This is a genomic window from Rathayibacter sp. AY2B3 (assembly GCF_002931755.1).
Classification (GTDB): Bacteria; Actinomycetota; Actinomycetes; order Actinomycetales; family Microbacteriaceae; genus Rathayibacter.
The window spans coordinates 1-82552 of the sequence record NZ_PSUG01000010.1 but is presented as its reverse complement, the minus strand read 5'-3'; the positions used below and the strand labels follow the sequence as shown (position 1 = coordinate 82552).

The window sequence follows — 82552 nt, the reverse complement described above, 5'->3', positions numbered from 1 at the left end:
AAGGTCGCGCCCTCCAGCGGCGAGTCGGCCGTGAGGTTGATGTGGTCGCTGATCAGCACGGGGGTGCCGGGGGTCCAGTGCTCCTTGATGCCGCCCGCTGACCTCCCGCGAGGTCCGAGCAGCCGTCCGCCCTGGAGCCGGGTCTCGCTGCCCCGCTCCGCGGCCACTCGACCAGCAGGAGGAGGGAGCGCCCTCTCACCGCAAGGTGGAGGGCGCGTCCGAGGATCGCGTGCCAGCGATTCGAGGCAGCCCGACGGAACCCGCTCTGCGGAACGCACCCCGTCGGGAGGCCGACCGCGCTGAGCCGCGCAGGGAGCGGCTCAGAGACGAGCTCAGCCGAGCGCCCGCTCGATCTTCTCCGTGATCTCGTTCTGATCGAGGTAGTTGTCGATGACGACGACCTCGGCGAAGGTGCGGCCGATGCGGTCGACGAGCTCGCCGGAGGTGAGGATGACCTGCGCGTCGGCGGCGAGCGCGTCGACGGAGGCCAGGTCGGAGGCGATCACGTCGGCCTCGAGGTCGAGGGTCTCGAGGGCGCGCTCGGCGCCGAGCTTGAGGATGGCGGAGGTGCCGATTCCGGCGCCGCAGAGGGTGATGATCTTCATGCGCTTCTTCCGTGGTGCGGGTGGTGCGGGGTGCTGTCGGTGAGGACGGCGTTGATGCTGCGGACGGTGCGGGCGGCGGCGAGGGCGCCCACCGCGTCCGGGCGGCTGAGCACGTCGGCGAGCCCGGAGACGAAGCCGACGTGTCCGTGCGCCTGGGTGGCGGCGATCCCGATGACGACCGAGACCGGGTCGTTGGTGCTGTGCCCGAAGGCGACGGGCTCGGCCAGCGTGACGACGGAGAGGCCGTCGGCCAGGACGTCGTTGCCGGGCCGGGCGTGCGCGAGGGCGAGCCCGGGCGCGATGACGATGTACGGCCCGAGCACGTCGACCTGCTCGACCATGCGCCGGGAGTAGGCGGCGTCGACCGCGCCCGTCCGCTCGAGCGCGCGGCCCGCCTCGAGGACGGCCTCCCGCCACGATCCGGCGGAGTGGCGGAGGGCCACCGCCTCCTCGGGGAGTGCGTCGAGCGGCACCGTCAGGCCGCCTCGAAGCCGGCGCTGATCGTCTCGACGAGCTCGCGGCGCTCGTCGAGCGGCAGGAAGGCGGCGTGGGCCGCGTTCAGCTGGAAGGCCTCGAAGTCGTCGAGGTCGTACCCGAACGCGTCGGACAGGAGGGCGAGCTCACGGCTGAGGGTCGTCGCGCTCATCAGGCGGTTGTCGGTGTTCACCGTGACGCGGAAGCCCAGCTGGTAGAGCAGGTCGAAGGGGTGGTCGGCGAGCTCGGCGCCCCACGCCGCGACGGCACCGGTCTGCAGGTTGGAGGAGGGGCTGAGCTCGAGGGCGATCTCGCGGTCCTTCACCCACTCCGAGAGCTCGCCGAGGGTCACGTAGCTCGCGTCGTCGTCCTGACGCTCTATGCGGATGTCCTCCGCGATCCGGACGCCGTGGCCCAGGCGCAGGGCGCGTCCGTCGAGCAGGGCCGAGCGGATGCTGTCGAGGCCGTCCGCCTCCCCCGCGTGGACCGTGGTCGGGAAGTGCGCCGCCGCCAGCAGCTCGAAGGCGGCTCGGTGCCGCGAGGCGGGGAAGCCCGCCTCGGCTCCGGCGATGTCGAAGCCGATCGCACCGCGCTCGCGGTGGCGCAGCGCCAGCTCGGCGACCTCGAGCGAGCGGTCGGCGTGCCGCATCGCGATGATCAGCTGGCCGACGCGGAGGCGGTGGCCCTGCGCCGCCGCCTCCTGCACGCCCTGCTGGAGCCCCTCCTGGACCGCCTCGACGGCCGCGTCGAGCGAGAGCCCGGCGCGCTGGTGCTGCTCCGGCGCCCAGCGCACCTCGCCGTGCACCACTCCGTCGGCGGCGAGGTCGAGCACGAACTCGCGGGCCACGCGCTCGAGCGCCGGCGCGGTCTGCATCACGGCGACCGTCGTCTCGAAGGTGGCGATGTAGTCGGTGAGGGAGCCGGAGTCGGCCGTGGCGCGGAACCACTCGGCGAGCGCGTCCGGCTCCTCGGCCGGAAGCGGCACGCCCGTCTCGCGGGCGATCTCGAGGACCGTCCCGGGCCGCAGTCCTCCGTCGAGGTGGTCGTGCAGCGACACCTTGGGGAGCTCGTCGATGAGGACGCCCTCGCCCGGCAGGAGGTACTCCTCGGTCTGATCGGTCACGGTGCTCCTCGCAGGTCGGCGGTGGTTCGCCGACCACCCTAGAGGGTCGGCGGGAGCGGCTCGCCGGGCGGCGCGGAGCTAGGAGACGCGCTCCGCCACGAGGGGGCCGCCGTCGAGCACCTCGTCGCCGTCGTCGCCGATCCGGTACGCGCCGTCGAGCGCCTCCAGCGCCCGGGCGAAGCGCTCGGGCTCGTCGGCCGAGAGGGTGAGCAGGGGCCGGCCCGCACGGACGCGGTCGCCGGGCTTCGCGTGCAGGTCGATCCCCGCCGCGTGCTGCACCGCGTCGGACTGGCGGGCGCGTCCGGCGCCCAGGCGCCAGGCGGCGATGCCGAAGGGCAGCGCCTGCTGCTCCACCAGCACGCCGTCGCGCTCGGCGAGCACGACGTGGGTCTCGCGGGCCTCGGGGAGGGCGGCGTCCGGGTCCCCTCCCTGCGCGCGGATGACCGCGCGCCAGGTGTCCATGGCGGCGCCGCCGTCGAGGGCGCGCTCGACGTCCGCGTCCGGCTGCCCGGCGAGGGCCAGCATCTCGCGGGCCAGAGCCAGCGTCAGCTCCCGGACGTCGGAGGGGCCGCCGCCGGCGAGCACCTCGACCGACTCCCGCACCTCGTTCGCGTTGCCGACGGTCAGCCCGAGCGGCACGTTCATGTTGGTCAGCAGCGCGGTGGTCCGCACCCCCGCGTCGTTGCCGAGGTCGACCATGGCCCGGGCGAGCTCCCGCGAGCGCTCGATGTCGACCATGAACGCCCCGGAGCCGAACTTCACGTCGAGCACCAGGGCGTCTGTGCCCTCGGCGATCTTCTTCGACATGATCGAGGACGCGATCAGCGGGATCGCCTCGACGGTCCCGGTGATGTCGCGGAGCGCGTAGAGCTTCTTGTCGGCGGGGGCCAGGCCCGAGCCCGCGGCGCAGATCACGCCGCCGACCGTCCGCAGCTGCTCCAGCATCTCCTCGTTGCCGAGGTCGGCCCGCCAGCCCGGGATCGACTCCAGCTTGTCGAGCGTTCCGCCCGTGTGGCCGAGCCCGCGTCCGGAGAGCTGGGGCACCGCCACGCCGAAGGAGGCGACCAGCGGCATCAGCGGCAGCGTGATCTTGTCGCCGACCCCGCCGGTGGAGTGCTTGTCGACCGTGCGCTTGCCGAGTCCGTCGAACCGCATGCGCTCGCCGCTGGCGATCATCGCCAGGGTGAGGTCGCGGATCTCGTCGCGCTCCATCCCGTTCAGCAGGACCGCCATCGCGAAGGCCGCCATCTGCTCGTCGGCGACGTAGCCGCGGGTGTAGGCGTCGATCAGCCAGTCGATCTGCGCGGTCGAGAGCGTGCCGCGGTCGCGCTTGGTGCGGATGATGTCGACGGCGTCGAAGTCCTCGACGGGGGTGGTGCGGGTCATGCGGAGTCCTCGGTTCGGGGATGGGAGCGGGTGACGGCGGCGCTAGGAGGCGGCGTAGGCCTCGAGGGTGCGCGGGCCGAACGCGTCGGGGATGACCTCGTCGATCGTCTTCACGCCCGACACGGTCTGGAGGAGCATGCCCTCGGCCGAGTGCTCGAAGAGCAGCTGGCGGCAGCGCCCGCAGGGCATCAGGACGCCGCCCTTCCCGTCGACGCAGGTGAAGGCCACGAGCCGGCCGCCGCCCGTCAAGTGCAGGGAGGACACCAGCGCGCACTCGGCGCAGAGCGTGAGCCCGTAGGAGGCGTTCTCGACGTTGCAGCCCGAGATCGTCCGGCCGTCGTCCACGAGCGCGGCGACCCCGACGGGGAACTTCGAGTACGGGACGTAGGCGTGGCTCATGGCCTCCAGCGCGGCCTCGCGCAGCGCCTCCCAGTCGATGTCGGTCACGACGGCTCCTCTCAGGACTTCAGGTACGGCTTGCCGGCGGCGGCCGGCCCGCGGGACTGGCCGACGAGACCGGCCACCGCGAAGATCGTCACGACGTACGGCAGCATCAGCATGAACTCGCTCGGCACGGGCGAGCCGATGACGCCGAGAACGTTCTGCAGGTTGGTCGCGAAGCCGAACAGCAGCGACGCCAGGGTCGCCTTGATCGGGTCCCAGCGGCCGAAGATGACGGCGGCCAGGGCGATGAAGCCCGCGCCCGCGGTCATCTCCTTGCCGAACGCTCCGACCGCGTCGAGCGTGTAGTACGCGCCGCCGACTCCGGCGATCGCCCCGGCGAGGGAGACGTTCCAGAAGCGCGTGCGGGCGACGTCGATGCCGACGGTGTCCGCGGCCTGCGGGTGCTCGCCCACGGCGCGCAGGCGGAGGCCCCACTTGGTCTTGAACAGGCCCCACCACACGGCGAAGATCGCGAAGTACATCAGGTAGACGATCACCGTCTGGTTGAACAGGACGGCGCCCACGATCGGCACCTGGCTGAGCACCGGGATCGGGAGGCGGTCGAACTTCACCGGCGAGTTGAACGTCGACGCGTCGGCGGAGAGGACCTGGGAGTAGAGGAAGCTCGTCAGGCCGGTCACCAGCACGTTCAGCACGACTCCGACGATCACCTGGTCGACCAGGTACTTGATCGCGAAGGCGGCTAGCACGAACGACACCAGGACACTCGCGACCATCGCCGCGAGCAGGCCGAGCACCGGCTGGCGGGTGAGGGAGCCGACCATCGCCGCGGTGAAGGCGCCGGCGAGCAGCTGCCCCTCGATCGCGACGTTGACGACTCCGACCCGCTCCGAGATGACACCGCCGAGGGAGCCGAAGATCAGCGGAGTGGCGAGCCCGACGGTCCCGAGCAGCAGTCCCGAGACGGGCAGCGCGGCACCGGCCGACGCCCAGACGAGGAACCCGATCAGGAAGACCAGGGCGAAGACCGCCGAGAGCCAGAGCGGGATGCGCCGGCCGGCGCGGGTGAGTGCGGCCGACGCGACGGCCAGGGCGACCAGGACGATCGCCACGACCACTCCCGTCCCCCGCGTCGGGAACGGGATGTCCGGCAGGGCGAAGAAGTCGGTGCCCGCGGCGAGGCGGAACGAGCTCGTCCCGTCGCGGCCGAGGGCCACGAAGAGGACGACGGCGAGCAGCGCGAAGACGCCGAACGCGATCGGCGCCTTCCAGCTGCGGATCACGACGCGGTCCGGTGCGGTGGCGACGGCGGTGCTCATGCGGACACCTCCGAGGTGCGGCGGGTGCGGCGCTTCGGGGCGGCCCCGGGCGTCGGGAGGCGGAAGATCGCGCGCACCAGCGGCGGCGCGGCGATGAAGAGGACGATCAGCGACTGCACGACGAGGACCACGTCGATCGGCACGCCCTCGGCGGCCTGCATCGAGTAGCCGCCCGCCTTGAAGGCGCCGAAGAGGATGCCGGCGAAGAACACGCCCCAGGGGCGGGAGCGGCCCAGCAGCGCGACCGTGATCGCGTCGAAGCCGATGCCCGCGTCGATCCCGGAGGTGAAGCCGGTCGTGACCGTCCCCATCACCTGGGCGCTGCCGGCGAGGCCGAGCAGGCCGCCGGAGAGCAGCATCGCGTACACGTAGCTGTTCTTCACGTCGATGCCCGCCACACGCGCCGCGTGCGGGTTCTCCCCCACCGCGCGGAACTTGAAGCCGATCGTCGAGCGGTTCAGGAGCCACCAGACGAACACGGTCGCGAGGACCGCGAAGACGAAGCCGAGGGTGAGCGAGTAGCCGGGGCCGAGGAGCGCCGGGAAGACCGCGGTCTCCTTCATCCCGGGCGACTTCGGGTTGTTCGAGCCGGGAGCCTGCAGCGCGCCGGGCGTCCGCAGGAGGTAGGAGATCAGGTAGAACGCGACGTAGTTGAGCATGATCGTGAGGATCACCTCGTGCGCGCCGGTGCGGGCCTTGAGCAGTCCCACGAGTCCGCCCCAGAGCGCGCCGCCGAGGATGCCGGCGGCGAGCGCGACGATCAGGTGCACGCCCCACGGGAGGTCGAAGGAGAAGCCGACCCAGCCCGCGCAGGCCGCGGCGATCAGCATCTGGCCGCGGCCGCCGATGTTGAACAGGCCGACGCGGAAGGCCAGGGCCACTCCCAGGCCGCCGGCGATCAGCGGGGTCGCGAAGGCCAGGGTGTCGGTCAGCGGCTTGATGCCGTTGGCGAAGCCCTCGCGGCGGAAGTTGTAGACCGAGCCCTGGAAGAGCGAGGAGTAGGCACCGGAGACGGACTGCCAGATCGCCTGCAGGGTGTCGAGCGGCCGGGCGAAGAAGTAGCCCGACGCCGCCTGGACGTCCTTGTCGGTCGCGGCGATCAGCACGCCGCCCGCGATGAGGGAGAGCAGCACGGCGAGCACCGACATCAGCGCGGTGCCGGAGAGGATCTCGCGCAGGACGCGGGAGGCGCCGCTCTCGAGCGGGCCGGGGCGCACCTCCTGATCCGGCTTCTGGCCGGGCTCGAGCCCGGCCGCCTTCTCGGTCTCCGCGTCGGGATCGACCGCGGGCAGTTGCGCGTCGCTCACGCCGCCGCCCCCTTCTCGGCGGGCGTCTGCCCGGCCATCATGAGCCCCAGGACCTCGCGGGGCGTATCGGCGGGGACGATGCCGATGATCCCGCCCTTGTACATGACCGCGATGCGGTCGGCGAGCGCCGCGACCTCGTCGAGCTCGGTCGACACCACGATCACGGGGACTCCGGTGTCGCGCGTCTCGACGATGCGCTTGTGGACGAACTCGATGGAGCCGACGTCGATGCCGCGGGTGGGCTGCGCCGCGATGAACAGCCGCAGCTCCCGGCTGAGCTCGCGCGCGAGCACCACCTTCTGCTGGTTGCCTCCGGAGAGGCGGCCGACGTGGGTGCCGATCCCCTGGGCGCGCACGTCGAACTCGCGCACCCGCTCCTCGGCGAAGCGCTCGAGCTCCTTGAGCCGCAGGCCCAGGCCCTTCACGAACGGACCGCGGTCGCTGCGGTCGAGCATGAGGTTCTCGGCGATCGTGAACTCGGCGACCAGACCGTCCTCGGTGCGGTCCTCGGGGACGAAACCGACCCCCGATTCGAGGACGCGGCGCACGGAGAGCCCGTCGAGACGGCGCCCGTCCAGGGTCACCGAGCCCTCGACCCGCTCCTGCAGGCCCATGATCGCCTCGGTGAGCTCGGTCTGGCCGTTGCCCTGCACGCCGGCGATCGCGAGGATCTCGCCGCGGCGGACCTCGAAGGAGACGTCGTCGACGACGGCCTGGCCGTTGGCGTCGCGCACCGTGAGGTTCGAGACGACGAGGGCCTCGTCGCCCGGCACCGCCTGCTCCTTCTGCACCGTCAGCTCGACGGCGCGGCCGACCATCAGGGAGGCGAGCTCGGCGTTGCTCGCCGTCGGAGACGCCTCCCCCACGACTCTGCCGAGGCGGATGACCGTGATGCGGTCTCCGACCTCGCGCACCTCGCGGAGCTTGTGCGTGATGAAGACGATGGCGGTCCCGGCCGCGCGCAGCTGGCGCATGATCGCGATCAGCTCGTCGGTCTCCTGCGGGGTCAGCACCGCGGTCGGCTCGTCGAACACGAGCACCCGGGCGTCGCGGGAGAGCGCCTTGATGATCTCGACCCGCTGCTGCACGCCGACGGGGAGGTCCTCGACCAGGGCGTCGGGATCCACGTCGAAGCCGAAGCGGTCCGAGATCTCGCGCACCCGGGCGCGCGCGGCGGCGAGGTCCAGGCGTCCGCCGGCCTTCGTCTCCTCGTGGCCCAGCATGACGTTCTCGGCGACGGTGAACACGGGGACGAGCATGAAGTGCTGGTGGACCATCCCGATGCCGGCCTTCATGGCGTCGCCCGGACCGGAGAAGTGCTGGACCGCGTCGTCCAGCAGGATCTCCCCCTCCTCGGCCTGGTACAGGCCGTAGAGCACGTTCATGAGCGTCGACTTGCCCGCGCCGTTCTCGCCGAGGAGGCAGTGGATCTCGCCGGGTTCGACGGTGAGATCGATGTGGTCGTTGGCCACGAGCGCGCCGAAGCGCTTCGTGATGCCACGCAGTTCGAGCTTCATGGGACCAATCTAACTTTCGGTTCGCGCCACGATGCGCCGCCGAATGGGATCGATGGACGGAGCGGAGCCGATCCGCCCGCCGGACCGACGAAGAGGCCGGCGGGCCCGAGGTGTGCTCGGGCCCGCCGGCCTCTTCGAGGAAGCGACTAGGACGCCGCGGGAGCGGACGGGGAGGTGACGGTGATGGAGCCGTCGATGATGCCCGCCTTGATGGTGTCGAGCTCGCCCTGCAGGTCGCCCGAGACCTTCGACTCGAAGTCGTGGAACGGCGCGATGCCGACTCCGTCGTTCTCGAGGGTGCCCACGAAGGGGGTGGGGTCGAAGTCGTCGGCTCCGGCGGAGCTGGTGACGTCGGTCGTGCCGGCCTCGATGCCCTTGAGGATCGAGGTCAGGTACAGGTCGGCGCCGTCGGGGTAGGTCTCGTAGAGGTCCGCGTCCACGCCGACCATCGCGATGTCCTTGCCGGAGTCGCGGATCGCCTCGATCGCCGACTGGAAGATCGGACCGCCGACGGGGAGGATGACGTCCGCGTTCTGGTCGATCAGCGACTGCGCGGCCGACTTGGCCTCGACGCCCGCCGCGAAGCCGCCGGTGAAGGAGCCGGTCTGCGCGTCGACGTCCCAGCCGACGACCTTGACGTCCTTCCCCTTCTGCTCGTTGTAGTACTTCACGCCGTCGGCGTAGCCGTCCATGAAGATCGTGACGGTCGGGAACTGCTGGCCGCCGTAGGTGCCGACGACGCCGGTCGTGGAGTACGAGGCGGCCGCGTAGCCGGCGAGGAACGCCGCCTGCGAGGTGTCGAAGGTGATCGGCTTGACGTTCGGCAGGTCGATCGTCGCGTCGTCGATGATCGCGAAGTCGATGTCGGTGTTCGCCTCGGCCGCGGCCGACGTGGCCTCGGCCAGCGCGAAGCCGACGGTGATGATCAGGTTGCAGCCCTGGTCGACGAGGCTGGTCAAGTTCGGGGCGTAGTCCGTCTCGGACTCCGAGGTGACGGTCTTCGGCGTGACCCCGAGGTCCTCCGAGGCCTTCACGAGGCCGTTGTAGCCGAGCTCGTTGAACGACTTGTCGTCGAACCCGCCCGCGTCGGACACCATGCAGGGCAGGAAGTCGCCACCGGCGGCGGCGCTGGAGCCGCTCTCCTCGGGGGCGGAGGCGCAACCGGCGAGAAGCGCGGTGACGCCGAGGGCGGCGAGACCGCCGAACGCGGCCTTACGCGAGGTGATAGTCAAGATGTCGTCCTCCAGGAATGCGGCCCCGCGCGACGAGCGCAGCAGAGCGTCGATCCCCACACGTTACCCAATGTGACAAGCCGCTCAGCCGCCCGGACGGTGGTGGTCAGGAAGAGTTACACAGTGTTGATCTTCCTGTGATGCGCGGAGCGCATCACAGGGCGCGGTCGGCTCCGCGACGGGGTGCGATCCGCAGAGCGGGTCGCGTCGGGCTGGCCGGAATCGCTGGCACGCGATTCCGGCTCGCTGCCCTCTCCCTGCTGCCGGCGGTCGAGGACGTTCGGGCGGGCTCCGCGCTGCGCGCGGTCGGGACGGGACGGGTGTCGTGTCACCCGGTGATAGTCGAGCAGCCGCGGAGCGGCGCATCGAGACCCCCCTCACTGGTCGAGTAGCCGCGCAGCAGCGTATCGACACCCCCGAGACGTACTCCCGCCCTCCCTGCTGGTCGAGTAGCCGCGCAGCAGCGTATCGAGACCCCCGACGTACCCCCTCCTCGCAGGTCCAGCAGCCGTGCAGCGGCGTATCGGGACGCGCGCGCGGCGCCGGCGGACGCGCGAACGGCGAAGCGCGGCGCCTCCGAGGGAGGGCCGCGCTTCGACAGAGGGGGACGGAGGGCTAGAGGACGTCGGTGCGGCCGGAGAGGCGCAGGGCGTCGACGACGCCCTTGACCTTCTGGGCGTTCTCGGTCGTGGTGACCAGGAGCGCGTCGGGGGTGTCCACGACGACGATGTCCTTCACTCCGATGAGGGCGATGGTGCGGTTGCCGCCGCTCACGACGATGCCCGTCGCGGAGTCGGCCAGCACGCGGGCGTCCTCGCCGAGGATGGCGAGGTCCGAGCGGAGACCGCTCGAGTGCAGCTTCGCGATGGACGCGAAGTCGCCCACGTCGTCCCACGAGAAGTGGCCCGGCACGACGGCCAGCTTGCCCGCGGCCGCGGCCGGCTCGGCGACGGAGTAGTCGATCGCGATCTTCTCCAGGCCCGGCCAGATGCGGTCGACGACCGCACCGCGCTCCGGGGTGTCCCAGGCGGCGGCGAGCTCGAGCAGCCCGGCGAGCAGCTTCGGCTTGGCGCGGCCGAGCTCCTCGAGGAGGCGGTCGGCGCGGGCGATGAACATGCCCGCGTTCCAGAGGTACTGACCGCTGGAGAGGTAGGCGCGCGCCGTGTCGGCGTCGGGCTTCTCGACGAAGGAGTCGACGGCGAGCGTGTGCGTCGCCCCGTCGATCCCGAGGTGCTTCCCCGTGCGGATGTAGCCGAAGCCCACGGCCGGCTCGGTCGGCGTGATGCCGATGGTCGCGATGTAGCCCGCGTCCGCCGCGACGACGGCCTCGGCGACCGCGTCGTGGAAGAGCTGCTGGCCGCTGATGACGTGGTCGGCGGCGAACGAGCCGATGATCACGCCCGGCTGGCGGCGCTCGAGGATGGCGGCGGCCAGGCCGATCGCGGCGGAGGAGTCGCGCGGCTCGCTCTCGAGGACGACGTTGAGGTCCTCGAGGCTCTCGAGCTGCTCCTCGACGGCGGCCCGGTGCGCGCGGCCGGTGACGACCATGATCCGGTCGGCGCCCGAGATGGGCGCGAGGCGGTCCCAGGTGTCGCGGAGGAGGGTCTGTCCCGACCCCGTCAGATCGTGCAGGAACTTCGGGGCGTCGGCCCGGGAGAGCGGCCACAGCCTCGAGCCGATCCCGCCGGCGGGGATCACGCTGTAGAAGCGGTCGAGCGGGGCGCGGCCATCGGTCTCAGGTGATGTCATGTCCGCAGGATACAAGGGAGCCCGAGCGCGACCGTCCGTTCACCCGGGCGCGCGCCGCCGTTCATCCCGCCGCCGTAGCGTCCGGGGCGTGAGAGTCGCGGTCGTCACCGAGAGCTTCCTGCCGTCGTTGAACGGCGTGACCACGAGCGTCCTGCGGGTGCTCGACGAGTTCGCGGAGCGCGGGATCGAGGCGCTCGTCGTCTGCCCGGCCGCGGGGGCGCCGGGCCACTACGCGGGCCACCGCGTCGTGGAGCACCCGGCGATCGCCTACCGCGACTTCCCGGTCGGGATCCCCACGCTCGCCCTCACCCGGGAGCTGGCCGACTTCGAGCCCGACGTGGTGCACGTCGCCTCGCCCTTCCTCCTCGGCGCCCGCGCCATCGCCTCGGCCGGCCGGCTCGGGGTGCCGAGTGTCGCGATCTACCAGACGGACGTCGCGCGGTTCGCGGCCCGCTACGGCATCCGCGGCGCCCGCGCCCTCGCCTGGCGGGTGATCCGCCAGATCCACGCCGGGGCGGACCTGACCCTCGCCCCCTCCACCAGCGCCCTCGACGACCTCGCCGCCGCCGGCATCGAGCGCACCGCGCTGTGGGGCCGCGGCGTGCAGAGCGAGCGATTCCACCCGCGCCGCCGCTCCTCCCCCTACGCGCAGGCGGTCCGGGCCGGACTCGGCGCCGAGGACGCGCTCGTCGGCTACATCGGGCGCCTCTCCCCCGAGAAGAGGGTGGAGCGGATGGCGGCACTCGCCTCCGTCCCGCACGCCGAGCTCGTGGTGGGCGGCTACGGCCCCTCCTCCGCCCGGGTCGCCGCCGCCCTGGGCCCGGCGGCGCGGATGCTCGGCCGGCTCGACGGCGACCGGCTGCCGGCGGTCTTCGCCGCGCTCGACGTCTTCGTGCACACGGGCACGGAGGAGACGTTCGGCCAGACTGTCCAGGAGGCGCAGGCGTCCGGCACCGCGGTGGTCGCGCCCCACGCGGGCGGACCCACCGACCTCGTCGAGCACGGCGTGGACGGCCTGCTCTACGCGCCCGAGAGCGACTCCGACCTGCGCCGGCAGGTGGAGCGCCTGGTCCGCGATCCCGCACTGCGCGCCCGGCTCGGCGAGGCGGGCCGCCGCCGCGTGCTCCACCGCACCTGGAGCGCGCTCACCGACGAGCTCCTCGCGCACTACGCGACCGCGGGGGCGCCCGCCCTCGCCCTGCCCCGCAGCTAAGGCTCGCCTAAGCCGCGCCCGCCTGCGCACCCGCTTAGAATCGGAGGGCGAGTTTCTCGTCGCTCCCCGCCCCGTCCCCGTCCACGCGACGTGGGAACAGGTCAGGCCGTCGGAGCACAACCAGGGAGGGTTGTTCGTGTCAGTTCAAGCTGCTCAAACCCTCGCACCCCGGAAGCAGGGGAAGATCCGGCGTCCGGCCGGCACCCTCTACCGCGGTCGCGAAGGCATGTGGTCGTGGGTGCTCCACCGGATCACCGGTGTCGCCATCTTCTTCTTCCTCCTCGTCCACGTCCTCGACTCCGCTCTCATCGCCGTGAGCCCCGAGGCGTACAACGCGGTCATCGGGACGTACAAGAACCCGATCATGGGACTCGGCGAGACCGGGCTCGTGGGCGCCATCGCGTTCCACGCGCTGAACGGCCTGCGGATCATCCTGGTCGACTTCTGGAGCTGGGCGACCCGCAACCAGCGCGTCCTCTTCTGGGTCGTCATGGGCCTCTGGGTCGTGCTGATGCTCGGCTTCGCGCCGCGCCACCTCATCAACGTCTTCAGCGAGGGGGGTGCGCAGTGAGCACCGTCGCCGCACCGCGGACCCCGCACACCCCGACCCGCTCCTCCGGTACCAACTGGGAGAAGTGGGGCTGGATCTACATGCGCGCCTCCGGCGTCGTGCTGATCGTCCTGATCTTCGGGCACCTCATCTACAACCTGCTGCTGGGCGACGGCATCAAGGCCATCGACTTCGGCTTCGTCGGCGGCAAGCTGGCGAGCCCGTTCTGGCAGTGGTGGGACGTCCTCATGCTGTGGCTCGCGCTGATCCACGGCGGCAACGGCATGCGGACGCTGGTCAACGACTACGCGACCTCGCCCCTGCTGGCCAAGGCCTTCAAGGGCGGCATCCTCGTCGCCGTCGTCGCGCTGATCGCGCTCGGCACCTGGGTCGTCTTCGCGTTCGACCCGTGCCCCGCCGGCACCGCCGCGGACCTGTTGCCCTCCTTCTGCGCAGCGTGACCACGGCGCCGCGGATCGGAGAGGGGCCCGCGCCCCTCCCGGTCCGCGGAACCGCGTCCCGGCACCTCCCCCTCCCAACCCCGTACGACGGAGCACCCACCCCGTGAGCACACCAGGCCACTCCCACACCGGCGCCGACCAGAGCGCCTTCGCGCAGACCGTCGGACCCGACGGCGTCCACTACCACCAGTTCGACGTCGTCATCGTCGGCGCCGGCGGTGCCGGGATGCGCGCGGCCATCGAGGCCGGCCCCAAGGCGAAGACGGCCGTGATCTCGAAGCTGTACCCGACCCGCTCCCACACCGGAGCGGCGCAGGGCGGCATGGCCGCCGCCCTCGCGAACGTCGAGGAGGACAGCTGGGAGTGGCACACCTTCGACACCGTCAAGGGCGGCGACTACCTCGTCGATCAGGACGCTGCCGAGATCCTCGCGAAGGAGGCCATCGACGCGGTCATCGACCTCGAGAACATGGGCCTGCCCTTCAACCGCACCGAGGAGGGCAAGATCGACCAGCGCCGCTTCGGCGGTCACACCCGCGATCACGGCAAGGCGCCCGTACGCCGGGCCTGCTACGCGGCCGACCGCACCGGCCACATGATCCTGCAGACGCTGTTCCAGAACTGCGTCCGGCTCGGCATCAACTTCTACAACGAGTTCTACGTCCTCGACCTGGTGATGACCGAGGTCGACGGAGTGGCCAAGCCCTCCGGCGTCGTCGCCTACGAGCTGGCCACGGGCGAGCTGCACGTCTTCCAGGCGAAGGCGATCATCTTCGCGACCGGCGGCTTCGGCAAGATCTACAAGACCACCTCCAACGCGCACACCCTCACCGGCGACGGCGTCGGCATCATCTGGCGGAAGGGCCTCCCGCTGGAGGACATGGAGTTCTTCCAGTTCCACCCGACCGGCCTCGCCGGCCTCGGCATCCTCCTCACCGAGGGAGCGCGAGGAGAGGGTGCGATCCTCCGCAACGCCTCGGGCGAGCGCTTCATGGAGCGCTACGCGCCCACCATCAAGGACCTGGCGCCGCGCGACATCGTCGCCCGCTGCATGGTCCAGGAGGTGGCGGAGGGGCGCGGCGCCGGCCCGCACAAGGACTACGTACTGCTGGACTGCACCCACCTGGGCGCCGAGGTGCTCGAGACCAAGCTCCCCGACATCACGGAGTTCGCCCGCACCTACCTGGGCGTCGACCCGGTCGTCGAGCCGGTCCCGGTCATGCCGACCGCGCACTACGCGATGGGCGGCATCCCGACCAACGTCAAGGCCGAGGTGCTCTCGGACAACACGACCGTCGTCCCCGGCCTCTACGCCGCCGGCGAGTGCGCGTGCGTCTCGGTGCACGGCTCCAACCGCCTCGGCACCAACTCCCTGCTCGACATCAACGTCTTCGGCAAGCGCAGCGGCAACAACGCCGCCGACTACGCCAAGACGGTCGACTTCACCCCCCTGCCCGCCGACCCGGCCGGCGCGATCCGCGACATGCTCGCCTCGCTCCGCTCCGCGACCGGCACCGAGCGGATCGCCTCGATCCGCAAGGAGCTGCAGGACGAGATGGACAAGAACGCCCAGGTGTTCCGCACCGACGAGTCCCTCGAGTCCGTCACCGGGACCATCCAGCGCCTGCGCGACCGGTTCCGCAACATCTCGGTGCAGGACAAGGGCAAGCGCTTCAACACCGACCTCCTCGAGGCCGTCGAGCTGGGCTTCCTGCTCGACCTCGCCGAGGTCGTCGTCTACTCGGCGCGCAACCGCAAGGAGAGCCGCGGCGGCCACATGCGCGACGACTTCCCGAAGCGCGACGACGAGAACTACATGCAGCACACGATGGCGTACCTCTCCGGTGACGCCCACTCCTCCGACGCCGGTGACCACATCCGGCTCGACTGGAAGCCCGTCGTGATCACCCGGTACCAGCCGATGGAGAGGAAGTACTAGCCGTGTCGACCGCTACCCTCGAGCAGCCGCCCGCCGCCCCTGCGGCCCCGGAGGCGTTCACCGTCACGTTCATCATCCGCCGCTTCGACCCCGAGGTGGACGCGGAGCCGCGCTGGCAGGACTTCGACGTCGAGATGTACTCGACCGACCGCGTCCTCGACGCCCTGCACCGCATCAAGTGGGACCAGGACGGGTCGCTGACCTTCCGCCGCTCGTGCGCGCACGGCATCTGCGGATCCGACGCGATGCGGATCAACGGCCGCAACCGTCTGGCCTGCAAGACGCTGATCAAGGATCTCGACATCTCGCAGCCGATCTACATCGAGGCGATCAAGGGCCTGCCCCTCGAGAAGGACCTCGTCGTGGACATGGAGCCGTTCTTCGCCTCCTACCGCGAGGTGCAGCCCTTCCTGGTCGCCAACACCCCGGCGCCCACGGGCAAGGAGCGCGTGCAGTCGGTCGCCGACCGCGCCCGCTTCGACGACACCACGAAGTGCATCCTCTGCGCCGCGTGCACCTCGTCCTGCCCCGTGTTCTGGACCGACGGGCAGTACTTCGGCCCCGCGGCGATCGTGAACGCCCACCGCTTCATCTTCGACTCGCGCGACGACGCCGGTGGAGCGCGCCTGGACATCCTCAACGACAAGGAGGGCGTGTGGCGCTGCCGCACGACCTTCAACTGCACGGAGGCGTGCCCGCGCGGCATCCAGATCACGCAGGCGATCGCCGAGGTCAAGCAGGCCGTCATCCGCGGCCGCGCCTGACCTGCACGCCGGAAGCGGCCGTGCACGCTCGATCCTCGGATCCGGCGTGCACGGCGGCTTCTGCCGTGCACGGGCCGCTCCCCCACAGGAGGCGGATCGGGACGGGGCTCCACAGGTCGACAGTTGCGGCGGGCGAGCAGCGGAGTCAGGCGGAACACTCGATCCGTGCTCACCGGCGTCCTCCACCTCTCCCGTCTGCGCGCGCTCGGCGTCGATCCCCGCGCGGCGGTGCGCAACGGCACGCTGACACGACTCCGGCCGGGCTGGTTCGCTGCCGCGGACGCCCGCGCTGACCAGCAGCAGGCCGTCCTCCACGCGGGGTTCGTCTCGTGCGTGTCCTTCTTCGACGCCCGCGGCGCGTACCGGCCCGAGGACGATCGCCTGCACCTGGGCGTCCACAGCTCGAACAGGGCGCGCACCACGGACCCGGGCGTGGTGGTGCACTGGAGCCGTCGCATCCCGATGCCGACCGGACCGGCCGTCGTGGCCTCGACCGAGAGGGCGCTCGAGCACCTCCTCCTCTGTCAGCCGTCCGACGAGTCCGTCGCCGTCGTCGACTCCGCTCTCCACCGCGGGATCATCGGTCCGGGACTGCTCGCCGGCACGATGGCGCTCCTCCCCGGCCGCCTGCACCCGCTCCTGTCCGCCTTCGACGGCCGCGCCGAATCCGGCATCGAGTCGCTCACGCGCTTCCGGCTGCTCGCGTGCGGCGTCGGCTGCCGGCCCCAGGCGGAGATACCCGGGGTCGGACGCGTCGATCTGCTGATCGACGACTGGCTGGTGATCGAACTCGACGGGCGCCGCTGGCACACCGCGGCCGAGGCGTTCACCCGCGACCGGCGCCGCGACGCCGCCGCCGTGCTCAGCGGGTACACGGTGCTGCGCTTCAGCTACGCCGACGTCGTCCACGACTGGGCCCGGACCTCGACAGTGATCCTGGGGACCTTGGCGCGAGGCCGGACTCGCTGAGGTGCGCGCTCGAGGTCACGGTGCACGTGCGTTCTCGCGATCGCGCGTGCACCGTGACGTCCGACGTGCACGGGCGCTTTACGCTGGAGGAATGACCGAGGCGGCCGACACTCCCCGCGGGATCCCGGGCCTGTTCGAGCGGATCATGCGGACGCGGCCGGTGCGGGTGATGCTCCACTACTCCGAGACCGGCGGGCCCCTCTTCGCCTCCGGACTCGCCTTCCAGGCCCTGTTCGCGGTCTTCGCGGCGCTGTTCGTCTTCTTCGCCGTCTTCGGCTTCTGGGTGCGCGACGACTCGGTCCTGCGCGACTCCCTCCTCGACCTGGTGACCCGTTCGGTGCCCGGTCTGATCGGCGGGAAGAACGCCCTCGTGTCGGTCGACGACCTGCTCGACTCCTCGATCCTCGGCTGGACGGGCGCGATCGCAGCGGCCGGCCTGCTCTGGACGGCGCTCAACTTCCTGGGAAGCCTGCGCCAGGCGGTGCGACTGCTCTTCTCGCTCCCCGGACCGACGACCCTCTTCGTCCTGCTCAAGCTCAAGGACGCGGGGCTCGCCCTGATCTTCGGAGCGGTGCTGCTGGTCTCGGCGGGTCTCTCCGTGTTCTCGACCTCGCTGGTGGATGTGGCGTTCGACTTCCTCGGGATCGGCAGCGAGTCGATGCTCGGCCGCCTCGCCGGCAGCGTGGTGGGCCTGCTGATCATGCTCGCCCTCGACACGGGCACGCTCGCCGGGTCCTTCCGCGTCCTCTCGGGCATCTCGATCCCGTGGAAGAACCTCTGGGCGGGCTCGCTGCTCGGCGGGATCGCCCTCGGAGCGCTCAAGGTCCTCGGGACGCAGCTGCTGGGCGGCGCCTCCCGCAACCCGCTGCTCGCCTCGTTCGCGGTGCTCATCGGACTTCTGATCTGGTTCAACCTCGTCTGCCAGGTGATCCTGATCGCGGCGTCGTGGATCTCCGTCGGGATGAGCGATGCCGGGATCTCGGCGCGCAAGCTCACCCCGGAGGAGCGCGAGAAGGAGCGGGAGGAGCAGCTGCGCACCGCCCGCCGCACTCTCGCCGAGGCCGAGCGCGAGCGCCTGCGGGCCGCATTGCCGGAGGCGTCCCTCCTGAAACGGCGGCGCCTGGAGCGCCAGCTCGCGCAGCTCGAGGAGGAGCTCGAGCAGCTCGCCGCCTGATCCGGCGGACCGCTTCCCGGGAAGCCCTGCGTCTCGGTGCCCGAATGCACCTGCCGAGTCTGTCCGTTTCTGTTGACTTCGCACACGAACGGGTCTAAAAAGAGGTAAACGCAGATCCGAGGTCGGCAACGACACCGCGGATCCGGCGCATCACCCACGGCGAGACGACGGAGTCCACATGTACGCACCGGAGCGGCACCAGGCGATCCTGGACCGCGCCCGCACCGACGGGCGCGTCGAGGTCCGCGACCTCGCCCTCTCCCTCGCCGTGACGCCGGAGACGATCCGCCGCGATCTCACCAGTCTCGAGAAGCGCGGCCTGCTGCGCCGCGCGCACGGCGGCGCCATCCCCGTCGAGCGCCTGGGCATCGAGCCCGAGGTCGCCGCCCGCGAGGGGCACCTCGCCGGCGAGAAGGACCGCATCGCCACCGCGGCCCTCGCCGAGGTGCCCGACGGCGGCTCCATCGCCATCGACGCCGGCACCACCACGGTGCGGCTGGCGGAGCTGCTCCCCCTGGACCGCCGGCTGACGGTCGTCACCCACTCCCTCCCCGTCGCGATGGCGCTCGTCGGCCGGCCCAACATCGACCTCCACCTCATCGGCGGGCACCTGCGCGGAGTGACGCAGGCCGCCGTCGGCCCGTGGGCCGCCCAGGCCCTCTCCACGGTCTCGGTGGACGTCGCCTTCATCGGCACGAACGGACTCAGCATCGAGCGGGGGCTCACCACCCCCGATCTCGACGAGGCCGTCGTCAAGTCCGCGATCATCGCCTCCGCGCGCCGGGTCGTGGTCCTCGCCGACCACTCCAAGTTCGGCCGGCAGGACTTCGGGCACGTCGCTCCGCTGTCCGCGGTCGACACCGTCATCACCGACGCCGGTGTCGACGACGAGCTCGCCGACGACATCGAGTCGGCCGGCCCGGAGGTCGTCCGCGCATGATCGTCACCGTCACCGCCAACCCGAGCATCGACGTCACCCTCTCCACGAGCGGCTTCGCCGTCGGCGAGGTCAACCGCGCCCACGACGTGCGGCGCGACCCGGCCGGCAAGGGCGTCAACGTCGCCCGTGCCCTCGCCCGCAACGGCGTCGAGGCGACCGCGGTCTACCCGGCGGACGCCTCTACCGGCCTCGACCTGTCCACGATGCTCCGGGCCGCCGGAGTCCGCTCGGCCAGTGCGGCGATCGCCCACCCGATCCGCACCAACATCACCGTGGTCGACGACCGGACCGGCCGCACCACCAAGATCAACGAGCCCGGCCCCGCCGTCACGGAGGAGGAGGCTCGCGCCCTCTCCGAACTGATCGGCGAGCACGTCTCGGCCTCGCCCCGCTGGCTCGTCGCCTGCGGCAGCGTCCCCCCGGGACTGGGAGCGGACTTCTACCCCGCCCTCGGCCGCCTCGCCCTGCACTTCGGCGTCCCCCTCGCCGTCGACACGTCGGGAGCCCCCCTGACCGCGATCATCGCGGCCGGCACCGCCACCCTCCTGAAGCCCAACCTCGAGGAGCTCGAAGAGCTCCTCGGCCGCTCCCTGACGACGGTCGGAGACGTCGTCGCCGGAGCCCGTGAACTCCTGCAGCTGCCCGACGCGCGAGCGCTCGTCAGCCTCGGAGAGCACGGCGCCCTCCTCGTCACGGCGCACGCGTCGTGGTGGGCGGGCGCCCCCGCCGTCGTGCCCCTCAGCACCGTCGGCGCCGGCGACAGCACGCTCGCCGGCTACCTCTCGGCCGTCGACGCCACGGAGGCGGAGCGCCTCGCGACAGCAGTCGCGTGGGGTACCGCCGCCGTCCAGCTCCCGGGCAGCGAAGCCCCGGGTCCCGACTCCCTCCACCTCGACGACGTCTCCGTCGTCGAGGACCCCGACCCCACCCTCCCGATTGGAGAACTGAGCGCATGACTGCTCTCACCGAGGCGTCGACGGTCATCGTCGACCTCACCGCCGCCACGAAGGACGAGGCCACCGCGCAGCTCGCGAAGACGCTCGCCGACGCCGGCCGCGTCACCGACCTCGACGGCTTCCTCGCCGACGTCCGCGACCGCGAGTCGCAGATGGCCACCGGCATGCCCGGCGGCATCGGGATCCCCCACGCCCGCTCCTCCCACGTCGTCTCGCCCAGCGTGGCGGTCGGCATCGCGAAGCAGGGCGTCGACTTCGGCGCCCCCGACGGGCCGGCCGACCTGATCTTCCTGATCGCGGCCCCGGACGGCGCCGACCAGGCGCACCTCAAGATCCTCGCCCAGCTCGCCCGCAAGCTGATCCACGAGTCCTTCACGGGTTCCCTCCGCGCTGCCGCCAGCGGCCAGGAGGTCGCGGACATCATCGCCCGAGAGGTCGTCGTCTCATGAGGATCGTCGCCGTCACCAGCTGCATCGCCGGCATCGCGCACACCTACATGGCGGCCGAGGCTCTCGAGCAGGCCGCGAAGAAGAAGGGGTACGCGATCCAGGTCGAGACCCAGGGCGCCGCGGGCTCCGACCCCATGTCCGACCAGACGATCGCCGAGGCCGACGTCGTGATCCTCGCCGCCGACCTCGAGGTCCGCGGCAAGGAGCGCTTCGCCGGGAAGCCCACCCTCGAGGTGGGCACGTCGGAGGCGCTCGCGAAGGCGGCCGAGGTCATCGACCGCGCCGTCGCGACGGTGCAGGACGCGCCCGCCGCGAGCCCCGCCTCCGGACCGCGCTTCGTCGCCGTGACCAGCTGCATCGCGGGCATCGCCCACACCTACATGGCGGCGGAGGCGCTCGAGCAGGCCGCGAAGAAGCGCGGCTACCCGATCCACGTCGAGACCCAGGGCGCGGCCGGCTCGGACGAAATGACCGCGGCCGACATCGCCGCCGCGGACGTCGTCATCCTCGCCGCCGACCTCGAGGTCCGCGGCAAGGACCGGTTCGCCGGCAAGCCGATCCTCCAGGTGGGCGTCGCCGAGGCCCTGTCGAAGCCGGACGAGGTCCTCGACCGCGCTCTGGCCCTGCGCGGAACCGGCACCGCCGCCGCCTCCGCCCGCACGGCCCCGGCAGCGGCCCCCGCGGCGCCGAAGAAGGTCGGCGTCGGCACGCGCATCCGCCAGAACCTGATGACCGGCGTCTCGTACATGATCCCGTTCGTCGCGGCGGGCGGTCTGCTGATCGCCCTGTCGTTCCTGTTCGGCGGCTACCGGATCGTCGACTTCACGGCACAGCAGATCATCGACAACGGGTTCAACGTCGCGAACCTCACCGACTGGGCCGGAGTGATGTTCCTGATCGGGAGCGCGACGTTCGCGTTCCTGGTGCCGGTGCTCTCGGGCTTCATCGCCTTCGGCATCGCCGACCGCCCCGGCATCGCGCCGGGCTTCCTCGGCGGCGCGGTCGCGGTCACCGTGGGTGCGGGCTTCCTGGGCGGTCTCGCCTCGGGGTTCATCGCCGGCTACGCGGCCCTGTACATCTCGCGGATCAAGCTCCCCGCGGCGTTCAAGTCGCTGATGCCCGTCGTGATCATCCCCCTGATCGCCACCTTCATCACCGGCTTCCTGATGTTCGTGGTGCTCGGTGCTCCGCTCCGCGCGCTCAGCGAGGGCCTCTCGGCCTGGCTCTCGGGCCTGACCGGCGGCAACCTGATCATCCTGGGCATCATCCTGGGGCTGATGATGGCGTTCGACATGGGCGGCCCGGTCAACAAGGTGGCCTACGCCTTCGCGACCACCGGTCTCGCCTCCGTCCCCGCCGACGGCGACCCGAACTCGGTGCAGTTCAAGGTGATGGCGATCGTGATGGCGGCGGGCATGACTCCGCCGCTGGGCCTGGCCCTGGCGACGTCGCTCCGCAAGCGCCTGTTCACCGACGCGGAGCGTCAGAACGGCAAGGCGGCCTACCTGCTGGGCGCGTCGTTCATCTCGGAGGGAGCGATCCCGTTCGCCGCGGTCGACCCGCTCCGCGTCATCCCGTCCGCCATGGTCGGCTCGGCTGTCACGGGGGCGCTCGTCGCCCTCTTCGGATCCACCCTCCGCGCCCCGCACGGCGGCGTCTGGGTGACCGGACTGGTCGGGCAGCCGCTCCTCTACCTGGTCGCCATCCTGGTGGGCATGGTGGTCACGGCCGTCTGCGTGATCATCGCGAAGAGCATCAAGCGCGCCCCCGTGGTCGCCGAGGTGCCCGAGCCCGCCGCCGCGCAGGCCGTCCCCGCCTGATCTCCACCGACCGACCGTCCTGAGCGGTCCCGCCGGCGGTCGCCTCCGCGCTCCTCCCCCCTCTCCGAGGGAGTCGCGCGAGGCGGCCGCCGGCTTCCGCGTTCCCCGGGGGTGTGCGGTCTGCAGGGGGGGCGTGCCGTCTGCAGGGGGGCGTGCCGTCTGCAGGGGGGCGTGCAGTCTGCAGGGGATCCGAGCCGAAGGGGCGATCCTGCGAGGAGGAGGCGCCCGGGAGCGGCTCGTCCCCTGCAGATCGCACGGCGGTGGGTCCGGAGCGGCCCCCGCCCGCGCGTCTGTGTCGGACCCCTTCCGTAGAATGTCCGGGTGACATCCAGCACCCTCCGCATCGCCTCCGTCAACGTGAACGGCGTCCGCGCCGCCTACCGCAAGGGGATGGGCGACTGGCTCGCCGCCCGCGACGTCGACGTCCTGGCCCTGCAGGAGGTCCGCGCCTCCACCGACGACCTCACCGGACTGCTCGGCGACGAGTGGGACGTGCTGCACGACGAGGCGACCGCCAAGGGCCGTGCCGGAGTCGCGCTCGCCTCCCGCAAGCGCGCCACGATCCACCGCGTGACGTTCGGCGCCGACGACTTCGACTCGGCCGGACGCTGGCTCGAGGCCGACTACGAGGTCGGCGGCCGCTCGATCACCGTCGTCTCCACCTACGTCCACTCGGGCGAGGTCGGCACCCCCAAGCAGGTCGAGAAGTACCGCTTCCTCGACGCGATGGAGGCGCGCCTGCCCGAGATCCGGGCGCACAGCGAGCTCGCCGTCGTGATGGGTGACCTCAACGTCGGTCACCGCACGCTCGACATCAAGAACTGGAAGGGCAACGTCAAGAAGGCCGGCTTCCTCCCGGAGGAGCGCGCCTACTTCGACCGCTTCGTCGGCGCCGAGGGCGACCCGGACTACAACGCCGGTGCAGGACTCGGCTGGGTCGACCTCGGCCGCCGGTTCGCGGGCGAGGTGCCCGGACCCTACACGTGGTGGTCGCAGCGCGGCCAGGCGTTCGACACCGACACCGGCTGGCGCCTCGACTACCAGCTCGCCACGCCCGCGCTCGCCGACCTCGCCCGCAGCTACGAGGTCGACCGCGCCGCCTCCTACGACACCCGCTGGTCCGACCACTCCCCCGTGGTCGTCGACTACGAGCTCTGACCCTCTCCCCCGCGATCCCGACCCCTCGAGGCCACCCATGACTCCCAGCACCCCGGGCGCCAAGCCCGTCATCTTCTCCGGCATGCAGCCCTCCTCCGGGTCGCTGCACCTCGGCAACTACATCGGCGCGCTGACCCAGTGGGTCGCGATGCAGGAGGACTTCGACGCCTACTTCTGCGTCGTCGACCTCCACGCGATCACGGTCCCGCAGGATCCGCAGCAGCTCCGCGAGCGCACCCGCGCGACCGCCGCGCAGTACATCGCCGCGGGCATCGACCCCGCGCGCTCGACCCTCTTCATCCAGTCCCACGTGCCCGCCCACGCCGAGCTCGCCTGGGTCCTCAACACCCTGACCGGCTTCGGCGAGGCCAGCCGGATGACGCAGTTCAAGGACAAGTCGGCGAAGCAGGGCACGGAGGCCGCGTCGGTGGGCCTCTTCACCTACCCGATCCTGATGGCGGCCGACATCCTGCTCTACCAGACGGACGCGGTGCCGGTCGGCGAGGACCAGCGGCAGCACCTGGAGCTCACTCGCGATCTCGCGGCGCGCTTCAACTCGCGCTTCGGCGAGACCTTCGCCGTGCCGGAGCCCCACATCGTCCGTGAGACCGCGAAGATCTTCGACCTGCAGAACCCGGGCGCCAAGATGTCGAAGTCGGCGGAGTCGGATGCAGGCCTGCTCAGCGTGCTCGACGATCCGAAGGCGACCGCGAAGAAGATCATGCGCGCCGTGACCGACACCGAGTCGGAGGTGCGCTTCGACCGGACGGCGAAGCCCGGCGTCTCGAACCTCCTGACCATCTACTCCGTCCTCGCCGACCGCTCCGTCGAGTCGCTCGAGCAGGAGTACGCGGGCCGCGGCTACGGGGACCTCAAGAAGGGCCTCGTCGAGGTGGTCGCCGCCACCTTCGAGCCGATCCGCGCGCGGACCGCGGAGCTGCTCGCCGACCCGGCCGAGCTCGACCGAGTCCTCTCCCTCGCCGCCGACCGCGCGTCCGAGACCGCGGAGCGCACGCTCGCAGCGGTCTACGACTCCGTCGGCCTCCTCCGCCGCGTCCGCTGAGCCGGCCGTGCTGCGGCTCGCGCTCTTCGACCTCGACGACACGCTCTTCGCCCATGCCCGCGCCGTGCGGGAGGGGATCGTCGCGTACGCCGCCTCGCTCGGCGACGCGTACTCCGCCGATCCCCTCGACGTGCAGCGGCGCTGGCACCTGCTCGAGGAGGAGCACTACCACCGCTACCTCGCGGGCGAGCTCGACTACGAGGGCCAGCGGCGGGCGCGGGCCACGGACTTCGCAGCGGAGGCCGGAGTGGCGCTGAGTCCCGAGGACGCGAGCTCCTGGTTCCGCGGGTACCTCGAGCACTACGTCGCCGCCTGGACCCTCCACGACGACGCGCTGCCCGTCCTCGACCGGCTCGCCGCCGCCGGAGTCCGCCTCGGCGTGATCACCAACGGCGTGCTCGACTTCCAGCTGAGGAAGATCCAGGGCACGGGCATCTCCGGTCGCTTCGAGCACGTCATCGCCTCGGGCGACGTCGGCGTCACCAAGCCGGACGCCCGGATCTTCGCCATCGCCTGCGAGCGGTTCGGAGTGTCCCCGGCGGAGGCGCTCTACGTCGGCGACCGGCTCGGCACCGACGCCCGAGGGGCTGCCTCTGCCGGCCTGCACGGCGTGTGGCTCGACCGCGTCGGCGGGCCGGAGCACGGCCGCGAGCTGCCGGTCGAGGCGGTGGAGCTGGGCGTGCGGCGGATCGGCTCGCTGGACGAGCTCGACGCGGTCGCGGGGCTCACGGGCTGAGCGGTCCCGGTCCGGCGTCTCGATCGGCGGCGGCACTCAGAGGGAAGGTCGCTTCGTCGAAGTGGGGACCACCCCGTGCTGATCGAGTAGCCCGCGCAGCGGGCGTAGCGAGATCCACCAGCATCAGAGCATTCGTCTGCTGCCCCGCCCTGCTGACGACGGCGGGTCCCGATACGCCCCTGCTGGGCTACTCGACCAGCGTGACGGGAGGTCGACGCGCGGTGGGCGCTGACGCGGGCCGACGGGCCGGCTCCACTACCCGCCGACGGCCTCTCGGCCCATCTGGGCGGCGGCGGTCGAGACCGCAGCAGCACGCTTCCTCCGTCGGTGCCGCAGCTCGAGGGCGAGCGCCGCGATCGCCACGACGAGGAGCACGGCGGAGGTGCACAGCGACACGATCCCGAGCGCGCTCGGCGATACGACGACCGCAGGGGCCTCGAGGACGACCCGGACGAGACCGTACAGACCGAGGACGACGAGGACGACGAGGTCGGAACGGGATCTCACGACAGCCACCGCCGTGCCGGGAGTCGTTTCTTCACCGCTGCATCACTCATACGGATATGTCTAGCATCGAGGTCGGCAGGTAGGGCCAGAGGCGCGAACCGACCTCACCCGTGGCGCGCATCAATGATCGTCGCACCCCGGACGTCGGCGTCGTGACCCTCGTGCCCGTGGCTGGTGTCGGTGGCGCGATCTGGGGCGCGCTGGTCGGCACGATCGTCCGGGCACCGCTCTTCGTGCTCTTCGCGGCCCTGGCGCCGCTCAGCGTCGTGACCTTCACGAGCGGCACCGTCCTCGAGGACGCCGTGCCCCTCGCCGCGCTGTCGGCGTCCGCGCCGCCCACGGCCGCGGCCGTACTGGCGGGTCCGGCCCGGCTGCTGGCCCTCGCGCTCCTCGCGGTCGCGACGGGGCGTCGGCGCCCGCTGCTCTGACGGAGCTCCCCCGGGGCGGGTCTCGATACGCGCTGCGCGCTACTCGACCAGCATGAAAGCGGCCGCTCCTCGCGCCTGTCGATCGAGCAGCCCGCGCAGCGATCCACCCCGTGCTGATCGAGCAGCCCGCGCAGCGGGCGTATCGAGATCCACGCACGAGGGCCCACGCACTCTGCGTGCGCGGGCCCTCGTCGTTCAGCGGTGCGGTGCTACTGCACGTCCTCGTCGATCCAGTCGAAGGTCTTGGTGACGGCCTTCTTCCAGAGGCGGTACTGGCGGGCGGCCTCGTCCTGGTCCATCTGCGGGGTCCAGCGCGAGTCCTCCTGCCAGTTCTGGCGCAGGTCGTCGAGGTTCTCCCAGAAGCCGACCGCGAGACCGGCCGCGTAGGCCGCTCCGAGCGCCGTGGTCTCCGCGACGACGGGTCGGACGACCGGGACGCCGAGGATGTCGGCCTGGAACTGCATGAGCAGGTTGTTGGCGATCATGCCGCCGTCGACCTTGAGCTCCTGCAGGGGGACGCCGGAGTCGGCGTTGACCGCGTCCAGGACCTCGCGGGTCTGGAAGGCGGTCGCCTCGAGCGCGGCGCGGGCGATGTGGCCCTTGTTGACGTAGCGGGTGAGGCCGACGAGAGCTCCCCGCGCGTCCGAGCGCCAGTAGGGGGCGAACAGACCCGAGAAGGCGGGGACGAAGTACGCGCCTCCGTTGTCCTCGACCGTGGCGGCCAGTGCCTCGACCTCGGGGGCCGAGCCGATGAGCCCCAGGTTGTCGCGCAGCCACTGGATCAGCGAGCCGGAGACCGCGATCGAGCCCTCGAGCGCGTAGTGCACCTCGCCGTCGCCGAGCTTGTAGCCGATGGTCGTCAGCAGCCCGTTCTTCGAGTGGACGATCTCGGTGCCCGTGTTGAAGATCAGGAAGTTCCCGGTGCCGTAGGTGTTCTTCGCCTCGCCCGGATCGAACGCCGCCTGGCCGAAGGTCGCGGCCTGCTGGTCGCCGAGGATGCCGGCGATCGGGACCTCGCGCAGCAGCGACGAGGACTCGACGTGGCCGTAGACCTCGGAGGAGGAGCAGACCTCGGGGAGCATCGACTTCGGGACCCCGAAGGCCTCGAGGATGTCGTCGCGCCACTCGAGGGTCTCGAGGTCGAGGAACAGGGTGCGGGAGGCGTTGGTGACGTCGGTCTTGTGGACGCCGCCGTCGATGCCGCCGGTCAGGTTCCAGAGGACCCAGGTGTCCGTCGTGCCGAAGATCAGGTCGCCCGCCTCGGCCTTCTCGCGCGCACCCTCGACGTTCTCGAGGATCCAGACGATCTTGGTCCCGGAGAAGTAGGTCGCGAGCGGGAGGCCCACGATCGACTTGAAGCGGTCCGCGCCCTCGTCGCCCGCGAGGCGGTCGACGATCGACTGGGTGCGGGTGTCCTGCCAGACGATGGCGTTGTAGACGGGCTTGCCGGTCGTCCTGTCCCAGACGACAGCGGTCTCGCGCTGGTTGGTGATGCCGACGGAGGCGATGTCGTGGCGGGTCAGGTCGGCGCGGGAGAGCGCCTGGCCGATCACCTCGCGGACGTTGTTCCAGATCTCGATCGGGTCGTGCTCGACCCAGCCGGCGCGCGGGAAGATCTGCTCGTGCTCCTTCTGGCCGGTGGAGACGATCGATCCCTTCTTGTCGAAGATGATCGCGCGGGACGACGTGGTCCCCTGGTCGATAGCGATGACGTAGTCAGCCATGAATGATTACTCCTTCGTAACGGGGGTGAGAGGAAGCGCGGCGGTCTAGAGGACCGGGAGCAGCACGAGCGAGGCGAGGCCCGCGAGCACACCACCGACGATCGGGCCGGCGACGGGCACCCAGGCGTAGCTCCAGTCGCTCGAGCCCTTGCCCTTGATCGGCAGCAGCGCGTGCGCGATGCGGGGGCCGAGGTCGCGGGCGGGGTTGATGGCGTAGCCGGTCGGGCCGCCGAGGGAGGCGCCGATCGCGATCACCAGGATGGCGACGGGCAGCGCACCGAGTGCGGCCAGACCGCCGTCGCCCTGACGTCCGCCGCCGAAGCCGATGACGACGAAGACGAGGACGAAGGTGCCGATGACCTCGGTGACGAAGTTCCAGCCGTACGAGCGGATCGCCGGGCCGGTCGAGAAGACGCCGAGCTTGTTGGCCGCGTCGGGCTCCTCGTCGAAGTGCTGCTTGTAGGCGAGCCAGCAGAACACGGCGCCGAGGATCGCACCGATCATCTGGGCGAGGATGTAGACGAGGATCGAGACGATGTTGACGGGCACGCCGGAACCGAACTCGGTCGCACCGCTCGCGACGAGGCCCAGGGTGACCGCGGGGTTGAGGTGCGCCCCCGAGTTGTACGAGACGATCACGCCGGCGAAGACCGCGAAGCCCCAGCCGATGTTGACCATGAGGGTTCCGCCGTTGAGACCCTTGCTCTTCACGAGCGCGACGTTGGCGACGACACCGCAGCCGAGGAGCACGAGCATGGCCGTTCCCACGACTTCGGCGAGGAAGACCACTCCGAGATTGTCCACGTTGACCTTTTCCTTTTCGTAAGACGGACGCGCACAGGCGCCCGCGGCGGGCTTCGATGCCCGACGGTGTGAAGTTATCGGCGCCCTGTCCTAGCGACAAGGAACGGCGCGTGCACGTTTGTGCGTTGTCGCGACAGAAGCCCCGGTCGAGGTGGTCCTCGGTCCGGGGCTTCCGTCGATCCGCGCCTGATCGCCGATCAGGAGGCGGGCACGGCCGTCGGGGTCTGCACCGAAGTGCCCCCGACGTCGACGCCGTTGTACTCCTTGAGGTGCGCGATGGTCGCGTCGACCTCGGACGCCCGCTTCGCGTCGTCCCAGCCCAGCACGGCGCCGGTGTGCTCGGCGAGCTCGTCGAGGAGCTCGCGGCTCAGGCCGCCCGTGAAGGCGTGGTTGGTGCGGCGCATGACCAGGTCGATCAGGTGCACCACGCTCTCGCGCTGGGCGAGGTAGCGGATCTCACCGGTGGTGAAGTCCTTGTCGAAGTCGAGCGCCTCGTCGTGTCCATCGGCCAGGGCCTCGATGACCTCCTGCGCGCGGGTGCCGTAGCGCTCGAGCAGCTGGCCCGTGCGGGCCGAGGACAGGCCGGAGCGGTGCTGGCTGATCCACTGCGCGCGGGACGCGTCGGTGCGCGGGAAGCCCTTGCCGCCTCCGATGGGGGTCTTCACGGTGGAGACGCGACGCGTCACACCGATCCGCTTGAAGACCTCGTTCGAGAGGTGCTCGGACAGGGCGCGGAACGTCGTCCACTTGCCGCCGACCAGGCTGAGCACGGGCGAGCCGTTGCCGGGGAGCGTCGAGGGCTCGATGCGGTAGTCGCGGGAGACGAAGCCGGGCGCCTCGTCGTCGTGACGCGGCAGCGGGCGGATGCCGGAGAACTTGAACACGATCTGCGAGCGGTCCACGCGGATCGCCGGGAAGACGTGGTTGACGAGCTCGAAGAAGTAGTCGATCTCCTCCTCCGTGCACACCGCCGGCTTCGTGGGGTCGGCGTCGATGTCGGTCGTGCCGACCATCACGCGGCCCTTGAGCGGGTAGATGAGGACGATGCGTCCGTCGCTGTGCTCGAAGAACATCTCGCGGCCCTCGCAGGCCTCGACCAGCTCGGGGTTGTCGAGCACGATGTGCGAGCCCTTGGTGCCGCCCATGAACGCGGTGGTCGTGCCGAGAGCCGTGTTGGTGAAGTCGGTCCACGGTCCGGAGACGTTGACGACGACGTCGGCCGCGAAGGTGAACTCCTCGCCGGACTCGCGGTCGCGCAGGACGACGCCCTTCTCGTCGGCGCCGACGGCCTCGACGTAGTTGGCCGCGCGAGCCTTCCTGCCGCCGATCAGCGCGTCGTGGAGCACGTCGAGCGCGAGGCGCTCGGGCTCGTGCACGGAGGCGTCGAAGTAGGTGGCGGTGTACTTGATCTTCGGGTCGAGCTTGGGGAGCTCGTTCAGCGAGCGCTTGCGCCCGCGGAACTGGTGGCGCGGGACCGTGCCGCCGTCGCGGGAGAAGAAGTCGTACATCGTGAGGCCGACCTTGATCAGCAGCGCGCCGCGCTCCTGCGGCTTGCCCGACTTGTGGGTCAGGAAGCGCAGCGGGGCCGCGAGGATGCCCGAGAACGTCGAGTAGATCGGGATCGTCGTCTGCAGCGGCTTCACGTAATGGGGAGCGATCTTCAGCAGGCCGTTGCGCTCGTGCACACCCTCGTTGACGAGTCGGAACTCGCCGTTCTCGAGGTAGCGGATGCCGCCGTGGATCATGTGGCTCGAGGCGCTCGAGGCACCGGAGACGTAGTCGCCCCGCTCGACGAGCGCGACGTCGACGCCGTTGAGCGCGAGCTCGCGGAACGTGCCGATGCCGTTGATGCCGCCGCCGATCACCAGGACGGTGGCGCGGGGGTTGTCGCGGAGAGCGGCGACGCTCTCACGCAGAGCGGAGTTTCCGGGAGTTCCGTCGGACTGTGCCACTTCGTACTCGCCTTCGTGTCGTAGGTGTTCCGTGGAGCCTGCGTCCATCCTCCGCCGGGCGGATGGACGATTGATTTCGCGGAGGAATACAGTCATCCTTGACCCGACAACACATCCGGTCAAGACGGGTGGAAATCCGTGCAGGGAGCGCTATGACACCGGTGAGACCGGTCGTCGAACTCGACGAGACGACCCACGCGACCCATCCCGACAAGACGCGGGACGCGCTGCGTGCGGCGCAGCTGTACTACATGCAGGATCTGACGATGGACGCGATCGCGCACGAGCTGCACACGTCGCGCTCCTCGGTCTCGCGCCTGCTCTCGCACGCCCGCGCGACCGGCCTGGTCGACATCCAGATCCGCTCCCCCCTCGACCGGGCGAGCGCCCTGTCGGCCGAGGTGAGGTCCCACTTCGACATCACGGCGCACATCGTGCCGGTGCCGGACCACACCAGCGAGATCGACCGGCTCGAACGGGTCGCCCTGTCCGCGGCGAGGATCCTCGGGCAGTTCATCGACTCGAACATGATCGTCGGCATCGCCTGGGGCTCCACGATGAGCGCGATCAGCCGCCACCTGATCGCCAAGGAGACGCACAACACGCAGATCGTGCAGCTGAACGGCGCCGGCAACACCGAGACCACGGGCATCAACTACTCGAGCGAGATCCTCCGCCGCTTCGGCGACGCCTACGCCGCGAAGGTCCAGCAGTTCCCGGTGCCGGCGTTCTTCGACGACCCGACCACCAAGCAGGCCGTGTGGCGCGAGCGCTCCACCCGCCGGGTCCTGGAGCTGCAGCAGCGGATGGACGTGGCGCTGTTCGGGCTCGGGTCGCCGTTCGCGGCGGTCCCCTCGAAGGTCTACATCGGCGGCTACCTGGAGCCGAGCGACTTCACCTCGCTCAGTGGCTCCGGGGTCGTCGGCGACGTCGCGACGGTGTTCTACCGGTCCGACGGCAGCTGGGACGACATCCCCATGAACGAACGTGCAAGTGGTCCGGACCTCTCCACCGTGCGCCGCGCGTCGCGCCGGATCTGCGTCGTGTCGGGCGCCTCGAAGCTGCCGGGCCTGCGCGGCGCCCTGGCGGCCGGCCTCATCACGGACCTCATCCTCGACGAGGGCACGGCCCGCGCCCTCATCTCCGACTGACGCCCCCGGGCCCTCCCCGCGAGATGCCACTTGGGTACGCGACACGCCGAGGCGGGCGTACCCAAGTGGCATCTCGCGGAGCTCAGCCGAACAGGGCCCGCCGCACGCGGGCGACGGTCTCCTCGGGGTGGAGGAGCACGCCGGCGGAGCGCACCCGGACGACCCGGTAGCCGAGAGCCTCGATCGCCTCGGTGCGCCGGATGTCGCGCTCGTACTGCCCGCGGTCCGTGCGGTGCTGGTCGCCGTCGTACTCGACTACGACACGTCGGTCGCGGTAGACGAGGTCCACCCGCGCGACGAACCGGCCCTCGTCGTCGTACAGCTCGACGTTCAGCTCCGGCTCCGGAAGCCCGGCCCGCAGGAGCAGGAGGCGCAGCCGCGTCTCCATCGGGGACTCCGCGCCCGCCCGCACCCAGGGCACCGCCTCGCGGGCCCGCCGCCCGCCGCGGCCCCGGAACGAGACCGCACGAGAGGTCAGCGCCTCCGGGTCGATGCGCCACCCGCGCCGTTCCCCCTCCTCGTCGCGCCCGACGATCGCGTCGCCGAGGACGACCAGGTCCTCGAGGGAGAGCGAGTCGGACAGGTGGCAGAACGTGGACGCCGGGTCGGCGACCGGGTAGCCCGCGTCGATCACCGTGACCGCGGGGTCCCACAGATGGTGCGAGCGGACACCGATCCGGCGTGCGGCGCGCTGGGGCGGCGCCACGGACACGTGGAGCGGCGTCGTCACGCCGGGACGCGGACCCGGGAGGCCGAGCAGGTGCGCCGCCGTGGCGTGCGAGAAGAACTCGCCAGGGCGCATGACCGCGCCGTAAGCCCGGATCCGCTCCTCGAAGGTGAGCGGCTCCACCGCCGCCCGCGCCCCTCGGAACACGACGATCGGATGCTCGGCTGCCAGACCGCGCCTCGTCGTGCCGTCCCTTGACGCCGTCACCCCGGCTTGCTCGCTGTCCATGCCCCGAGGATGTCCGACCCGCCCGACCCCTGCAGGAGTTCTCCACAGCCCCTTCGCGAGATGCCACTTGGGTACGCGACACGCCGAGGCGGGCGTACCCAAGTGGCATCTCGCGCAACGGGAAGGAGGCGGCGGCGGGGCGGGTCAGGACTCGCGAGCGTGCGCGTCGAGGAACTCGTAGACCTCGGCGTCGTCGATGCCGGGGAAGGTGCCCGACGGCAGCGGCGCGAGCACGTGCGCGTGCAGGCGCGCACTCGGCCAGGCGTTGCCGTCCCAGCGCGCGGCGAGCTCCGACGGGGCGCGCCGGCAGCAGGACTCGTCGGGGCAGCGGGAGAGCTCGCGGCGGTCGGTGTCGCGGCCTCGGAAGAAGCGGGCCTCGGCGAAGGGGACGCCCACGGTGATCGAGAACTCCTCCGTGGCGGTCGTCCCGGTCTGCGACGCCGACCAGAAGGTGCCCGCCGGGGTGTCGACGTACTGGTAGTACTCCGTCGTCCGGTTGGTCCGGGTGAACGCCGAGCGCGCCGACCAGTAGCGGCAGACGACCTGGCCCTCGACGGCCCCGGTGACATCGGTCGGCAGCGGCAGCCCGTCGTTCTCGTAGGCCTTCTGGATGGAGCCGTCCCCCAGCACCCGCAGGAAGTGCATCCGGATGTCGAGGTGCGAGGTGAGCAGGTTCGTGAAGCGCAGGGCGGCGGCCTCGTGGGTGACGCCGAAGCCGTCCCGGAAGTCCTCCACCGAGATGTCCCGCTCGCGCTTCGCCTCCTGGAGGAACGCGACGGCCGGCTCCAGCGGCATCAGGCAGGCGGCGGCGAAGTAGTTGATCTCGAGGCGCTGCCGGAGGAAGTCGGCGTAGGTCACCGGCCGCTCGTGCCCGAGGAGGCGGTGCGCCATCGCCTGCAGCGCGAGCGCCCTCAGGCCGTGCCCTCCCGGGATCGAGGCGGGCGGGAGGTAGATCCTGCCGTTGGCGAGGTCGATCACCGATCGCGCCGAGTGCGGCAGGTCGCCGACGTGGATGATCTCGAAGCCGAGGTGCCGGGCCATCTTCGAGACGGAGCTGTGGGTCAGTGCTCCTCCGCGGTGCCCGACGGTGCGGAGCATCTCACCCGCCACCTCCTCGATCTCGGGCAGGTGGGAGCTGCGCTCGCGCAGCTGGAGCCGCTGGGCGGTGTTGGCCCGGCGCGCCTCCTCCGGCGTGGCGCTGGCCTCGCTCCGGCGGCGGGCGAGCTCGCGGTAGACGCCGAGGAACGCCTCCAGCACGGGCGTGCTCAGCCCCTTGTTGACCTTGAACTCGGGCAGGCTGAGCGAGCGGTAGAGCGATCCCTTCTGCACGCGCGCCAGCTCGATCTCCAGCGCGGCCCGCTCGCTCGGCGGCTCGTCCGAGAGCAGCGCCGCCAGCTCGACGCCGAGCGCGGCCGCGAGGCGCTGCAGGAGGGAGAGGCGCGGCTCGCGTCGGCCCGTCTCGATCAGCGAGAGCTGGCTCCCCGACACGTCGACGCGCTCCGCGAGCTGCCCGAGGGTCAGCCCGCGCCGGGTGCGGAAGTGGCGCAGGCGCTGCCCGAGCAGCACGGCGTCGGAGCCCGGTGCGGGCGTCGAGGGATCGGACACGGCGAGCTCCAGCGATCTGTTGTGACGGAAGCGCAAAAAGACCGTTTCTTGACCGCCTGAGCGCCGGGAATACCCCTTGATCCTCCTCCATCCTGGCCTGAGGCGCCACCGAGCGCCCCTCCCGGCCCGGCCGGCCTCTCCCCGGCTGCGGCCGGCGACTCCCCACCCCCGTCGACGACGACCACCGAAAGCGGAGCCAGCATGAGCATCTACAGCAACACCGTCCGACTCGAGCCGAGCACCATGACCGCGCCGACGTCCGTCCCCGCGCCCGTCGTGCCGCCGGCGCCGCTCGCCCTCCGCCGCTGGGTGCGCGAGACCGCCGCGATCCTGAAGCCCGACGCGATCGAGTGGAGCGACGGCTCCCCCGCCGAGTGGTACCGCCTGACCGAGCGGCTCGTCGCCTCCGGCACGCTCCTCCCGCTCAACCCGGAGTGGCGGCCCGGCTCGTTCCTGGCCCGTACCGACCCGGACGACGTCGCCCGGGTCGAGGACCGCACCTTCATCTGCACTGTCGACGAGGCCGACGCGGGACCGACCAACAACTGGCGCGAGCCCGGCGCGATGAGGGCCGAGCTCGCTCCCCTCCTGGACGGAGCGATGCGCGGACGGACGATGTACGTCGTCCCGTTCTCGATGGGGCCTGTCGGCGGTCCGCTCTCGCAGCTGGGCGTCCAGGTCACCGACTCGGCCTACGCGGTGCTGAACCTGCGGATCATGGCGCGCGTGGGCTCCGAGCCGCTCGCCGCCTTCACCGAGGAGACCCCGTTCGTCCGCGGCGTGCACACCGTGGGGCTGCCCCTCCGCGACGCCGACGGCGTCACCCGCGAGGACGTCGCCTGGCCGTGCAGCCCGGTGAAGTACATCACCCAGTTCCCCGAGACGCGCGAGATCGTCTCGTACGGCTCCGGCTACGGCGGCAACGCCCTGCTGGCGAAGAAGTGCTTCGCCCTGCGCATCGCCTCGGCGATGGGGCGCGAGGAGGGCTGGCTCGCCGAGCACATGCTGCTCATCCGCATCGTCTCCCCCGAGGGCCGGCGCTACCACGTCGCAGCCGCCTTCCCGAGCGCGTGCGGCAAGACCAACCTCGCGATGATGCAGCCCGCGATCCCCGGCTGGCGGGTCGAGACACTGGGGGACGACATCACCTGGATGCGCCGCGGGACGGACGGACGCCTCTGGGCGATGAACCCGGAGACGGGCTTCTTCGGCGTCGCTCCCGGCACCGGGGAGAGCTCGAACCCGAACGCCGTGCAGACGCTCTGGGGCAACACGATCTTCACCAACGTCGCGCTCCGCGAGGACGGCGACGTGTGGTGGGAGGGCCTGACCGACGAGGTCCCGGAGCGGCTGACCGACTGGCGCGGGCAGCCGTGGACGCCGGAGTCCGGCACGCCCGCCGCGCACCCCAACTCCCGCTTCACCGCTCCGGCCGTGCAGTGCCCGTCGCTCTCCGCCGACTGGGACGCCCATGAGGGCGTGCCGCTGGACGCGATCGTCTTCGGCGGCCGACGGGCGAGCAACGTCCCGCTGGTCACGCAGGCCACCTCGTGGCAGCACGGCGTCTTCCTGGGAGCGACCGTCGCCTCCGAGAAGACCGCGGCCGCGGAGGGCACGGTCGGGGAGCTGCGCCGCGACCCCTTCGCGATGCTCCCCTTCTGCGGCTACAACATGGCCGACTACTTCGCGCACTGGCTCGCGATCGGTGCCGAGCTCGGCGATGCGGCGCCGGCCGTGTTCCAGGTCAACTGGTTCCGGAAGGACGCGGACGGCGAGTTCCTCTGGCCCGGCTTCGGCGAGAACGCGCGGGTGCTGCAGTGGCTCGTCCGCCGCCTGGAGGGGCTCGCGGAGGCGCGACGGAGCCCCCTGGGCGACCTGCCGCTCGCGATCAACACGCACGGGCTCCTGCTCTCCGCGGCCCAGAAGGAGGAGCTGTTCTCCGTCCCGGTCGAGGCGTGGCTGGAGGAGTGCGCGCTCACGGAGGAGTTCTTCGCGCGGTTCGGCGACCGCCTTCCGCCCGAGCTGACCGCCGAGCTCCAGGCCCTGCGGCTCCGGCTCCTCGCCGAGAAGCTGCCGCTGGCGGCCTGATCCCCCGAACCGAGCCGGCTGCGGCCGGACACCCCTGTGGCCCGCGGGCGGATCATCCCCCTCTCCTCGCACCCCCGCGGGTCCACTCCCCCTTCCGCTCCCACGACGACGGGCACCATGACCGACCGCATCACGCTCCGCTTCCTCGCCGCTCCGCAGGACGCCACCGCAGACGGCCGCAGCGCCCAGGCGGGCCGCGTCCTCGAGTGGATCGACAAGGCCGGCTACGCCTGCGCCGTGGGCTGGAGCGGCGGCTACTGCGTGACGGCGTACGTCGGCAACGTCCACTTCACCCGGCCCATCTCGGTCGGCAACCTGATCGAGGCGACCGCCCGCGTCATCCACACCGGGCGCACGAGCATGCACGTGCTGGTGCAGGTCGCGCAGGCGGATCCGCGGACCGGCGTCTACGAGGACGCGACGCACTGCCTCCTCGTGTTCGTCGCCGTCGACGACGGGAAGAGGCCGCGATCGGTCCCCGAGTGGAGGCCCCGCTCGATCGAGGACCTGTCCCTCGCCGAGGGCGCCGCCGCCCGCATCGAGGGCCGCCGACGGCTGCACGACGTGATGCGGGCGCAGGAGTACACCGAGGAGGGCACCGGTCCGCGGATCGTGTTCCGCTTCCTCGCGGCGCCGGGCGACGTGAACTGGGGCGGCAACGCCCACGGCGGGATCGTGATGCGCTGGATCGACGAGGCGGCGGACGCGGTCGCGCAGCGCTGGACCGGCCGTGACGCGGTGGCCGTCTACTCGGGCGGGATCCACTTCTACCGTCCGGTGCGCATCGGGCACCTCGTCGAGGTGGAGGCGCGCCTCATCCACACGAGCGCGCGGAGCATGCACCTGGCGGTGCACGTGCGCTCCGGGGACCCGCGGACCGGCGAGCTGGAGCTGACCACGCAGTGCCGGAGCGTCTTCGTGGTGCGGGGCGCCGACGGCGCGGCCGAGCCGGTCCCGCCTCTCGAGCTGCGCACCGAGGAGGACCGGCGCCTGGACGCCCATGCGCGCGAGCTGATCCTCCTGCGAGCGGCGCTGCCGCCACTCCCGCTCGCGGGGACGCCCGGCGCTAGGGTCGGAGCGTGAAGCTGCCGATCCTCGTCCTCAACGGCCCGAACCTGAACCTGCTCGGCACCCGCGAGCCCGAGCTCTACGGCTCGGACACCCTCGCCGACGCCGAGGCGCTGGCGGCGGAGGCGGCCGAGCGGCACGGCTTCACGGTCGAGACCTTCCAGAGCAGCTCCGAGGGCGCGATCGTCGACCGGCTGCACGCGGCCCGCGGCACCGTCTCGGGAGTGGTGCTCAACGCCGGGGCGTACACGCACACGTCGATCGCGATCCGCGACGCCGTCCTCGCGACCGAGCTGCCGATGGTCGAGGTGCACGTGAGCAACGTGCACCGCCGCGAGGCGTTCCGGCAGCACTCCTACCTCTCGGACGTCGCGGTGGCCGTGATCGTCGGCGCGGGGATCGCCGGCTACGGCTACGCGGTGGACGTGCTCGCGCGAGCGGCGGACGCGCGGTGAGCGGGCTCGGACGCTCCTTCGGCAGCGCGGTCGACGCCTACGACCGCGGGCGCCCCGGGTACCCGGACGACGCCGTCGACTGGATCGTGGGGCACGCTCCCGCGCGGGTGGCGGGCGCCTTCGTCCCGGAGCGGGCCCGTGCGGCGGGAGCCGATGCCTCCGCCCGGCTGCGCGCCGTGGACCTGGGCGCGGGAACGGGCAAGTTCACCGCGTCGCTCGCGTCCCGCGGCCTCGACGTCACCGCGGTCGAGCCCGACGCGGAGATGCTCGCGCGCCTCGCGTGGAATCTGCCCGGGGTCCGCCCCGAGGAGGGGACGGCCGAGGCGATCCCGGCCGCGGACGCCTCCGCGGAGCTCGTCACCGCCGCGCAGTCGTGGCACTGGGTCGACGCCGAGCGCGCGGGAGCCGAGGTCGCCCGGGTCCTGGTCCCGGAGGGCGTGCTCGCGCTGGTGTGGAACATCCGCGACGAGTCGGTCCCCTGGGTGCACCGGCTGGGCGAGGTCGCCGGAGCGTCCACCGCCGAGCGGTTCGAGACGCTCCGCCCGCCGCTCGGCTCCGCTCTGGAGCGGGTGGCGTTCGCCGCCTTCGAGTGGTCCTTCGAGCTGGACCGCGCCGGCGTGCGCGACATGTTCGCGTCCCGCAGCTATGTCATCGCGATGCCCGACGAGGAGCGCGCCGCGGTCCTCGCGGCGGTCGACGCCGTGCTGGACGAGGAGTTCGGCGAGAGCCGGACCGTTGCGATGCCGTACTCGACGCGGGTGACGATCGCGCGCCGCTCCTCCTCCGCCTGACTCCGCGCCGCGCGCCGCGGACCGCCCCGCCCGCCGACTACCCTCGGAGGGCGCCGCACCGGCGCGAGCACCGAGAGCACGAGGAGAGACGCACGTGAGCATCATCGCCGCCGCAGACGGGTCCGCACTGGGCAACCCCGGCCCCGCCGGCTGGGCCTGGTACGTCGACGACGAGCGCTGGGCCGCGGGCGGCTGGTCGCACGGCACGAACAACATCGGCGAGCTCACCGCCGTGCTCGAGCTGCTGCGCGCGACCGCGCAGGAGGAGGAGCCGCTGCACATCCTCTGCGACAGCCAGTACGCCATCAAGGCCTGCACCGAGTGGCTGCCGGGCTGGAAGCGGAAGGGCTGGCGCAAGGCCGACGGCAAGCCGGTGATGAACGTCGAGATCATCAAGGCGCTCGACGAGGAGCTGCAGGGCCGGGCCGTCACCTTCGAGTGGGTGAAGGGGCACGCCAACCACCGGATGAACGAGGCCGCCGACGTCCGCGCCCGGAGCGCCGCGACCGCCTACCAGCGCCGGCAGCCCGTCGACGCCGGGCCCGGATGGCCGACCGCCGCTGCTCCGGCCGCTCCGGCCGCCCCCGCCGCTCCCGCCGTCGAGGACTCCGCCACCCTCTTCTAGCCGCCCCCGCCCCCTAGGGCAGCCGCAGCAGGCCCGTCTCCACCAGCTCGCGCACCCGCGGCAGCACCGAGTCGGACACCGCCTCCTCCTCGACCTGGAGGAGCGAGGCGACCGCCGCCGCGATCGCCGCCACCGAGAGCTCGCCGTCGCAGGCGCCGACCACGGCGGCGAGCGCCGTGTCGACCTCCTCCACTCGCGCGAAGCCCCCGCCCTGGCGCAGCCGCAGCACCGTCGGATCGTCGTTGCCCGGCCAGTAGTGCCGCTCCTCCGTGACGTCTCCGGCGACCACCAGGGCGAGGCCGGCCAGAGCGCGGTCGTCGAGCGGGGCGAGGGCCTCGGCCGCGTCCAGGCAGGCGGCGAGGTGCCCGCCCAGGCCCGCGGTCGCCACCGGCGTGGTGATGCGCTCGAGGCGGCGGATCGGCGGGCGGGGCTGCTCGGGCAGGCGGAGCGTGACGAAGCCGAAGCCGACGCCGGTCACGCCGCGCCGCTCGAAGTCGGTCAGCCAGGCGTCGACCAGCGCGTCGAACGCGGGGCCGCGGGTCGTGCCGCCGTCCCGGATCCAGGTCTCGGCGTAGACCGCCGGGTCCTGACGCTCGCGCTCCACGACCCAGACGTCCAGCGGAGAGGCGGTCCCGCCCATCCAGGCGTCGAGCCCCTCCGGCCCCGCCTCGAGCGCCTGCTCCAGCGGACTGCGGGCGTCGGCGAGCCAGTCCGCGATCCGGTCGAAGGCGTCCGCGCCCTCCCGGTACTCCCAGTTCCCCAGGAGCTGCGCGACACCGCCGGGGACCAGGTGCTCGGCCGCTCCGAGGATCACGCGGCGCACGATCTCGTCGCCCTCGAGCCCGCCGTCCCGGTACTCGTAGGAGGGGACGCCCTCGGCGCGCGGCGTGATGACGAACGGCGGGTTCGTGACGATGTGATCGAAGCGCTCGCCCGCGACCGGCTCGTAGAGGCTGCCGAGGCGGAACTCGATGTTCTCGATCCCGTTGAGCGCCGCGGTGAAGGAGGCGAGCGCGAGCGCGCGCTCGGAGATGTCGGTGGCGACCACCTGCTCGGCGTGGCGGGAGGCGTGCAGCGCCTGGATCCCGCAGCCGGTCCCCAGATCGAGCACGCGGCCGACGGGCCGCTGGATCATCAGCCCGGTCAGCGTGAGGCTCGCGCCGCCGACTCCGAGCACGTGGTCCTCGTCGAGCGCGCGGCCGAGGGCGAGCTCCCCGAGGTCGGAGGCGATCCACCACGAGGCCGCGCCGCGCTGGTCGACCACGTCGTAGGGCCGCAGGTCGAGCGCCGCGGTGACGACGGCTCCGGCCTCGACGCGCACCAGGCCGAGCTCCTCCGCTCCCTCCAGCGAGAGAGCGCCGAACGCCTCCTCCGCGTCGTCGGCCGAGACGGGATCGGCCAGGAGGAACAGGCGGGCGAGGGTGGCCAGCGCGTCGTGGTCGCCGCTGCGCTCGAGGGCGCGGCGGGCGGGGACCCGGTCGCCTCGGTGCAGCGCCTCGGCCGCTTCGTCGCCCCAGAGCCCCCGCACGGCGTCCACGCCGTAGCGGGCGCGGATCAGGTCGTCGCGCAGGAGGGCGATGCGGGCTCGGTCGAACGGGTCTGCGGAGAACACCGCTCCATCCTCCTGCACGCGGGTCGGCCGCCGGGGCCGCCGCGGCCGTACGATCGGAGTCATGCCGCTGACAGGAGAGTACGAACCCAGCACGTCCGAGTGGGCCCGCGAGCAGGCGGAGCTCTACGAGCGGACCGGCGGAGCCGAGGGCGACCTCCTCCGAGGCCGCCCCATCATCGTCCTGACCACCGTCGGCTCGAAGAGCGGGAAGCTCCGCAAGACCGCGCTGATGCGCGTCGAGCACGAGGGCGAGTACGTGGTCGTCGCGTCCAAGGGCGGCGCGCCCGAGCACCCCGTCTGGTACGGCAACATGCTCAAGGAGCCGCACGTCGAGCTGCAGGACGGGCCGGTGAAGAAGGACTTCACCGCGAGCGTGCTCGAGGGCGATCTGCGCGCGGCCTGGTGGGAGCGCGCGGTCGCCGCGTGGCCGGACTACGCCGAGTACCAGACGAAGACCGAGCGGCAGATCCCGCTCGTGCTGCTCAAGCCCTGGTCCTGAGCACGGCGGGCGGCTCGGCCCGTCGCCGACTCGGCCCGCGTCCGGTCGAGGTCGCGCCGCACGGCAGGCGCCTCACGCGGGCGGCGAGCCCGGCGGATCCGATCCGGCCTCAGACCCGGGCGGCGATGAGGTCGAGGACCTTCGGGCTCGAGAGCAGCGCGAAGTGGCCGACCACCGACACCGCGATGTTCTCGCGTGCGCCGGCGAGGCGGCTCCCTCCGGGGATGTACTGGTCGCGCATGCCGTAGATCGACGTGATGCGGGCGTCGGCCTCGCGCTCGGCCAGCAGGGAGCGGATGAGCGGGCGGTGCGGCGCGAACTCGCGGAGCGCCCGCGCCGGGGCGATCCGCGCGAGCGACGAGCCGTTGAACGGGGTGGACACGGCGATCATCCGCTCGATGCGCCCGTCCTCGCGGTCGTCGACGACCATCATGTGCTTGCCGATCAGGCCGCCCTTGCTGTGCGCGACGACGACGACTCCGCGCAGATCGTGCTCGCGCAGGTAGTCCTGGCCGAGTCCGGCCGACGCGACGATCGGCCGCGTGTTGTAGCCGAGCGCCGGCAGCACGTGGATCGGACGGCCCGCCGCGTGCAGCCTCTCGGCGATGGGCCGGAGGAACTGCCACGTCTCGTAGATCCCGGGGATGAGCAGCACCGGAGCGCCGTCGCCGGACGCGTACCGCGACACGTCCCAGCCCTCCCGCAGGTGCACGAAGCGCGAGCCGTAGGCGTAGCGGTAGTCGCGGAGGTACGCGCGCCGCAGCGAGGTCGAGCGGCGCGGGCGACCGGAGTCACGCGCCGGCATAGGCCCGCTCCAGCTCCGCGATCTCGAGGCGGCCCATCGCGAGCATCGCCTGCAGTGCGCGTGCGGCGCCCTCGGGGTCGGCGCCTCCGAGCAGACGCGGGAGGACCTCCGGCACGATCTGCCAGGACAGCCCCCAGCGGTCGCGGAGCCAGCCGCACCGGCTCTCCTCGCCGCCGTCCGCGATCAGGGCGTCCCACAGCCGGTCGAGCTCGGACTGGCTGCCGACGGTCACGACGATCGAGACGGCCTCGGTGAACGGGAACCGCGGCCCGGCGTTGATCGCCTGGAACCGCTGCCCGTCGAGCTCGAACGTCACCGACAGCACCTCGCCGGGCGACGGGGAGCCCTCCGGCAGCACCTGGCTTCCGGTGATCCGCGAGTTCGGCACCAGCTCCGTGTAGAAGCGCGCCGCCTCCCCCGCGGCGTCGTCGAACCAGAGGAAGGTGCTGACCGCGCCCATCGGAGTCTCCGTCCTGCGCGGGAGGGTCTCCGCGGCTCCCTCAGTGTGCCGCGGAGGCGCCCTCGCCGCGACGGATCACAGCGGGTTGACGCCGAACGCCGTGGCCAGCTTGTCGATCTTCTTGGCGCGGCCCAGACGGGGCAGGTCGCTGCCGTCGCGGATGACGCGGCCGCGGGCCTCGAAGTCGTCGAGGAAGTCGCGGGCCCAGGCGACGTCGGACGGCGTCGGGCTGATGACCTCGTTGATCACGGCGAGCTGCTCGGTGTCGAGGCAGAGCTTCCCGGTGAGGCCGAGCGAGACCGTCAGCGCGGACTGCTCGCGCAGCACGGGGTGGCTGTTCGAGACGGTCGGTCCGTCGATCGGGCCGGGCAGGTCGCCGATCCGCGAGGCGACGACCAGGCGCGAGCGCGGATAGGCCATCGCGAGGTCGTCGGCGCTGGTGCCGGTGTCCCGGCGGTAGTCGCCGCTGCCGAAGGCGAGGCGGAAGGTGCCGCGGGCGCGGGCGATCGAGACCGCCTCCTCGATGCCGAGGGCGGACTCGACCAGGGCGAGCACCGGAGTGGAACCGCCGAGGCGGTCGAAGGTCTCGGTGACGTGCTCGGCGGCCTCGGTCTTCGCGAGCATGACGCCGGCGAGGCCGGGCAGGCCCTTCAGCGCGTCGACGTCGTCGGACCAGAACGGGGTGGAGTGGTCGTTGATGCGGACCCAGGCGCGCTTCTCGCCGGTCAGCCACTCCGCGACGTCGTTCCGCGCGTCGGGCTTCGCCTTGGGGTCGACCGCGTCCTCGATGTCGAGGACGATCTGGTCGGCGCGGGACGCGTGCGCGGAGTCGAACGTCTCGGTGCGGGTGGCGTTCACCAGCAGCCAGGAGCGAGCGATCTCGGGGGCGACGTCGCGCCCCTTCCGCTTCGCGATGGCGGTGGTCGTGGTCTCGGGCAACGTCACGTTCGGGTCCTCTCGGTGGCGCGGTCCTCGCTCCGCGGACGCCGCCGCTCTGCGACGGCGCCGGGGACAAGGGTAGCGGCTCCCCGTCGGCGGGGCTCCGGGCGCTCCGGGGTCCGTCCACTCCGGTGCGGCGTCGCCCCGGATGCTCCGGATCAGCGGCCCTCCGGGCGCTCCCACAGCGTCAGCACCGTCGTCGGCACCCGGATCCGCTCGCGCGCGACGAACCCCGTCTCGGCGAGCACCGTGTCCGCCTCGCCCGCGGGCAGCGCCTGCCAGACCCGGTCCTCCCCGGCGAGGGCCGCACGCAGGGCGTCGCCCTCCAGCAGGCGGTCGGAGTACGTCCCCGTCGTCTCGTACGCAGCAGCGAGGGCGACGTCGTCCACGCCCGCGAACGCCTCCGGATAGGCGGCGAGCGCCAGGCGGGGCCGGAGCGAGACCGTCCCGGAGGAGCCGAGGAGGACAGCGTCGCCCGGACGGGCCCGCTCCTGGACGGCGGCGGCCAGACCGCGGAGGTCCTGCCCGGCGGGCTTCCCGGTGACCGTGCGCATCTGCACCAGGACCGGCAGGGCGGCCACTGCGATCACGGCGAGGAGGGCGACGCCCGTCCGGCCGCTCCACGAGTCGAGCGCGAGGCCGAGGAGGACCGCGAGGGCGGGGGTGCTCGACGCGAGGTAGCGCGGGGTGAACATCGGCTCGAGGAGGAGGGTCCCGAGCACCAGCACCGCCGTCGGCAGCACGATCCAGAGGACGAGGGCCGGCAGGAGCGGCCCGCGCAGGCCGCCCCGCACCGCGGCGACCGCGAGGACCGCGACGGCGGTCCCGGCCAGCCACCACGCGGATCCGAAGAACGGCTCGACCAGGACGGTGAACGCGGTCACGGGCTGCGAGCGGAGCCAGCCGACCTGGCCGCTCTGCCCGACCGCGAGGAGCAGCACCGGCACGGCGCCCAGCGCGGAGAGGGCGGTCGGCGCGAGAGCCCGCACGGCACCCCGGGGCGCTGCGGCAGCGGCGAGGGCGACGAGAGCCGGCAGCGCCAGCACGGAGTAGAGGAAGACGGCGTTCGCGAGACCCGCGACGGCCGCGAACGCGATCCAGCGCAGGGCGCCTCCGGAGCGGGCCGCCCGCACGACGAGGACCGCCGCTCCCACCACGAGAGCGGTGGCCAGAGCGGAGGAGCGCGCCTCGGTCCCCGAGAACGACGACCGCGGGAGCAGCACGAGCACCGCCGCGGCGAGGAGCGCCGCCCGGGGCCGATCGAACGCGCGCAGCAGGAGGACGACGCACGCCGCCGCCGCTCCCGTCGCAAGAGCGGACGGCGCGCGGACCGCGAGCTCCGACTCCCCGGCGAGGGCGATCCAGCCGTGCATCAGCAGGCCGTAGACCAGGTGCACCGCGTCCTTCTCCTGCACGAAGGCGAGGAGCTCCCCCACCGGGAGCCGTGCCAGGCGGAGGGTCGCGGCCTCGTCGTTCCAGTAGGAGGGGATCCAGGAGCCGACGAGGGTCAGCGCGCTCGCGAGGGCGAGGACGGCGCTCGCGGGCAGGGTCCGGAGCGCGCGCATCCCGCCAGCGTAGAGGCCGGGCTCACCGCGCCGAGCGCTCGGCGAGACCCTTCGCGTACGCGGCCTGGCCGACGTGCTGCGTGTCGTCGTCGATCACCGAGACCAGCCGCACCCCGAGGGTCACCGGCGGATCCCACTGCTCGTCGACGACGCGCTCCAGGTCCTCGTCGCCGAGCGTGTCGAGGAGGGCGAGCGTCTGCCGGTGCACGGCGTCGGCGTACTCCGCGAGCAGCGCGGCGGGCACCGCGGCGAGCGCCGCCACCTCGGCCGGCTCCTGCCCGTAGCCGGTCTCGTCGGGTCCGAAGGGCAGGCCGGCCCGTCCGTGGAAGCCGTCGGCCGTCCACACCTGCTCGTGACCGGCGAGCGGGGCGAGGTGGTCGTCCTGCACCCGGACCAGATGCCAGACGAGCCACGCGGGCGAGTTCGAGCGGGCGTCCGCGCGGAACGCGAGCTGATCGGGGGTGCTGTCGTCGAGGACGGCGTGCACGTTCTCGTGCACCCGGCCGAAGGCGTCGCGGAGGAGGTCGATGGCTGCGCTCATGCCGCCAGCCTGCCGCTCCCGCGTCCGCTGCGGCACCCCCTCCGCGCGCCTCGGAGGAAGTGCGGAGGCGGGTGCCCGATACTCGGCCCGTGACCTCCGGATCCTCGAACCTGGCGACGAAGCCGTGGCTGACCTCCTACGCGGAGGGAGTGCCCGCCGAGATCGACCCTCCCTCCCAGACCCTCGTCGACCTGCTCGAGGACTCGGTCGCGCGGTACCGGCGCGGCACCGCCCTCGAGTTCTTCGGCGCCGAGACCAGCTACGCCGAGCTCGGCGAGCAGGTCGCGCGCGCGGCGGAGGGCCTGCGGCGCCTGGGCGTGCGCGTCGGCGACCGCGTCGCGCTGGTGCTCCCGAACTGCCCGGAGCACGTGGTGGCGTTCTACGCCGCTCTCCGCCTCGGAGCGATCGTGGTCGAGCACAACCCGCTCTACACGCCGCGCGAGCTGCGGCGGCAGTTCGAGGACCACGGCGCCCGGTTCGCGGTCGTCTGGGACAAGATCGCCGACGTCGTCGCGACCATGCCCGCCGACCTGGGCGTCGAGCGCGTCGTCTCCGTCGACCTCACCCGCTCCTTCCCGCTCGGCAAGCGTCTGGCGCTGCGGCTCCCCCTGCCGTCGGTGCGCCGGTCGCGCGAGAAGCTGACCGCGACTCCCCGCAGCCGCTCCCTGGTGCCCTTCGCGTCGCTGCTGAAGAACCGCCGCATCGCGCGCTCGCACCCCCGCCCGGTCCTCGGCGACACCGCCCTGCTGCAGTACACGAGCGGCACGACCGGGACGCCCAAGGGCGCGATCCTCTCGCACGCGAACCTCCGCGCGAACGCCCTGCAGGGCCGCGCCTGGGTTCCGGGCCTGCGCGAGGGCGACGAGACGTTCTACGCGGTGCTCCCCCTGTTCCACGCCTACGGGCTGACGCTGTGCCTGACCTTCGCGATCAGCATCGGCGCGAAGGTGGTGCTGTTCCCGACCTTCGACGTCGGCCTCGTGAAGGCGGCCGCGAAGTCGTCGCCGCCCACCTTCCTCCCCGCAGTGCCGCCCGTGTACGACGCGCTGGCCCGCGCCTCCGAGCGCCACGAGCTCGACCTGCGCGGCATCCGCTTCGCGATCTCGGGAGCGATGAGCCTGCCGGTCGCGACGGTGGACCGCTGGGAGCGCGCGAGCCGGGGCCTCCTGGTCGAGGGCTACGGCATGACCGAGAGCTCGCCGGTCGCCCTCGGCAACCCGGTGGGCCCGACCCGGCGGCCCGGCACCGTGGGCGTGCCCTTCCCCAGCACGACGATCCGCCTCGTCGACCCCGCGGATCCGTCGATCGACCGCGGCCCGGGCGAGTCCGGCGAGCTCCTGCTCCGCGGGCCGCAGGTGTTCCAGGGGTACTGGAAGCGGCCGGAGGAGACGGCCGAGGCCCTCCTCCCCGGCGGCTGGCTGCGCACCGGCGACATCGCGACCGTCTCGGCCGACGGCTTCGTGACGATCGTCGACCGGGCCAAGGAGCTCATCATCACCGGCGGCTTCAACGTCTCCCCCTCCGAGGTCGAGGGAGTGCTGGAGTCGCACCCCGACGTGACCCGCGCGGCCGTCGTCGGGCTCCCCCGCGAGGACGGCGGCGAGAGCGTCGCTGCGGCCGTGGTCCTGCGGGCCGGGACGGCGGTGGATCCGGAGGCGCTGCGCGACTTCTGCCGGCTGCACCTCACGCCGTACAAGGTGCCCAAGCGGATCGTCCCGGTGGACGAGCTGCCGACCTCGCTGATCGGCAAGGTGCTGCGCCGCCAGGTGCGCGAGAGTCTGCTGGACTGAGACGACCGGAGCGGGCGGTGGCCCGCGAGGAGGAGGACGACATGGCGAGGATCGTGCAGTACGAGCGGATCGGCGGACCCGAGGTGCTCGAGACCGTCGAGGCGCCGGAGCCCGAGGCGGGGCCCGGCTCCCTGGTGGTCGCCGTCCGCGCGGCCGGCGTGAACCCGATCGAGTGGAAGGTGCGCTCCGGACTGCGCCCGAGCCCGCCGTTCGACGGTCCGCGGAGGCTCGGGTCGGACGGCTCCGGCGTGGTCTCCGCCGTCGGACCGGGCGTGACCGGGTGGAGCGTCGGCGACCGGGTGATCGTCAGCGGCGCCACCGGCACCTACGCGACCGCCGTCGCCGTCTCCCCCGACTCCCTCGATCCGCTCCCCGACGGACTCGGCTTCGAGGAGGCGGCCGCGCTCGGCATCCCGGTCTCCACCGCCTACCAGGCGGTCGTCTCGCTCGCCGTCGCCGAGGGATCGACGTTCGTCGTCCATGCGGGCGCCGGAGCGGTCGGCCGGGCGGCGATCCAGTTCGCCGTCGACCGCGGAGCCCGGGTGATCGCCACGGCGAGCCCGGCGAACCACGAGGCGCTGCGCGCGCTCGGAGCGGTGCCGGTCGCCTACGGGCCCGGACTGCTCGAGCGGCTGCGCGCCGCGGCGCCGGAGGGCGTCGACCGCGTGCTCGACGCGGCCGGGACGGACGAGGCGCTCGCCGCCTCGCTCGCGCTGGTCGCGGATCCGCAGCATGTCGGCACAGTGGTCGCCGGCCCGCAGGCGGCAGAGCTGGGCATCCGTGCCTGGAGCGGCGGCAGCCCCGTGCCGCTGACCGAGGAGGAGCAGCGCCTCCGCCGCGAGGGCGTGCCGCTGGCCGCCCGGCTGGCGAGCGAGGGGCGCTTCTCGGTCGAGACCGGTCCGCGCCTCCCGCTCGAGCAGGCCGCCGAGGCGCACCGGCTCAGCGAGGACGGCCACGTCCGCGGGAAGATCCTGCTCGTCCCGTGAGCCGGGCCCGCTCCCGGCATCCGTCTCCCCCACCGCTTCACCGCTCTCACCGTCGAGAAGGAGTCCCCGTGTCCACTGACGACACCACCCCCGTGATCCTGGGGGGCGCCCGCACCCCGTTCGCCCGCTTCTCCGGAGCCTTCGCGCCGCTCTCGGGCGTCGAGCTCGGCGCCGCCGCGATCCGCGGGGCGCTCGAGCGCGCGGGCGCCTCCGCGGCCGACGTCGACGCGGTCGTGCTCGGCCAGGTGATCCAGGCCGGGGCCGGCCAGGGCCCCGCCCGGCAGACCGCGGTCCTCGCGGGCCTGGGCTGGGACGTCCCGGCGGTCACGATCAACAAGCTCTGCCTGTCCGGCCTGACCGCGGTGATCGACGCGGCACGGATGATCCGGCTCGGCGAGGCGCGGGTGGTCGTCGCCGGAGGGCAGGAGTCGATGACGAACGCACCGCACCTCCTGCTCGGGTCCCGCTCCGGCCTGGGTGTCGGCCCGCGTCCGCTCGAGGACGCGCTCCTGCACGACGGCCTGCTCGATCCGTTCGACCGCCGCCTGATGGGGAGGGTGACCGACGACGGCAACGCCGAGCGGGGCATCCGCCGCGAGCGCCAGGACGCCTTCGCCGCGCTCTCGCACCAGCGGGCCGCCGAGGCCCGGTCCACCGGCGTGCTCGCCGAGGAGATCGTGCCGGTCTCGGTGCCGCAGCGGCGCGGGCCGGACCTGGTCGTGTCCGCCGACGACGGGATCCGGGAGGACAGCACGGTCGAGACGCTCGCCCGGCTGGCCCCCGCGTTCTCTCCCGAGGGCACGATCACGGCGGGCAGCTCCTCCCCGATCACCGACGGAGCCGCCGCCCTGGTCGTCGTGTCCCGCGGCTGGGCCCGCGAGCGGGGACTGCCCTGGCTCGCGACCGTCGCCGAGCACGGGCAGGTCGCGGGACCGGACAACTCCCTGCACTCGCAGCCGTCGGCGGCGATCCTCCAGGCGCTCGGCCGCCGCGGTGCGATGGTCTCCGACCTCGACCTGATCGAGATCAACGAGGCGTTCGCGTCCGTGGTCCTCCAGTCGGCGGACGACCTCGGCGTCGAGCCCGAGGCGGTCAACCTCGACGGCGGGGCGATCGCGCTCGGCCACCCGGTGGGCGCCTCCGGAGCACGGCTGGCCCTGCACCTGGCGCTGGCCCTCCAGCGCCGGGGCGGCGGGCTGGGCGTCGCCGCGCTCTGCGGCGGAGGCGGCCAGGGCGAGGCGCTGATCCTCGAGGGCTGAGCCGCGGTCCGCCCTCAGGACCGGTTCGGCGCCTCCGGTTACGCTCACGGGATGAGCATCCTGAGCGCCGACGGCCTCGCCTTCGTCACCGAGCGCCACCTGGCCACCCTCTCCACCCCCGGCCGCCAGGGCCGCCTGCACGTGGTCGCCGTGGGCTTCACCTACGAGGACGGCGTCGTCCGCGTCATCACCTCGCGCGAGAGCCAGAAGGTGCTCAACGTCCGGCGCGGCGGCACCGCGACGGTGGGGCAGGTCGACGGCATCCGGTGGCTGAGCCTCGGCGGCCCCGCGTCGATCGAGGAGGAGCCGGACGCCGTGCAGCACGCCGTCGAGCTCTACTCTCAGCGCTACCGCACCCCGCGCCCCAACCCCCTGCGCGTCGCGATCCGCATCGACGTCGACTTCGCCCTCGCCTCCTCCGGTCTGCGCGCGGAGTAGCCGGGTGGCCCGCGGCGACGCGCTGGGCGGAGCCGGCGCCGTCTCCTCCCTCCGCACCTACCGCTACGTCCGCCTCTCCCTGGTCGCGGCCGTGGTGCTCCTGGCGGCCGGCCTCGTCCACCAGCTCCTCGTCGGAGGCCCGCTGCGCTCGATCAGCGCCTCGTACTACACCCCGGTCCGCTCCCTCTTCACCGGGGCGCTCTTCGCGGTCGGAGTCGCGCTGGTCGTCCTCGCCGGGAGGAGCGTCCGGCGCTTCCTCCTGCTGCTGGCGGGCATGACGGCACCGGTCATCGCGATCGTGCCGGTACCCCTCGCCTCGGAGGAGCTGCAGCGCCTCCTCGGAGCGGCGTGCCCGGCGGGAGGGGCGTCGTGCCTGCCCGCGACGGCCGCGGAGGAGGTCGCCGCGTCCCTGCCGGCCTACCTGGTCACCGCTGCGGCCGTCCTCGTCGCCTCCGTGGTCCTGCTCGCCCTCGACCGGGTCCTCGACCGCTGGGCGCTCGTCCGCACTGCGGTCGCTGCCGCCCTCCTGATCGCCCTGGCCGCCTGGAGCACGCTCCCGTCGTTCCTGCGGCTCGGCCACTACGCCGCCGCCGGCGTCTTCTTCCTGCTGATCGCCGTCACCGCCGGTCTGCACGCCGTCGCGGTGCGCTCGGAGGGGGCGAGCGGGCCGGGGACGCCGCGCTTCTACTCCCGCTGCTACGCCGTTCTCGCGGTGCTGATCGCCGCGGTCGATGCGGCGCTGGTGGTCCTGCTGCTCACGGGGCGGGGAGCGGAGCTGCTCGGCGAGCAGTGGCTCCTCCTCGGCGAGGCGGTCGCCCTCGCCCTCTTCGGGGCCTTCTGGGTGCTGCAGACCGTCGAGAACTGGGACCGCGCCGACGTGCTGCTCGTCGCCCGGGGCTGAGGGGGGCCGGTGCCCCCCTCAGCCGCTCAGCGCTTGAGGGTGATGGAGGCGCTCCGCCCGAGGTTCCCCGCGGCGTCGTAGGCGTGCGCGACGATCGCGTACCGCCCGGCCGGGTAGGACGAGGCCGAGACGGTCAGGCGCCACGTCCCGCCCGACGCCCTCGTCGCGTCGCCCAGCCGCGTCGCTCCGCTCCAGAAGCTCAGCCGCGTCGTGCCGACGTCGTCCTGGGCGCTGGCGACGAGGGTGACCGAGCCGCGCACCGTCGATCCGCTCGTCGGCGCGGTGATGACGGTCCTCGGAGCCGTCGTGTCGCGGGGCGGAGCGGGCGAGTCCGTGGGTGCCGGAGCCGGAGCCGCTGTCGGCGCGGTCGTGGGAGCGGGAGTCGGCGTCGGGGCCGGTCCGTCGCCGAGGCCCCAGGCCGTCCACAGCTCCTCGGCGATCATCGCCTGGCCGGCGACGTTCGGGTGGAAGTAGTCGACGTCCGTCGAGAGCTGGTCGAGCGAGATCGGAGCCGCCGTGAGGGCGCCGCCGTCCCACACGCAGTCGTTCGCGGCGGACGCGCAGGCCGATTCGAGAGCGGAGTTGAAGTCGGCCTCCCGGTCCTCCGCCGCCGCGAGCGACGCGGTGTAGGCCGAGCCGGTCAGCGGGGCTCCGGTCGTGGCGTCGACCCCCCGCTGGGTCCGGCAGACCCCGCCCCAGGCCCAGATCGCGGCGCCCGGCGTCGGCCTCACGGCCTCCCACTCCGACTCGATGTCCGGGACGGAGCCGACGAGCACCGTCGCCTCCGGCCACTCCTCGCCGATCGAGCGGAGGATGCCGGTCGCCGACGCCGCGAAGGAGGCGGCCGGCGTCATGGCGTAGCCGTCGCTCTCGGGAGAGAGTGTCAGCGAGCAGAGGTCGTTGCCGCCGATCAGCAGGGTGACCACGTCCGGCTCCTCCCCCGCGTCGGCCGCCGCGTCGATGCGCGACTCGACGCCGCTGATGACGGCGCCCGACTTCGCGTAGTTCACGGCGCGGACCGCCGTGCGCGGGTCCGCCGCCGCCATCCGGCTCGCGATCGAGTCGACCGCGGTGGCGGATCCGGTCGCCCAGGAGTTGTCGGCGCAGTCGCGGTTCGCCCCGCAGGTCGTCGCTGCGCGCGTGATCGAGTCGCCGAGCGCGAGCAGCGTCTGCGTGCCGGATGCCTCCGCCGGCGGTGCCGCGAGCAGCCCCGCCAGGAGCGCGAGCGCCCCCATGCCGACTCCTGCCGCTCTCCGCCGTGCCCTGTGTGCTGTGATCCCCATGTCGTCCCGTCCCCTGGTCGTCCGTCGTTCGGCTGCCTCGCGTACTGCGAGAGCACGAGGGGCGAGCGTACGTCGCCGCCGCTCCCCCGACGGATCGGAGGAGGGCGGCTCCCGTCTGGCGCGGCCCGGATGGGGGACAAACGCGACCCCCTCGAGCGAGCAAGAGGGACAGGAGAGAACCGCGGCACACCCGGCGGGCACGGTCAGCCCGCCCTAGCGAAGGGGCCGCGGAGAGAACGCAGAAGGCTCGCTCTCTTGAGCGGGCCTTCTGCGGCGATGAATCGATTCCGGCCCGACTCGAGAAGATGGCGACCTCTGACGGCTGCAGTCATTGCAGCCCGACGAAGAGCACGTCCTGAGGCAGGACGGGCCTTCGATGAGGAAGAGATCGCCGAAATACGTCAGCGGCAGATGCCGAGCAACCGAGTCTCGTCGCAGAGAATCTTGAGATCGGCACTAGGATTCGACGCGCTCACGATGAGAGGGATCCGATGGCCAAGCAGGAACGAGCGATCGCCACGCGAGAGACGCTCGTGATCGGCGCCAGCCGGGTCTTTGCTCGCTTGCACTACGAGACCGCGCGCGTGGCAGACATCCTCGAGGAGGCTGCGGTCACACAGGGAGCGTTCTACTTCCACTTCCCCGAAGGCAAAAAGCAGATCGCCCAGGAGCTGATCACGCGTCAGGAGAAGCAGTTCGTCAGAGTACGCGAAGAAATCTCGGACTCCGGACTCGACGGCCTGTCCGGCTTACTCGAACTGACTGACGCGCTCGGACGGTTGCTCCGGTCGGACCACGTCGCACAGGCCGGGGCACGCCTCGTCATCCAGGCGTCCACAGTGTTTCCAGAAGCGACCCGGACCTTCGACTCTGCATGGATACAAGCGATCAGCTCCTTTCTCCACCGGGCGGAGGGTGAAAAGACTTTGAGAGGGGACGTCGATGTCCCGCTGTCCGCGCGAACGATCGTCTACCTCTTCACCGGTGCGCAGGTGAGTTCCTTCGTGAACGATGCCTGGGAAGACCTACCCTCTGCGCTTGAGACGATCGAACCCTTCGTCACCCGGTCCCTGGCAGCCGACGGATTCGTTCGATCACATCCGAACACCTAGCCTCTCGGCACTCGAGGCGGAGAGAGGACACGGGTCCTCCGCGTACTGACGAAGTCGTGGGCTCCGATCTCCTGAAGCGCTGCGGGCACCCCCACGAGAGGTCGATCGACGACCGCTCGCCGGGCCGCCTGCAGAGTCCTAGCGATGACCGGGGGGCGGAGCGGATTGCAAGCAGGCCTTTCACGGACCTCGCGCGAGCGCACAGCACTTCGGCCATCGGGCGGGGCCGAGGAACCAGGGGCGTGGTAGCGACCGGGGATGAAGAAGAGGCCTCGAGGACGCGGTATGCCGGCTCCTCCTGAGCCCTGACCGACGAAGGGGCGAACGACTCCTCGAGACGTATCGCGTCCTCGACGACGGCTGCCACGGGATCACAGTGTCCATCGAGCGGGGATCAGCGGCGCGCGTCGAGGACGAATCTCGTCGAGCGGGCTCGAATACACAATACGAAGATGTGTTTTCATGAGGTTGTCTCCGAACAGTGACGGTGGTATGTTTTTGTCACACGCCAAGCAAGGAGGTTTTTGGTGAACGGCAAGCGGAAGTCGTTCTGGTCGCGCATGAAGGGCGATCCGCCCTGGTTCACCACATTCGACGGATTCAATTGGATTCCGACCAGCCTCGGCGCCCTCATCGGGCTCGCGCTCTTCGTCATCATCGTCGTCGCGCTAGTCGACTGGTTGGTGGCGTGAGTAGTGGGCCCGCCACGACGGAGAGCTCGAGGCGCTCGAAGTCCAGGACCACCGAGATCGCCGAACTACTGTTCGTCGCGGCCCTGAGGGGACGTATGTCTGGGGCGCAACGAATGTCTCGAATCAGGGCGATCAGCGTACACACGCGTTGAGCCTCGACGAATGAAGAGGCATGGCAAGCGGGACATGCAGCCTCTCCCCGGCCGCTCACGAGCGAACTAGCCCGCCTTGCCCCGGTCGTCGTCCTCGTCGCTCTTCGGCCGGCAGACCACGAGCCGTCCAACCTTCTGGTCCCCGTCATGTGTGGGGTGGGGCTCGTCTGCTACGCCTATCCGCTCGCATCTGCCAGAAATACGCCCCCTGCGTTGAAGGCGCGATCTACCGCTTGTGCGGAAAGAACGTCACGTTCGAGTGGCCCCGCATCCCTCAGACCGTGCTCTGCGACTACTTCACCTAGCGCGGACGCCGCTGCAAGCAGAACCGCTTTGAGCGCCGCGCGCTGCTCGCGCACCGTGTCGAGGACCGGATCGGTGCGCTTTCCAGCGCATCAGGATCAGCGGCGGCGAAGCAGGCCGCGTCCAAGCCGTGCCCGGTCGGGTGTTCGACGCGCTGGCCGCGTTAACTGGCGATGAAAGGCGAACCCTCGCTGCGCAGAAGGCGAAACTGCAGCGAAGAAGGTGAAGCTCCTCCGGTTCCCGTACGCCGAGGTGGACCAGCTCGACCGGCTCAAGGCTGAAGACGACCGCAACCTCGGCGGCCACCTCGATCGAGAGTCGACTCGACGCTTCGGAGACGACCTCGAGCAGGCGAAGTGCCGGGTCGGCTGCGTGCTCGGCATCCCGATCGGCGCCGGCGAGGTCTCAGCCAAGGACGGACGGCGGATGCTCGACCCGGCCCTGTTCGACCGCAGCACCATCGATGATGAGAAGAACGTCTCTGCCGGATCGAAGCAGATGAGCTCCACGATCCTCACCCGGACGCGAGGCGCAGCGACGAGAAATCGCGGCCGCGCAACGCAGGTCACGGTTTTCCCGCTTCTTGTGTGGTGGATCCGAGGGGATTCGAACCCCTGACCTCTTCATTGCGAACGAAGCGCGCTACCAACTGCGCCACGGACCCGTGCCTCTCGAGCCGTCACCGGCCCGAACAACTCGTCCACACTAGCACGGACGAGCGGGCGCCTCGCACCCGCGTCAGGCCCCGCGGCGGCGCTGCAGCGCCTGGTCGAGGTCGATCGCATCGACGCCGTCCACGACGCCCATCGCGGCGAAGCGGGAGGAGGGGCGGGGCGCCTCGGGAGCGGGAGCGGCGGCACGCGGGACGCGCAGCGGCGCCACCTCGGGAGCGGTCGCGGCGGCGCGCTGGGCGAGCTCCGCCTCCGCCGCGGCGGTGCGCAGGCGCTCCACGGCGTCGATCGAGGCCATTGCGGAGGCGGCGACCGTGCCCCGGGAGAGGTAGAGCGGCTTGGGGAGCGGCTGCGGCGTCCAGCTCGCACGGTCCTCGGCGAGCTCCTCGGAGTCGTCGTCCGCCTCCTCCTCGGCGAGCTCGGCCTCGAAGACCTCGGCGCGCCGGCGCTCGGTCGCGGCGGCCGTCGTCGCGGTCGCGGCCGGAGCGGCGGCGCGGCGGCGTCCGGGCGCCAGCAGGATCAGCGTGCCGAGCCCCGCGACGGCGAGGAGCAGGCCGACGAGCGGCACCGCACCCGTGCCGCCGAAGGGCAGCATCACGAGTCCGACCAGCGCGGCGACCGCGCCGACCAGCACGGCCAGCGCGGCGCCCTGGCGCCAGCGCAGGACCGAGGGCCCCGATCGAGTGCTCCGCCGTGCGCTCGCGGTCGCCCGTCGCAGCGCGTCGCGCGCCGCCTTCTCCGCCTGTGCCAGCTCCATCGCCTGTGCCTTCTCTTCGGCTCGTCGTCGTGTCTCGGTCACCCGGAGCCGGCGCTGCTGCAGCGCCACCTCGCGGGCCGTCGCCTCCGCACGCACGTGCTCGGGCACTTCCGCGGTCTCGGCGAGGATCCGCAGCGTCTGCTGCAGCCTCACCGCGTTGCGCTCGGTCGCGTTGTACGACCGCCTGCGCATCCACGTGGGGATCAGGTAGGCGACCCACAGAACGGCGGCGAGCGCCCAGACGACGCCCCCGCCCAGCCAGTCGCTACTCATGCGGACAACGCTAGGAGTACCGGGCACTCCCGTCCGTCATTACGGGTAGGTGTGTCCGTGCGGATCGCGGATCAGCCGGGGCCCCGTCGGAGGGACACCGGCGCCGTCGGAGGGCCCGGAGAGGCCCGAGCGGCGCGAGGCGCGGAGGTCCGCGTCGGTCGGCACGCCGACGTCGGAGGGGACCTGCCCGTCGAGGTAGCGGCGGAGCACGCCGCGGGGCACCTCCTCCGCCACGAGAGCGAAGCAGAAGTGGTCGCGCCAGTCGCCGTTGATGTGGATGAAGCGCCGCCGGAGCCCCTCGTAGCGGAAGCCGAGCTTCTCGACCACGCGCAGGCTCGGCCGGTTCTCCGGGCGGATGCAGATCTCGATCCGGTGCAGGCCCAGGTCGAGGAAGGCGTGGTCGGCGGCGAGGGCCACGGCGATCGGAGTGATGCCCCGTCCGGCGTAGCGCTCGGACACCCAGTACCCGATCGAGCCGGAGGACAGCGAGCCGTACCCGATGTTCGAGATGTTGAGCTGCCCGGCGAGCTCGCCGTCCCAGTCGATGAGGAACGGCACTCCCCCGCCGGCGCGCGCGTTCTGCTGCAGCGAGCGGATGCTGGCGCGCACGTCGAACGCGGCGCCTCCGCGGGGGTCGGACGCCTCCCACTGGCGCAGCCACGACCGGTTCGCGATCAGCTCCCGCTCGAGAGGGCGGGCGTCGCGCACGCGGATCGGGCGGACGGTGACACGACCCTCGGTGAGCGTCGGGATCGGGAGCGGCATGATGCGACCCTACTGCTCCACCGCACTGCGGGAGGGGGACTGGACTCCGGGGCGTTCCGTGCTTCCGGGGGAACGGAGGAACGGACGGGATCCCCCGCCGCAGCAGGGGGTCCCGTCCGTTCCGGAGGTGCGCTCGCCGGGGCTCAGAGGCCGGCGACGAAGTCCTTCAGCCAGGGCTTCAGGTCCTTGCCGAGGTCGTCGCGGTCGGAGGCGAGCTGCACGATCGCCTTGATGTAGTCGAGCTTGTCGCCGGTGTCGTAGCGGCGGCCGCGGAACACGACGCCGTAGACGCCGCCGAACTCGGCCGGGTCCTGGGCCATGCGCTCCAGCGCGTCGGTCAGCTGGATCTCGCCGCCCTTGCCCGGAGCGGTGTGCTCGAGGACGCCGAACACGTCGGGCTTCAACACGTAGCGGCCGATGATCGCGAGGTTCGAGGGGGCGTCCTCCTTGGAGGGCTTCTCGACCAGGCCGGTGATCCGCACCACGTCGTCCTCGTCGGTCGCCTCGACCGCGGCACAGCCGTAGAGGTGGATCTGGTCGGGGTCGACCTCGAGCAGCGCGACCACCGTGGTGTCGCGGTTCTCGGCGACGTCGATCATGCGGGAGAGCAGCGGGTCGCGGGCGTCGATCAGGTCGTCGCCGAGGAGCACGGCGAAGGGCTCGTCGCCGACGTGGCGCTGCGCACGGGAGACCGCGTGGCCGAGGCCCTTCGGCTCGCCCTGGCGGACGAAGTGCACGTCGGCGAGGTCGCTGGCGTACTTGACGTGCTCGAGCTTCTTGTCGTCCTTCTTCTTGGACAGGTTCTGCTCGAGCTCGGGCACGGAGTCGAAGTGGTTGGCGAGCGCGTTCTTGTTGCGCCCGATGATCACGAGCACGTCCTGGAGGCCGGCGTCCGCCGCCTCCTCGACCACGTACTGGATCGCCGGCTTGTCGACGACCGGCAGCATCTCCTTGGGGATGGCCTTCGTCGCCGGCAGGAAGCGGGTGCCGAGACCTGCGGCGGGGATGACTGCTTTGCGGATTCGAGTGCCCATGGGGCGTCATCCTAGCGGCGGGGGAAGTCACGGGAGTTTCGCGCCAGGACGGTCGTCGCACCGCATCTGACCCCGTTCCGGGCAGGCCGAGGACGAGGCTCCCTCAGGGTCCCCGCGGAAGGGTCCGCGAGAGCCCCGGTTCTAGACTGTGCGCATGCCAGCCGACATCACGCACGAGAAGCGAGCGCTGCGCGCCGAGCTGCGCGAGCGCCGCCGCACGCAGACCTCGACCGCTCGCGAGCAGGCCGCGGAGCAGATCACCGCCCACCTGATCGAGCTCGCCACCCGCGTGGGGGCCCGCTCCCTCGCGTGCTACCTCTCCGCTGCGGACGAGCCGAGCACCCGGCCGTTCCTGGGCTGGGCCGAGAGCCACGGCATCCGCGTCCTCTTCCCCATCTCGCGCCAGGACGGCCTGCTCGACTGGGCGGTCGGCGACGGACACACCGAGACCCAGGGCCTGTTCGGCATGCCCGAGCCGGTCGGGCAGCTGCTCGGCCCCATCGCGATCAACGACGTCGACCTCATCGTCGTCCCGGCCGCCACTGTCGACCGGCAGGGGATGCGGATGGGCTGGGGGCGCGGCTATTTCGACAAGACCCTCGGCTCGATGGAGAAGTGCCCGCCGGTCTACGCCGTCGTCTTCGACAGCGAGCTCGTCGACCGGGTGCCCAGCGAGGTCCACGACCAGGCCGTCGACGGAGTCGTCACTCCCTCCGGCATCGTCGACCTGCGCCACTGACCCCGTCCTCCTTCTTCCCCACCCGCCTCCGAGGAGCCCCCTGTGCCGACCTACTCCTACCGCTGCACGCAGTGCGGCAACGCCTTCGACATCCAGCAGAAGTTCACCGACGACACGCTCACCGAGTGCCCGAGCTGCCAGGGGGCGCTGCGCAAGGTGTTCAGCGCCGTCGGCGTGACCTTCAACGGCTCGGGCTTCTACCGCACCGACTCCCGCTCGGGCGGGAAGTCGGGCGACAGCGGCTCCTCCTCGGGATCCGGCTCGTCCGGCTCGTCCGACTCGTCGTCGAGCTCCTCGGGCTCGGGCGGCTCCTCCACCGGCTCGTCGGGGTCCTCCGGGTCTTCGGGCTCCTCGTCCAGCTCGGGCGGCTCCTCGTCCGGCTCGGGCTCCTCCGGCTCCGGATCGTCCTCCTCCTCGTCGTCCTCGGGGTCCTCCGGGTCCTCCGGGTCCTCGTCCTCGGGATCCTCCTCCGGGAGCTGACCGCCACCCACCGCCCACGGCAGAAACGGAACGATCATGATCAACGGCTTCAAGGAGTTCATCCTCCGCGGTAACGTCATCGACCTGGCTGTCGCCGTGGTCATCGGCGCCGCCTTCACGACCATCGTCAACGCGATCGTGACGGGGATCTTCAACCCGCTCATCGGCGTGATCTTCGACGCCTCCTCGCTCGAGACGCTGAACTGGGTCATCCGCCCGGGAGAGAACGGCGAGGATCCGACCGTCATCGCCTCCGGCTCCGTGATCTCGGCCCTGATCCAGTTCGTGATCGTGGCCTTCGTCCTCTACTTCGCGTTCGTCCTGCCGATCAACCACCTCAAGAACGCCGCCTTCGCCAAGAAGGCCGCCGACGCCCCCGCCGCGGAGGACAAGGCCCCCACCGAGCTCGAGCTCCTCGCCGACATCCGCGATCTGCTCGCCAACAACGGGACCGCCACCACCGCGAACTCCGGCAAGCACGTCGACTGAGTCGTTCTGTCGTCTTCCGCCGGAGGCGGAAGAAGACCGCGGTCGGCTTCCGAGACGGGAGCGTTCCGCAGAGCGTTGTGCGAACGGCGCGTTCGAAACGCTGGCACGCGTTTCGGACGACGCCTGCATCTTCGGGAGGTCGCCGGTCGGAGCCTTCAGCGCTCCTGACGGTGATCGATCGGGCCTGGATCCACGCGTTCTTCGGACGTCGCCGGGCACCGGACGGGACGTGGTCCGTCACCGAGCACCTGACAGGACGCGGTCGGTCGCCGGGCTCCGAACGCGAAGCGGTCGTTCACCAGGAGCCGGGTCCGACGCGGGCGGTCGCCGGGCATCGGACGTGGCGTGGTCGGTCGCCGAGTACGAACGGGTTCCGGCGAGGTCCGGGATCGCTGACGGGACGGGCGCTGACGCGCAGACGGGCGACCGGACCGGCCGGCGTCAGTAGTGCGGGGGGACGTCCTGGCGCAGGCGCGCGTCGTTCGGGCCGGTGTCGGGGCGCGCGGGCGGTGCGGAGGGGTCGGCGACGGGAGCGTCGTGCGGGGACGGATCGGTGCCGGGCTTCGCGGGGAGCGTCGCCCGCCGGCCGCCGCGGGTGCGCCGCAACGGGCGGTCGGCACCCGCGGGGGCGTCGGGATCCGGCGCCACGATCAGTCGCGCGGCAGCGGCTCGACGGGCTGCGTCTCCCCCGACGCCGGAGCGGCGGCAGGAGCGGCAGAGGCGGCAGGAGCGGCGGCAGCGGCAGGAGCGGCAGCCTCGCCGGCGGCAGGAGCAGCGGCCTGCTCCTCCCCCGCGGTCGCACCGATCAGCCCGGACACCCGCGCGGCCACGGCCTCGGGGTCGGCGAACAGCTCGAAGTTGTGCACCCGCAGGTAGTGCCAGCCCAGCCGGCGCAGCAGCTCCGGACGCAGGCGCAGCGACACGCGCAGGCTCTGCGTGCTCACGTCGCGGTCGGTCTCGACCACCACGGCGCGGGTCCCGTGCGCGGCGACGAGGGCGAGCTTCCCCTTGTGCCCGATGTTGACCCGGAGTCCGCGGCGCTCGAGGCGCGCGGCGAGATCCACCAGCATCGGCTCGGAGTAGTCGTCGCGGTCGCTCGGCTGGACGCGGTCCTCCGCCTCCTGCAGCACCTGCGCGAGCGCGACCATGCCGTAGCGCATGCGCGACTCGTCGATGTCGCCCGGGCGGAAGCACGAGACGATGTCCATCGACCGGCGGGCACGGGTCATCCCGACCGCCAGCAGGCGCTCTCCGCCCGGCTCCGCGAGGGCGCCGAAGTTCGACAGCAGGCGGCCGTGGGGCGTCCGGCCGTAGCCGATCGAGAAGATGACGCGGTCGCGGCTCTGCGCGACCGACTGCTCCAGCGTCACGACGGCGAAGGGCTCGGGCCGATCGCCGAGGATGAAGTCGCTGAGGTCGGTGCGCTTGGCGAAGGCCGTCAGCACCGCCTGCTGCACCCGCACGGCGTGCCGGGGGCTCGCGGTGATCACCATCAGCGACTCGCGCGGACGGATCACGGCGTGCTCGAGCACCAGCTCGACCACCTTCGCGACCTCGGCGTCGACGGACTCGACCGCCCCGGAGTCGTTCTCGGGCATGCCGTGCCCGCTCGCGATGTAGTGGAAGCGCAGCGAGTCGTGTCCGAGGAACGAGCCCGCCCAGGGCAGCGAGTCGATGCGGCCGCCGTAGAAGCGGCGGTTGACCAGCTCGGCCAGGTCCTCGCCGCCCGCGCGGTAGCTGCGGGTGAGCGTGACGGTGTTGAGCAGCTCGCCGAGGCGGGCGAGCGCCGACTGGGCGTGCAGCGCCTCCACGTCGGTCCGCGAGGCGGTGGAGCCGAACTCCGGCGTCTCGTCGACGCGCAGACCGAAGGGAGTAGGGGTCTGCGTGACCGGGTCGCCGAACGCGACGACCTGCTTGGCCCGGCGGATCGCTCCGACGTTCTCGGCCAGCGTGGTCGCGCCGGCGTCGACGAGGAACACCGCGTCGAAGGTCGTCTCGGTGCCGATGCGGTGCACCTCGTACGGCGAGGCGAGCCAGGCCGGAGCGAGCACGCGCGAGAGGTGCGGAGCGGCCTTCTGCAGCTCCTGAGGGGTCGTCGCCGCCTCGGTGCGCAGCAGCGAGCGCAGCGCGTCGCGCTCCTGCGGCCAGTCGACGAGCCCGATCTTCCAGGTCTCGGAGAGCTTCCAGGCGAGGAGCTCGGCGCTCGAGGCGGCGTGCGCCTCGTCGACGAGCTTGAAGTCGGCCTCGAGCCGGTCGAGCACGCTCGTGTTGCCGCCGAGGAGCGCGCGCTCGTCGGTCAGCATGATCTCGAGCGCCGAGCGCCACCAGGCCAGGTCCAGCTCGCCCGCGACCAGCTCGGCCGGAACGTGGCGGCGCGAGAGGTCGGTGAGGAGCGGGTCCAGGCCCCAGTCGCGCAGGGTGGCCAGGAGCGTCGTCCGCTCCTGGAGGTTGGCGAGCACCTCGCTGTCCTCGGCGAGGCCGGACACCATCGAGGCCAGCTCCGCGAGCGGGAGCGAGGCGAGCTGCAGGTTCGTCCCGCGGCGGCCGAGCGGCTCGTCGAGGCGGCTCAGCTGGTCGGTCACCTGCTGGTAGGCCACCTGCACGTCGGCGACGCCGACCGGGACCTCGGGGATCGTGCCGGCGACCGCGTAGCGCTGCCACAGCGTCCGCTGCTGCTGCACCCGGCGGAGCGCCGCGTTGAGGTCGGTGACGTGCGCGCCGGGCCGCAGGTACTCGCGGGCGAGCTTCTTCAGGCGCCGGCGGTTGGTGGACGACATCTCGGCGGCCTCGCGGCGGGGCGAGGTGGCGACGATGAGGTCCTGGATCGAGCGGTCGAAGACGGCCGGCTGGAACTTGTCCAGCGTCTCGCGGACGTCCTGCAGCAGGCGCAGGTAGATGCCGAGCTCGGCGACCGACTCGAACGGGCGCATCCGCGTCTGGCCGATGACGTCCTGGGCGCGGTCGAGCAGGCGCGGCAGATCGCGCAGGTGCAGGCGCTTGGCCAGCTCGTGGGCGATCTCGGCGTCGGCGGTGGAGTCGAACTGCGCGCCGTACCAGGGCGAGTCGCCCGGGCCGTAGCGGAACTCGCCCAGGCGCGCCGACTCGATCAGCATCCGGGTCGCCTCGGGGCGGCTGTGCGCGAGAGCGGTGACGGAGCGGCGGTCGAGGCGGGCGGCGGTCGACGGAGGCGTCCGCAGCTGCGAGAGGCGGGCGAGCTCCTCGAGTGCCTGCAGCGCCGAGACGCCGAAGCTCTCGTCGCGGCGGGAGAGGGCGCCGCGGTAGTCGAGCAGCACCTTCCGGAGCCGGAGCAGTGCGTCGTCGATCTCGCTGACGGAGGGGCGCGCGGCCTTCTCGTTGCGGCCGATCGACTGGATGAGGTCGCGGCGGAGCGTCCGGGGCCCGACCGCGATGCCGCCCAGGCCCGCCGAGAGCAGGCGCTGGTGGATGCTGTCGAGGCTCGACCGGCGGGCGCTGACGACCAGCACGCGCTTGTGCTGGGCGGCCAGCGCTCCGATCGCGTTGACGATGGTCTGGGTGCCGCCCGTGCCGGGGAGGGTCTTCACGACGAGCGAGTTGCCGGCCGCGATGTTCGCGATCACCTGCTCCTGCTCGGCGTCGGCGTCGAGCAGGAGGTTGTCGGTCGCCGGAGGACGCTCGTCCTGCGGGATGATCGACGCCACCTTCTGCGACTGCTGCAGCGCCCGCTTGGCGGCCGGGTTCCCGGCGACGGCGTCGAGGACGGGGTGCTCGAGCATCCGGGCGTCGCGGAGCATGTCGCCCGCCACGTCGGCGAAGCTCGAGACCACGAGGCGCGGGTGCACGGCGAACCACGGCAGGTGCGAGGTCAGGCCGCGCAGCTGGTCGATGACCGGCTGCGGCTTGAAGACGCCGTTCTGCACGGCCAGCTCGACGAACTGCTCGGGGTCGATCGTGATGCCGAACTGCTGCTTGAGAGCGCGCGCGAGCTGCGGGTTGAAGTAGGGCTGGCCCTTGAGCTTGAGCTCGAAGTCGCGGCCGTAGCGGCGGATGGCGAGCGGGCGCAGGAGCACGGGAGCGGTGAACTCCGTGTCGCCGGCGCGCCACTGGGCGAGGCCGATGGCGAGGTGGACGCCCTCGATGCCGCGGACCGACCGCAGCTCGATCCCCTTGTCGGTGATCGCACCCGCGGCGTTCTTCGCGGTGCGCAGGGCGAGCTCGTCGCGGATGAGCGAGGAGAGGAGGGTGGTCTTGCCCGAGATGAACGGGGGCAGCCCGCCGGGGTGCGTGGTCGAGAGCTCGATGCGCGTCCGGGGCGAGTCCACGAAGTGGAGCAGGGGCGACGGACCGCCGACCTTGGCGAGCTCGTCGCGCCACGACTGCCAGACCGGATCGGCCACGTTGCCGCCCTGGTAACCGGCCTCGCCGCTCGTCACCTGCACGGGAGAGGTCGCCGTCGGGGAGAGCCGATGCGCGGACGCCTCCCCCTGGTCACCGGATTCGGGTGAGGTCTCCACCGGTCCGGCTCCTGGGAAATCGTCGACTCGTTGCACACGGACACCCTAAACCGGGCACCTCCGAAAGGCCGTAGCGACGCGGGTCGGCGGCACGGTGCCTCCATCCGGCTCACCGGGCCGGGGCCTCGGACGCACGCGGAGCGCCGGGTCGGATCGGCGAGCGGAGCCGCCCTGTCGGGGCGGGCGGGGCTCAGGAGGGCCAGACGGCCAGGGGCGGCGCCGTCTCGACCCGGCGCTCGTCGCCGACCACGCGGATCCGGCTGCCCACGCGGTCGTGACCGCCGGCGACGGCGAGCGCGATCATCACCAGCTGCGCGTGGTCGCGGGTGAGGTGGCCGAAGGCGCTGCGCAGGTCGACGGGGCGGCCGGTGGCGAGCGACACCGCGATGCGCGCGACAGCCTCCTCGGAGAGGTCGAGGAGGCACGCGCGGTCGGCGAGGACGGCGAAGTCGATCCGGGGAGCCGCTGCCGTGTCCTCCCCGACCATCCACGGGTGCTCCGGGCGGAGGCAGCCGGCACGCGCGAGGAGCTGCTCGGCGGCCTCGAGGCCGGGCCCGCCGAGGACGGGGATCACGAGGCGGCCCGCTCGGCGCGGCGCCCGGAGGCGCGGACCGCGACGGACACGACGGCCGTGAGGAGGCAGGCGACGCCGGCGATCAGCGGCGCGAGCCAGCCGAGGACGCTCACCTCGTCGACGTCCGCGCCGAAGTACTGCCAGTGCGCGATGGCGTAGACGAAGAGCGAGAAGAAGCAGAGCGCGACGCCCGTGAGCGCCGAGACCAGGTCGGCGGGCCGGACGAGCGGCTCGCGCTCGGACGCCGCCGCGATCGGCTCGGCTGCGGGCTCGGGGCGTTCGGCGGCCGGGACCTGCGGGAGGGTCGCGGTGGCGGGGTGCTGCGTCATGTCTCGAGGGAACCAGTCGCGAGACGTCCTCGGCATCAACCGCTGGCATGACGTCGCGAGCCGAGCGGATGGTGGCGCGTCGGCCGGAGGTCGCGGTCGCCGCAGCGCTCAGGCCGGTCGGCGTCCGAGCGAGGACTGGAACCGCAGCAGGTATCCGTCGGGGTCGGCCACGACCAGCTGGCGCACGCCCGCCTCCTCCGCTCCGACCCGGTACCAGCGGGTCTCGAGCGGCGAGAACAGCGGCACTCCGGCTCCGGCGAGTGCTGCGGCCGTCTCGTCGGCGTCGTCGACGTGCAGCTGGAGGTTCATCCCGCGGCCCAGCGGCCGCTCCAGCGGCGCCGCGACCCAGTTGCGGCCGCGCCCCGCCTCCTCGAGCATCACGTGGGCGGAGCCGAGGACCAGGTACGCGAAGCCCTCCTCCGGCCGGGCGTAGTCGATCCGGAAGCCGCAGGGGCCGCACCAGAACTCCAGGCTCCGCTCGAGATCGGCGACCAGCAGCTCGGGGACGAGGTCGGGATCGGTCATCCGCGCGGCTCAGGCCTCCGCGCCCTCGGGACGCGTGGTGCGGCCCGGGAGCAGGAGCAGGCCGGAGACGCCCACGACGATCAGCAGGATCGCCGCGACCGTGACGAACGAGGCCAGAGCCAGCACCGGCATGATGATCGTCAGGACACCCGCGATGACCGACGCGATGCCGGCCGCGATCGGGAGCCAGGCCGGGCCGGCGACGCTGCGTCCGCTCGTGATGCTCGAGACGCCGTCGAGGATCCAGCCCGCGCCGATCACGAGGCCCAGGACGCTCAGCGACTCGAACGGGTTCGAGAGGCACAGGATGCCCGCGACCAGGATCAGGGCGCCGAGCAGGCCCGCGAGCCAGCGCACCCGGGCGTCGAGCCGCGAGGCGGTGAAGGCCAGCAGCAGGCGGAAGACGCCCGCGGCGATCAGGTGGATGCCGAAGACGATGGCGACGGTCAGCAGCGTCGGACCGGGGATCAGGACGGCGATGACGCCGAGCACGATCGCGATCAGCGAGACGGCGATGATCCACCAGCGCTCGACGGAGGTGCGGGACATCGTGGGCGCGGCGGTCTCGGACATGGCGTTCCTTCGCGTCGGGGAGTGCGGACCCCTCGAACGTTAGGGCACCGGGGCGGGGTGCCGCGGGGCCTTGCGCCCGCCCGCCCGAGGGCGCAGGTCAGTGGCGCGATCCGGTGCGCGCCGCGGCACGGTGCCGCCGCACGCTGCGCACCACGAGCGCGAGCAGCAGCACGCCGAACGCGCTGTAGATGATCGCGTCGAGCACGCCCGCGTACTGGTCGACGAGCTCGTACTGCGTGCCGAGGGCCGCGCCGAGGCCGATCAGCAGGCCGTTCCAGACGCCGGAGCCGAGGATCGTCAGCCCCGAGAACAGCAGGAGGTTCATCCGCTCGGCCCCCGCGGGGAGCGAGATGAGGCTGCGCACGCCCGGGATGAGGCGCCCGAAGAGGACCGCCCAGGTGCCGTGCCGGCGGAACCAGCCGACCGCCTTCTCGAAGTCCTCGCGATCGACCAGCGGGAGCTTGGAGAGCAGGCGGATCGAGCGCTCCGTGCCGATGCGGTGGCCGAGCGCGTAGAGGATCAGGCCGCCGAGGTAGGCGCCGAGAGTCGCCGTGATCACGACGAGTACCAGGTTCATCCGGCCCTGCTGGGCGAGGAAGCCGGCCAGCGGCAGCACGAGCTCGCTCGGGATCGGCGGGAACACCGTCTCGATCAGCGTCAGCAGACCGACGCCCGCCTCTCCGAGCGCGGCGATCACCCGCGCGGCGACGCCGACGAGCCCGGAGAGCTCGTCGATGCTGTCGGAGGAGGAGGCGGTCGCCACGGAGGCGGGGGCGAGGGCGAGGGTCGCGATCGTCATGACTGAGAAGCTACTCAGTCCGTCGAGCGCGCACCTGGGAATCCGGCGGCGCGCTCAGGGGCGGCCGGTGAGCACGACCGTGTCGGAGTCCTGCAGCCGCACCTCGACCGAGGCGATCTCGGACAGCGGCAGCCCGGTGGCGAGACTGGGCTCCATCGTCGTGCCCGGCGCACTGGTCCACGAACCGACGGCCTCGGTGCCGCCCGAGGTGTCCGTGACGTAGAGGACGTATCCGGCCGAGCCCGCGTACTGCTCGGCCGTGTCGGCCCAGCTGCAGTCCATGTCGATCCGCGTGCCCCACTGCTGCGGGACGAACCGCACGGAGGCCTCGACGGGGACGCCCGGAGCGGCGGCGAGCGAGACCGTCGAGCCGACGGTCTCGACGGGGGCGAGCGACGGGCCGATCGCGAGCGGCAGGGCGACGGCGGCGGCGGCCGAGACGCCCGCGGCGGCGAGCACCAGGCCCACGATGCGCAGCCGGGTGCGGCGGCGGACGGAGTCGGTGGCCGCGGCGAGGCGGGTCAGCAGTGCCGCCGGAGCCGGGTCACCCGCCGCCTCCGGCTCCTCGACCAGGCGCATCGCCTCGTCCTGGGGCAGGTGGGCCAGCAGGCCCGGCAGCGGGACGAACTCGGCGAGGGCCTCGCGGCAGCCGGGGCAGGCGCGCAGGTGCAGCTCGTACTCGCGGCGGTCGGCGGCGGTGAGGGATCCGAGGAGGTACGCGGCGTCCCAGTCGCGGAAGGGGTCGTCGTGCCGGTCGTCCGAGGAGGGGTCGTGGCTCACAGCTCCGTCACCCCCCGCTCCTGCAGCGCGAGCTTGAGGGCCCGCATCCCGTAGTGCATCCGCGACTTGACGGTGCCCGGGGCGATCCCCAGCAGCGCGGCGATCTCGGTGACCGTGCGGCCGCCGTAGTAGGCGTGCACGATGACGGCGCGGTGGTCGTGGCTCAGTCCGCTGAGCGCGTCCGAGAGCAGCCAGGCGTCGAGCACCTGGTCGGTGCGGTCGGCGGTGGGGCGCTCGGGGACCTCGTCCGTTCCGAGCTCCCGGGCGTAGCGGGCGCTGCGGCGGTCGTCGATGACGAGGTTCCGGGCCACGGTGTAGAGCCAGGAGCGGGCGGCGGCCTCGCCCTGGGCGAGGATCTCGGGGTGCTTCCAGGCGCGCAGCAGCGCCTCCTGCACGACGTCCTCCGCCATCTGGCGGTCGCCGGTCAGGCGCAGCACGAACCGCCAGAGCGCGCTGGCGTGATCGTCGTGCAGCGCACGCAGCATCTGGGCCTGATCCTCGGACATCTCCACCTCTTCCTGCACCAACGTAACGGGGGCCCGAACGGTTCAGCCGGTTCGCGCGAGCGGCCGCTCTCTGGTACTCCGGAGTCGATGACCTTCCCCGATGCCGACGACGCCGCCCGCGTGCGCTCCTTCCTCCGCGACAACCGCTCGCGGATGCTCGACGACGTCCGGCACCTCGTGATGATCGAGAGCCCCAGCGACTCCCTCGAGGCGCTCGGCGAGCTGCACGCGTTCCTGGTGCACTGGGTGGGCGAGCGGCTCGGGCACGACGCCGACGTGCAGCACCAGCGGGCGCAGGACGCGCCGACCGCGACCAGCTGGACCGTCCCGGCGAGCGGCGGCGCGAGACCGCACCGGGGCACGCGTCCGTTCGTGGCGCTGCTCGGCCACTACGACACGGTGTGGCCCCTGGGCACGACCCGCTCCTGGCCCTTCGCCGTCGACGGCGACCGCCTGAGCGGGCCGGGCAGCTACGACATGAAGGCCGGGCTGGTGCAGATGGTGTGGCTGGTGGCCGCGCTCCGCCACGCCGGCGTTGCGCATCCGGCCGTCCGCCTGGTGATGAGCGGGGACGAGGAGATCGGCAGCGCCGCCTCCCGCCCGTTCCTGGAGCGGCAGTGCACGGGCGCCGACGCGGTCCTGGTGTTCGAGGGCGCGATCGGAGACGCGGTCAAGACGGCGCGCAAGGGCATCGGGCGCTTCGTGATCGACGTGGTCGGCGTCGAGGCGCACGCCGGGGTCGAGCCGGAGAAGGGGGCGAGCGCGATCCACGAGCTCGGCTCGCTGATCCCGCGGGTGCTGGCGATCGCGCGGGAGGAGGAGGGCACCTCGGTCAACATCGGAGTGGTCTCCGGCGGCTCGCGGGTCAATGTGACGACGGCCCGCGTGCGCCTGGAGCTGGAGGCGCGGATCCGCGGGTCGGCCGAGGCCGCCCGCGTCGAGGCCGAGCTCGACGCGCTCGCCGCCGCCGACCCGCGCATCCGGCTGGAGGTGCGCGGCTCCTGGGAGCGCCCCGTCTTCGAGCGGACAGCCTCCGTCGCCGCGCTCTACCGCAGAGCCGAGCGGGTCGCGAAGCGGATCGACGTCCCTCTCCGCGAGATCGCGGTCGGCGGAGCGAGCGACGGCAACCTCGTCGCCGCGCTGGGCCTGCCGGTCCTCGACGGGCTCGGAGCCCCGGGCGAGGGGGCGCACGCACGCAGCGAGGCGATCGGCATCGAGGGCATGCTGGAGCGGACGGCGCTCGCCGCGCTGCTGGTCGCCAGCTTCGGCGACGAGCACTGACCGGCTGCAGAGGAAGGACGAGCGGATGACCCTGTACGAGTCGCGCCCCGTGGGTGTCGTGATCGAGGCTCCGGCAGCGGAGGTGTACGCCTTCGTCTCCGACCCGGCGAACCTCCCGCGGTGGGCCGCGGGCCTCGCCTCCTCCGCGCTCGAGCAGGTCGACGGACGCTGGTTCGCCGACTCGCCGATGGGACGGGTCGAGGTGCGCTTCGCCCCGCAGAACCCGTTCGGCGTCGCGGACCACGAGGTCACCCTCCCCGACGGGACGGTGGTGGACAATCCGCTCCGGGTGCTCGTGAACGGGGACGGCGCCGAGGTGGCCTTCACCGTGCGGCGGCGCCCCGGGATGAGCCTGGACGACTGGGACGAGGACTGCGCGCGGGTGGCGGACGACCTCGAATCGCTCCGGCTGCTGTTCGAGCGCGGGGCGCTGTAGGTTCGTCACAGCTCCGGCGCAGGGCCGGCACCCGTGAGAACGAGGACGCGATGACCTCCCCCGATCGTCCGAGCACCCGCCCCGCCGGCGGCATCGAGCTCAACGGCCTCGACACGATCCAGGAGTCGGAGCGGCACGGCCGCCCGCGCGACCTGTTCTGGCCGTGGTTCGCCGCGAACGTGTCCGTGCTGGGGCTGAGCTACGGCTCCTTCCTCCTCGGCTTCGGCCTCTCCTTCGGGCAGGCGACGCTCGTCAGCGTGATCGGGATCGTCGTCTCGTTCCTCTTCTGCGGCCTGGTCGCCGTCGCCGGCAAGCGCGGCTCCGCCCCCACCATGGTGCTCAGCCGGGCGGCCTTCGGAGTCGACGGCAACCGCCTGATCTCGGTGATCTCCTGGCTTCTCACGGTGGGCTGGGAGACGGTGCTGGCCTCCCTCGCGGTGCTCGCGACCGCGACGGTGTTCGAGGAGTTCGGCTGGGACGGGGGCGTGCTCACCAAGGTGGTCGCGCTGATCGTGGTCGCCGCGCTCATCGTCATCGCCGGCATCGCCGGCTTCCGCCTGATCATGCGGCTCCAGCTCGCGATCACCGTCGCCACCGCCGTGCTGACCGTGGTCTACGTGGTGCTCGTCCTCGACCGGATCGACCTCGCGGCCGTCGGCGCCCTGCCCGCCGGCTCGGCCGCCGCGGTCATCGGCGGGCTCGTGTTCATGATGACCGGCTTCGGGCTCGGCTGGGTGAACGCCGCGGCCGACTACTCCCGCTACCTCCCCCGCGGCGCCCGCACGAGCGGAGTGATCGCCTGGACGACGATCGGCGGCGCGGTCGCCCCCGTCGTGCTGGTCGTCGTCGGCCTGCTGCTGGCCGGCTCCTCGCAGGAGCTGTCGGACGCGATCGCCGCGGACCCGATCGGAGCGCTCGCCGGGATCCTGCCGACCTGGTTCCTGCTCCCCTTCATCGTCGTCGCGCTGCTCGGCCTGATCGGCGGGGCCGTGATGGACATCTACTCCTCGGGACTGGCGCTGCTCAGCACGGGGCTCAAGGTCTCCCGGCCGGTGGCCGCCGGGATCGACGGCGTGCTGATGGTCCTCGGAGCGGTCTACGTCGTGTTCGTCGCGGGCGACTTCCTCGGCCCGTTCCAGGGCTTCCTGATCACCCTCGGCGTGCCGATCGCGGCCTGGCTCGGCGTGTTCCTCGCCGACCTCCTCCTCCGTCGCCGCGACTACGACCAGGAGGCTCTCTACGACTCCCGCGGCCGCTACGGCAGCGTCTCGGCGGTCCCCGTGGCGCTCGTGCTGATCGGCGCGGTCGTCGGCTGGGGTCTGGTGGTCAACTACTCCCCCGGGTTCGAGTGGGAGGGCTACCTCCTCGGCCCGCTCGGCGGACGCGACGGCGACTGGGCCGGCGCGAACCTCGGCGTCCTCGTGGCGCTCGTGATCGGCTTCGCGGGAACACTCGCGCTCTCGCGCGGGACCGTCCGCCGTCAGGAGGCCTCGGCGTGAGCCTGCTCGTCGCGATCGACCTGCAGCACGTCTTCGCCGATGCGGAGTCGCCGTGGGGGTCCGGCGGGTTCGAGCGCGCGGCCGAGGGGACCCGCCGGCTCCTCCCGGCGTTCGGCGCGCGGGTCGTGACCACCCGCTTCGTCGCCCCGGAGCGGCCCGCGGGCGCGTGGATCCCCTACTACCGCGAGTGGCCGTTCGCGCTCGTCCCCGCGAGCGACCGGCTCTTCGCGCTCGTGGACGGGTTCGAGGGCCACCGCACGATCACCGCGACGACCTTCGGCAAGTGGGGGCCCGAGCTCGAGGCGGAACTGGACGACTCCCGCGAGCTCGTGCTCACCGGCGTCTCGACCGACTGCTGCGTGCTCTCGACCGCGCTGGCGGCAGCGGACGCCGGAGTCCGGGTCAGGGTCGCCGCGGACGCCTGCGCCGGTGCCTCCGAGGCCGACCACCACCGCGCGCTCGACGCGATGGCCCTGTACGCGCCGCTGATCGAGATCACGACCGTGGACGCGGTGCTGGCGGACCTCCGCGACCGGGTCTGAGACCGCGGGCGGGACGCGAGCCTCCTCCGCCGGTCGTCCCCGCGCGTCGCGGGGCGACCCCGTCACCCGGCATGATGTCGGCATGTCCTTCACCGACGAGTGCGTCAGCCCGGCTTCCCGAACCCTGGTCATCGGCGAGGCGCTGATCGACATCGTCGAGCGCGACGGCAGCGCCACGGAGCACGTCGGCGGCTCCCCGGCCAACGTCGCCCTCACGCTCGCCCGCCTCGGGCGGCCCGCGACCCTCGTCACCGACATCGCCGACGACGAGCGCGGCCGCCGCATCCGCGCCCACCTCGAGGCTTCCGGAGTGGAGGTCCAGCACGGCGGCGCGGAGCGCACCAGCACCGCTCGGGCGGTCCTCGCCGCAGACGGATCCGCCCGCTACGTCTTCGACCTCTCCTGGAACCCGCCCGCCGCGGACCCGGAGGGCGCCTCCCACGTCCACACCGGCTCGATCGCGATCTTCCTCGAGCCGGGCGGATCCGCCGTGCTCGAGCTCCTCGAGGCGCTGCCCGCCGGAGTGACGGCGAGCGTCGACGCGAACATCCGCCCGGCGCTGGTCGGCGCTCATGCCGAGGCGCTCGCGCGCTTCGAGCGGATCGCCGCCGCGTGCGAGGTCGTGAAGCTCAGCGACGAGGACGCGGAGTGGCTCTACCCGACCATGCAGCTCGACGAGGTCCTCAGCCGACTGCTCTCCCTCGGGTCGCAGCTCGCGGTCGTCACGCGCGGCGCGGAGGGACTGCTGCTGGCCTCCGCCGTCACGCGGGTGACCGTGCCCGCCGCGCGGATCGTGGTGGCCGACACGATCGGCGCCGGCGACTCCGCGATGGGCGCGATCCTCGACGAGGCGCTCCGCCAGGGCCTCGGCGCGGCGAACGGGATGCTGCTCGACGGCCCCGCCCTGCACGCGATCGGCCGCCACGCCGCACACGTCGCCGGCATCACGACCTCCCGCTCCGGCGCTAACCCGCCCACCCGCGACGAGCTCTGAGGACCGGGGGCGGACTTTCTGCAGGACGCCCCTGGTGCTCGCGTCGGGACGCGGAGATACTGGGCGCACCTCGACCGAAAGGCGTGCCGTGCCCACTTCACTGAGCCCCTACATCGGCTTCGACGGCTCCGCTCAGGAGGCGATGGAGTTCTACCGGGACGTGCTCGGCGGCGAGCTCAGCTCCAGCCGTTTCGGCGACTTCGGGATGAGCGCGGATCCGGCCGACCAGGACCGGATCATGCACGCCCAGCTCGTCACGCCGAGCGGCATGATCCTGATGGGCTCCGACTCCCCCTCCGCGGGCCCGGCCGAGAGCGGCGCCCGCATCACGATCGCGCTCTTCGGCGACGACGACGCCGAGCTGAGCGGCTACTGGGACGGCCTGGCCGAGGGCGGCACGGTCCTCGAGCCGCTGGTCGCCTCGCCCTGGGGCGACCGCTTCGGGATGCTGGTCGACCGCTACGGCGTCGGCTGGATGGTGAACATCGCCGCTCCGCCGGCCTGACGCTCCTCCCCAGCCCGGGATCGGGGCACGCCTCCCCCGGGTGCGTCCACCCGTCCCGCCGGCCGCCGCGGCAGGCGCACAATGGAGAGGCGGCTCCCGCTCCGGGGGCCGTCCCCTCTCTCACGAAGGCTGCAGATGACGATCACGCTCGGGTACAAGGCTTCGGCGGAGCAGTTCGGCGCCCGGGAGCTCGTCGAGCTCGCGGTCGGCGCCGAGCGGCACGGCTTCGAGACCGCGGTCGTCTCGGACCACTTCCAGCCGTGGCGGCACACGGGCGGGCACGCGCCGTTCTCCCTCGCCTGGCTCGCCGCGGCCGGTGAGCGCACTTCCACCATCACCCTCGGCACCTCCGTGATGACCCCGCACTACCGCTACAACCCGGCCGTCATCGCCCAGGCCTTCGGCACGCTCGGCGTGCTCTACCCCGAGCGGATCATGCTCGGCGTCGGCACCGGCGAGGCGCTGAACGAGGTCGCCACCGGCTACCAGGGCGCGGGCGAGCAGACCTGGCCCGACTTCAAGGAGCGCTTCGCCCGGCTCCGCGAGGCCGTGCGGCTGATGCGCGCGCTCTGGGCCGGCGACCGCGTCACGTTCGACGGCGAGTACTACTCCACGCACGAGGCGTCGATCTACGACAAGCCCGAGAGCGGCGTGCCGGTCTACATCGCGGCGGGCGGCCCCGTCGTCGCCAAGTACGCCGGCCGGGCCGGCGACGGCTTCATCTGCACGTCGGGCAAGGGCATGGAGCTCTACACCGAGAAGCTGCTCCCCGCCGTCGAGGAGGGCGCCGCCGCGGCCGATCGCGACTCCTCGACCATCGACCGCATGATCGAGATCAAGCTCTCCTACGACCCCGATCCGGCGCTCGCCCTCGAGAACACGCGCTTCTGGGCGCCGCTCTCGCTGTCGCCGGAGCAGAAGCACTCGCTGACCGATCCGGTCGACATGGAGCGCGCAGCCGACGAGCTGCCGATCGAGCAGGTCGCGAAGCGCTGGATCGTCGGCTCCGACCCCGAGGAGACGGTCGCGCAGATCAAGCCCTACGTCGACGCGGGCTTCACCCACCTGGTCTTCCACGCCCCGGGCGACGACCAGCAGCGCTTCTTCGACGCCTTCGAGCGCGACCTCGCGCCGCGGCTGCGCGCGCTCTGACCTCCCGCCTCCGCCACGACCCCCTTCGGAAGGGCCGCTCCCGCATGACCACGGCCACCCTGCTCGCCCGGCTCGACCGCGGCGAGGCGCTGACGCGCGAGAGCGCCGAAGCGCTCCTCGGCGCGCGTGACGACGACCTCGACCTGCTGCTGGAGGCCGCCGGCCGCCTGCGCGACGACGGCCTCGCCCGCCGTGGACGGCCCGGCGTCGTCACCTACTCGCGGAAGGTCTTCGTCCCGCTGACCAAGCTCTGCCGCGACCGGTGCCACTACTGCGTCTTCGTGGAGACGCCCGGCGGACTCGCGGCCAAGCGCGAATCGACCTTCATGGAGCCGGAGGAGATCCTCGAGGTCGCTCGGGCCGGTGCCGCGCTCGGCTGCAAGGAGGCCCTGTTCACGCTCGGCGACCGCCCGGAGGACCGGTGGCCGGTCGCCCGCGCCTGGCTCGCCGAGCACGGCTACGCGTCGACGCTGGAGTACGTGCGCGCGATGGCCGTCCTGGTGATGAGCGAGACGGGCATGGTCACGCACCTGAACCCCGGCGTGATGTCGTGGGCCGAGCTGCAGCGGCTCCGTCCGGTCGCGCCCTCGATGGGCATGATGCTCGAGACGACCGCCGAGCGCCTCTGGTCCGAGAAGGGCGGCGTGCACTACGGCTCGCCGGACAAGGACCCGGCGCTGCGCCTGCGCGTGCTCGAGGACGCGGGCCGGAGCCGCATCCCCTTCACCACCGGCGTGCTGCTGGGCATCGGCGAGAACGCCTCCGAGCGGGCGGACGCCCTCTTCGCGATCCGCGAGTCCCACGAGCGCTGGGGCCACGTGCAGGAGTGCATCGTCCAGAACTTCCGCGCGAAGCCGCGGACGGCCATGCAGAACGAGGTCGATCTCGAGCTGCAGGAGTACGTGGCCAACGTCGCGGTCGCGCGCCTCGTGCTCGGCGCCGACGCGACGATCCAGGCACCGCCGAACCTCACCGACGAGCAGGAGCTCGGGCTGCTGCTGCGCGCCGGGGTCGACGACTGGGGCGGCGTCAGCCCGCTCACGGCCGATCACGTGAATCCGGAGCGCCCCTGGCCGAACATCGACGACCTCGCGCGGCTCACCGAGGCCGCCGGCTACCGGCTGCACGAGCGGCTGACCGCGCACCCGCAGTACCTCCGCGACTCGGCCACCTGGATCGATCCGCGCGTCGCTCCCTACGTCGAGGCGCTCGCCGACCGCGGGACCTGGCTCGCCGACGAGGCGGCACCGGTCCTCCCCCGGCCCTACCGCGACTCGCTCGACGCCCTGCCCCGACCGGTCGCGCCCGCCCTCGGCGCCGTGCTCGCCCGGGCTGAGGCGGACCCCGCCGGTCTCGAGGACGCCGACTACCTCGCCCTGCTCGCAGCCGACGGCGACGACCTCGACGCCCTCTCCGCTCTGGCGGACGACCTGCGGCACGACGCCGCCGGCGACGAGGTCTCGGTCGTCGTCAACCGCAACATCGACACGTCCCTCTGGGGAGCGGGCGGGCTCACCGTCGAGCGGCTGGAGGAGCTCGCCGACGAGGCGGTCGCGCTCGGCGCCACCGAGCTCTGCCTCCAGGGCGCGATCGGACCGGAGCACCCGGGCGACGATCTGCTGCTGATCGTCCGCACGCTGAAGCAGCGGCAGCCCGCGCTGCACCTGCACGCCTACCGGCCCGGCGAGATCCTCGAGGTCGCCCGCCGCACCGGCCGCACCCTGCCCGCGATGCTCGACGCCCTCCGCGAGGCCGGCGTGGACTCCGTTCCGGGGACCGCCGCCCGCATCCTCGACGACGACGTCCGCGCCGTCCTGAGCGAGGGGACGGACCCGACGGTGACCGAGTGGCGGGAGGCGATCACGGCCGCGCACCGCAGCGGCCTCCGCTCCACCTCGACCATGGTCTACGGACACGTCGAGACCCCCGAGCAGCAGCTCGCGCACCTGCGCACGCTCGCGGCGATCCAGGACGAGACGGGCGGCTTCACCGAGTTCATCGCGATGCCCTTCGTCCCGGCGGAGGCGCCGCCCGCCGTGGTGCGCGCGAGCCGGGGCGGTCCGACCCTCCGCGAGACCCGTGCCGTGCACGCCATCGCACGCCTCGTCCTCCACGGCCGGATCGCCCACGTGCAGACCGCCTGGACCAAGCTGGGACTGCACGCGGCGCAGGTCCTCCTCCGCGGCGGGGCGGACGACCTCGGCGGCCTGCTGCTCGACGGCGCCCTCCGCCCCGAGGCGGGAGCAGAGGCCTACCGCTCGCTCGACATCGCGACCGTCGCCCGGCTGAGCGGCGAGATCGGCCGCGGCTGGCGCCAGCGCACCACGACCTACGGCGTGGTCGCACCGGAGCGGGCGCTGCGGGTGGAGCCCGTCGCAGAGGCGACTCCGCAGCGGATGCGCCTCCCGGTCCGCGGGACCCGCCGGGCGTCATGACCCGCTCGGAGTACCTGCGGCGTCAGGCGGAGCTGGTCCGTGAGGAGCGGATCGAGTCGGACGGCGCCGCCGTGAGGCTGCTGACCGCGGGTGCCGAGAGCCCGCGCGCCGTGCTGCTGCTGACCGGCGTCGGCCGGGGCGCGCGGAGCGACACCGGGCTGCTGATGCCGATGCTGGCGCGGCGCCACCGCGTCGCCGCGCTCGAGCTCGCCGACCTCGGTGACCCGTGGCTGGACGGCCCCGCCGCGGTGCGCGCCTCCCTGGACGCGCTCGGCGCCGAGGAGGCCGTCCTGATCGGCCACTCTCTCGGAGCCGCTGTGGCCCTCGCCGCGGGCGACCGGCGGGTGAGCGCCCTCGCCCTCGTGGCCGGATGGCGGCGCCCGACGGAGCGCCTCCTCCGCACGGCGCGCCTCTGGCCGATGCTGCCGCCCGACGCGCAGGAGGAGGCCGCTCGGCTCCTCGCTGTCCGCTCGGCCACCGCCTCCGCCCCGTGGAGCGCCGGCGCCGCCGGGATGCTCGCCGCCTCCGCTCGGGCCGACGCCTCCGCGGCCGCCTCGGACTGCCGCGTGCCCGCCCTCGTGGTCGGCTGCTCGGCCGATGCCGTCGTCGGCGTCGAGGGTGCCGAGGCCCTGCTCGGCGCGATCGACGACGCCCGCTACGCCGTCCTCGACTCCGGTCACGCCGTGCTCACCGAGCGCCCCGCCGAGCTCCTCGCCGTCCTCGAGCACTTCCTCGCCGACCCGCACCGCGACCCGGCGGGCAGCGTCCTGGCGAGGACGACGGTCTGATGGACGTCGACGTCGTCGTGATCGGCGCCGGGTTCGCCGGCCTCGGAGCCGCGGTCCGCCTGGAGCGGCGTGACGGCACCTCGTTCGTCGTGCTGGAGCGCGCCGAGCGGATCGGCGGCACCTGGCGGGACAACGTCTACCCGGGCGTCTCCTGCGACATCCCCTCGCACCTCTACTCCTACTCCTTCGCCCCCGAGGCCGACTGGTCGGCGTTCTACGCCCCCGGGGCCGAGATCCAGGCCTACCTCGAGCGCGTCGTCGAGAAGGAGGGCCTCGCGCCCCGGCTCCGGCTGGGGACCGAGGTGCTCGAGGCGGTCTTCGACGAGGAGGCGCACCGCTGGCGGGTGCGCACCTCCCGGGGCGACTACTCCGCCGGCGTCCTCCTCGTCTGCGCGGGGCGCCTCTCCGAGCCCCGCCTCCCGGCCGTCCCGGGCCTGGACGCGTTCACGGGCCCCGCCTTCCACTCCGCCCGCTGGCGGGACGACGTCGACCTCGACGGGAAGCGCGTGGGCATCGTCGGCTCGGGCGCCTCGGCCGTGCAGATCGTGCCGCACCTCGCCGAGCGCGCCGCCGAGGTGGTGCTCTTCCAGCGCTCGGCGCCGTACGTCGTCCCCCGCCGGAACCGCCCGTACCCGCCGGAGGAGCGCCGAGCCCTCTCCCGCGCGCCCGGGGCCCTCACGAGGCTCCGCGAGGAGCTGTTCTGGCGCGCCGAGCTCGGCTTCGCCGGCCGCGTCGCCGTTCCCGAGGCCATCGACCGGCTGCGGGCTGAGGCGCTCGGCCACCTCGAGGAGCAGATCCCCGATCCCGCGCTCCGCGCCGTGCTGACTCCGGACTACGAGATCGGCTGCAAGCGCGTGCTCCTCTCGGACGACTACTACCCCGCCCTCGCCCAGCCGCACGTCCGCGTCGTCCCCGGTCCGCTCCGGCGCGTCGAGGCGGATGCCGCGCTCGGGGACGACGGCGTCCCGCACGGGGTCGACGTGCTCGTCTTCGCGACCGGCTTCCACTCCACACGGCCGCCCTTCGCCCGGCGCATCCGCGGCCGCGGCGGCGTCCTCCTCGCCGACCGCTGGTCCGACGGCATGGCGGCGTACGAGTCGACCGCGGTCCACGGGTTCCCGAGCCTCTTCGTCGTCAACGGCCCCAACGCGAGCCTCGGCCACAACTCGGCGGTGCACATGATCGAGACGCAGATCGACTACGTGCTCGCCGCGCTCGACCACCTCGCGGCCTCCGGCGCCGACCGGCTCGAGGTCACCGCCGAGGCCGAGGCCGCCTCCGTCGCCCGCCTCGACGCCCTCAGCGCCGACACCGTCTGGACCAACGGCGGCTGCGAGAGCTGGTATCTGGACGACAACCGGCGCCTCACCCTGCTCTGGCCGGACTTCGCCTTCGCCTTCCGCGAGGAGCTCGGCCGGTTCGACCCCTCGGCCTACACGACCTGACCGCGGCTCGCTATCGTGACCGCATGACCGACCGCGTGCTCGCTCCCGAACCGCCCGCAGACGGCGCGAAGCCGAAGGGACCGGCCTCGTACTTCCCGAGCATCGAGAAGACCTACGGCCGTCCCGTCCAGGACTGGCTCGACCTCGCCGACGAGCGTCTGCGCTCCGAGCCGCACATGCAGGTCGTCACCTGGCTCAAGACCGAACACGGCCTGGGTCACGGCCACGCGAACGCGATCGTCGCCTACGTCCGCGCCGCCCGCGCCTGACCGCCTCGCCCGTCGTCCGCACAGGCTAGGCCCGGCCGCCTCCCCGGGCCACCCGTCGTCGGCGCCCGCGCCGTCCGGGGATAATCGGGGCATGCGCGAAGACGACGATGTCGATCTGGTGATCGACGCGTGGGCCGGGGCCCTGCCCGACCTCGATTTCGCGCCTCTGGACGTCGTCTCCCGCCTCCGCCGCCTCAGTCCGCGCGTGCAGGAGGTGCGGCGGCAGTCCTTCGCCGTCAGCGATCTCGCCCCGTGGGAGTTCGAGCTCCTCTCGCTGCTGCGGCAGCGCGGGGAGGCCGGGATGACGCCCTCGGCCCTCGCCACGCACCTCGCGCTGTCCAGCGGCAACCTGGCCAGCCGCGTCGACCGCCTCGGCGCCCGCGGGCTCGTGGTCCGCGAGCAGAACGCCGCGGACTCGCGCAGCAAGATCGTCTCGCTCACCCCGCGGGGCACGAAGCGGGTCGACGAGGCGATGCGCAACCTCGTCGCCGCCGAGGGCGAGGTGCTCGCCGACCTGGACGCCGCGCAGGTGTCGGTCCTCATCGAGTGCCTGCGGCGGATCAGCGACACCCTCGACCGGCTGCAGTGACCCGCTACGCCCGACGAGCCTGAGAGGTCAAGCCCGTTCGGAGAGACCGGCACCGGACGTAGCGTGAATCGTGCACGGTCGAGGCGTCAGCCACCCGTGCGGATGATCGCGAAAGCGGAGAGCACCATGACACAGATTTCTTCTATCCAACCCGCGCGATGGAGCCGGAACGGAGTCAGGATCGTCGTCGTTCCCGGGGCGGAGCTGCCCCGGTTCCGACTCGAGATCGACGCCCGACTGACCACCGCGCCCTCCCTCGTCCCCACCGGGCCCTTCTCGACCGTCGAGGAGGCCGAGCGGGCCGCCGAGGTCGCCGCCGGCCTGCTGGGGGCGAAGATCCCCGCCTGAGCGCGCCCGTCGAGACGGCTCCGATCAGCTCGCGAGCTCCGCGAGCGATCCGGTCGGGACCGCGATCCACCCCTCGGCCTCCGCCGCCTCCTGCAGTTCGGGGGGCACCGGCAGAGTCGCGCCCAGCGCGTGGGCGCGAGCGTTGAGAGCCGCGACGACGGCGTCGAACGCATCGTCCGAGCGGCGCATCAGTGCGAGCGCGGGCGCGGGGACGTCGAGCCACGGCGCTGCGCGGAGCAGCGACTCCACGGCGAGCGCCACGGCCTCCGGTCGTGTCTTGTACCCCGTGGTGTCGACTCCCCAGAGCCGCAGCGCCGCCGCCGGATACGCCTCGACGAGCCGTCCGCGTCCGGAGCGGTCGACGTCCTCCCCGCTCGCGGCGAAGGCGTCCAGCAGCTCCGCGCAGCGCATGGCCGTCATCCCGAGCCTGTCGGTCGACACGCTGAGCGGCCAGCGCCCGGTGACCTCCTTCGCGACACGGTCCGTCTCGCGGTAGGCGAGGCGGCGCCGCCAGTCGCGGCCCGCGAGCGTGCGCGGCGAGACCTCCCGCCGGGTGTGGGCCGAGACGAACGCCGCGAACTCCACCGGCCAGCCGAACGCGCAGTCGATCCCGATGACCGCCGCCTCCCGTGACGCCTCGACGATCGTCGCGTCCTCGGCGCCGAGGGCGAGCGAGCGGACGACGGCCCGCCCTCCGGAGAACTCGAGGGCGGCGAGAGCGGTCCGCACCGGCTCCGCTGCGAGGTCGACGCCGATCGTGAGCACGGGGACAGGCTAGGCGCTCCAGCGCTACGCTCGAGCGATGACGCCGCCCTCCCCCTCCTCCTGGGCGGACTCGGCCCGCGTGCCGGTCGCGCTCCTGCGCCTCCTCGTCGCCGCCGCGGTCCTCGTCGCCGTGATCGCGACGGCCGTCGACACCGCCTCGCGCACGCCGCTGAACCCGTTCAACTTCTTCGGCTTCTTCACGATCCAGAGCAACATCGTGCTCGCCGTCCTGCTGGCCGTCACCGCCGTGCTCGCCCTCCGGCGCCGTCCGGTTCCGGGCGGACTCGTCCTGGCGCGCGGAGCCTTCACCGGCTGCATCATCGTCGTCGGCCTCGTCTACAACACCCTCCTCACCGAGGTCGCGGGCGGAGTGGCGCTGCCGTGGGCCAACACCGTCATGCACGTGCTGTTCCCGATCTACGGCCTGCTCGACTGGCTGCTGCTCGCCGATCGCCCGCCTCTGCCGTGGCGGCGGCTCTGGCTGGTCGTGGTCTACCCGATCGTCTGGCTCGTCGTGGTGCTGGTCCGCGGAGCGACGGACGGCTGGGTGCCCTATCCGTTCCTGGATCCCGCGACCGGGTACGGGCAGGTGTCGGTGTTCGTCGTCGGGATCGCGGTCGCGTTCCTCGCGTCGGGGGCACTGGTCTGGGCGATGAGCCGGCTGCGGATCGTGCCGGTGGCCGGCCGCTGAGACGACGGGTGGAGTGAGCGGACACTGGGCCGCCGGTCGGCGGACCCGGGACTCTCCCGCTCCGCCGACAACCGGCCCGTTCTGGGGTCACCCGTTCGGGGTCATCCGGGGCTCCGCTCCCCTAGCGTCAGGACCGACGCGAGGAACGCGACCGCGATCCCGACGACGAACACCGACACCTGCCCGTACCCGGTCGCGGGATCCAGGAACGGATAGGGCACCCAGCC

At 72.5% G+C, this 82552-nt stretch carries 83 protein-coding genes, 1 tRNA gene and 2 pseudogenes; 47 read left to right on the top strand and 39 right to left on the bottom strand.

Annotated elements, in window-relative coordinates:
* The 11 genes and pseudogenes from C5C24_RS18335 to C5C24_RS05170 form a co-directional block, all read right to left on the bottom strand.
* A pseudogene (locus C5C24_RS18335) lies at nt 1–98 on the bottom strand (purine-nucleoside phosphorylase); the annotation flags it as partial.
* Nucleotides 99–332: 234 nt separating this feature from the next.
* Nucleotides 333–605 carry a PTS sugar transporter subunit IIB gene (locus C5C24_RS05215; RefSeq protein ID WP_104275343.1) on the bottom strand — a complete coding sequence of 91 codons (273 nt, stop codon included), beginning with the start codon at nt 603–605 and terminating at the stop codon, nt 333–335.
* Complete coding sequence (locus C5C24_RS05210; protein WP_104255398.1) at nt 602–1078, bottom strand: PTS sugar transporter subunit IIA; 477 nt, start codon at nt 1076–1078, stop codon at nt 602–604. Before C5C24_RS05210 ends, C5C24_RS05215 begins: the two co-directional genes overlap by 4 nt.
* Before the next feature lie 2 nt (nt 1079–1080).
* Nucleotides 1081–2202: an adenosine deaminase gene (locus C5C24_RS05205; RefSeq protein WP_104275345.1), complete on the bottom strand. Its 1122-nt coding sequence runs from the start codon at nt 2200–2202 to the stop codon at nt 1081–1083.
* 78 nt (nt 2203–2280) lie between these two features.
* Nucleotides 2281–3588: a thymidine phosphorylase gene (locus C5C24_RS05200; RefSeq protein WP_104275346.1), complete on the bottom strand. Its 1308-nt coding sequence runs from the start codon at nt 3586–3588 to the stop codon at nt 2281–2283.
* A gap of 42 nt (nt 3589–3630) precedes the next feature.
* The gene (locus C5C24_RS05195; protein ID WP_104304464.1) at nt 3631–4035 is read right to left on the bottom strand and encodes a cytidine deaminase; all 405 of its coding nucleotides are present in this window, start codon (nt 4033–4035) and stop codon (nt 3631–3633) included.
* Between the two features lie 11 nt (nt 4036–4046).
* On the bottom strand, nt 4047–5312 hold the full coding sequence (locus C5C24_RS05190) for an ABC transporter permease (RefSeq protein WP_104275348.1): 1266 nt from the start codon (nt 5310–5312) through the stop codon (nt 4047–4049).
* Nucleotides 5309–6619, bottom strand: a complete 1311-nt coding sequence (locus C5C24_RS05185; protein ID WP_219812831.1) for an ABC transporter permease — start codon at nt 6617–6619, stop codon at nt 5309–5311. The genes C5C24_RS05190 and C5C24_RS05185 overlap by 4 nt, the downstream gene beginning before the upstream one ends.
* Nucleotides 6616–8136: an ABC transporter ATP-binding protein gene (locus C5C24_RS05180; RefSeq protein ID WP_104223182.1), complete on the bottom strand. Its 1521-nt coding sequence runs from the start codon at nt 8134–8136 to the stop codon at nt 6616–6618. The genes C5C24_RS05185 and C5C24_RS05180 overlap by 4 nt, the downstream gene beginning before the upstream one ends.
* Before the next feature lie 146 nt (nt 8137–8282).
* On the bottom strand, nt 8283–9368 hold the full coding sequence (locus C5C24_RS05175; RefSeq protein WP_104275350.1) for a BMP family protein: 1086 nt from the start codon (nt 9366–9368) through the stop codon (nt 8283–8285).
* Nucleotides 9369–9983: 615 nt separating this feature from the next.
* Nucleotides 9984–11117, bottom strand: a complete 1134-nt coding sequence (locus C5C24_RS05170; RefSeq protein ID WP_104223184.1) for a mannose-1-phosphate guanylyltransferase — start codon at nt 11115–11117, stop codon at nt 9984–9986.
* 88 nt (nt 11118–11205) lie between these two features.
* Here C5C24_RS05170 and C5C24_RS05165 point away from each other — a divergent pair, with 88 nt between their 5' ends.
* From C5C24_RS05165 to C5C24_RS05100, 14 genes are all read left to right on the top strand, one after another.
* Nucleotides 11206–12330, top strand: coding sequence for a glycosyltransferase family 1 protein (locus tag C5C24_RS05165; protein WP_104281377.1), 1125 nt, complete (start codon nt 11206–11208; stop codon nt 12328–12330).
* A 184-nt stretch (nt 12331–12514) separates the two neighbouring features.
* Entirely contained in the window at nt 12515–12901 is a 387-nt protein-coding gene (gene sdhC, locus C5C24_RS05160) for a succinate dehydrogenase, cytochrome b556 subunit (RefSeq protein WP_258058781.1), read from the top strand.
* Nucleotides 12898–13341, top strand: coding sequence for a succinate dehydrogenase hydrophobic membrane anchor subunit (locus C5C24_RS05155; RefSeq protein ID WP_104304463.1), 444 nt, complete (start codon nt 12898–12900; stop codon nt 13339–13341). The genes sdhC and C5C24_RS05155 overlap by 4 nt, the downstream gene beginning before the upstream one ends.
* Before the next feature lie 202 nt (nt 13342–13543).
* Nucleotides 13544–15280 (top strand): succinate dehydrogenase flavoprotein subunit, encoded by a 1737-nt coding sequence (sdhA, locus tag C5C24_RS05150; protein ID WP_104281414.1) that lies wholly within the window; start codon nt 13544–13546, stop codon nt 15278–15280.
* 2 nt (nt 15281–15282) lie between these two features.
* Nucleotides 15283–16044: a succinate dehydrogenase iron-sulfur subunit gene (locus tag C5C24_RS05145; RefSeq protein WP_104304462.1), complete on the top strand. Its 762-nt coding sequence runs from the start codon at nt 15283–15285 to the stop codon at nt 16042–16044.
* 165 nt (nt 16045–16209) lie between these two features.
* Nucleotides 16210–17013 carry an endonuclease domain-containing protein gene (locus tag C5C24_RS05140; protein ID WP_104304461.1) on the top strand — a complete coding sequence of 268 codons (804 nt, stop codon included), beginning with the start codon at nt 16210–16212 and terminating at the stop codon, nt 17011–17013.
* Between the two features lie 91 nt (nt 17014–17104).
* On the top strand, nt 17105–18187 hold the full coding sequence (locus tag C5C24_RS05135; protein ID WP_104281376.1) for a YhjD/YihY/BrkB family envelope integrity protein: 1083 nt from the start codon (nt 17105–17107) through the stop codon (nt 18185–18187).
* Nucleotides 18188–18365: 178 nt separating this feature from the next.
* A complete protein-coding gene (locus tag C5C24_RS05130) occupies nt 18366–19127 on the top strand; it encodes a DeoR/GlpR family DNA-binding transcription regulator (RefSeq protein ID WP_104275354.1) in 762 nt (253 codons plus the stop codon).
* Nucleotides 19124–20083: a 1-phosphofructokinase family hexose kinase gene (locus C5C24_RS05125; protein WP_104304460.1), complete on the top strand. Its 960-nt coding sequence runs from the start codon at nt 19124–19126 to the stop codon at nt 20081–20083. Before C5C24_RS05130 ends, C5C24_RS05125 begins: the two co-directional genes overlap by 4 nt.
* Complete coding sequence (locus C5C24_RS05120; RefSeq protein ID WP_097166616.1) at nt 20080–20532, top strand: PTS sugar transporter subunit IIA; 453 nt, start codon at nt 20080–20082, stop codon at nt 20530–20532. The genes C5C24_RS05125 and C5C24_RS05120 overlap by 4 nt, the downstream gene beginning before the upstream one ends.
* Nucleotides 20529–22352 (top strand): PTS fructose-like transporter subunit IIB, encoded by a 1824-nt coding sequence (locus C5C24_RS05115; protein WP_104275356.1) that lies wholly within the window; start codon nt 20529–20531, stop codon nt 22350–22352. The genes C5C24_RS05120 and C5C24_RS05115 overlap by 4 nt, the downstream gene beginning before the upstream one ends.
* Nucleotides 22353–22673: 321 nt before the next feature.
* Complete coding sequence (locus C5C24_RS05110; protein WP_104275357.1) at nt 22674–23510, top strand: exodeoxyribonuclease III; 837 nt, start codon at nt 22674–22676, stop codon at nt 23508–23510.
* A gap of 37 nt (nt 23511–23547) precedes the next feature.
* Nucleotides 23548–24573 carry a tryptophan--tRNA ligase gene (gene trpS, locus C5C24_RS05105; RefSeq protein ID WP_104304459.1) on the top strand — a complete coding sequence of 342 codons (1026 nt, stop codon included), beginning with the start codon at nt 23548–23550 and terminating at the stop codon, nt 24571–24573.
* Nucleotides 24574–24580: 7 nt separating this feature from the next.
* Complete coding sequence (locus C5C24_RS05100) at nt 24581–25309, top strand: HAD family hydrolase (protein ID WP_104304458.1); 729 nt, start codon at nt 24581–24583, stop codon at nt 25307–25309.
* A gap of 255 nt (nt 25310–25564) precedes the next feature.
* Here C5C24_RS05100 and C5C24_RS05095 read toward each other — a convergent pair whose 3' ends face one another.
* On the bottom strand, nt 25565–25816 hold the full coding sequence (locus C5C24_RS05095; protein WP_146082527.1) for a hypothetical protein: 252 nt from the start codon (nt 25814–25816) through the stop codon (nt 25565–25567).
* A 167-nt stretch (nt 25817–25983) separates the two neighbouring features.
* Between C5C24_RS05095 and C5C24_RS05090 the strand changes: the two genes are divergently transcribed.
* Entirely contained in the window at nt 25984–26244 is a 261-nt protein-coding gene (locus C5C24_RS05090) for a hypothetical protein (RefSeq protein WP_146082526.1), read from the top strand.
* A 209-nt stretch (nt 26245–26453) separates the two neighbouring features.
* Here the strand turns inward: C5C24_RS05090 and glpK are convergent, their stop codons facing one another.
* The 3 genes from glpK to C5C24_RS05075 form a co-directional block, all read right to left on the bottom strand.
* Nucleotides 26454–27968 carry a glycerol kinase GlpK gene (gene glpK / locus C5C24_RS05085; protein WP_104226427.1) on the bottom strand — a complete coding sequence of 505 codons (1515 nt, stop codon included), beginning with the start codon at nt 27966–27968 and terminating at the stop codon, nt 26454–26456.
* Between the two features lie 45 nt (nt 27969–28013).
* The gene (locus C5C24_RS05080) at nt 28014–28724 is read right to left on the bottom strand and encodes an MIP/aquaporin family protein (protein ID WP_374952909.1); all 711 of its coding nucleotides are present in this window, start codon (nt 28722–28724) and stop codon (nt 28014–28016) included.
* A gap of 245 nt (nt 28725–28969) precedes the next feature.
* Complete coding sequence (locus tag C5C24_RS05075; protein ID WP_258065055.1) at nt 28970–30724, bottom strand: glycerol-3-phosphate dehydrogenase/oxidase; 1755 nt, start codon at nt 30722–30724, stop codon at nt 28970–28972.
* Between the two features lie 152 nt (nt 30725–30876).
* On the opposite strand from C5C24_RS05075, the gene C5C24_RS05070 reads away from it, so the two are divergent.
* Nucleotides 30877–31875 carry a sugar-binding transcriptional regulator gene (locus C5C24_RS05070; protein ID WP_104223198.1) on the top strand — a complete coding sequence of 333 codons (999 nt, stop codon included), beginning with the start codon at nt 30877–30879 and terminating at the stop codon, nt 31873–31875.
* 82 nt (nt 31876–31957) lie between these two features.
* Here C5C24_RS05070 and C5C24_RS18550 read toward each other — a convergent pair whose 3' ends face one another.
* Nucleotides 31958–32830, bottom strand: coding sequence for an endonuclease domain-containing protein (locus tag C5C24_RS18550; RefSeq protein WP_104304456.1), 873 nt, complete (start codon nt 32828–32830; stop codon nt 31958–31960).
* Between the two features lie 144 nt (nt 32831–32974).
* On the bottom strand, nt 32975–34435 hold the full coding sequence (locus C5C24_RS05060; protein WP_104304455.1) for a helix-turn-helix domain-containing protein: 1461 nt from the start codon (nt 34433–34435) through the stop codon (nt 32975–32977).
* Between the two features lie 243 nt (nt 34436–34678).
* On the opposite strand from C5C24_RS05060, the gene C5C24_RS05055 reads away from it, so the two are divergent.
* The 5 genes from C5C24_RS05055 to C5C24_RS05035 all read left to right on the top strand — a co-directional run bounded on the left by C5C24_RS05055 (nt 34679) and on the right by C5C24_RS05035 (nt 39462).
* A complete protein-coding gene (locus C5C24_RS05055) occupies nt 34679–36523 on the top strand; it encodes a phosphoenolpyruvate carboxykinase (GTP) (RefSeq protein ID WP_104275417.1) in 1845 nt (614 codons plus the stop codon).
* 117 nt (nt 36524–36640) lie between these two features.
* Nucleotides 36641–37606, top strand: a complete 966-nt coding sequence (locus C5C24_RS05050) for an acyl-CoA thioesterase (RefSeq protein ID WP_104282023.1) — start codon at nt 36641–36643, stop codon at nt 37604–37606.
* Nucleotides 37603–38046 carry a type II 3-dehydroquinate dehydratase gene (gene aroQ / locus C5C24_RS05045; RefSeq protein WP_104275366.1) on the top strand — a complete coding sequence of 148 codons (444 nt, stop codon included), beginning with the start codon at nt 37603–37605 and terminating at the stop codon, nt 38044–38046. Before C5C24_RS05050 ends, aroQ begins: the two co-directional genes overlap by 4 nt.
* On the top strand, nt 38043–38837 hold the full coding sequence (locus tag C5C24_RS05040; RefSeq protein ID WP_104304454.1) for a class I SAM-dependent methyltransferase: 795 nt from the start codon (nt 38043–38045) through the stop codon (nt 38835–38837). Before aroQ ends, C5C24_RS05040 begins: the two co-directional genes overlap by 4 nt.
* A 94-nt stretch (nt 38838–38931) precedes the next feature.
* Nucleotides 38932–39462 (top strand): ribonuclease H, encoded by a 531-nt coding sequence (locus tag C5C24_RS05035; RefSeq protein ID WP_104275368.1) that lies wholly within the window; start codon nt 38932–38934, stop codon nt 39460–39462.
* Between the two features lie 13 nt (nt 39463–39475).
* On the opposite strand, the gene C5C24_RS05030 is transcribed toward C5C24_RS05035, so the two are convergent.
* Nucleotides 39476–41074 (bottom strand): methyltransferase, encoded by a 1599-nt coding sequence (locus tag C5C24_RS05030; protein ID WP_258065054.1) that lies wholly within the window; start codon nt 41072–41074, stop codon nt 39476–39478.
* Nucleotides 41075–41135: 61 nt separating this feature from the next.
* Between C5C24_RS05030 and C5C24_RS05025 the strand changes: the two genes are divergently transcribed.
* Nucleotides 41136–41573: a nitroreductase family deazaflavin-dependent oxidoreductase gene (locus C5C24_RS05025; protein WP_104304452.1), complete on the top strand. Its 438-nt coding sequence runs from the start codon at nt 41136–41138 to the stop codon at nt 41571–41573.
* A gap of 109 nt (nt 41574–41682) precedes the next feature.
* On the opposite strand, the gene C5C24_RS05020 is transcribed toward C5C24_RS05025, so the two are convergent.
* From C5C24_RS05020 to C5C24_RS05000, 5 genes are all read right to left on the bottom strand, one after another.
* The gene (locus C5C24_RS05020; protein WP_104275371.1) at nt 41683–42378 is read right to left on the bottom strand and encodes a triacylglycerol lipase; all 696 of its coding nucleotides are present in this window, start codon (nt 42376–42378) and stop codon (nt 41683–41685) included.
* Nucleotides 42365–42838 carry a VOC family protein gene (locus C5C24_RS05015; RefSeq protein WP_104304451.1) on the bottom strand — a complete coding sequence of 158 codons (474 nt, stop codon included), beginning with the start codon at nt 42836–42838 and terminating at the stop codon, nt 42365–42367. Before C5C24_RS05015 ends, C5C24_RS05020 begins: the two co-directional genes overlap by 14 nt.
* A 75-nt stretch (nt 42839–42913) precedes the next feature.
* Nucleotides 42914–43777, bottom strand: a complete 864-nt coding sequence (locus tag C5C24_RS05010; RefSeq protein WP_219812832.1) for a CoA ester lyase — start codon at nt 43775–43777, stop codon at nt 42914–42916.
* A gap of 158 nt (nt 43778–43935) precedes the next feature.
* Entirely contained in the window at nt 43936–45342 is a 1407-nt protein-coding gene (locus C5C24_RS05005; protein WP_104304450.1) for a glycosyltransferase family 39 protein, read from the bottom strand.
* Nucleotides 45343–45364: 22 nt separating this feature from the next.
* Nucleotides 45365–45883 (bottom strand): DinB family protein, encoded by a 519-nt coding sequence (locus tag C5C24_RS05000; protein WP_104304449.1) that lies wholly within the window; start codon nt 45881–45883, stop codon nt 45365–45367.
* Between the two features lie 89 nt (nt 45884–45972).
* Between C5C24_RS05000 and C5C24_RS04995 the strand changes: the two genes are divergently transcribed.
* From C5C24_RS04995 to C5C24_RS04975, 5 genes are all read left to right on the top strand, one after another.
* Nucleotides 45973–47673: a long-chain-fatty-acid--CoA ligase gene (locus C5C24_RS04995; protein WP_104304448.1), complete on the top strand. Its 1701-nt coding sequence runs from the start codon at nt 45973–45975 to the stop codon at nt 47671–47673.
* A gap of 41 nt (nt 47674–47714) precedes the next feature.
* Nucleotides 47715–48659 carry an NADP-dependent oxidoreductase gene (locus C5C24_RS04990; protein WP_104304466.1) on the top strand — a complete coding sequence of 315 codons (945 nt, stop codon included), beginning with the start codon at nt 47715–47717 and terminating at the stop codon, nt 48657–48659.
* A gap of 68 nt (nt 48660–48727) precedes the next feature.
* A complete protein-coding gene (locus C5C24_RS04985; protein ID WP_104275374.1) occupies nt 48728–49918 on the top strand; it encodes an acetyl-CoA C-acyltransferase in 1191 nt (396 codons plus the stop codon).
* A 51-nt stretch (nt 49919–49969) separates the two neighbouring features.
* On the top strand, nt 49970–50356 hold the full coding sequence (locus tag C5C24_RS04980) for a pyridoxamine 5'-phosphate oxidase family protein (RefSeq protein WP_104238325.1): 387 nt from the start codon (nt 49970–49972) through the stop codon (nt 50354–50356).
* Between the two features lie 4 nt (nt 50357–50360).
* Complete coding sequence (locus tag C5C24_RS04975; RefSeq protein ID WP_104304447.1) at nt 50361–51257, top strand: hypothetical protein; 897 nt, start codon at nt 50361–50363, stop codon at nt 51255–51257.
* Between the two features lie 26 nt (nt 51258–51283).
* Here C5C24_RS04975 and C5C24_RS04970 read toward each other — a convergent pair whose 3' ends face one another.
* On the bottom strand, nt 51284–52492 hold the full coding sequence (locus C5C24_RS04970; protein ID WP_181135484.1) for a GDSL-type esterase/lipase family protein: 1209 nt from the start codon (nt 52490–52492) through the stop codon (nt 51284–51286).
* Nucleotides 52493–53031: 539 nt separating this feature from the next.
* Between C5C24_RS04970 and C5C24_RS04965 the strand changes: the two genes are divergently transcribed.
* From C5C24_RS04965 to C5C24_RS04960, 3 genes are all read left to right on the top strand, one after another.
* Nucleotides 53032–53652 carry a TetR/AcrR family transcriptional regulator gene (locus C5C24_RS04965; protein WP_104282013.1) on the top strand — a complete coding sequence of 207 codons (621 nt, stop codon included), beginning with the start codon at nt 53032–53034 and terminating at the stop codon, nt 53650–53652.
* A gap of 527 nt (nt 53653–54179) precedes the next feature.
* On the top strand, nt 54180–54344 hold the full coding sequence (locus C5C24_RS17870; RefSeq protein ID WP_181110209.1) for a hypothetical protein: 165 nt from the start codon (nt 54180–54182) through the stop codon (nt 54342–54344).
* Nucleotides 54345–55051: 707 nt separating this feature from the next.
* Nucleotides 55052–55417 carry a hypothetical protein gene (locus C5C24_RS04960; protein ID WP_146082525.1) on the top strand — a complete coding sequence of 122 codons (366 nt, stop codon included), beginning with the start codon at nt 55052–55054 and terminating at the stop codon, nt 55415–55417.
* On the opposite strand, the gene C5C24_RS04955 is transcribed toward C5C24_RS04960, so the two are convergent.
* From C5C24_RS04955 to galU, 4 genes are all read right to left on the bottom strand, one after another.
* Nucleotides 55388–55463 (bottom strand) — tRNA-Ala (locus C5C24_RS04955). The genes C5C24_RS04960 and C5C24_RS04955 overlap by 30 nt on opposite strands.
* A 74-nt stretch (nt 55464–55537) precedes the next feature.
* A complete protein-coding gene (locus C5C24_RS04950; protein ID WP_104282011.1) occupies nt 55538–56500 on the bottom strand; it encodes a hypothetical protein in 963 nt (320 codons plus the stop codon).
* Between the two features lie 39 nt (nt 56501–56539).
* Nucleotides 56540–57265, bottom strand: coding sequence for a GNAT family N-acetyltransferase (locus tag C5C24_RS04945; protein ID WP_104275380.1), 726 nt, complete (start codon nt 57263–57265; stop codon nt 56540–56542).
* Nucleotides 57266–57408: 143 nt separating this feature from the next.
* Entirely contained in the window at nt 57409–58299 is an 891-nt protein-coding gene (gene galU, locus C5C24_RS04940; RefSeq protein WP_104275381.1) for a UTP--glucose-1-phosphate uridylyltransferase GalU, read from the bottom strand.
* Between the two features lie 154 nt (nt 58300–58453).
* On the opposite strand from galU, the gene C5C24_RS04935 reads away from it, so the two are divergent.
* Both C5C24_RS04935 and C5C24_RS18545 read left to right on the top strand, forming a co-directional pair.
* Entirely contained in the window at nt 58454–59038 is a 585-nt protein-coding gene (locus tag C5C24_RS04935) for a 5-formyltetrahydrofolate cyclo-ligase (RefSeq protein ID WP_104275382.1), read from the top strand.
* A gap of 42 nt (nt 59039–59080) precedes the next feature.
* A pseudogene (locus tag C5C24_RS18545) lies at nt 59081–59221 on the top strand (FmdB family zinc ribbon protein); the annotation flags it as partial.
* Nucleotides 59222–59235: 14 nt separating this feature from the next.
* On the opposite strand, the gene C5C24_RS18540 reads toward C5C24_RS18545, so the two are convergent.
* The gene (locus C5C24_RS18540; RefSeq protein ID WP_308470811.1) at nt 59236–59556 is read right to left on the bottom strand and encodes a hypothetical protein; all 321 of its coding nucleotides are present in this window, start codon (nt 59554–59556) and stop codon (nt 59236–59238) included.
* Between C5C24_RS18540 and mscL the strand changes: the two genes are divergently transcribed.
* Entirely contained in the window at nt 59555–60007 is a 453-nt protein-coding gene (gene mscL, locus C5C24_RS04925; RefSeq protein ID WP_181135483.1) for a large conductance mechanosensitive channel protein MscL, read from the top strand. The two genes, C5C24_RS18540 and mscL, sit on opposite strands and share 2 nt — an antisense overlap.
* Before the next feature lie 441 nt (nt 60008–60448).
* Here the strand turns inward: mscL and C5C24_RS04920 are convergent, their stop codons facing one another.
* From C5C24_RS04920 to C5C24_RS04880, 9 genes are all read right to left on the bottom strand, one after another.
* Complete coding sequence (locus tag C5C24_RS04920; protein ID WP_104232858.1) at nt 60449–60655, bottom strand: hypothetical protein; 207 nt, start codon at nt 60653–60655, stop codon at nt 60449–60451.
* A gap of 2 nt (nt 60656–60657) precedes the next feature.
* Nucleotides 60658–64425 carry an ATP-binding protein gene (locus C5C24_RS04915; RefSeq protein WP_258065053.1) on the bottom strand — a complete coding sequence of 1256 codons (3768 nt, stop codon included), beginning with the start codon at nt 64423–64425 and terminating at the stop codon, nt 60658–60660.
* 265 nt (nt 64426–64690) lie between these two features.
* Entirely contained in the window at nt 64691–65074 is a 384-nt protein-coding gene (locus C5C24_RS04910; protein WP_104275384.1) for a hypothetical protein, read from the bottom strand.
* Nucleotides 65071–65403, bottom strand: a complete 333-nt coding sequence (locus C5C24_RS04905) for a hypothetical protein (protein WP_104304444.1) — start codon at nt 65401–65403, stop codon at nt 65071–65073. The genes C5C24_RS04910 and C5C24_RS04905 overlap by 4 nt, the downstream gene beginning before the upstream one ends.
* A gap of 108 nt (nt 65404–65511) precedes the next feature.
* The gene (locus C5C24_RS04900; RefSeq protein ID WP_104275386.1) at nt 65512–65928 is read right to left on the bottom strand and encodes a VOC family protein; all 417 of its coding nucleotides are present in this window, start codon (nt 65926–65928) and stop codon (nt 65512–65514) included.
* 9 nt (nt 65929–65937) lie between these two features.
* On the bottom strand, nt 65938–66501 hold the full coding sequence (locus C5C24_RS04895) for an HdeD family acid-resistance protein (protein WP_104275387.1): 564 nt from the start codon (nt 66499–66501) through the stop codon (nt 65938–65940).
* A 97-nt stretch (nt 66502–66598) separates the two neighbouring features.
* Complete coding sequence (locus C5C24_RS04890; RefSeq protein WP_104275388.1) at nt 66599–67300, bottom strand: DedA family protein; 702 nt, start codon at nt 67298–67300, stop codon at nt 66599–66601.
* A 54-nt stretch (nt 67301–67354) separates the two neighbouring features.
* Nucleotides 67355–68080 carry an anti-sigma factor gene (locus tag C5C24_RS04885; RefSeq protein WP_104304443.1) on the bottom strand — a complete coding sequence of 242 codons (726 nt, stop codon included), beginning with the start codon at nt 68078–68080 and terminating at the stop codon, nt 67355–67357.
* On the bottom strand, nt 68077–68586 hold the full coding sequence (locus C5C24_RS04880) for a sigma-70 family RNA polymerase sigma factor (protein ID WP_104304442.1): 510 nt from the start codon (nt 68584–68586) through the stop codon (nt 68077–68079). The genes C5C24_RS04885 and C5C24_RS04880 overlap by 4 nt, the downstream gene beginning before the upstream one ends.
* 87 nt (nt 68587–68673) lie before the next feature.
* Between C5C24_RS04880 and C5C24_RS04875 the strand changes: the two genes are divergently transcribed.
* From C5C24_RS04875 to C5C24_RS04815, 13 genes are all read left to right on the top strand, one after another.
* The gene (locus C5C24_RS04875) at nt 68674–69867 is read left to right on the top strand and encodes a M20/M25/M40 family metallo-hydrolase (RefSeq protein ID WP_104275391.1); all 1194 of its coding nucleotides are present in this window, start codon (nt 68674–68676) and stop codon (nt 69865–69867) included.
* 25 nt (nt 69868–69892) lie between these two features.
* Nucleotides 69893–70303, top strand: a complete 411-nt coding sequence (locus C5C24_RS04870) for an SRPBCC family protein (protein ID WP_104249452.1) — start codon at nt 69893–69895, stop codon at nt 70301–70303.
* A gap of 50 nt (nt 70304–70353) precedes the next feature.
* Nucleotides 70354–71802 (top strand): cytosine permease, encoded by a 1449-nt coding sequence (locus C5C24_RS04865; RefSeq protein WP_104304441.1) that lies wholly within the window; start codon nt 70354–70356, stop codon nt 71800–71802.
* Nucleotides 71799–72344 (top strand): cysteine hydrolase family protein, encoded by a 546-nt coding sequence (locus C5C24_RS04860; RefSeq protein ID WP_104275393.1) that lies wholly within the window; start codon nt 71799–71801, stop codon nt 72342–72344. The genes C5C24_RS04865 and C5C24_RS04860 overlap by 4 nt, the downstream gene beginning before the upstream one ends.
* A gap of 82 nt (nt 72345–72426) precedes the next feature.
* Nucleotides 72427–73338 carry a carbohydrate kinase gene (locus C5C24_RS04855; protein WP_104304440.1) on the top strand — a complete coding sequence of 304 codons (912 nt, stop codon included), beginning with the start codon at nt 72427–72429 and terminating at the stop codon, nt 73336–73338.
* Nucleotides 73339–73426: 88 nt separating this feature from the next.
* Entirely contained in the window at nt 73427–73843 is a 417-nt protein-coding gene (locus tag C5C24_RS04850; protein WP_104282003.1) for a VOC family protein, read from the top strand.
* Between the two features lie 135 nt (nt 73844–73978).
* Nucleotides 73979–74995 carry a glucose-6-phosphate dehydrogenase (coenzyme-F420) gene (fgd, locus tag C5C24_RS04845; protein ID WP_181067747.1) on the top strand — a complete coding sequence of 339 codons (1017 nt, stop codon included), beginning with the start codon at nt 73979–73981 and terminating at the stop codon, nt 74993–74995.
* A gap of 44 nt (nt 74996–75039) precedes the next feature.
* Complete coding sequence (gene cofG, locus C5C24_RS04840) at nt 75040–77430, top strand: 7,8-didemethyl-8-hydroxy-5-deazariboflavin synthase CofG (protein ID WP_104304439.1); 2391 nt, start codon at nt 75040–75042, stop codon at nt 77428–77430.
* The gene (locus tag C5C24_RS04835; RefSeq protein WP_104304438.1) at nt 77427–78218 is read left to right on the top strand and encodes an alpha/beta fold hydrolase; all 792 of its coding nucleotides are present in this window, start codon (nt 77427–77429) and stop codon (nt 78216–78218) included. The genes cofG and C5C24_RS04835 overlap by 4 nt, the downstream gene beginning before the upstream one ends.
* Nucleotides 78218–79663: an NAD(P)/FAD-dependent oxidoreductase gene (locus C5C24_RS04830; RefSeq protein WP_104304437.1), complete on the top strand. Its 1446-nt coding sequence runs from the start codon at nt 78218–78220 to the stop codon at nt 79661–79663. The genes C5C24_RS04835 and C5C24_RS04830 overlap by 1 nt, the downstream gene beginning before the upstream one ends.
* A gap of 23 nt (nt 79664–79686) precedes the next feature.
* Nucleotides 79687–79932, top strand: coding sequence for a DUF4287 domain-containing protein (locus C5C24_RS04825; RefSeq protein WP_104225060.1), 246 nt, complete (start codon nt 79687–79689; stop codon nt 79930–79932).
* A 91-nt stretch (nt 79933–80023) separates the two neighbouring features.
* Nucleotides 80024–80521: a MarR family winged helix-turn-helix transcriptional regulator gene (locus C5C24_RS04820; RefSeq protein WP_104275400.1), complete on the top strand. Its 498-nt coding sequence runs from the start codon at nt 80024–80026 to the stop codon at nt 80519–80521.
* 126 nt (nt 80522–80647) lie between these two features.
* The gene (locus C5C24_RS04815) at nt 80648–80869 is read left to right on the top strand and encodes a hypothetical protein (protein ID WP_146076606.1); all 222 of its coding nucleotides are present in this window, start codon (nt 80648–80650) and stop codon (nt 80867–80869) included.
* 24 nt (nt 80870–80893) lie between these two features.
* On the opposite strand, the gene C5C24_RS04810 is transcribed toward C5C24_RS04815, so the two are convergent.
* The gene (locus tag C5C24_RS04810; protein WP_104304436.1) at nt 80894–81634 is read right to left on the bottom strand and encodes a DUF429 domain-containing protein; all 741 of its coding nucleotides are present in this window, start codon (nt 81632–81634) and stop codon (nt 80894–80896) included.
* 37 nt (nt 81635–81671) lie between these two features.
* On the opposite strand from C5C24_RS04810, the gene C5C24_RS04805 reads away from it, so the two are divergent.
* Nucleotides 81672–82325, top strand: a complete 654-nt coding sequence (locus tag C5C24_RS04805; RefSeq protein WP_104304435.1) for a Pr6Pr family membrane protein — start codon at nt 81672–81674, stop codon at nt 82323–82325.
* The last annotated feature ends 227 nt before the right edge of the window (nt 82326–82552 follow it).

What these genes read in the sequence shown, in the direction of transcription:
- C5C24_RS04830 (WP_104304437.1), top strand. Translation starts at nt 78,218, where the DNA reads ATGGACGTCGACGTCGTCGTGATCGGCGCCGGGTTCGCCGGCCTCGGA.
- C5C24_RS05200 (WP_104275346.1), bottom strand. Translation starts at nt 3,588, where the DNA reads ATGACCCGCACCACCCCCGTCGAGGACTTCGACGCCGTCGACATCATC.
- C5C24_RS04875 (WP_104275391.1), top strand. Translation starts at nt 68,674, where the DNA reads ATGACCTTCCCCGATGCCGACGACGCCGCCCGCGTGCGCTCCTTCCTC.
- C5C24_RS04980 (WP_104238325.1), top strand. Translation starts at nt 49,970, where the DNA reads ATGAGCATCCTGAGCGCCGACGGCCTCGCCTTCGTCACCGAGCGCCAC.
- C5C24_RS04805 (WP_104304435.1), top strand. Translation starts at nt 81,672, where the DNA reads ATGACGCCGCCCTCCCCCTCCTCCTGGGCGGACTCGGCCCGCGTGCCG.
- C5C24_RS05135 (WP_104281376.1), top strand. Translation starts at nt 17,105, where the DNA reads ATGACCGAGGCGGCCGACACTCCCCGCGGGATCCCGGGCCTGTTCGAG.
- C5C24_RS04880 (WP_104304442.1), bottom strand. Translation starts at nt 68,586, where the DNA reads ATGTCCGAGGATCAGGCCCAGATGCTGCGTGCGCTGCACGACGATCAC.
- fgd (WP_181067747.1), top strand. Translation starts at nt 73,979, where the DNA reads ATGACGATCACGCTCGGGTACAAGGCTTCGGCGGAGCAGTTCGGCGCC.
- C5C24_RS05055 (WP_104275417.1), top strand. Translation starts at nt 34,679, where the DNA reads ATGACCGCGCCGACGTCCGTCCCCGCGCCCGTCGTGCCGCCGGCGCCG.
- C5C24_RS04970 (WP_181135484.1), bottom strand. Translation starts at nt 52,492, where the DNA reads ATGGGGGCGCTCGCGCTCCTGGCGGGGCTGCTCGCGGCACCGCCGGCG.
- C5C24_RS05125 (WP_104304460.1), top strand. Translation starts at nt 19,124, where the DNA reads ATGATCGTCACCGTCACCGCCAACCCGAGCATCGACGTCACCCTCTCC.
- C5C24_RS05180 (WP_104223182.1), bottom strand. Translation starts at nt 8,136, where the DNA reads ATGAAGCTCGAACTGCGTGGCATCACGAAGCGCTTCGGCGCGCTCGTG.
- C5C24_RS04870 (WP_104249452.1), top strand. Translation starts at nt 69,893, where the DNA reads ATGACCCTGTACGAGTCGCGCCCCGTGGGTGTCGTGATCGAGGCTCCG.
- C5C24_RS04900 (WP_104275386.1), bottom strand. Translation starts at nt 65,928, where the DNA reads ATGACCGATCCCGACCTCGTCCCCGAGCTGCTGGTCGCCGATCTCGAG.
- C5C24_RS05000 (WP_104304449.1), bottom strand. Translation starts at nt 45,883, where the DNA reads ATGAGCGCAGCCATCGACCTCCTCCGCGACGCCTTCGGCCGGGTGCAC.
- C5C24_RS05130 (WP_104275354.1), top strand. Translation starts at nt 18,366, where the DNA reads ATGTACGCACCGGAGCGGCACCAGGCGATCCTGGACCGCGCCCGCACC.
- C5C24_RS04825 (WP_104225060.1), top strand. Translation starts at nt 79,687, where the DNA reads ATGACCGACCGCGTGCTCGCTCCCGAACCGCCCGCAGACGGCGCGAAG.
- C5C24_RS05050 (WP_104282023.1), top strand. Translation starts at nt 36,641, where the DNA reads ATGACCGACCGCATCACGCTCCGCTTCCTCGCCGCTCCGCAGGACGCC.
- C5C24_RS05020 (WP_104275371.1), bottom strand. Translation starts at nt 42,378, where the DNA reads ATGCCGGCGCGTGACTCCGGTCGCCCGCGCCGCTCGACCTCGCTGCGG.
- C5C24_RS04990 (WP_104304466.1), top strand. Translation starts at nt 47,715, where the DNA reads ATGGCGAGGATCGTGCAGTACGAGCGGATCGGCGGACCCGAGGTGCTC.
- mscL (WP_181135483.1), top strand. Translation starts at nt 59,555, where the DNA reads ATGATCAACGGCTTCAAGGAGTTCATCCTCCGCGGTAACGTCATCGAC.
- C5C24_RS18550 (WP_104304456.1), bottom strand. Translation starts at nt 32,830, where the DNA reads ATGGACAGCGAGCAAGCCGGGGTGACGGCGTCAAGGGACGGCACGACG.
- trpS (WP_104304459.1), top strand. Translation starts at nt 23,548, where the DNA reads ATGACTCCCAGCACCCCGGGCGCCAAGCCCGTCATCTTCTCCGGCATG.
- C5C24_RS04855 (WP_104304440.1), top strand. Translation starts at nt 72,427, where the DNA reads ATGTCCTTCACCGACGAGTGCGTCAGCCCGGCTTCCCGAACCCTGGTC.
- C5C24_RS04950 (WP_104282011.1), bottom strand. Translation starts at nt 56,500, where the DNA reads ATGAGTAGCGACTGGCTGGGCGGGGGCGTCGTCTGGGCGCTCGCCGCC.
- C5C24_RS18540 (WP_308470811.1), bottom strand. Translation starts at nt 59,556, where the DNA reads ATGATCGTTCCGTTTCTGCCGTGGGCGGTGGGTGGCGGTCAGCTCCCG.
- C5C24_RS04890 (WP_104275388.1), bottom strand. Translation starts at nt 67,300, where the DNA reads ATGACGATCGCGACCCTCGCCCTCGCCCCCGCCTCCGTGGCGACCGCC.
- C5C24_RS04865 (WP_104304441.1), top strand. Translation starts at nt 70,354, where the DNA reads ATGACCTCCCCCGATCGTCCGAGCACCCGCCCCGCCGGCGGCATCGAG.
- C5C24_RS04945 (WP_104275380.1), bottom strand. Translation starts at nt 57,265, where the DNA reads ATGCCGCTCCCGATCCCGACGCTCACCGAGGGTCGTGTCACCGTCCGC.
- C5C24_RS05170 (WP_104223184.1), bottom strand. Translation starts at nt 11,117, where the DNA reads ATGACATCACCTGAGACCGATGGCCGCGCCCCGCTCGACCGCTTCTAC.
- C5C24_RS05025 (WP_104304452.1), top strand. Translation starts at nt 41,136, where the DNA reads ATGCCGCTGACAGGAGAGTACGAACCCAGCACGTCCGAGTGGGCCCGC.
- C5C24_RS05080 (WP_374952909.1), bottom strand. Translation starts at nt 28,724, where the DNA reads ATGCTCGTGCTCCTCGGCTGCGGTGTCGTCGCCAACGTCGCGCTCGTG.
- C5C24_RS04905 (WP_104304444.1), bottom strand. Translation starts at nt 65,403, where the DNA reads ATGACGCAGCACCCCGCCACCGCGACCCTCCCGCAGGTCCCGGCCGCC.
- C5C24_RS04935 (WP_104275382.1), top strand. Translation starts at nt 58,454, where the DNA reads ATGCCAGCCGACATCACGCACGAGAAGCGAGCGCTGCGCGCCGAGCTG.
- C5C24_RS04835 (WP_104304438.1), top strand. Translation starts at nt 77,427, where the DNA reads ATGACCCGCTCGGAGTACCTGCGGCGTCAGGCGGAGCTGGTCCGTGAG.
- C5C24_RS04815 (WP_146076606.1), top strand. Translation starts at nt 80,648, where the DNA reads ATGACACAGATTTCTTCTATCCAACCCGCGCGATGGAGCCGGAACGGA.
- C5C24_RS05005 (WP_104304450.1), bottom strand. Translation starts at nt 45,342, where the DNA reads ATGCGCGCGCTCCGGACCCTGCCCGCGAGCGCCGTCCTCGCCCTCGCG.
- C5C24_RS04965 (WP_104282013.1), top strand. Translation starts at nt 53,032, where the DNA reads ATGGCCAAGCAGGAACGAGCGATCGCCACGCGAGAGACGCTCGTGATC.
- C5C24_RS05190 (WP_104275348.1), bottom strand. Translation starts at nt 5,312, where the DNA reads ATGAGCACCGCCGTCGCCACCGCACCGGACCGCGTCGTGATCCGCAGC.
- C5C24_RS05070 (WP_104223198.1), top strand. Translation starts at nt 30,877, where the DNA reads ATGACACCGGTGAGACCGGTCGTCGAACTCGACGAGACGACCCACGCG.
- galU (WP_104275381.1), bottom strand. Translation starts at nt 58,299, where the DNA reads ATGGGCACTCGAATCCGCAAAGCAGTCATCCCCGCCGCAGGTCTCGGC.
- C5C24_RS05015 (WP_104304451.1), bottom strand. Translation starts at nt 42,838, where the DNA reads ATGGGCGCGGTCAGCACCTTCCTCTGGTTCGACGACGCCGCGGGGGAG.
- C5C24_RS05215 (WP_104275343.1), bottom strand. Translation starts at nt 605, where the DNA reads ATGAAGATCATCACCCTCTGCGGCGCCGGAATCGGCACCTCCGCCATC.
- C5C24_RS04820 (WP_104275400.1), top strand. Translation starts at nt 80,024, where the DNA reads ATGCGCGAAGACGACGATGTCGATCTGGTGATCGACGCGTGGGCCGGG.
- cofG (WP_104304439.1), top strand. Translation starts at nt 75,040, where the DNA reads ATGACCACGGCCACCCTGCTCGCCCGGCTCGACCGCGGCGAGGCGCTG.
- C5C24_RS05115 (WP_104275356.1), top strand. Translation starts at nt 20,529, where the DNA reads ATGAGGATCGTCGCCGTCACCAGCTGCATCGCCGGCATCGCGCACACC.
- C5C24_RS05120 (WP_097166616.1), top strand. Translation starts at nt 20,080, where the DNA reads ATGACTGCTCTCACCGAGGCGTCGACGGTCATCGTCGACCTCACCGCC.
- glpK (WP_104226427.1), bottom strand. Translation starts at nt 27,968, where the DNA reads ATGGCTGACTACGTCATCGCTATCGACCAGGGGACCACGTCGTCCCGC.
- C5C24_RS04895 (WP_104275387.1), bottom strand. Translation starts at nt 66,501, where the DNA reads ATGTCCGAGACCGCCGCGCCCACGATGTCCCGCACCTCCGTCGAGCGC.